The organism is Maridesulfovibrio salinus (assembly GCF_055394525.1).
In genome coordinates this window covers 173,014-287,586 of the sequence record NZ_AP042461.1, presented here as the reverse complement: position 1 = coordinate 287,586, position 114,573 = coordinate 173,014, and the positions used below count along the sequence as shown (strand labels likewise).

The 114,573-nt window shown below is 48.8% G+C and carries 110 protein-coding genes and 1 tRNA gene (2 of these 111 cut by a window edge); 49 read left to right on the top strand and 62 right to left on the bottom strand.

The window, feature by feature from the left end:
• Positions 1–229 carry the start of an OB-fold protein gene (locus ACZ5PW_RS01295; RefSeq protein WP_464557333.1) on the bottom strand. 338 nt of this gene lie to the left of the window's left edge, so the window shows 229 of its 567 coding nt (coding positions 1–229); it begins with the start codon at positions 227–229; its stop codon lies beyond the left edge, outside the window.
• A gap of 280 nt (positions 230–509) precedes the next feature.
• Here ACZ5PW_RS01295 and ffh point away from each other — a divergent pair, with 280 nt between their 5' ends.
• The 13 genes from ffh to smpB all read left to right on the top strand — a co-directional run bounded on the left by ffh (position 510) and on the right by smpB (position 10,352).
• Complete coding sequence (gene ffh / locus ACZ5PW_RS01290) at positions 510–2,018, top strand: signal recognition particle protein (protein WP_464557332.1); 1,509 nt, start codon at positions 510–512, stop codon at positions 2,016–2,018.
• 69 nt (positions 2,019–2,087) lie between these two features.
• Complete coding sequence (gene rpsP, locus ACZ5PW_RS01285) at positions 2,088–2,324, top strand: 30S ribosomal protein S16 (RefSeq protein ID WP_464557331.1); 237 nt, start codon at positions 2,088–2,090, stop codon at positions 2,322–2,324.
• A gap of 78 nt (positions 2,325–2,402) precedes the next feature.
• Positions 2,403–2,636, top strand: coding sequence for a KH domain-containing protein (locus ACZ5PW_RS01280; protein ID WP_012765792.1), 234 nt, complete (start codon positions 2,403–2,405; stop codon positions 2,634–2,636).
• A gap of 29 nt (positions 2,637–2,665) precedes the next feature.
• A complete protein-coding gene (gene rimM, locus ACZ5PW_RS01275; protein WP_464557330.1) occupies positions 2,666–3,199 on the top strand; it encodes a ribosome maturation factor RimM in 534 nt (177 codons plus the stop codon).
• Between the two features lie 36 nt (positions 3,200–3,235).
• Positions 3,236–4,546: a tRNA (guanosine(37)-N1)-methyltransferase TrmD gene (gene trmD / locus ACZ5PW_RS01270; RefSeq protein WP_464557329.1), complete on the top strand. Its 1,311-nt coding sequence runs from the start codon at positions 3,236–3,238 to the stop codon at positions 4,544–4,546.
• Positions 4,547–4,593: 47 nt separating this feature from the next.
• A complete protein-coding gene (rplS, locus tag ACZ5PW_RS01265) occupies positions 4,594–4,944 on the top strand; it encodes a 50S ribosomal protein L19 (protein ID WP_464557328.1) in 351 nt (116 codons plus the stop codon).
• 148 nt (positions 4,945–5,092) lie between these two features.
• A complete protein-coding gene (locus ACZ5PW_RS01260; protein ID WP_464557327.1) occupies positions 5,093–5,746 on the top strand; it encodes a ribonuclease HII in 654 nt (217 codons plus the stop codon).
• The gene (locus tag ACZ5PW_RS01255; protein WP_464557326.1) at positions 5,728–6,132 is read left to right on the top strand and encodes a YraN family protein; all 405 of its coding nucleotides are present in this window, start codon (positions 5,728–5,730) and stop codon (positions 6,130–6,132) included. The genes ACZ5PW_RS01260 and ACZ5PW_RS01255 overlap by 19 nt, the downstream gene beginning before the upstream one ends.
• Entirely contained in the window at positions 6,074–6,919 is an 846-nt protein-coding gene (gene rsmI, locus ACZ5PW_RS01250; protein WP_464557324.1) for a 16S rRNA (cytidine(1402)-2'-O)-methyltransferase, read from the top strand. Before ACZ5PW_RS01255 ends, rsmI begins: the two co-directional genes overlap by 59 nt.
• 52 nt (positions 6,920–6,971) lie before the next feature.
• Positions 6,972–7,727 carry a PTS system mannose/fructose/sorbose family transporter subunit IID gene (locus ACZ5PW_RS01245; protein ID WP_464557323.1) on the top strand — a complete coding sequence of 252 codons (756 nt, stop codon included), beginning with the start codon at positions 6,972–6,974 and terminating at the stop codon, positions 7,725–7,727.
• Between the two features lie 42 nt (positions 7,728–7,769).
• Positions 7,770–8,087: an HPr family phosphocarrier protein gene (locus ACZ5PW_RS01240; protein WP_464557321.1), complete on the top strand. Its 318-nt coding sequence runs from the start codon at positions 7,770–7,772 to the stop codon at positions 8,085–8,087.
• The gene (ptsP, locus tag ACZ5PW_RS01235) at positions 8,088–9,872 is read left to right on the top strand and encodes a phosphoenolpyruvate--protein phosphotransferase (RefSeq protein ID WP_464557320.1); all 1,785 of its coding nucleotides are present in this window, start codon (positions 8,088–8,090) and stop codon (positions 9,870–9,872) included.
• A 9-nt stretch (positions 9,873–9,881) separates the two neighbouring features.
• Positions 9,882–10,352, top strand: coding sequence for an SsrA-binding protein SmpB (smpB, locus tag ACZ5PW_RS01230; RefSeq protein ID WP_464557318.1), 471 nt, complete (start codon positions 9,882–9,884; stop codon positions 10,350–10,352).
• A gap of 235 nt (positions 10,353–10,587) precedes the next feature.
• On the opposite strand, the gene ACZ5PW_RS01225 is transcribed toward smpB, so the two are convergent.
• Positions 10,588–10,746 carry a hypothetical protein gene (locus ACZ5PW_RS01225; RefSeq protein WP_464557317.1) on the bottom strand — a complete coding sequence of 53 codons (159 nt, stop codon included), beginning with the start codon at positions 10,744–10,746 and terminating at the stop codon, positions 10,588–10,590.
• A 217-nt stretch (positions 10,747–10,963) separates the two neighbouring features.
• On the opposite strand from ACZ5PW_RS01225, the gene ACZ5PW_RS01220 reads away from it, so the two are divergent.
• From ACZ5PW_RS01220 to ACZ5PW_RS01195, 6 genes are all read left to right on the top strand, one after another.
• Positions 10,964–11,794, top strand: a complete 831-nt coding sequence (locus ACZ5PW_RS01220) for a LysR family transcriptional regulator (protein ID WP_464557316.1) — start codon at positions 10,964–10,966, stop codon at positions 11,792–11,794.
• Positions 11,795–11,897: 103 nt separating this feature from the next.
• On the top strand, positions 11,898–13,286 hold the full coding sequence (locus ACZ5PW_RS01215; RefSeq protein WP_464557314.1) for an FAD-binding oxidoreductase: 1,389 nt from the start codon (positions 11,898–11,900) through the stop codon (positions 13,284–13,286).
• Entirely contained in the window at positions 13,286–14,422 is a 1,137-nt protein-coding gene (locus ACZ5PW_RS01210; protein ID WP_464557312.1) for a (Fe-S)-binding protein, read from the top strand. The genes ACZ5PW_RS01215 and ACZ5PW_RS01210 overlap by 1 nt, the downstream gene beginning before the upstream one ends.
• Positions 14,423–14,664: 242 nt before the next feature.
• Positions 14,665–17,181 (top strand): preprotein translocase subunit SecA, encoded by a 2,517-nt coding sequence (gene secA, locus ACZ5PW_RS01205; protein ID WP_464557310.1) that lies wholly within the window; start codon positions 14,665–14,667, stop codon positions 17,179–17,181.
• Between the two features lie 266 nt (positions 17,182–17,447).
• Complete coding sequence (locus ACZ5PW_RS01200) at positions 17,448–18,047, top strand: MarC family protein (protein WP_464557308.1); 600 nt, start codon at positions 17,448–17,450, stop codon at positions 18,045–18,047.
• Positions 18,048–18,072: 25 nt separating this feature from the next.
• Positions 18,073–18,294 (top strand): hypothetical protein, encoded by a 222-nt coding sequence (locus ACZ5PW_RS01195; protein WP_464557306.1) that lies wholly within the window; start codon positions 18,073–18,075, stop codon positions 18,292–18,294.
• A 108-nt stretch (positions 18,295–18,402) separates the two neighbouring features.
• Here ACZ5PW_RS01195 and ACZ5PW_RS01190 read toward each other — a convergent pair whose 3' ends face one another.
• The 13 genes from ACZ5PW_RS01190 to sat all read right to left on the bottom strand — a co-directional run bounded on the left by ACZ5PW_RS01190 (position 18,403) and on the right by sat (position 32,200).
• Positions 18,403–18,894, bottom strand: a complete 492-nt coding sequence (locus ACZ5PW_RS01190; protein WP_464557304.1) for a metallophosphoesterase family protein — start codon at positions 18,892–18,894, stop codon at positions 18,403–18,405.
• A gap of 1 nt (position 18,895) precedes the next feature.
• On the bottom strand, positions 18,896–19,795 hold the full coding sequence (locus ACZ5PW_RS01185) for an MlaA family lipoprotein (RefSeq protein ID WP_464557302.1): 900 nt from the start codon (positions 19,793–19,795) through the stop codon (positions 18,896–18,898).
• Between the two features lie 12 nt (positions 19,796–19,807).
• Positions 19,808–20,473 (bottom strand): MlaC/ttg2D family ABC transporter substrate-binding protein, encoded by a 666-nt coding sequence (locus ACZ5PW_RS01180; protein ID WP_464557301.1) that lies wholly within the window; start codon positions 20,471–20,473, stop codon positions 19,808–19,810.
• Positions 20,474–20,508: 35 nt separating this feature from the next.
• A complete protein-coding gene (gene mlaD / locus ACZ5PW_RS01175) occupies positions 20,509–20,955 on the bottom strand; it encodes an outer membrane lipid asymmetry maintenance protein MlaD (protein ID WP_464557300.1) in 447 nt (148 codons plus the stop codon).
• Between the two features lie 18 nt (positions 20,956–20,973).
• On the bottom strand, positions 20,974–21,813 hold the full coding sequence (locus tag ACZ5PW_RS01170; protein WP_464557299.1) for an ABC transporter ATP-binding protein: 840 nt from the start codon (positions 21,811–21,813) through the stop codon (positions 20,974–20,976).
• A 9-nt stretch (positions 21,814–21,822) separates the two neighbouring features.
• The gene (locus tag ACZ5PW_RS01165) at positions 21,823–22,635 is read right to left on the bottom strand and encodes an MlaE family ABC transporter permease (RefSeq protein WP_464557298.1); all 813 of its coding nucleotides are present in this window, start codon (positions 22,633–22,635) and stop codon (positions 21,823–21,825) included.
• A 166-nt stretch (positions 22,636–22,801) separates the two neighbouring features.
• Positions 22,802–23,419, bottom strand: coding sequence for an HD domain-containing protein (locus ACZ5PW_RS01160; protein ID WP_464557297.1), 618 nt, complete (start codon positions 23,417–23,419; stop codon positions 22,802–22,804).
• A gap of 36 nt (positions 23,420–23,455) precedes the next feature.
• On the bottom strand, positions 23,456–24,640 hold the full coding sequence (argJ, locus tag ACZ5PW_RS01155) for a bifunctional glutamate N-acetyltransferase/amino-acid acetyltransferase ArgJ (protein WP_464557294.1): 1,185 nt from the start codon (positions 24,638–24,640) through the stop codon (positions 23,456–23,458).
• Between the two features lie 179 nt (positions 24,641–24,819).
• Entirely contained in the window at positions 24,820–26,721 is a 1,902-nt protein-coding gene (locus ACZ5PW_RS01150; protein WP_464557291.1) for a SurA N-terminal domain-containing protein, read from the bottom strand.
• Positions 26,722–26,823: 102 nt separating this feature from the next.
• A complete protein-coding gene (locus tag ACZ5PW_RS01145; protein WP_464557290.1) occupies positions 26,824–28,743 on the bottom strand; it encodes an aconitate hydratase in 1,920 nt (639 codons plus the stop codon).
• Positions 28,744–28,867: 124 nt separating this feature from the next.
• Complete coding sequence (locus ACZ5PW_RS01140) at positions 28,868–29,122, bottom strand: hypothetical protein (protein ID WP_464557289.1); 255 nt, start codon at positions 29,120–29,122, stop codon at positions 28,868–28,870.
• A complete protein-coding gene (locus tag ACZ5PW_RS01135) occupies positions 29,085–30,728 on the bottom strand; it encodes a chorismate mutase (RefSeq protein ID WP_464557288.1) in 1,644 nt (547 codons plus the stop codon). The genes ACZ5PW_RS01140 and ACZ5PW_RS01135 overlap by 38 nt, the downstream gene beginning before the upstream one ends.
• Before the next feature lie 191 nt (positions 30,729–30,919).
• Positions 30,920–32,200, bottom strand: coding sequence for a sulfate adenylyltransferase (gene sat, locus ACZ5PW_RS01130; protein ID WP_464557286.1), 1,281 nt, complete (start codon positions 32,198–32,200; stop codon positions 30,920–30,922).
• Between the two features lie 882 nt (positions 32,201–33,082).
• Here sat and aprB point away from each other — a divergent pair.
• The 18 genes from aprB to ACZ5PW_RS01040 all read left to right on the top strand — a co-directional run bounded on the left by aprB (position 33,083) and on the right by ACZ5PW_RS01040 (position 52,651).
• Complete coding sequence (aprB, locus tag ACZ5PW_RS01125) at positions 33,083–33,568, top strand: adenylyl-sulfate reductase subunit beta (protein ID WP_464557284.1); 486 nt, start codon at positions 33,083–33,085, stop codon at positions 33,566–33,568.
• 66 nt (positions 33,569–33,634) lie between these two features.
• The gene (gene aprA, locus ACZ5PW_RS01120) at positions 33,635–35,626 is read left to right on the top strand and encodes an adenylyl-sulfate reductase subunit alpha (protein WP_464557282.1); all 1,992 of its coding nucleotides are present in this window, start codon (positions 33,635–33,637) and stop codon (positions 35,624–35,626) included.
• 157 nt (positions 35,627–35,783) lie between these two features.
• Positions 35,784–37,022 (top strand): CoB--CoM heterodisulfide reductase iron-sulfur subunit A family protein, encoded by a 1,239-nt coding sequence (locus tag ACZ5PW_RS01115; protein WP_464557280.1) that lies wholly within the window; start codon positions 35,784–35,786, stop codon positions 37,020–37,022.
• Between the two features lie 6 nt (positions 37,023–37,028).
• Positions 37,029–39,317, top strand: coding sequence for an FAD-dependent oxidoreductase (locus tag ACZ5PW_RS01110; protein WP_464557279.1), 2,289 nt, complete (start codon positions 37,029–37,031; stop codon positions 39,315–39,317).
• A gap of 14 nt (positions 39,318–39,331) precedes the next feature.
• Positions 39,332–40,552 carry a quinone-interacting membrane-bound oxidoreductase complex subunit QmoC gene (qmoC, locus tag ACZ5PW_RS01105; RefSeq protein WP_464557278.1) on the top strand — a complete coding sequence of 407 codons (1,221 nt, stop codon included), beginning with the start codon at positions 39,332–39,334 and terminating at the stop codon, positions 40,550–40,552.
• A gap of 21 nt (positions 40,553–40,573) precedes the next feature.
• On the top strand, positions 40,574–41,254 hold the full coding sequence (locus ACZ5PW_RS01100; protein WP_464557277.1) for a hypothetical protein: 681 nt from the start codon (positions 40,574–40,576) through the stop codon (positions 41,252–41,254).
• 590 nt (positions 41,255–41,844) lie between these two features.
• On the top strand, positions 41,845–42,600 hold the full coding sequence (locus ACZ5PW_RS01095; RefSeq protein ID WP_464557275.1) for an ABC transporter ATP-binding protein: 756 nt from the start codon (positions 41,845–41,847) through the stop codon (positions 42,598–42,600).
• Positions 42,601–42,628: 28 nt separating this feature from the next.
• On the top strand, positions 42,629–43,762 hold the full coding sequence (locus tag ACZ5PW_RS01090) for a branched-chain amino acid ABC transporter substrate-binding protein (RefSeq protein WP_464557272.1): 1,134 nt from the start codon (positions 42,629–42,631) through the stop codon (positions 43,760–43,762).
• Between the two features lie 66 nt (positions 43,763–43,828).
• The gene (locus ACZ5PW_RS01085) at positions 43,829–44,731 is read left to right on the top strand and encodes a branched-chain amino acid ABC transporter permease (RefSeq protein WP_464557271.1); all 903 of its coding nucleotides are present in this window, start codon (positions 43,829–43,831) and stop codon (positions 44,729–44,731) included.
• A gap of 28 nt (positions 44,732–44,759) precedes the next feature.
• Positions 44,760–45,932, top strand: coding sequence for an ABC transporter permease subunit (locus ACZ5PW_RS01080; protein ID WP_464557270.1), 1,173 nt, complete (start codon positions 44,760–44,762; stop codon positions 45,930–45,932).
• A 3-nt stretch (positions 45,933–45,935) separates the two neighbouring features.
• The gene (locus tag ACZ5PW_RS01075; protein ID WP_464557269.1) at positions 45,936–46,649 is read left to right on the top strand and encodes an ABC transporter ATP-binding protein; all 714 of its coding nucleotides are present in this window, start codon (positions 45,936–45,938) and stop codon (positions 46,647–46,649) included.
• Between the two features lie 298 nt (positions 46,650–46,947).
• On the top strand, positions 46,948–47,139 hold the full coding sequence (locus ACZ5PW_RS01070; RefSeq protein ID WP_464557267.1) for a ferredoxin: 192 nt from the start codon (positions 46,948–46,950) through the stop codon (positions 47,137–47,139).
• A gap of 402 nt (positions 47,140–47,541) precedes the next feature.
• A complete protein-coding gene (locus ACZ5PW_RS01065; RefSeq protein WP_464557263.1) occupies positions 47,542–48,762 on the top strand; it encodes a hypothetical protein in 1,221 nt (406 codons plus the stop codon).
• 9 nt (positions 48,763–48,771) lie between these two features.
• A complete protein-coding gene (locus ACZ5PW_RS01060; protein WP_464557262.1) occupies positions 48,772–48,936 on the top strand; it encodes a hypothetical protein in 165 nt (54 codons plus the stop codon).
• Positions 48,937–48,954: 18 nt separating this feature from the next.
• Positions 48,955–49,392 (top strand): flagellar export protein FliJ, encoded by a 438-nt coding sequence (gene fliJ / locus ACZ5PW_RS01055; protein ID WP_464557261.1) that lies wholly within the window; start codon positions 48,955–48,957, stop codon positions 49,390–49,392.
• Positions 49,316–50,002, top strand: coding sequence for a MotE family protein (locus ACZ5PW_RS01050; protein WP_464557259.1), 687 nt, complete (start codon positions 49,316–49,318; stop codon positions 50,000–50,002). Before fliJ ends, ACZ5PW_RS01050 begins: the two co-directional genes overlap by 77 nt.
• 110 nt (positions 50,003–50,112) lie before the next feature.
• Positions 50,113–50,928: a tRNA pseudouridine(38-40) synthase TruA gene (gene truA, locus ACZ5PW_RS01045; RefSeq protein ID WP_464557257.1), complete on the top strand. Its 816-nt coding sequence runs from the start codon at positions 50,113–50,115 to the stop codon at positions 50,926–50,928.
• Positions 50,864–52,651: a hypothetical protein gene (locus tag ACZ5PW_RS01040; protein WP_464557256.1), complete on the top strand. Its 1,788-nt coding sequence runs from the start codon at positions 50,864–50,866 to the stop codon at positions 52,649–52,651. The genes truA and ACZ5PW_RS01040 overlap by 65 nt, the downstream gene beginning before the upstream one ends.
• A 57-nt stretch (positions 52,652–52,708) precedes the next feature.
• Here ACZ5PW_RS01040 and ACZ5PW_RS01035 read toward each other — a convergent pair whose 3' ends face one another.
• Positions 52,709–54,655: a DUF342 domain-containing protein gene (locus tag ACZ5PW_RS01035; RefSeq protein ID WP_464557255.1), complete on the bottom strand. Its 1,947-nt coding sequence runs from the start codon at positions 54,653–54,655 to the stop codon at positions 52,709–52,711.
• 146 nt (positions 54,656–54,801) lie between these two features.
• Positions 54,802–56,046: a BPL-N domain-containing protein gene (locus tag ACZ5PW_RS01030; RefSeq protein ID WP_464557254.1), complete on the bottom strand. Its 1,245-nt coding sequence runs from the start codon at positions 56,044–56,046 to the stop codon at positions 54,802–54,804.
• A 232-nt stretch (positions 56,047–56,278) separates the two neighbouring features.
• Between ACZ5PW_RS01030 and ACZ5PW_RS01025 the strand changes: the two genes are divergently transcribed.
• The 4 genes from ACZ5PW_RS01025 (at position 56,279) to ACZ5PW_RS01010 (ending at position 62,118) form a co-directional block, all read left to right on the top strand.
• Positions 56,279–58,930 (top strand): valine--tRNA ligase, encoded by a 2,652-nt coding sequence (locus tag ACZ5PW_RS01025; protein WP_464557251.1) that lies wholly within the window; start codon positions 56,279–56,281, stop codon positions 58,928–58,930.
• Positions 58,931–59,159: 229 nt separating this feature from the next.
• Entirely contained in the window at positions 59,160–60,674 is a 1,515-nt protein-coding gene (gene cobA, locus ACZ5PW_RS01020; RefSeq protein ID WP_464557249.1) for a uroporphyrinogen-III C-methyltransferase, read from the top strand.
• A gap of 249 nt (positions 60,675–60,923) precedes the next feature.
• A complete protein-coding gene (gene purN, locus ACZ5PW_RS01015) occupies positions 60,924–61,598 on the top strand; it encodes a phosphoribosylglycinamide formyltransferase (RefSeq protein ID WP_464557245.1) in 675 nt (224 codons plus the stop codon).
• A gap of 19 nt (positions 61,599–61,617) precedes the next feature.
• Positions 61,618–62,118 (top strand): rhodanese-like domain-containing protein, encoded by a 501-nt coding sequence (locus ACZ5PW_RS01010; protein ID WP_464557242.1) that lies wholly within the window; start codon positions 61,618–61,620, stop codon positions 62,116–62,118.
• 37 nt (positions 62,119–62,155) lie between these two features.
• On the opposite strand, the gene ACZ5PW_RS01005 is transcribed toward ACZ5PW_RS01010, so the two are convergent.
• From ACZ5PW_RS01005 to ACZ5PW_RS00985, 5 genes are all read right to left on the bottom strand, one after another.
• The gene (locus ACZ5PW_RS01005; protein WP_464557240.1) at positions 62,156–63,064 is read right to left on the bottom strand and encodes a phosphotransferase enzyme family protein; all 909 of its coding nucleotides are present in this window, start codon (positions 63,062–63,064) and stop codon (positions 62,156–62,158) included.
• Positions 63,065–63,107: 43 nt separating this feature from the next.
• Positions 63,108–63,665, bottom strand: coding sequence for an AmmeMemoRadiSam system protein A (amrA, locus tag ACZ5PW_RS01000; RefSeq protein WP_464557236.1), 558 nt, complete (start codon positions 63,663–63,665; stop codon positions 63,108–63,110).
• A gap of 16 nt (positions 63,666–63,681) precedes the next feature.
• The gene (locus ACZ5PW_RS00995) at positions 63,682–63,930 is read right to left on the bottom strand and encodes a cysteine-rich small domain-containing protein (protein ID WP_464557231.1); all 249 of its coding nucleotides are present in this window, start codon (positions 63,928–63,930) and stop codon (positions 63,682–63,684) included.
• A gap of 3 nt (positions 63,931–63,933) precedes the next feature.
• Positions 63,934–65,979 carry a SpoIIE family protein phosphatase gene (locus ACZ5PW_RS00990; RefSeq protein ID WP_464557226.1) on the bottom strand — a complete coding sequence of 682 codons (2,046 nt, stop codon included), beginning with the start codon at positions 65,977–65,979 and terminating at the stop codon, positions 63,934–63,936.
• Between the two features lie 87 nt (positions 65,980–66,066).
• Positions 66,067–66,384, bottom strand: coding sequence for a DUF4389 domain-containing protein (locus tag ACZ5PW_RS00985; protein WP_464557223.1), 318 nt, complete (start codon positions 66,382–66,384; stop codon positions 66,067–66,069).
• A gap of 242 nt (positions 66,385–66,626) precedes the next feature.
• Between ACZ5PW_RS00985 and ACZ5PW_RS00980 the strand changes: the two genes are divergently transcribed.
• Positions 66,627–66,902, top strand: coding sequence for a hypothetical protein (locus tag ACZ5PW_RS00980; protein ID WP_464557221.1), 276 nt, complete (start codon positions 66,627–66,629; stop codon positions 66,900–66,902).
• Positions 66,903–67,003: 101 nt separating this feature from the next.
• On the opposite strand, the gene ACZ5PW_RS00975 is transcribed toward ACZ5PW_RS00980, so the two are convergent.
• The 3 genes from ACZ5PW_RS00975 to cbiE all read right to left on the bottom strand — a co-directional run bounded on the left by ACZ5PW_RS00975 (position 67,004) and on the right by cbiE (position 69,575).
• A complete protein-coding gene (locus tag ACZ5PW_RS00975; RefSeq protein ID WP_464557220.1) occupies positions 67,004–67,399 on the bottom strand; it encodes a secondary thiamine-phosphate synthase enzyme YjbQ in 396 nt (131 codons plus the stop codon).
• A gap of 181 nt (positions 67,400–67,580) precedes the next feature.
• The gene (gene cobM, locus ACZ5PW_RS00970; RefSeq protein WP_464557218.1) at positions 67,581–68,336 is read right to left on the bottom strand and encodes a precorrin-4 C(11)-methyltransferase; all 756 of its coding nucleotides are present in this window, start codon (positions 68,334–68,336) and stop codon (positions 67,581–67,583) included.
• Positions 68,337–68,339: 3 nt separating this feature from the next.
• Positions 68,340–69,575: a precorrin-6y C5,15-methyltransferase (decarboxylating) subunit CbiE gene (cbiE, locus tag ACZ5PW_RS00965; RefSeq protein WP_464557216.1), complete on the bottom strand. Its 1,236-nt coding sequence runs from the start codon at positions 69,573–69,575 to the stop codon at positions 68,340–68,342.
• 141 nt (positions 69,576–69,716) lie between these two features.
• Here cbiE and ACZ5PW_RS00960 point away from each other — a divergent pair, with 141 nt between their 5' ends.
• Entirely contained in the window at positions 69,717–69,992 is a 276-nt protein-coding gene (locus tag ACZ5PW_RS00960; protein WP_464557215.1) for a hypothetical protein, read from the top strand.
• A 16-nt stretch (positions 69,993–70,008) separates the two neighbouring features.
• Here the strand turns inward: ACZ5PW_RS00960 and cbiD are convergent, their stop codons facing one another.
• From cbiD to ACZ5PW_RS00935, 5 genes are all read right to left on the bottom strand, one after another.
• A complete protein-coding gene (gene cbiD / locus ACZ5PW_RS00955) occupies positions 70,009–71,097 on the bottom strand; it encodes a cobalt-precorrin-5B (C(1))-methyltransferase CbiD (RefSeq protein ID WP_464557214.1) in 1,089 nt (362 codons plus the stop codon).
• Complete coding sequence (gene dinB, locus ACZ5PW_RS00950) at positions 71,090–72,262, bottom strand: DNA polymerase IV (RefSeq protein WP_464557213.1); 1,173 nt, start codon at positions 72,260–72,262, stop codon at positions 71,090–71,092. The genes cbiD and dinB overlap by 8 nt, the downstream gene beginning before the upstream one ends.
• A gap of 22 nt (positions 72,263–72,284) precedes the next feature.
• Positions 72,285–73,664 (bottom strand): cobyrinate a,c-diamide synthase, encoded by a 1,380-nt coding sequence (locus ACZ5PW_RS00945; RefSeq protein ID WP_464557212.1) that lies wholly within the window; start codon positions 73,662–73,664, stop codon positions 72,285–72,287.
• A gap of 27 nt (positions 73,665–73,691) precedes the next feature.
• Positions 73,692–74,435 (bottom strand): tetratricopeptide repeat protein, encoded by a 744-nt coding sequence (locus tag ACZ5PW_RS00940; protein WP_464557211.1) that lies wholly within the window; start codon positions 74,433–74,435, stop codon positions 73,692–73,694.
• Positions 74,436–74,517: 82 nt separating this feature from the next.
• Positions 74,518–75,258 carry an RNA methyltransferase gene (locus ACZ5PW_RS00935; RefSeq protein WP_464557209.1) on the bottom strand — a complete coding sequence of 247 codons (741 nt, stop codon included), beginning with the start codon at positions 75,256–75,258 and terminating at the stop codon, positions 74,518–74,520.
• Positions 75,259–75,462: 204 nt separating this feature from the next.
• Here ACZ5PW_RS00935 and ACZ5PW_RS00930 point away from each other — a divergent pair, with 204 nt between their 5' ends.
• A complete protein-coding gene (locus tag ACZ5PW_RS00930) occupies positions 75,463–75,636 on the top strand; it encodes a hypothetical protein (protein WP_464557208.1) in 174 nt (57 codons plus the stop codon).
• Between the two features lie 102 nt (positions 75,637–75,738).
• On the opposite strand, the gene ACZ5PW_RS00925 is transcribed toward ACZ5PW_RS00930, so the two are convergent.
• From ACZ5PW_RS00925 to ACZ5PW_RS00900, 6 genes are all read right to left on the bottom strand, one after another.
• Positions 75,739–75,918: a hypothetical protein gene (locus ACZ5PW_RS00925; RefSeq protein ID WP_464557207.1), complete on the bottom strand. Its 180-nt coding sequence runs from the start codon at positions 75,916–75,918 to the stop codon at positions 75,739–75,741.
• A 69-nt stretch (positions 75,919–75,987) separates the two neighbouring features.
• The gene (locus tag ACZ5PW_RS00920) at positions 75,988–76,146 is read right to left on the bottom strand and encodes a hypothetical protein (RefSeq protein WP_464557205.1); all 159 of its coding nucleotides are present in this window, start codon (positions 76,144–76,146) and stop codon (positions 75,988–75,990) included.
• Between the two features lie 311 nt (positions 76,147–76,457).
• Positions 76,458–78,611 (bottom strand): methyl-accepting chemotaxis protein, encoded by a 2,154-nt coding sequence (locus ACZ5PW_RS00915; RefSeq protein ID WP_464557203.1) that lies wholly within the window; start codon positions 78,609–78,611, stop codon positions 76,458–76,460.
• Positions 78,612–79,009: 398 nt separating this feature from the next.
• Positions 79,010–79,774, bottom strand: a complete 765-nt coding sequence (locus ACZ5PW_RS00910) for an exodeoxyribonuclease III (RefSeq protein WP_464557200.1) — start codon at positions 79,772–79,774, stop codon at positions 79,010–79,012.
• A gap of 14 nt (positions 79,775–79,788) precedes the next feature.
• Positions 79,789–81,252, bottom strand: coding sequence for an FkbM family methyltransferase (locus ACZ5PW_RS00905; RefSeq protein WP_464557199.1), 1,464 nt, complete (start codon positions 81,250–81,252; stop codon positions 79,789–79,791).
• A 342-nt stretch (positions 81,253–81,594) separates the two neighbouring features.
• A complete protein-coding gene (locus ACZ5PW_RS00900) occupies positions 81,595–82,422 on the bottom strand; it encodes a hypothetical protein (RefSeq protein WP_464557197.1) in 828 nt (275 codons plus the stop codon).
• A 90-nt stretch (positions 82,423–82,512) separates the two neighbouring features.
• On the opposite strand from ACZ5PW_RS00900, the gene ACZ5PW_RS00895 reads away from it, so the two are divergent.
• Both ACZ5PW_RS00895 and ACZ5PW_RS00890 read left to right on the top strand, forming a co-directional pair.
• Positions 82,513–83,460, top strand: coding sequence for a hypothetical protein (locus ACZ5PW_RS00895; RefSeq protein WP_464557195.1), 948 nt, complete (start codon positions 82,513–82,515; stop codon positions 83,458–83,460).
• Positions 83,461–83,528: 68 nt separating this feature from the next.
• Entirely contained in the window at positions 83,529–84,356 is an 828-nt protein-coding gene (locus ACZ5PW_RS00890; RefSeq protein WP_464557193.1) for a transporter substrate-binding domain-containing protein, read from the top strand.
• A 96-nt stretch (positions 84,357–84,452) separates the two neighbouring features.
• On the opposite strand, the gene ACZ5PW_RS00885 is transcribed toward ACZ5PW_RS00890, so the two are convergent.
• From ACZ5PW_RS00885 to modA (ACZ5PW_RS00775), 23 genes are all read right to left on the bottom strand, one after another.
• On the bottom strand, positions 84,453–84,746 hold the full coding sequence (locus tag ACZ5PW_RS00885) for a hypothetical protein (RefSeq protein ID WP_464557191.1): 294 nt from the start codon (positions 84,744–84,746) through the stop codon (positions 84,453–84,455).
• Between the two features lie 102 nt (positions 84,747–84,848).
• Complete coding sequence (locus ACZ5PW_RS00880) at positions 84,849–86,018, bottom strand: ATP-grasp domain-containing protein (RefSeq protein WP_464557189.1); 1,170 nt, start codon at positions 86,016–86,018, stop codon at positions 84,849–84,851.
• A 508-nt stretch (positions 86,019–86,526) separates the two neighbouring features.
• Positions 86,527–87,708, bottom strand: coding sequence for an iron-containing alcohol dehydrogenase (locus tag ACZ5PW_RS00875; RefSeq protein ID WP_464557187.1), 1,182 nt, complete (start codon positions 87,706–87,708; stop codon positions 86,527–86,529).
• A 555-nt stretch (positions 87,709–88,263) separates the two neighbouring features.
• The gene (locus ACZ5PW_RS00870) at positions 88,264–89,607 is read right to left on the bottom strand and encodes a sigma-54-dependent transcriptional regulator (protein ID WP_464557185.1); all 1,344 of its coding nucleotides are present in this window, start codon (positions 89,605–89,607) and stop codon (positions 88,264–88,266) included.
• Positions 89,608–89,612: 5 nt separating this feature from the next.
• Positions 89,613–90,800, bottom strand: coding sequence for a two-component system sensor histidine kinase NtrB (locus ACZ5PW_RS00865; RefSeq protein WP_464560467.1), 1,188 nt, complete (start codon positions 90,798–90,800; stop codon positions 89,613–89,615).
• Positions 90,800–91,942, bottom strand: a complete 1,143-nt coding sequence (locus tag ACZ5PW_RS00860) for an iron-containing alcohol dehydrogenase (RefSeq protein WP_464557183.1) — start codon at positions 91,940–91,942, stop codon at positions 90,800–90,802. The genes ACZ5PW_RS00865 and ACZ5PW_RS00860 overlap by 1 nt, the downstream gene beginning before the upstream one ends.
• A 97-nt stretch (positions 91,943–92,039) precedes the next feature.
• Complete coding sequence (gene cobC / locus ACZ5PW_RS00855; protein WP_464557181.1) at positions 92,040–92,669, bottom strand: alpha-ribazole phosphatase; 630 nt, start codon at positions 92,667–92,669, stop codon at positions 92,040–92,042.
• On the bottom strand, positions 92,669–93,802 hold the full coding sequence (locus tag ACZ5PW_RS00850) for a DVU_1551 family NTP transferase (RefSeq protein ID WP_464557179.1): 1,134 nt from the start codon (positions 93,800–93,802) through the stop codon (positions 92,669–92,671). Before ACZ5PW_RS00850 ends, cobC begins: the two co-directional genes overlap by 1 nt.
• Positions 93,803–93,804: 2 nt before the next feature.
• Positions 93,805–94,842, bottom strand: coding sequence for an XdhC family aldehyde oxidoreductase maturation factor (locus tag ACZ5PW_RS00845; RefSeq protein ID WP_464557177.1), 1,038 nt, complete (start codon positions 94,840–94,842; stop codon positions 93,805–93,807).
• Between the two features lie 16 nt (positions 94,843–94,858).
• Positions 94,859–96,172, bottom strand: a complete 1,314-nt coding sequence (locus tag ACZ5PW_RS00840) for a DVU_1553 family AMP-dependent CoA ligase (RefSeq protein ID WP_464557175.1) — start codon at positions 96,170–96,172, stop codon at positions 94,859–94,861.
• Positions 96,165–97,517, bottom strand: coding sequence for a radical SAM (seleno)protein TrsS (trsS, locus tag ACZ5PW_RS00835; RefSeq protein WP_464557173.1), 1,353 nt, complete (start codon positions 97,515–97,517; stop codon positions 96,165–96,167). Before trsS ends, ACZ5PW_RS00840 begins: the two co-directional genes overlap by 8 nt.
• Positions 97,507–97,971 (bottom strand): DVU_1555 family C-GCAxxG-C-C protein, encoded by a 465-nt coding sequence (locus ACZ5PW_RS00830; protein WP_464557171.1) that lies wholly within the window; start codon positions 97,969–97,971, stop codon positions 97,507–97,509. Before ACZ5PW_RS00830 ends, trsS begins: the two co-directional genes overlap by 11 nt.
• A 14-nt stretch (positions 97,972–97,985) precedes the next feature.
• Positions 97,986–98,651 carry a DVU_1556 family methyltransferase gene (trsM, locus tag ACZ5PW_RS00825; protein WP_464557169.1) on the bottom strand — a complete coding sequence of 222 codons (666 nt, stop codon included), beginning with the start codon at positions 98,649–98,651 and terminating at the stop codon, positions 97,986–97,988.
• Positions 98,651–98,860 (bottom strand): DVU_1557 family redox protein, encoded by a 210-nt coding sequence (locus ACZ5PW_RS00820; RefSeq protein WP_464557167.1) that lies wholly within the window; start codon positions 98,858–98,860, stop codon positions 98,651–98,653. The genes trsM and ACZ5PW_RS00820 overlap by 1 nt, the downstream gene beginning before the upstream one ends.
• Positions 98,860–101,133 (bottom strand): pyridine nucleotide-disulfide oxidoreductase/dicluster-binding protein, encoded by a 2,274-nt coding sequence (locus ACZ5PW_RS00815; protein WP_464557165.1) that lies wholly within the window; start codon positions 101,131–101,133, stop codon positions 98,860–98,862. Before ACZ5PW_RS00815 ends, ACZ5PW_RS00820 begins: the two co-directional genes overlap by 1 nt.
• A gap of 662 nt (positions 101,134–101,795) precedes the next feature.
• Positions 101,796–104,519: a molybdopterin-dependent aldehyde oxidoreductase gene (locus ACZ5PW_RS00810; RefSeq protein WP_464557163.1), complete on the bottom strand. Its 2,724-nt coding sequence runs from the start codon at positions 104,517–104,519 to the stop codon at positions 101,796–101,798.
• A 69-nt stretch (positions 104,520–104,588) separates the two neighbouring features.
• The gene (locus ACZ5PW_RS00805) at positions 104,589–105,608 is read right to left on the bottom strand and encodes a molybdopterin-binding protein (RefSeq protein WP_464557160.1); all 1,020 of its coding nucleotides are present in this window, start codon (positions 105,606–105,608) and stop codon (positions 104,589–104,591) included.
• A gap of 637 nt (positions 105,609–106,245) precedes the next feature.
• Positions 106,246–106,977, bottom strand: coding sequence for a Rossmann-like domain-containing protein (locus tag ACZ5PW_RS00800; protein WP_464557158.1), 732 nt, complete (start codon positions 106,975–106,977; stop codon positions 106,246–106,248).
• Positions 106,978–106,989: 12 nt separating this feature from the next.
• On the bottom strand, positions 106,990–107,664 hold the full coding sequence (locus tag ACZ5PW_RS00795; RefSeq protein ID WP_464557155.1) for a molybdate ABC transporter permease subunit: 675 nt from the start codon (positions 107,662–107,664) through the stop codon (positions 106,990–106,992).
• 10 nt (positions 107,665–107,674) lie between these two features.
• Complete coding sequence (modA, locus tag ACZ5PW_RS00790; RefSeq protein ID WP_464557152.1) at positions 107,675–108,394, bottom strand: molybdate ABC transporter substrate-binding protein; 720 nt, start codon at positions 108,392–108,394, stop codon at positions 107,675–107,677.
• A complete protein-coding gene (locus ACZ5PW_RS00785) occupies positions 108,394–109,098 on the bottom strand; it encodes an ATP-binding cassette domain-containing protein (RefSeq protein WP_464557150.1) in 705 nt (234 codons plus the stop codon). The genes modA (ACZ5PW_RS00790) and ACZ5PW_RS00785 overlap by 1 nt, the downstream gene beginning before the upstream one ends.
• Positions 109,095–109,760 (bottom strand): molybdate ABC transporter permease subunit, encoded by a 666-nt coding sequence (gene modB, locus ACZ5PW_RS00780; protein WP_464557148.1) that lies wholly within the window; start codon positions 109,758–109,760, stop codon positions 109,095–109,097. Before modB ends, ACZ5PW_RS00785 begins: the two co-directional genes overlap by 4 nt.
• Positions 109,760–110,494, bottom strand: coding sequence for a molybdate ABC transporter substrate-binding protein (modA, locus tag ACZ5PW_RS00775; protein WP_464557146.1), 735 nt, complete (start codon positions 110,492–110,494; stop codon positions 109,760–109,762). The genes modB and modA (ACZ5PW_RS00775) overlap by 1 nt, the downstream gene beginning before the upstream one ends.
• Positions 110,495–110,630: 136 nt before the next feature.
• Here modA (ACZ5PW_RS00775) and ACZ5PW_RS00770 point away from each other — a divergent pair, with 136 nt between their 5' ends.
• The 3 genes from ACZ5PW_RS00770 to ACZ5PW_RS00760 all read left to right on the top strand — a co-directional run bounded on the left by ACZ5PW_RS00770 (position 110,631) and on the right by ACZ5PW_RS00760 (position 112,542).
• A complete protein-coding gene (locus tag ACZ5PW_RS00770) occupies positions 110,631–111,710 on the top strand; it encodes a TOBE domain-containing protein (RefSeq protein WP_464557144.1) in 1,080 nt (359 codons plus the stop codon).
• Between the two features lie 122 nt (positions 111,711–111,832).
• The gene (gene tpx / locus ACZ5PW_RS00765) at positions 111,833–112,351 is read left to right on the top strand and encodes a thiol peroxidase (RefSeq protein WP_464557142.1); all 519 of its coding nucleotides are present in this window, start codon (positions 111,833–111,835) and stop codon (positions 112,349–112,351) included.
• A 115-nt stretch (positions 112,352–112,466) separates the two neighbouring features.
• Positions 112,467–112,542: transfer RNA gene (locus ACZ5PW_RS00760), tRNA-Thr, on the top strand.
• A gap of 416 nt (positions 112,543–112,958) precedes the next feature.
• Here the strand turns inward: ACZ5PW_RS00760 and ACZ5PW_RS00755 are convergent.
• The 3 genes from ACZ5PW_RS00755 to ACZ5PW_RS00745 form a co-directional block, all read right to left on the bottom strand.
• Positions 112,959–113,306: a tyrosine-type recombinase/integrase gene (locus ACZ5PW_RS00755; RefSeq protein WP_464557140.1), complete on the bottom strand. Its 348-nt coding sequence runs from the start codon at positions 113,304–113,306 to the stop codon at positions 112,959–112,961.
• 261 nt (positions 113,307–113,567) lie between these two features.
• Complete coding sequence (locus tag ACZ5PW_RS00750; RefSeq protein ID WP_464557138.1) at positions 113,568–114,461, bottom strand: hypothetical protein; 894 nt, start codon at positions 114,459–114,461, stop codon at positions 113,568–113,570.
• Positions 114,449–114,573: the end of a hypothetical protein gene (locus tag ACZ5PW_RS00745; RefSeq protein ID WP_464557137.1), read on the bottom strand. 412 nt of this gene lie beyond the right edge of the window; only the last 125 of its 537 coding nucleotides appear in the window; the start codon falls outside the window, past its right edge; it ends in the stop codon at positions 114,449–114,451. The genes ACZ5PW_RS00750 and ACZ5PW_RS00745 overlap by 13 nt, the downstream gene beginning before the upstream one ends.

Sequence of the window (114,573 nt, the reverse complement as noted above, 5' to 3'; positions counted from 1 at the left end):
CGATTCTTGTGTGCCAGTCAGAGAGGTTTTCCTTTTCTCCCGGGGTGGACGATTGTTGCGCGGTTGATGCACTGATTGCTTTTTGCAGGTCGATAGTATTGCAGGACTTGCCTGAAGAATCATAGACTTCAGCAATTATTTTGTCCTCATCAGATATGTATATTCTAGCACGCACTTTTCCTGTGGAATCTGTCAATTGAAAATCTTCTGCTTTGACGATATCTTTCACGGCTTCTCTCCTTCTTCGGCAGCCCGGAAAAAAAATTATATAATGAATCTTATGGGTGAGACACAGAAAAAAGCAAGCAATATAGCTATAAAATAGCTGAGTCGTATGATATTGCTTTGTGATTTTCAAAAAAGTTGCTATGAGTCTTCACTTGACTTGACCTGGGAAAAGCTTTAACAGACAACCCCTTTCTTTACGCAACCAGAATTGATTTTTAAAAAGGTAGAGCCTTTAAGAAATTAGATTGCGTTGAAATGAATAATCCGGCGGAGTAAGACAATTGTTCGACAGCCTATCAGATAGACTTTCCGAAGCCTTTAAAAATTTTAAGGGGCAGGGACGGTTGGATGAGAAAAACATCCAGACCGGCTTGCGTGAAGTTCGTCTTGCCCTTCTCGAAGCAGATGTAAACTACAAAGTAGTCAAAGACTTTGTTGAAAAGGTCAAGGAGCGTGCTCTCGGGCAGGAGGTACAGAAGTCTCTATCTCCGGGCCAGCAGGTTATCAAGGTCGTCAATGACGAGCTTACGGAACTGCTGGGCGGTGAACAGGAAGGCCTGAACCTGACCAAGGGCAAGTTGTCCAAGATTATGATGGTGGGCCTTCAGGGCTCCGGTAAGACTACTTCTTCGGCCAAGATTGCCTTGTATCTGCGCCGCAAGAAGTTCAAGCCTTATCTGGTTCCTGCTGACGTCTATCGTCCCGCGGCTATTGACCAGCTCAATGTGCTGGCCAAGCAGCTGGATATGCCTGTATATCCGTCCACCACGGAAATGAACCCGGTGGATATCTGCCGTGACGCAATGGCCAAGGCGGAAGAAGCGGGCTGTGATGTTCTGCTTTTTGATACCGCGGGCCGTCTGCATATTGATGAACCTTTGATGGATGAACTTTCCTCTATCAAGAGTGAATGTTCTCCGGATGAAATACTTTTCGTGGCTGACGCGATGACGGGGCAGGACGCTGTCAACGTGGCAGCCAGCTTCGATGAAAAACTTGATATTACCGGTGTAGTCCTTACCAAAATGGATGGTGATGCCCGAGGCGGTGCGGCGCTCTCCATCAAATCCGTTACCGGTAAATCAGTTAAATTCGTCGGTGTGGGTGAAAAGCTCTCCGAACTGGAACTTTTTTATCCTGACCGGGCCGCATCAAGAATTCTCGGCATGGGGGACGTGCTGTCCCTGATCGAGAAGGCCCAGTCTGTGATGGGAGAGGGAGAAGCTGAAGAGCTTACCGAAAAATTCCGCAAGGCTCAGTTCGACCTTGAGGATTTTCGCACCCAGATGCGCAGAATGAAGAAGATCGGCTCCATGAGTTCCATCATGAAGATGATTCCCGGACTCGGCGGGCTGAACAAACAGCTCGGTGATCTGGAAATACCGGACAAGGAGCTGAAGCGGATAGAAGCCATCATCTCGTCCATGACAATGGAGGAACGCAGGAATCCCAAAGTTATCAACCCAAGCCGCAGGGCGAGGGTTGCCAAGGGGGCCGGCGTTGAACTCCAGGAAGTCAATCAGATGCTCAAAAATTTTGATCAGATGAGCAAGATGATGAAGAAAATGATGGGTGGAAAAGGCGGAAAGGGCAAAATGCCCAAGATGCCCAACCTGCCCGGACTCGGCGGCGGCGCTGGAATGCCGGGAATGCCCGGTATGGAAGGTATGGAAGGCTTGGAAGGTATGGAGGGCATGCCGGCTCCTTCACGCGAGAAAAGCAAGAAGACCCTTCTGGCCCGCAAAAAGAAAAAGCTCAAAAAGCAGGCCCGCAAAAAGAAGAAAAAATAATTTTTCGGGCATTGCTTGCAATTTATTAACGAACCACTTAATTTAAGATTATATGGGGGAAAGTAGACAATGGCTATTAAACTCAGACTGACCCGTATGGGCTCCAAAAAACGCCCTTTTTACCGTATTGTAGCAATTAACAGCGAAACCAGACGTGATGGTCGTCCGCTGGAGTACGTAGGTTTTTACAACCCCATGGTTGAACCTGCAGAAGTTAAAATTGACAAGGAAAAAGTGGAGAAGTGGCTTGAGAGAGGCGCAGAAGCTTCCAACACTGTAAAATCTCTCCTCAAAGCTGATTCCTAAGGTTCGTACTTGCCACGGTTCGAATTCTTCTTCACTACTCACGGTACAGACTCGAAATCAGAAGCGGAGGTTGTTGGCATGTTGAAGGATTTAGTTGAATACATCGCGAAATCGCTTGTTGACAATCCGGATGAAGTTGTTGTCACCGAGATCGAGGGAGAGCAGACCTCTGTAATCGAACTCAAGGTTGCCAAAGAGGACCTTGGTAAGGTTATAGGGAAGCAGGGGCGCACCGCGCGTGCCATGAGAACTCTGCTGGGTGCTGCATCGACCAAGGTAAGAAAACGTTCTGTTCTTGAAATTCTTGAATAGAACCAGAACCTGACCAGCGTAAGGCCGCTATGGAATTACTCGTAGTCGCCGAAGTGGTCAAACCACATGGACTCAGGGGGGAGGTTTGCATCGAATCTCATGCGGACTCCCCTTTTCTCTTCGACGAGGTTCCCTGTCTTTATCTGGCCAGAAAAGGACAGAAGCCCCGTCGTTTTGTTGTGCGTTCTTCCCGGACGCATAAGGGACGGGTTCTCCTTACTTTCAAGGGGATAGACGGACGTGACCAGGCAGAGAATCTGCGTGGCATGGAAGTTCTGGTGCGTGAGACTGATCTTCCCGAAACCGGTGAAGATGAAGTCTACATGTACGAACTTGAAGGTATGGAAGTAGAACTTGAAGACGGGACTGTGGTCGGGACCATTTCGGACTTTATCCTTGCCCCGGGTCAGGAGACCTGGGTGATCTCCACCTCAGATGGAAGAGAAATTCTTTTTCCCGCTGTTGAGGAGTTTGTATTGTCTGTTGATCTGGATGCGGAAAAGATAGTTGTTAATCCGCCCGAAGGGCTGTTTGATCTCTATCTCAAGGAAAAAAAGAAATAGGTCAGAGTGCCGTTTTTAAAATTCTAGGCTTAACAAGTGAAATTTAATCTGGTCTCGCTCTTTCCGGAATTCTTTGATTCCCCGCTTTCTAACGGACTCATGGGCAAAGCTGTGGAGAAGGGAATTGTTTCCTTCGACAAGGTTGATCCCCGCGAGTTCGCCACTGATCGACACAAAAGCGTTGATGACCGTCCTTACGGCGGCGGCCCCGGCATGGTCATGTTTATTGAACCTATTGCCAAAGCTCTTGATTCTGTAGGTATCAAGCCTGCCAGAGAGGGTGGGTGTCCCAAGGGAAAGCGTCTGGTTATGCTTTCTCCCAAAGGGCGTCCTCTTACTCAGGAAATGGCTGCTGAATTTTCCAGGGAAGATGAGGTGACTCTCGTCTGCGGAAGGTATGAGGGCATTGACGCACGTTTTGAAGATATTTTCCCCGTTGAGCTTGTTTCTGTCGGTGATTTTGTGCTCAACGGCGGCGAAGCCGGGGCTGTGTGCCTAATAGAAGCTGTAGCCCGTCTCCTGCCTGACTTTATGGGGCATTCCGAATCAGGAACCGAGGAAAGCTTTTCTTCCGGTTTGCTTGAGTATCCGCACTTCACAAGACCGCCTGAATATGACGGTCTGAAGGTTCCGGAAGTGCTCTCTTCGGGTAACCATGCTCTGATTGAAGAATGGAGGCGGAAAGAGGCATTGGATGTGACCTTGAAATCACGTCCCGAGCTTTTAGCTGAAGCGGAAGGGTTAAAAAAAGATGATGTGCGCTATTTACGCACAATCCCTCGGAAACGTTTGGGAAAAAATCTTTATATGGCTCTAGTTCACTATCCGGTGCTAAATAAATTTGGCGAAAAGGCCGCTGTTTCTTTGACAAACCTCGATATTCACGATATGTCCCGCGTTTCCCGCTCCTACTCACTTGGAGGATTTTACGCGGTGACTCCCATCGAGGATCAGAAGAAACTGGCTGACAGAATTATTTCTCACTGGACCTCGGGACCGGGCAGCAGATTCAATCCTGACCGGGCTGCCGCATTTTCCAAGGTGAGTGTGAAAGATTCCCTGCTCGATGCGGTGGAGCATATTGAGTCGGGAACGGGTAAGAAGCCGATACTGGTGACCACAAGCGCACGGGGCGCTGGCAGCATGACCATGAACCATGTTCGTGAGAAGCTCGAAGACAACCCGGTTCTACTGGTTTTCGGTACCGGACACGGGTTGGCTCCCGAAATTCTTGAAATGGCAGCGGGCAGCATAAGGCCTATCCGCTTCATGGACGGATACAACCATCTATCAGTAAGAAGTGCGGTGGCGATCACGGTCGACAGGCTGCTTAATGACGCCTGGTAGATCCGCCTTCGGGTGCCGCAAAGAATATTTATATAAGGAGTAGCGAAATGAGCAATGTAATTTCAAAGATCGAACGCGAACAGATGCGTATTGATATGCCTGAGTTTAAGGCAGGCGACACCGTTAAGGTTCACCTGCGTATTATTGAAGGTGAAAAAGAGCGTATCCAGGTTTTCCAGGGTGCTGTTCTCCGTTACCGTAAAGGTACCACCAACTCCACCTTCACCGTCCGTAAAATCTCTGACGGAATCGGCGTTGAGCGTGTCTTCCCCGTTCACTCCCCCTACATCGAGCGTGTAGAGGTGATTGCTGAAGGTAAAGTACGCCGCAGCCGCATCTACTACCTGCGTGGCCTTAAAGGTAAGGCAGCCCGCATCAAGTCCAAACAGGCTTGGTAGGCCGCGAAGCTGTTATGCTTCGCGGATCATCCCGCCGGGTCTCAAGTCCGGCATGGGAGCGCAAAATTGTGTTGAAAACCGTCATTCCCGGACTAAATCGGTTCGGGTATGGCGGTTTTTTACTTTTTATGCTGTCGGAGGCTGTAAGTTGTCTGAAAATATGTTGCCCGGTCTTGAAGTCGAAAACCTTGTCACTGCCGGAATTGATGAAGCCGGACGTGGATGCCTCGCCGGACCTGTAGTTGCCGGAGCGGTTATACTGCCTGAAAAGTACGATCTTCCAGGGCTTACCGATTCCAAAAAGCTTGATGAGGGAGCCCGGGACCGACTGGCTGCCGAGATCAAAAAACAGGCATTGTGCTGGGCACTGGGAGTCAGCCGTGCACAGGTCGTTGATAAGATCAACATACTGCAGGCTACTTTCAGGGCCATGGGGCGTTCTGTGTCACACCTTAGGATAAAACCGCAGCTGCTGCTTGTTGACGGCAATAAAACCATCCCGTCTGAGTATCTGAACGGGGCGGGCTTTAAGCAGGAGTGGGTGGTCAAGGGAGATCTCAAAATTCCGGCGATCTCCGCTGCGTCCATACTGGCAAAAACATTTCGAGACTTGCTTATGGTGCGTCTTGAAAAAAGATATCCCGGTTACGGATTCGCTATTCATAAAGGTTACGGAACTAAAGTGCATCTGGAGGCTTTGAAAGAGCATGGGCCGTGTGCTGTGCACCGTATGACTTTCAAAGGCGTGCTGCCGGAAAAGATAAAACCGAAACAGGAAAGCATGTGTCTGCCCGGCATTTAGATTTTGGCAATGCCGGCGAGGATTACGCAGCCCGTTATTTAGAGAACCGTGGTTACGAAATCCGTCAGCGTAACTGGCGCTATAAGCAGTGGGAATTGGATCTGATCTGCGAAAAGGACGATGAACTGATCTTCGTGGAAGTTAAAACCCGCACCGGGCGCAATGTGCAGGACGGGATTCAGGCAGTCACTCCGGCCAAGCAGAAAAAATTGTACAAAGCGGCCACACGATACCTGACAGCATTTGAACTCTGGGAATGGCCCTGCAGATTTGATATTGTGGTTGTTAACAACGATGGAAACGGCTTTATTGCGGAACATATAGAAAATGCATTCGACCTCACCGACTTTATGGGTAGTGGCAACACCTCTTGGCAACCTTGGTGATATCACCGAGCGTGCGCGTGATGTGCTCTCCTCAGCTGATCTGATATTTGCGGAGGATACCCGCCGCACCGGTAAGCTGCTTCAATCGCTTGGGATCAGGGGTAAAAATTTTGTAAGCCTGCACGAACATAATGAAGAAAAGCGTGTAAAGCGGGTGCTCGAACATTTCGAGCAGGGTGGAAATGCCGCTCTGGTTTCAGATGCCGGAACACCACTTATGAGTGATCCCGGGTACCGTGTCGTGCGGGCCTGCCGTGAAAACGGTGTCTCTGTTGTTCCTGTTCCGGGGCCCAGTGCTCCTGTAACAGCGCTTTCCGGGTGCGGCCTGCCTCCATACCCGTTTTCTTTTCTGGGCTTTCTACCGCGAAAGGAAGGTCAGATTCGTAAACTGCTCGAACTTCATGGGCAGACCGGGGCTACTATAGTGTTTTTTGAACGGAAATCCCGATTGCGCGACACCATGCATCTGGCCTATGAATCCTTCGGTAACCGTGAATATTCCATCTGCAGGGAGTTGACCAAGGATTTCGAAGAGTTCATAAATGGAAGCCTTTCAGATTGGGAGGATGTTTCCGAGGAACTCCGGGGGGAAATTACGGTTGTCATCGGTCCGCCGGTGAATGAAGGCCCTGTTTCAGAGGAAGATATCATCAGAATGATCGATGCGGAAATAGCGTCAGGTGATAAACCGAAGATTATTGCCCGGCGAATTGCCGAGAAGGTCGAGGGCTGGACAGCAAAAGCGGTCTATGAAAAGGTAACTGAAAGAAAAAAAGGATCTTTTTAAGTTCCCTTCCCCTTAAAAATTCGCAAGGGCTGCTGGCGACATAGAGAAAATAATGGAAGACGGAAAAGCTGATAAACGCATGATCGGCCTGGCTTTTGTCAGGAGTTTTCTGCGCTGTTACTTTGTAAGCGCGGGATTCAACACGCGTGGGCTGCAGAATATCGGTTTTTCTTACGCAATGCAGCCGGGGCTGGAAGCAATTTATGATGACCCGGCCATGCTCGCCAAAGCGCGGAAGCGTTATGTGAAACATTATAATTCACATCCGTTCTGGGCTCCGCTTCTGGTGGCTATTTTTCTTTCGGTCGAGATGCAGATCAGGGATGGACGTTTTCCGGTGCTGCTGTTGGATAAATTGAAAAATACCACCAGCTACACTCTTTCCGCCATCGGAGATTCTGTTTTTTCCGGCAGCGGCCTGATATTCTGGGCCCTGTCCACCGTGAATCTGCTTCTTGCTGGTCTTCATGTTCAGGCTATGCTACTCGGGGTGTTGTTGTTTGTGGGCCTTCAGGCCTTCAAGGGATTCACTTTCTGGTCTGGCATCAACAAGGGCCTTGGATTTCTGGATGAGCTCAAAAGGTGGGATCTGATCAACTGGGGTGAGCGACTGAAATTTGCAAACGCTTTTCTGGTTATGCTGATCTGGTTCCAGCTGTGGCCGAGGCCTCTTGATACATATGAATGGTACGGAGGGGCGGCCACTCTCGGGGCACTTGGCTGGCTCATAACAACCGGAAAGGTTGCCCGTGAAATAGTGGCGGTTGCAGTGGTGGTGCTGGGGTTGCTGCTGGTTAAATTTGTTTAAGTTTTTTCTTCGGAAGAAATAAGATATAAGGAATTAGGACTAATGACTGAGAACAGTGAGCTGCCGGAAGTTGCCCCTTCAGGGGGTGCTATGGCCGTCCGGACTGTAGTTGTTGCCAACCAGTTAGGGTTGCACGCGCGTCCGGCCGCCAAGCTTGCACAGGAAGCCCAGAATTTTGAGGCCGAGATTACTGTTATCTGCGAAGAGCAGGAAATAGATGCTAAAAGTATTCTCGATATCCTGACTCTGGCCGCGGCTCAGGGCAGCGCTCTTGAACTTCGCGCCATAGGTGATGACGCCGAAGCGGCTCTCGATTGTCTGGAAAAACTTTTCAAAACCAGATTCGGCGAGGAAAAATAAGTGGCCAGAACGGTCGTCAACGGTATTTCCGTATCAACTGGTATAGCTATAGGCAAAGCCTATTTCCTGAACCGCAGCATGGCTTCACGTCTGCCAAGGCAGACTGTGGCCGAGTATATGCTTGAAGATGAAAAACAGCGGATCAGGAAGGGGTTTGTCGATGCTGTGGAGGAGCTTGAGGGGGTAAGGGTCAAAGTCCCGGAAGAACTCAAGGAACACCAGCTCATCATTGATTCTCATCTGATGATGCTCAAAGATCCCAAGCTGCAGAAATCCGCCATTAAATATATAGACGACCACTGCATCAATGCGGAATGGGCACTAGAAAAGGCTGTTAACGATCTTGAAAAGGCTTTTGGCGCTCTGGAAGATGTATATATCAGAGAGCGCATGCAGGACGTGCGTCAGGTTGCTTTGCGCGTACAGAGTAAACTCATTGGCGGGGAGGCCAGCCTGAGGCCGGTTCAGGGAAGGGTTATATTAATGGCCCATGACCTCACTCCTGCTGACACCATTGAGCTTGAAGTCAACAAGTTAATGGCTTTTGTCACCACTCTGGGTGGTAAGACATCACATACCGGAATTCTGGCCCGTACACTCAATATTCCCGCTCTTGTAGGGGCGGAAGAACTTGAGAATTCGGTTGTAGACGGTGATCTGGTAATTATTGACGGTCTGGCCGGCAAGATTATTGTAGATCCTACCGATGCCGAACTGGAGCATTATTACACTCTCCAGAACCAGTTTGAAGAATATCAGCGTACAACAATAAGAAGCTGCCATCTCCCCGCGGAAACCGAGGACGGTTACCGTGTTCAGGTTTACGCCAACATTGAACTTTTCGAGGAAGTAGCGGCGGTTATTGATAACGGCGGTGAAGGGATAGGGTTGTTCAGGACTGAATATGCCTACCTGAACCGGACGGACCTGCCAACGGAAGAAGAGCTTGCCGAAAAATATTCGGAGCTGGCAGCCATAATGGCTCCCCGGAAAGTTACTCTGCGCACGCTTGACCTTGGTTCTGATAAGTTCATGTCCCATTTCGGTTCGCTCGATGAAGCAAACCCGGCAATGGGGCTCCGGGCCATGCGGTTCTGTCTCAAACACCAGGATCTGTTCAGGAATCAGCTCCGCGCAATTTTAAGGGCAAGTGTTCACGGGAATGTTTCCATAATGTTTCCGATGATCTGCGGGTTAAAAGAAGTTCTGCAGGCAAAGTCTGCCCTCGCAAGAGCACAGCAGGAATTGCGCGATGAAGGTATCCCATTTGATGAAAATATGCCGGTCGGAGTAATGATAGAACTCCCGGCTGCGGTAATGATTGCCGAGATTCTTGCTCAGGAAGTGGATTTCTTCAGCATCGGGACCAATGATCTGATCCAGTACAGCCTCGGCATTGACCGGACTAACCCTCATGTTTCTTATCTTTACCAGCCACTGCACCCCGCTGTGGTCCGGTCCATTAAATATGTGGTGGATGCCGGACACAGGGCCGGTATCGGCGTAAGTCTTTGCGGTGAGGTTGCTTCAGATCCTTATTGTCTACCAATTCTGATGGGAATGCAGATAGACAGCCTTAGTCTTACCCCGCAGGCTATTCCGGGGATCAAAAGGCTTTTGCGTCAGCTCAAAATGCCGGAATGCAAACAGTTGCTGAAGGAAGTTCTGGGTTGCCGGACTGTTACCAGAATCAACCGTCTTGTTACTGAAAATATTTATAAAAAGTATCCTGAAGAGCTGACATTTTTCGCCTCGCTCTTGGATAATGAAGATATAGCAGGTTAGTTTAATATCATGGCTAAGAAGAAAAAAAAGAAAAGTCCTTCCTCTATTGCGCTCAACAAGCAGGCCCGCCGGAATTATGAATTCATGGAAACTCTTGAAGCCGGGCTTGTGCTTCAGGGAACGGAAGTTAAATCACTGCGACAGGGGCTGGTCAGCTTCAATGATGGTTATATAAATTTCAAAGAGGGTGAAGCATGGCTGGTTGGTATTCATATCGCGCCTTATGACCATGCCGGATACACCCAGCATGACCCTGACCGTCCCCGTAAACTGCTTCTCCACGTTCGGGAGATTGAGAAACTGCAGGGAAGGGTAGAGCAGAAAGGTCTTACGGTTATCCCGGTACGGCTCTATTTTTCAAGAGGAAAAATAAAACTGGAGATAGCTCTGGCCAAAGGTCGCAATGTGCACAACCGCAAGGATGAACTCAAGCGACGGGATATAGAAAGAGATACAGCCCGCCAGATGGTTAATTATTAACCGCTCTGGCGAGCTGTAAAAATCCTCATCCACCCCTTGCCGGTGGGTGGAGAAAGCATGATAAGGGTATAGTAACCTTTATGTCCGTCAAGGAGCGGACTCATACGAGTTAAAAGCAGTGGATGCTGCGTGCTCAATGAAAATCAGAAGCTGGCGTATTAAGATACGTTTAATTTCTGGTTTTCTTATGCGCTTGTCGCTACTGCATTTTATTTCGAATGCTGTAAGGCTGTTTTTACTGGAGACCGGAAACGAGAATGGTGAAAACCATTGCTGCGCCGACCCAGAAAATTGTTTTAACCATTCCGGTTACGGGGTCGATTTTCTTTTCACGGCCCATAACGCTGTCTTCCGGGGTGAAGATTTCAGTGATGAAAGCGTTGATGCTGCTCATGGCGGTTCTCCTGTTTGCGTGATTCAAGGTTTAAAAACCACGTAGCCAACAGCTACTTAGTGCATGGTTTTCCGTTCGTAATCCAATGGGAATAATCGAAGCCCCCCTTTAAAAAAACTGATAGCGCCCGCACAGGCCTGTTTCATCTTCTCAAGGGTTTGTAATAATGGAATTATATCAGTTGAAAACGTTTGTGGTTGTGGCGGAGGAGGGCAATATGACCCGGGCTGCCGGGCGGCTTCACGCGAGTCAGTCAACCATAAGCCTCCATATAAAATCCCTGGAAGAAGAGTTCGATGTGCGTCTTTTTCAAAGGACCCCCAAGGGAATGCACCTTACTCGTGAAGGAACCGTGCTGCTTGAAAAGGCGAGGACTGTACTTGAAAGTGCAGAAGCGTTTGCGGCTGAAGCAAATTTATTCAAGGGTGAACTTTCAGGGGTGGTCAGTGTCGGTTTGCAAACCTCGCCTGTCTATCTCAGGACCCCTCAGCTCATATCATGTATCAAGGAAAGCTACCCCGGCTTGAGTCTCAGGCTGGTACAGATGCCCACCTGGACAATCCGGTCAGACATTGCTTCACGCAAGCTAGACGGAGGTTTTTTTTACTCAAACTGTCCTCCTGAAGACGTGGATGGAATCCTTCTCGAAAACACCAGAATATATATAGTTGGGCCTGTATCATGGCGGGATCGCATGGAGAACGCCAGTTGGGAAGATCTATCACGGCTGGACTGGATCTGGACCCCTGAAGAATGTTCATTCAACGTCAAGCTTGAGGAAACCTTCTCCTCGCGTGGGCTGGAAGTTTCAAAGGCCATGATCGCTGACAGTGAAGACACCCACAATGCGCTGGTAAAGGCCGGGAACGGTGTCACTGTAATGCGTGGCGATGAAGCTGCAGAGGGCGTTGAAAAGGGACACTTCTACATCTGGCCGGGGGGCCACATCGAGATAGGAACATACTTCGGCTATCCTCGAAAAAAAGGGAATGACCCCGTTGTAAGGGCTCTTCTTGAGTGTGTTGAAAAAGTCTGGAACAAGGAGTAGCCTGTTTATATGGCGGGTTAGTCTAATAAATAAATCCCTTTGTAAGTTTCAATACAATCTATCTGAGTGCTCTGGAGCCTCACAGCCCCGCTGAAGGCCGTAAATGCAAAACTATCCGGAAAAATTATCCCGTACCCACCGTAAATTTCTAAAGAATCTTTTTCCCGGCACTGAATCCAGTTTCGAGGAGGGAGTACTGCTGGCCTGCGGCGTGGACGCAAGCCGCAGAAATGCCCGTCCTCTTGCTTTAGTGCGCCCAAAGGATTCCGGGCAGATTGCGGAACTGCTCAAGTGGGCCCAGCGGGAACGGATTCCCATATATCCACGTGCCCGGGCTACCAATAAAGTGGGCGGATGTGTTCCGGTCCGGCATGGCGTTGTTGTATCCACCCTCGATATGAATCAGGTGTTGGACATTGACAGGCGTGATTTTGTGGCTGTGGTCGAACCGGGAGTTATCACCGCAGATTTACAGAAGGAAGTTGAAAAGCAGGGCCTTTTTTATCCGCCGGATCCCGCAAGTCTAAAAATATCAACCATAGGTGGCAACATATCCACCTGTGCGGGGGGGATGCGTGCAGTCAAATATGGAGTCACCCGTGATTATGTTCTTGGTTTGGAAGCAGTCATCCCCGGCGGCGAGATAATCCGCACCGGAGGCCGCACGCATAAAAATGTTGTGGGGCTGGACCTGACACGGCTTCTGGTCGGCTCCGCGGGAACACTCGGTCTGGTAACAAAGGCGACACTCAAGCTTCTTCCATTGCCCGAAAGTTCGGCTTCGGTCCTTGTGGGGTTTCGCGACCTGCCCTCCTGTCTTATTGGCGCAGAAGCTGTTTTCGGTTGCGGAATTCTGCCCACAGCCATGGAGCTGATGGACGGTAACACGATCAAAGCTCTGGAGATGCATACGCAGGTCCCCTGGCCCGGTGGGACAGAGGCCCTCCTGCTGCTGAAGGTTGATGGGTCTCAGGATTCTGTTGCAGCCGATCTGGAAAGGATTGGCTCGGCTTTATCCGGTGTTGATACAACTTTTATTGAAAAAGGGACTGGTGAGGCACAGGAGAGACTCTGGGAGTTGCGCAGAGTGATCAGCCCAGCGGCTTTCAATCTTGCTCCCGACAAGCAGGGCGAGGATGTCGCCGTGCCTCGCGGTATGATCTCCCGTGCCATTGAAGCATATCGTCTTATAGGCTCTGAACTGGGGATGACAGTGCTTTGTTTCGGGCATCTTGGAGATGGAAATATTCACGTAAGCGTCATGCATGACAGGTCTGTCCCCGGTATGGCAGAGAACGCTCTCAAGGCTAAGAAAAGGATTTTTCAGAAAACTATTGAGCTGGGTGGAACTCTCTCCGGCGAACATGGAATCGGACTGACTAAAGCCCGGTATCTGCACATGCAGATCGGTAAAACCGAACTCAAACTGATGGAAGGCATAAAGCGCACTTTCGATCCTTTGAACATAATGAATCCGGGAAAGGTGGTGTAATGACGCCTGATAATTCATGTGTCCAATGTGGAAAGTGTCTTGAAGTATGTCCGCTTTTCAAGGCCACCGGGCGTGAAGAGCTTACTCCCCGCGCCAAGTTTTTTCTACAGACCCTTGATCCTTCCAAGGGGCTTAGCATGCGTGATTTCAACTCGCTTGCTTCTCTTTGTCTTTCCTGCGGTCGTTGTGCGGAGAACTGTCCGCAGAATATGTCAGGAAAAGAGCTTGTTTCTGATCTGAGGGCTGATTCAGGGAGCTTCGTGCGTGTGTGCTGGGATCTGTGGTTATCCAGACCCGGGCTGCTCTGGCCCATGGCGGCAGCTCTATCCAGATTTTCTCCGGAAGCTTTGCCGGAACCGTTCGGTTCAGCAAAGAAAAAGATGGAAGTCCTTTTTGCGAAAAGTCCTGAGCCCTGGGCGGAGCTCATCCCCGAGATACGTCCCGGGGAGCGGAAGGCTGTTTTGTTCAAGGGGTGTACAGCCCGTTATGCTCGCAAGGACTGGGGTCTTAAAGCGGAAAAAATTCTCGATGCAATGGGGATTGTCCGGTTACAGGACCCTGACTTTGTATGCTGCGGTTCTCCGTATGGCAGTGCCGGACTTGTCAGTAAGCAGAAGGCTTCCCGAAAGAGAAATATTCAAATCTGGCAGGAAATTGGCGAGCCCTTGCTGGTTACTTTCTGTACAACCTGCCTTAAAGGTCTCAGAGATTATGGCCCGGTTGATTTTAACGGAGACGGCCAATTGCTCCAACGTTGGCAGGAGTCACTTACTCCTTTGTCTTTTCTGTTGCAGGGGGCTGATGTCAGCCTGATGGAAAACAGTCCGGCACAGGTTGTTTACCACAAGCCATGCCATGCTGGCGCGGATGACCCGGATTTGCGGCTGGTGGAGAAGATAGCAGGAGAGAGGCTTGCCCCGGTGCAGGATGATCTCTGCTGCGGATTCGGTGGAGTGATGCAGCTTGGAGCACCGGAACTTTCATGTGAAGTAGGCGGTTATTGTGTGGAAAGGTTGACCATGGAGCTGGAACCCGGTGATCAGATCGTCACGGGATGCTCGGCTTGCGTCATTCAGCTTGCCACTATTGCAAAAGATGCATATTTTGCCTCTCACTGGCTTGATATTTTGAAATAAAGCCTTATTAGATAACAGCAGAATTTTTTGAACGCCTCTCGTGTTGTTTTTTGTGGAAAGCAAATGACGCAATTTTTTTAAATCCCTTTGTTTCTAGAGGGATTCCAAAGGACATGGCCCTCTTTGTCCGCCGAAGGCGAATCAAATTATCAATAGCGCAACGCGCATTAAATTAAAGCCCGGCAGGGCCCTCGGAAAGTTTTCTGCGGCTTTCCGACTTAAGGAAAAAGGATAATCGTTACATGTTTAATTTTATTGTTTCCAAGATATTCGGCTCCAGAAACGAAAGATTCATTAAAAAACTCAAGCCCCAGATTGACCAGATAAATGCTCTGGAACCTGAGATGGAAAAGCTCACGGATGAGCAGTTCCCTGAGAAAATAGCCCAGTTTAAGGAAGAGGCAGCAGGAGGCAGATCTCTTGATGACATGCTACCTGAAGTTTTTGCTCTTGTCCGTGAGGCAGGTAAGCGTTCTCTCGGAATGCGTCATTATGATGTTCAGATGGTGGGTGGTATGGTCCTGCATGGCGGGCGTATCGCCGAGATGAAGACAGGTGAAGGTAAAACCCTCGTGGCGACTCTGCCCGCTGTCCTCAATGCCTTATCCGGTAAAGGTGTCCACCTGATCACTGTTAACGATTATCTTGCCAGCCGAGATGCCGAATGGATGGGTAAGCTTTATAATTTTCTCGGTCTCACCGTCGGTGTTGTTGTTCACGGATTGAGTGATCAGGAGCGTCAGGAAGCTTACGGTTGCGATATTACTTACGGAACCAACAATGAGTTCGGTTTTGATTATCTCCGTGACAATATGAAGTTCTACAAGGAGCAGTTGGTCCAGCGGGAACTCAACTACGCCATTGTCGACGAAGTTGACTCCATTCTGATTGATGAAGCGAGAACTCCGCTGATTATTTCCGGTGCTTCCGATGATGCCACATCAATGTACGGGCGGGTCAATTCCATGATTCCCCTGCTCAAGCGCGATGAAGATTTCGAGGTCGATGAAAAGGGCCGCTCCATCACCATGACTGATGAAGGTGTCATCAAATGTGAGCAGATTCTCGGCATCGACAACCTGTACGATTCCCAGCACATCTCCTTCCAGCATCATATAATGCAGGGCATCAAGGCCCATCACCTTTTTTCCCGTGATGTCGATTACATTGTTAAAGACGGGCAGGTGGTTATTGTTGATGAATTTACCGGGCGTCTCATGCCCGGAAGGCGTTTTTCAGACGGTCTGCATCAGGCTCTGGAAGCCAAGGAAGGCGTTAAAGTCGAATCTGAAAACCAGACTCTGGCTTCCATTACCTTCCAGAACTATTTCCGCATGTACAACAAGCTCTCCGGTATGACCGGTACTGCTGATACTGAATCTGTCGAATTCGCTCAGATTTATGAACTGGAAGTAATTGTAATTCCCACCAATACCCAGATGGTTCGAAAGGATCATCCGGACGCCATCTACAAGAGCCAGAAAGAAAAGTACAACGCGATTGCCGATGATATAGCTGAAAAGTACAAAAAAGGTCAGCCTGTGCTTGTAGGTACAGTCTCCATTGAGAAGTCCGAACTTGTTTCCAGTCTGCTTAAAAAACGCAAGATTCCCCATAATGTCCTCAACGCCAAACACCATGAAAAGGAAGCGGAGATTGTCGCAGAGGCTGGACAGCAGCGTCACGTTACCATCGCTACCAACATGGCCGGACGTGGTACTGATATCGTGCTTGGTGAAGGTGTGAAGGAGCTTGGCGGTCTGCACATCATAGGTACTGAGCGGCATGAATCCCGCCGTATCGACAACCAACTGCGAGGCCGTTCAGGTCGTCAGGGCGACCCCGGTTCCACCCGTTTTTATCTTGCTCTTGACGATGACCTGATGCGTCTGTTCGGTTCCGAGCGTATCGCCGGGATCATGGACAAGCTCGGGATGGAAGAAGGGGAGCCTATTGAAAATAATATGGTCACCAAGGCAATTGAGAATTCCCAGAAAAAGGTTGAAGGCCACAACTTCGAGATACGTAAGCAGCTTCTTGATTACGACAACGTCATGAACCAGCAGCGTGAGGTAATTTACACCCTGCGCCGTGACGTAATGTACTCTGAAGATATGAGCGACATGACTTCAGAGTTCATTGAAGAACTTTTTGACGATTGTTTCTTTCCAGTTGAAGAGGCCAAAGGCAAGCCGCTGGACGAGGAGACTGAAGAAATGGTCAGGGTCCGCCTTGATGAGCTTTTCGGTTTCAGCCGCAACGAGGAGTTCAAGGAGAAACTTCCCACCCGTGAACAGGCTGAGGAATGGGTTAACGAAATCCTCGGTGTACTTAAGGAAAGTGCGGGCGAACATTATCATGAGATTCAGCGTTACTTTGTGCTGGAGGCTCTTGACCGTAACTGGAAAGAGCATCTGCTGAACATGGATCACCTGCGCGAGGGTATCGGTCTGCGTGGATATGGACAGAAAGATCCCAAGCACGAATATAAACGTGAAGGTTTTGAACTTTTCCGGGATATGCTTGACCGTATCAAGGAAAACACTATCCGTGCTCTCTGCCATCTGCGTATTGAAACTGAAGTGCGTGAGGACGAATTTCAGCACAAGGACAAACAGCAGGAAGAGCTTGAATATTCAGATGCTGAAGGTGCCGAGTCCAAGAAGAAGCCCAAGCGCCGTTCCGCCCCCAAGGTCGGCCGTAATGACCCCTGTCCCTGCGGTAGCGGTAAGAAGTACAAAAAGTGCTGCGGTAAATAGGCAGCGCATATTTACTCAGATTCGCAGTGGTGAAGCCCGAATGCAGGCTTTGCTGTGAGTATTATAATTAATCCCAAAAAAGCGTTGTAGCGGTAATTTATGCCGTTGCAACGCTTTTCATTTTTTTTATTTGTACGAAAAAATGATCGTGGATATAAATATACGTTGATTGTGCCGGGCAAGATGTGTAGAGAGCTGTTTTCCATTTACGCCGGAAGAAGTTTTTCGGTGTTCCACACAAAATTTAAAATTCATGTGAGGGGATTATGTTTGCTGTATTCTTTCAGACATATCTCAAGCTTTTCTTTATTCTGACCCCGTTTTTCGCTATCTCCGCGTTTATTTCACTTACGCAGGAGATGAGCCCGGCTGAGCGTCGAAAAACAGCTCTGAAGGTCACTGTGGCGGTTATAATCACATCTGTGATTCTCTACCTCTACGGCAGATATATTTTTGAGTTGTTCGGCATAACTCTGGATGCCTTCCGAATTGGTGCTGGTGCTGTCCTTTTCCTTTCCGCTCTGAATATGGTCAATGGTTCTGGCAAGAAGTTCGATGCCGGAAACGAGGATGATGATATCTCGGTAGTTCCGCTGGCTATACCTGTTATTGTCGGTCCGGGAACCATCGGCGCGCTGCTCGTCATGGGCTCCACTGTCTCCGGTTACAAGGATATGCTTCTTGCTGTTATCGCTCTTGTTTGCGCTGTATTAACGGTTGGATTTCTGCTATTTATCTCTTCGGGTCTAAAGCGACTGCTCGGAAGGAGAGGGCTGAATATAATGAGTCGGCTGACCGGTCTCATCGTAGCTTCCATTGCAGCCCAGATTTTTTTTACCGGACTGCGCAATTTCATGCTCAACTAGCTGACCACTCAAGGAGGATCATCTAATGGCAGGTTCCAAAGCACTTACCGACAGGTTTCTGGTCGCACTTTTTAAAAGGGGAAAGGCAGAGTATCTGCCAGTCTCTTACCTGAAAGTTGAAGGAGATAAAGTCCTGGCTCCGGGAGAGAGTGACAAGCTTCCCGAGATACTTTCCACTTTGGTGGATCAGGGGATTTGTGAAGAGAAATCAGGTGAGTTTAAACTGCTTAAAGATCCTTTTGTGTGAAGTCAGTTGTAAGTTTATCAATGTTAAAGGCCGTGAGGGGAAACTCTCACGGCCTTTTCTTTTCAGCTAATAGTCCCTTCAAAGAGGGAAAGGGATAAGTTTATCCGGCTAGTCGACAGGGACGAAGGAACATTCCAGATTCTGTTCCTCATCGACCTCGACCAAAGCGACACAGGCAGGGCGTTCATCGCGGGGGGAGGTGAGGCTCCCGGGGTTAAGCATCTGTACCCCGTCAACAATGGACCAGTCCTGTATATGAGTGTGTCCATAGCAGACAAGGTCAAAGTCCGGCCCGAAGGACTGAGCTACATTACGTGAAACCTGTGATCTGGAACCCCAGCCATGTGCGATCCCGATACGTATACCGTGGAATTGCAGCGACTCCAGCGGTTGAACATAATCAGTTAGCTTCCATTCGTCACAGTTGCCGAGAGCAGCATGAAAGTTGGGGTGCTGACAGAAAAACTGCCAGACAGAAAAGGTGACCATGTCGCCGCAGTGGAGCAGCAGGTCCGCGTCTGCGAGATGATTATTAAAAACCTCCGTGAGCCGTTTGTCCGGCTCACGGAGGTGTGTATCTGAGATTACTGCTATTTTCACTTTACTGTTGCGGTTGTCCATCTGGATTGGTGGTCATTTTAGGCTTGGGGCGGTCGGGATTCAATTTTGAATCCTGAACCTGCTTGGCGCGGTAGCTCAGGTAAGCATCGCGAAGTCCAAGATAAGGATCAATGGATGCGTCCTTGAGGGACTCGTACTCGCCGATATGAAATGACAGCTTGTTGATCTGGTTGTATGCACCTGCGGAAAGGGAATAGTACCAGGGTATTCCGAACCACCAGAAGGGGTTGAGCACGAAAGTATCGATTCCAACACCAACAGCGTCACGCACTGTGGAGGGCCCCAGAAAGGGAATAACGAAATAAGGTCCGTTGGGGATGCCCCAGACTCCGAATGTCTGCCCCATGTCTTCATTACCCATGTAGAGAGGCATTGTGGATTGTGCGTCACCTGCCACATTACCGAGTCCACCAAGCCCTACGATCGAGTTGGCGATAAATTTGGAAGTCTCAGCCCCGGCCGTATAAAACTTGGCCTGAAGCAGACAGCTTGCAAGGCGGACCGGGTAGAGAAGGTTCTGAAAGAAGTTGTTCGCCCAGGTTCTGGGGCGCAGGGGAACGGCCCACATGTAACCCTGAGTAACAGGTTTCATGACATTGAAATACAGGGCATCGTTGAATTCGAACATGGCCCGGTTGTAATCCTGCCATGGATCGTCAGCATAGGCTGCTTCAGTATGTTCTGAGTCGCCCCACATGTCTTCACTGAACTCATCGAATTCTTCCGGGTTGTTTTTTACAGCCCCGACTACGCCCGAACCAACCTGAGCGATGACAACATTCTCTCCACCTTCTTCGGAGCGAACCTGGGAAGGGAAGGTAAGTAGAATAAAAGTCAGCACAATGAAGGCCAGAAGTGCGGTTGAATAGTTTCTGGTCATAAGATGGATCCGTTACTGCTGCCCGGAAGCATCAGTGTTAATTTGTTTGTTTTTGAGTTCGGCACTCTTCTTTTCAAGCCTGGAGAAGAGCTCCTTTTTGCTCGCTTCAAAGCGTTCGGCCGTGCTTGTGTCGATGATGCCCTTGAACTGCGTTCTGTAGTTCTTCACGAGACTGACACCTTCGATCTTAACATCATAAACATTCCACTCGCCGTCCTGAAGTTTCATCCTGTAAAAAACGGGAATGTCGTTCTGATTTGTAAGCAGTCTGGTATCAACCTGAGCATATTTACCTTTAATGATGGTTTCTCTGTCAAAGGCTACCTTCTCCCCCGAATATTCTTCTACCCTGCCTAGATAAGTCTGTTCAAGCAGGTCTGTGAAGAGGGATATGAATTTTTCACGTTCCTGAGGAGTGAACTCCAGCCAGGGGCGTCCGATAGAACGCTTGGAAAGCTCTTCGAAATTAAAGAAATCCTTTATGGTTTCCCTTACTTTGGCTGTCATCTCGTCTTTTTTTTCAGGATGGCCTTTGTATTCAGGATCGTTAAGAACATCAATAACTCCTTGAATACCGGCCCTCAGACGGACCATGGGAGAGTTCTCAGCCGCAGCAAAACCTGCCCCTGCACTTAAGCACAGAAGCAGGATCAGGAATATGGATACAAGTCGTTTCATAATGAAAACCGATTATCTGTTAGTGTTATAACTTATTAGACTTTGCCAAAAACATAGTTACTGATCAAGTCTTCAATATCGATGGCCGATTCTGTTTCAATGATGATTCCGCCTGGCTCAATGGGGTCGCCCACTCCGCCAGGAGTTATCTTAACATATTTATCGCCGATGAGTCCGCTGGTTTTTACTGATGCAATGGCATCGTCAAGCAGTTGTATTTTATTCTCAATACTAAGAGTCAGGACTGCCTTCTGGTTCTGGAGATCAAGCTCGATACTGTCCACAAAGCCTATGGGTACTCCCATCATCTCAACAGGTGCTTTTACCCGCAGGCCTGTAATATCGTTGAAGCTGGCTTTGACATGGTAATGATCATCTGAAAACAAATGTACGTCACCAAGCTTAACGCTCATGTACACTATAGCTATCAGTCCTAAGAATACAAATATTCCTACTGCCGTTTCCTTGGGATACTTTTTCATGCCTCAGTCCGTCTTCAATTAATTGCTATTCAAATCGCCAAAATATTTAGCGCAGTCCATTTTCATTACCGAAGGGTCGAGCGGTGCCATGGTCAGGCGTGAAGCAACCCTGTCTTTTCCCTGACGGTCCAGAAACTGCCTTAGGAATGGATCAGTGGTGTTCATGAGGTCGTTCTTATCGCCTTTAAAAAGGGTTTTACCTTCGCCAAGCACCACAACATAGTCCGCAATGGTTTTCATACTTGCAAGGTCATGACTCACTACAACAACGGTCATGTCAAACCGTTCCTTGAGTTCAAGCAGGAGACCATCCAGCTCGGCCGAGTTGATCGGGTCAAGTCCGGAAGTGGGTTCATCACAGAACAGAATATCCGGGTCCATGACCATGGCCCGGGCAAGACCGGCTCTTTTACGCATTCCCCCCGAAAGTTCATTCGGGTAGTAGGACATGAATTTTTCAAGTCCCACAAGGCTGAGTTTGGACTTAACCACTTCGAAAATCTCGGGCTGTTTCAGACGGGTGTGCTCGCGAAGGGGCAAAGCGACATTGTCGAAAAGTGTCAGGGCCCCGAGAAGAGCTCCATCTTGAAAAAGGACACCGATACGCTGCTTCAGACAGCGGAATGCCTTTCGCTTGAGTTTGTAAATATTGTGATTACCGAGATATACAGCTCCACCCATCGGGGTGTGCAGCTTCAGGATGTTTTTCAACAGCGTAGATTTACCACACCCGGAGCGCCCCAGTATCACTGAAATTCCTCCACCGGGCAGAGTGGCATTTATATTCTCGACCACGACTGTTTTATCGTAGCCGATGGTGAGATTCTCGATTCGTATATCAGGTGCTGATGAATTCATTGCAGTTCCTTAAAAGAGCAGAGAGGTCATCAGGTAGTCGGCTACAAGGACCATTACACAGGACATGACAACAGCAGTTGTTGTAGCCTGGCTTACACCTTCAGGGCCTTTGCCGTCCTTGCGATAGTGGGTAAAGTATCCCTGAAAGCAGCATACGGTACAAACAATAACGGAAAAAACTAGGGATTTTTCAAAGCCTACGGAAATATCACTCCAACTTAGGGAAGACTGCACTCTATGGAAGTAGACTCCTGAATTGCCGCCAAGGAGAGATACGCCGGTCAGATATCCGCCGAATATGCCGATCAGATCAAAGAGAGCGGTGAGTATCGGAAAGGATATCAGGGAAGCTACCAGCTTGGGACTGACCAGATAGTTCATGGGGTTGATGTCCATGAGTTCGAGCGCATCGATCTGCTCGGATATTCTCATGACCCCTATTTCCGCGGTCATGGATGATCCCGCACGGCCGGTAAGCATTATTGCGGTCAGAACCGGACCGAGTTCACGAACCAGTGAAAGAGCCACAGCGGCTCCCAGAAAACCTTCAGACCCGAATTTGGCTAGCGCGTAATATGTCTGAAGACCTATTACCATGCCTGTAAATATTCCGATCAGGGTAATAACAGTGATCGATTTAACCCCGATGAAGTATAGTTCTTTGACTGTTTTGGAAAAAATCCCCAGAGAGCTGAAAACGTGAAGTAATCCCTGGCAAAGGAAAATGCACATAGCACCGGCCTCGCCAAGAATTGTAAGTCCCAGTCTGCCCATCAGGACAAAGGGGTGCATCAGTTTGTTTTCAGTCGCAGTCTGTGTCATTGCTTCAGTGTTTTTTGTTCAATATTTTAGCAGGAAATTGCGATAAATTTCACTTGCCTGCTGATTCAAGCAGAACATTTAACATAATGAGCTTTAAAATAAAAGCATAAGCCGCCGGGATGCTGTATTTAAAACAGTTTCACGGCAGGCCTTTTGTTTAATGTTTCTATTCGTCATCATCCAGCCCGTTCTTGTTCTCCCACCAGCTTGGTGGTGGGCCCAGATACCACCAGTCCTTATGGTCTGTCTCTGATATCTTATCGGCAAGCTGCTGACCAACTTCAGTGCGGAGTCGTTTCAAGGCAGATTCCAACCATTGTCCTGCGTATTTATTGCCCATATCAAGTTCTTCTTTCAGATTCAGGATAAAGTCGATCTGGTCAGCATCCTGCGCAAGTTGGGCTTCAAGGGTCTCGGCCTGCTCAAGTTCTTCCCAGTGCGGAAATATTTTGTCCTCAAGCCCGGTCCCTTGCAGAGTATGGCGCAGTGCTCTGTCTCGGTAACTGCGGTTGTAAATTCGGTTTACATAGTTGAAGTCTCCGGTTCTTGCTTCGTGCAGGTCATGGAAAAGGCACATGAAAACAGTACGAGCCATATCGGCCCCGGCCATTTCAGCAAGAACATAGCCTAGAACAGCCACCCTGTAGGAATGGTCCGCAACAGACTCGGAGCCTGATCCCAGAAACTGATATCCGGTTCGGGGCGTTTTACGCAGCATGCCCACTTCAAAAAGGAAGTCGGCAAGTCTGGTCATCCTGTCCCGGTTTTTAAGATTTTTCATCATAGTAAAAGCTGATTCCGGTAATTTACTTTATTAACGTTACGACCTGTAGTCGGCATTGATGTTGATATATTCCCTTGTCAGATCGGATGCTTTGAGCATTGCTGTTCCGTTTCCGTCTGCTAGAGTGATATTTACATCTACATCCTGTTTGCGCATGACAGGTTCCAGGAGTGCGTCGAGATCTCCCTGGACAGGCTGTCCATTCTCGAAAACAACGATTTTACCGAAAGCAAGGGTAAGACTTCCGGGATTGAATTCAGCACCGCTACGTCCGGCTGCGGCTACAATTCTACCCCAGTTAGGGTCTTCACCGAACAGAGCCGTTTTGACCAGTGGCGAATTGCCTACAGCGCGGACGATCAGTTCAGCATCTTTGTCTGATGCAGCCCCGGTAACCTTTATAGTCATCACTTTTGTCCCGCCCTCGGCATCCTGAACTATCATGTATGAAAGCTGCTGGCACACATCAAGCAACAGTGCTTCGAGTATTTCCCGCTCACCGCTGCTTTCAGCCTTTACTCCCGAGCTTCCGTTAGCCAGAGCGATAACAGTGTCGTTGGTGCTTGTGTCTCCATCAACAGTGATACAGTTAAAACTCTTATCAACACATCTGTGCAGGGCAGTCTGCCACCAGTCCTCATCGACTTCTGCATCACAGACAACAAAACCGAGCATGGTCGCCATATCAGGTGAGATCATACCGGCCCCTTTGCACATTCCCAAAATTCGGACGGGACTCCCGTTGATTTCTGCTTCTCCCCAGGCAAGCTTGGGGAATTTATCAGTAGTCATTATGGCTTTGGCTGCCTTTACCGGATCATCCTTGCCTACTCTGGAGGCAAGCTTCGGAGCGGCTGTTCTCCATTTGTCCATATCAAATCTGGGTCCGATTACGCCCGTCGAAGCCGGAAGCAGATCCCGTGAAAGAATATTCAGCTCATTTGCCAGCAAGTCAAGGCTCTCCCGGCAGTCGGCAAGTCCGGCTTCTCCTGTGCAGGCATTAGCCAGACCGGCGTTAACCAGAATACCTCGGACCATTCTGGATTCCTTCAATATTTCTTTTCCAGCAAGCACCGGAGCGGCCTGAAATTTATTTTTGGTGAAAACGGCGGCTGCCGCGGCCGGAGTTTTACTTATGATCAGAGCTAGATCGTCACGTCCGCTGTATTTAAACCCAGCATCAAGGCTGGCAAATTGGTATCCTTTAGGTGTGGGGAGCATTGTCTGTACCTCTTTTTAATTGCTGCACGGCTGTTTCTGCAGCTTGATTGAATCCTGTTACTCGGTTGATTAATTCCCTGCAAGATAAAATGACTGATTAAAACAAAACTCTTGTTATTTACAAAAAAAGGGCCTGTCCTGAAGGACAGACCCTGTAATCATTACAATGCAGTAGTGAATTAATTGAGTATGTCCGGGCGAACTACTTCCACTTTAGCTTTGGATCGCAGTTCTGCCAGAAAGGCATTGAACACTTCATTTGCACGCTGCTGGTAAAGAGCGTTCATGATCATGTCTTTCTGAGCTTCCCATGCTTCTTCTTTGGGCGGAATGCGATCATCAACACGGGCGACAATGAAACCGCCGGGAAGTTCAAAAGCCTGACTGAGCCACTGGTCTTTCTTAGCGGCGAAAGCTGCTTCGGAAAGGCGGGCATTCATGCCAAGACCGGGAACAAAACCGTCTCTGCCGAAAGGCTCGGAAGTTTTCAGATCCTTTTTGATGGATTTAAGTGTCTTGGCTTCGGTCGCTTTGTTGGTAAGCTGTGCCATAATGGCCATTGCTTTAGCCTGAGCCAGTTTCATTGCTTTCTGCTGGTTCAGAAAGTTGCTGATATCTTCCTTGGCTTCTGAAAGCGGGCTTACAGATGCAGGAATATCCTGAATCTTTTCAGCAATAAGATAACCGTTGTCGATAGCGATAGGCATCTCGGTTGCAGTTTTGTTCGGCAGTGCAAGAATGGTTTTAGCTGCATCTTCTTTCATCCCGAATGCACGGGTGAGATTCTGCAGTGTAGCCTGCTCGCTTTTCTTGAAAGCAATACCGATTTCATCTGCAACCTTGTCCATGTTCATTCCGGAAGCGATGAGGTCAATTGCATGGTCGAGTTTATCACTGATGGTATCAGATGCTTTTTCTTCAGCAATGGCGGTTCTGATGTCTTCTTTCACCTGTTCAAAGCTCTTCTGGCCTTCTTCGCGCACATCATCAACCTTGATGATATGCCAGCCGAACCGGGTTCTGACAGGTTCACTCAGTTCTCCCTTTTTTAAAGAGAAAGCTGCTTCTTCAAAAGGTTTAACCATCGCACCGCGTCCGAACCAGCCAAGTTCTCCACCTTTTGGACCGCTGGGACCTTCGGAGTATTTTTCAGCCAGTTTAGCAAAATCCTGACCGGATTTGGCTTTGGCCAGAATTTTCTTGATTTCTTTTTCAGCTTTTTCTGCATCCGCCTCAGGAGCATTCTCATCAACCATCAGCAGGATGTGGCGTGCTTTAACCTGTTCTTCCTGAACGTAATTGTCTTTATGGGCTTCGTAGTAGCTTTTGACATCTTCAGGGGAGACTTCCTCATAAATGGAAAGCTCTTCCGGGGTGAAGGCAATATATTTGATCACAGCACGGGCCGGAACAGTGAAGTTCTCAGGGTTGGCCTTGTAGTAATCTTCTATTTCTTTATCACTGATCTTAACCATATCCACAAAGTCTGCACCGGGGATATAGTAGTAGTCGATCTGGACTTTTTCGGAAGCAGTGTCGAAAAGTTCACGGGCTTCCTGCTCAGTTGGTTTTACCGGCAGAGTTACGTACTGCTGCAGCTTCTGGATGAGGCTGCTGTTACGGATGTCGTTTTCAAAGGTCGCTGCGGACATCTGTCTGGAGCGCAGAAAATTGTTGTAGAGATCCATGTCGAACTTGCCGTCAGCTCCTGCAAAAGCGGGGATTGTACTGATAGTATAGGAAAGTTCGCTGTTGGAAACGGCAATTCCCAGTTTTTGGGCTTCAGCTTCTAGCAGCTTCTGGCTGATCATCTGGCCGAGAACCGCATTTTTGAATTCAGGAGACTGAAGCTGGTCAGCGTCAACATCAGGATTCTGGGTACGCATGGAATCAGCAGTTTCACGGTAAACCTTGATGAATTCCTGGGTGGGGATGGGCTCATCATTTACGTATGCAATAACAGGGTCGGTGTTGCCGTTGAATCCGCTCATTCCGAAAGCGAAAACAAAGACAATGATGATGATTGCGAACAGGATTTTAATACCCCAGTTCTGGGCATTTTGGCGCAGAATGTCCATCATGGCTTCTTCATTCTCCGTTTGCAGCCTTGCTGCGTTCAAGGTTGGTCGTGTCTATCAGCAGCAGGGTGTCCATTAAGTCACGGACACCCTGCACCTCATTATTTACAGTTGCTTGCCTACGTAGTTGAGCAGGCCACCGGCCTTGATTATGGCCAGTTCTTTTTCCGAGAGATCGTTTGTAACTCTGATTTCGCTACCGTCTGCAGTTTTGGCTGCGGATTCTCCGCCGGGGAGAATTTCGGTGGTGTTCAGGGTCAAAGATGTTCCCTCGGAAAGTCTTTCGTAATCACTCTTGTCCGAGAGTACAAGGGGTAGAATACCAAAATTGATCAGGTTGGCTCTGTGAATGCGTGCCAGAGACTTAACAATGACAGCCACAACGCCCAGATGACGGGGGCCGAGAGCCGCATGTTCACGACTGGAACCCTGTCCGTAGTTTTCCCCTCCAAGTATTATTCCACTATCGGATTTTTTCATGCGGTTGACAAAGTCCTCGTCTACACGGCTGAAAATATATTCACTGATCGCAGGAATATTGGAACGCAGAGCTGTGATCTGAGCTCCTGCAGGAAGAATGTGGTCGGTAGTGATGTCATCGCCTACTTTGAGACGGATTTCAGAGGAAACTTCATCCGGCAGGGCAGAGAAAGTTTCAAGGGGAACAATGTTTGGTCCTCGCACGATTTGAACTTCTTCCCGGTTTTCCGGAGGAAAGATGAAAAGATTGCGGATTGAAGGAACCTCGGCGGGAAAGTCAATTTTCTCGGGAGGTGTTCCCCATGTGGCAGGATCTGTGAACTCTCCGGCCAGAGCAAGTTTCGCTGCAGTCTGCGGGCTTGCGAGGTATACCTGCGCATCCTGGGTTCCGCTGCGGCCTTCGAAGTTGCGGTTGAATGTCCTTACACTCACCCCTGCTGAAGTGGGAGAGCCGCCCATGCCGATGCAGGGGCCGCATGTACATTCAAGCAGTCTTGCGCCGGAGTCCAGAAAATTGGCAATGAGTCCGTCGGAGGCAAGCATTTTAAGAACCTGCTTCGAGCCGGGAGAGATCATCAGATCCACACCTTCAGGAAGCTGCTGTCCTTCGAGGATGAGTGCAGTGGTTTTCAGGTCCGAGTATGAGGAGTTGGTGCAGGAACCGATCGCACTCTGGTTGACCTTCAGTCCGGCCAGTGACTTTACGGTCACTACGCGGTCGGGCATATGAGGCTGGGCGACGAGCGGCTCAAGTTCGGAAAGATTGATCTCGATGGTTTCAGCATATGCAGCGTCAGCATCAGCCACCAGTTCTTCCCAATCCTCTTCACGTCCCATGGCTTTGAGAAAAGTTTTAGTGTTTTCATCACTGGGGAAGATGGAAGTTGTGGCGCCGAGTTCTGCACCCATGTTGGTGATTACGGCCCGTTCGGGGACGGACAGGGATTTTACTCCTTCGCCGCCGAATTCAAAAACTTTACCTACCCCGCCTTTAACGGTCAGCATTCCAAGCAGGTGCAGGATAATGTCTTTGGCGGAAGCCCAGCCTGTGAGTGATCCGGTCAGTTCAACACGGACTACTTTGGGCATGGGGATGGAGTAGGGCTGGCCGGCCATGGCAAGAGCCACGGAAAGCCCCCCCGCTCCCATTGCCAGTGAACCGAGTCCACCGGCAGTGGGTGTGTGGCTGTCGGAGCCGATCAGGGTTTTGCCGGGTTTGGCAAAGTTCTCCAGATGCAGCTGATGACATATGCCTGTTCCGGCAGGGGAGAATACGACACCGTGTTTCGCGGCAATCGTGCGCAGGTACTGATGGTCATCGGGGTTGCGGAAACCCATTTGCAGGGTGTTGTGATCCACGTAACTTACGGAAAGTTCAGTCTGGACCTTGTCGATGCCCATTGCTTCAAATTGCAGGTAAGCCATTGTGCCGGTGGCATCCTGAGTTAAAGTTTGATCTATTCGAAGACCAACTTCGCTTCCCGGTGTCATTTCACCGTTGAGAAGATGTGCCGAAATGATCTTTTCAGTAATATTTAAACCCATGATACCTCCAGATTGTCTGTGCTTATCCAAGCAGATTTGAAACAAAGTGTCCTGTGTACGAAATGTCCCTCTAACTCTTCATAAAGTTGCCCGCTAAAGCTGTTATGAAGCAGGGGACTTCCAATTATCCTTCCATTCCGAGGCGCATTCGGTTTATTTTGCGTTGACGGATGTCAATCTCCACTTCCAGACGTAATTTGTCCTGCTGAGAATCGAATATTTCTTTCGCGAAAAAGATTCCTTCAGAAGGAACTTCACTCTCCATCAGCTTTTTGATTCGCTGCAGGCAGAGTTCCAGTTCCTTCTTGAAGTTCTCAATTTCAACTTCGATTTCAGGGATGCTAATCGATTTTGATTCTTCTTCGGGTTTTTGATTCATCTCTTTTCTTTACCTCAGGGTCTTTGAGTCCGTTGATTTCCGGCAGGCTGTTGTAAAGGGTCCAGTAGCGGGGCCAGAGATCGTTCATTTCACCGGGGTTTTCGATTGAAATTCCCGGACGCATCCAGGCCATAAGCCCGAGAGCGATACCAAAGAAGGGGGTCGGGGCAGACCATGCTTCGTCCCATTTGAGACGACCGGGCATGATTGTCAGCGCGTGGTCGCCGCGCTCATATCTGACGCCGAGCCTTTCAAGAAATTCGATTCCCTGTTCAAACATGACCGGATCAGTAATGTTGTGAACAAGGCTTTCTTTGCGTGAGTTAAGGGCAAGGGCAAGCCCGACCGGGAACATGTCTTCAGCCTGACCGGTATTCAAATCTATTTCATCAGCAGTTTCACCTTTGACCGCGCTGATGCTGGATTTGCTAATATCAATTTCAATTCCTCCGGCATCAAGAACAGCCAGCGCATCATCTGCAACCTGCGAACCAACAGGCCAACTGCCATTGATTGTCACTTTGCCTCCGGCAAAAGCAGGTATTGCCAGCAGGGCCGCACATAAAGCGGGCTCCAGGCTTATTTCAGGCTGCTGGGGAAATTCAGCACCGGCAGCGGCTTTAACGGAAAATTCAGTGTCGGAGAGCTTGGTTTTAATACCGCAGCTTTTAAGAACTTTTGCCACTTCATTAAAAATGTGGCTGCCATGCCAATCGGCGGGGAATTTGAGTGTAAGCCCCTGTTGATATGTCCAGCCTGCTAGAGCAAGCGCTGCTGCAAATTCGGCAGGGGTATCTTCAGACAGTTCGATAGAAGAAGCCATCCGGCCTCCGCACTCAAGTCTTGCCGGCAGGCCGTGGCTTTGGAGGTCCAGCGTATTTAATCTGGCACCGAGCTTACCGAGAACGCTGGAAAGCGGCCTGGTGTCATACTGCTTGAGAATCGGACCACCGGCAACTTTAAACTTGCCTGTTGTTTTGAGTCCGAAAGCGAGTACCAGAAACATGGTCATGGGGTCGTCGCCAGCAAATATGAGCTTGTCCTCGAACTCGAGTCCTTCTCCGGGGCGTGAATCGATTGATTCACCCTCCCATGAAAGGTGAGCTCCGGCCTGGTTGAAAGCCTTGGTCAGCTCAGTGATCTGGTTATTAATACATAGAGGGGCGAGCGATGTCTCTGCTCCGCAGGCGGCAGCCATTGCTATCCAGAGCTTGGACTGGAAAAGAGAACAGGGCCCATCAAAGGTAACATCGACCGGTCTCTGCGGGGGAGAGAGAATGTAAGCGGAAAGCTTACGGTTCTCCGGTTTGGCTACTGCGGCGTAGGCAAGGTTGTTAAGCTGCTCGAAAACACGACGCGCTGTTTTAAGGTCGAATTTTTTATTAGCTGCTTCTGCGGACCAGGTTTCAAAGATCCGCCTTTCCATATCCGGATCACCAAGCGGCAGACCTTTCTGCTTCCTTTTGGAAGCGGCCTTACCCATAAGGTAGTTTCTGCGGGATATAATGGACAGAAGACGAGCGTCGAGCTCTTTGATCTCGTCGAGCAAAGATGTTCTGCGCGGTGCGCTTGCACCGTCTTTTTCAAATTTTTTATAGTTGGGCATTTTTGTATCCTGAAATGTGATATAGGGAAGACCGACTTTCTAGCGTGATTTTCCCTGATGAGCAACCCTAAATGTCTATCCGCAAAATTAACAGTCCATCATCCTGAAATCTGGTCAGTTGTCAACAATTAAAAAAGGGAGGAAGCGTTGCCGCCTCCTCCCTGAATAAGCAAGTAGAGATACTACTTTAATTACATTGCGTCGCCGGAAGCTGCGCCCTGCATTTTGACTTCAACCTTTTCGGTGAGGCCTTCGTAGTATTCACGGAGCTGTACGAGAACTTCGTCACGACCGAAGTGATCAACGATTTCTGCGCCGTCGGAAAGAGCTTTACGCAGCTTGGTTCCGGAGAGAATTACGCGATCTTCTTTGGAGTGAGGGCAGGTTCTCAGGGAAGCCATGCCGTCGCACTTGTAGCAGTAGAAAGTCCAGTCAATTTTCATGGGCTCACAAAGAAGTGCTTTGCCGGGCTCGGGGCAAGCTTCAGTTGCGTAAGGAATCTTGTCAAAGATATCCTGAGCTTCGAACAGACCGTAGAAGTCACCAACACCAGCGTGGTCACGACCGATGAGCATGCGGTTTACACCGTAGTTCTGACGGAAGGTAGCGTGGAGCAGGCCTTCACGGGGACCGGCGTAACGCATATCGAGGGGGTAACCAGCCTGGATAACGTTTTCTTTAACGAAGTAGTGCTCAACGAGGGTGTCGATTGCTTTAACGCGAACTTCTGCGGGGATGTCACCGGGCTTCAGGTTACCGATCAGGGAGTGGATCAGGCAGCCGTCACAAACTTCGATGGAAATTTTTGCCAGGAATTCGTGAGAGCGGTGCATGGGGTTACGCAGCTGGAGAGCGGAAACAGTGGACCAGCCTTTTTCGTCGAACATTGCGCGGGTTTCTGCGGGACGCAGGTAAACGCCTTTGTACTGCTCGGGGTATTCACCTTCGGAGAGAACTTTAACGGGACCGGCCAGGTTGTACTTCTTCTGAGCCATAACCATCTGAACACCGGGGTGATCTTCGAGAGCGGTTTTCCAGAAGATGTCGTCAGCGGACTCTTCGCCTTCACCTTTGAAGACCTGGTAGCATTCCCATTTCTTGTCTTCTTCGGTCATTTCGTATTTTTCTTCGATCTTCATGGTAGCGTAGATTTCGCCGTCTTTTTCGAGAGCGATTTCGTCGCCGACTTTAACGTCTTCGTCATCGGTGTCGAGAGTTACCGGAACAGGCCAGAAGGTGCCGTCTTCCAGCAGGAATTTTTCACAAACGCCTTTCCAGTCAGCTTTACCCATGAAACCGTTGAGGGGAGAGAAACCACCACATCCCATCATGATGAGGTCGCCCTTTGCGCGGGCAGAAATTTCGATCTTTTTCAGACCTTCGGCTTTTTTCTGTTCTTCAGCGAGTTCTGCGCCTTCGAGCAGGCAGCAAACGAGGCCTTTGCCACCGTGAGGGGCTACGAGCTTGGACATGTTTACGTCTCCTTGTAGTAATTATTTTTCAACACCTTGGCCTTCCGCAGGTCCTCAGAACTAAAATCTGTGACCGGTTCGCCCGGGCAAACGCTCAATAATGGCGTGGACTGCGAAACGAAAATATCTATACCATCTGTCAAGAAAAAGACAATCGAATAAATCGAAAAGCTCTTTTTAAGTCCTGACGCTTTAGAGGGTTTATGAATGGTTTGTGAAAGAAATGTCAAGGGCAAAATTGATGGTCAGTGAATTTTTTCACGATAGTAAGGGTTATGATAAGAATGCCATATGTTACTTTGAAATATAAATTGAGTAATTGTGAGATGTTATGTGGATATCATTGGGTGGGCAGGTGCGTCGTTAATAGAGTAGGGGTTTTCATAAATTGTGTTTGATTGGTTAATCAATTGAAATTGCGGTGTATAGTCTATTCTTGCGGTATGGAATTTATCGTGGCCGATAAAGTTTATTTAGACGTGTTATTGATAAAATCTAGAAAAAGTCGAAGCAATATCTAGTTGTAAAGAACGCAAAAACAATTGTTTACGCGAGTTGTGAAGATTGTGTCATATTCTGAAAAAAAGGCTTGCAATCAAAGGGCAGAATGAACTAAAAGCTCTTCATGATGGAACACATTCATGTTTCATGTTGTTATTGAGGAGCCCTGACAGGCTCTTGAAAATCGGACAACAGCGGTGTTCCTCAGCCATTTATTCAGAAAGGTTGAAATTAGCTTGTTCTAAATTTCACTTTCACCTTGACACCAGTTGACGGGCTTGATAGTTACTAATTTCACGAGCCTGAAAATTTGGGCAAGATTATAAATGGTTATAGGATGTCGGTGATTGATAACATTAAACCCTTTTAGGAGGACTAGGTATGCCGACCTTTGTCAATCCGGAAAAGTGTGATGGCTGTAAAGGTGGAGAAAAGACCGCCTGCATGTACATCTGCCCCAACGATCTCATGATCCTGGACCCCGAAGAAATGCGCGCTTACAACCAGGAGCCTGAAGGCTGCTGGGAGTGCTACTCTTGTGTAAAAATTTGTCCCCAGGGCGCTATCGAAGCTCGTCCTTACGGTGACTTCGCACCCATGGGCGGTACTTCTATCCCCATGCGTTCCGCTGAAGACATCATGTGGACTGTTAAGTTCCGTAACGGAAACGTTAAGCGCTTCAAGTTCCCCATCCGCACCACCCCGGAAGGTTCCATCAAGCCTTATGAAGGTAAGCCCGAGCCGACTGATCTGGACAACGAGCTGCTCTTCACCGAAACCGAACTGGCTACCCCCAAAGAAGTTCTCGGTCAGAAGTTCGACGTAGCTGACGCAGACAAAGTCACCACTTGGAAGGATCTGGATTAATCACTGCTAAGCGTTTGCCTTAGGTGTATTAATTCACGAAAACAAAAACCTAATTAAGGAGGAAACATGCCTCTTCTCCCTAGCAAAGAAGCTGCTAAAGGTGTTGCTCTCGCAGAACCTGAGCTGATAGAAAAAGACGTTGACCTGCTCCTCGTAGGTGGCGGTATGGGTAACTGCGGTGTTGCTTATGAAGCAATGCGCTGGATCGAAAAAGTTGGTGGCGACATCTCCATCATGCTCCTCGATAAAGCTGCTATGGAACGTTCCGGTGCTGTTGCACAGGGTCTTTCCGCTATCAACACCTACCTTGGCGAAAACGACGCTGATGACTACGTACGCATGGTTCGTACTGACCTCATGGGCCTCGTTCGCGAAGACCTTATTTTTGACCTCGGCCGTCACGTTGACGATTCCGTTCACCTTTTTGAAGAGTGGGGCCTTCCCTGCTGGATCAAAAAAGACGGTAAGAACCTTGACGGTGCTGCTGCTAAAGCTGCTGGTCTCTCCCTGCGCAATGGCGACGCATGCGTACGCTCCGGTCGCTGGCAGATGATGATCAACGGTGAGTCCTACAAGTGCATCGTTGCTGAAGCTGCTAAAATGGCACTCGGCGAAGATAACTACATGGAACGTATCTTCATCGTTAAGATGCTCCTGGACGCCAACGAGCCTAACCGTATCGCTGGTGCTGTAGGTTTCTCCACTCGTGAAAACAAAGTATACGTATTCCGCTGCAACGCTGCTGTTGTTGCATGTGGTGGTGCTGTAAACGTTTACCGTCCTCGCTCCACTGGTGAAGGTATGGGTCGTGCTTGGTACCCCGTATGGAACGCTGGTTCCACCTACACCATGTGTGCTCAGGTTGGCGCTGAAATGACCATGATGGAAAACCGTTTCGTACCCGCTCGTTTCAAAGACGGTTACGGTCCTGTTGGCGCATGGTTCCTGCTCTTCAAAGCTAAAGCCACCAACTACAAAGGCGAAGACTACTGCGAAACCAACCGCGCAATGCTCAAGCCTTACGAAGATCGCGGCTACGCTAAAGGTCACGTTATCCCGACCTGTCTGCGTAACCACATGATGCTCCGTGAAATGCGTGAAGGCCGCGGCCCCATCTACATGGACACCGCTACCGCACTGCAGAACACCTTCAAAGAGCTGTCCCCCGCTGAGCAGAAGCACCTCGAGTCCGAAGCCTGGGAAGACTTCCTCGACATGTGTGTTGGTCAGGCTAACCTCTGGGCTTGTCAGAACATCGAACCTGAAAACTCCGGTTCCGAAATCATGCCCACCGAGCCTTACCTCCTCGGTTCTCACTCCGGTTGCTGCGGTATCTGGACTTCCGGTCCGGACGAAGACTGGGTTCCCGAAGATTACAAAGTTAAAGCTGACAACGGTAAAGTCTACAACCGTATGACCACCGTTAACGGCCTCTGGACCTGTGCTGACGGTGTTGGCGCATCCGGTCACAAGTTCTCTTCCGGTTCTCACGCTGAAGGTCGTATCGTTGGTAAGCAGATGGTTCGCTGGGTTGTTGACCACAAGGACTTCAAACCCACTTTGAAAGAAGACATCAAAGAACTCGCTAAAGAGATCTACCAGCCCTGGTACACCTACGAAGAAGGTAAAGGCATCTCTACCGACCCCGTAGTTAACCCCAACTACATCACTCCCAAGAACTTCATGATGCGCCTTGTTAAGGCAACTGATGAATACGGTGGTGGTGTTGGTACCATGTACGTTACCTCCAAGTCTCTCCTGCACACCGGTTTCAAACTTCTCGAAATGCTCGAAGAAGACTCCAAGAAACTGGCTGCTCGTGACCTTCACGAACTCATGCGCTGTTGGGAACAGTTCCACAGACTGTGGACTGTACGCCTGCACATGCAGCACATCGAATTCCGTGAAGAATCCCGTTACCCCGGTTTCTACTACCGTGGTGACTTCATGGGTCTGGATGACTCCAAGTGGAAATGCTTCGTCAACTCCAAGTACGACGTTGAAAAAGGCGAAACCGCTGTATTCAAAAGAGCATACCACCAGATCATCCCCACCTAAGCCGGGAATGATATATGCGGCTGCGGGCTTAACGCCCGCAGCCGTTCTTTTACGGCTTGCACTGAAATGGTCTGAATCCGTATTGCGACCTACGGTCGGTGTCCGGGTTTGGGCCATTTTATGGCTAAGGGCCTCAAAGAGTTCAGGAGGATAGAGAATGTCAAATAGCATACTTGTCGTAGGCGGCGGGTTCAGCGGAATTACTGCTGCTCTCGAAGCCGCTGAAGTAGGCCATGAAGTCTTCATCGTGGAGAAGGCGCCGTATCTGGGTGGCCGGGTGATGCAGCTGAATAAATACTTTCCTAAGCTGTGTCCTCCTTCCTGCGGTCTGGAGATTCAGTTTCAGAGAATCAAAAACAATAAGAACGTCAAGTTCTTTACCTTGGCTGAAGTGGAATCCATCAGTGGTTCCAAAGGCAATTTTGAAGTCAAGGTCCGTATCAAACCCAGATATGTCGGTCCCGGCAGTGTTGAACTTTCTGAAGTCATCGAAAAGCTGACCAATGATGTCACCGATGAATTCGAGTTCAAACTGGCTGACCGTAAAGCCCTTTACATGGATGTACCTTTTGCGTTTCCCTCTAGGTATGTTCTTGAAAAGGAAAACTGCACTGATGAAGACCTCAAGCTCCTCGAAGGCGTCGATGTAATCGACCTTAAAGAAGAGGAAAAGGTCATCACACTTAATGTAGGTTCCATCGTTTACGCTACCGGCTGGAAGCCTTACGATGTTACCAAACTTTCCAATCTTGGTGCCGGCACCGTTAAGAACTGTGTTTCCAACATGGCTCTTGAGCGTCTGGCTGCTCCCAACGGACCCACCAACGGAAACATTGTGCGTCCTTCGGACGGTGCACAGCCCAAAAACATCGCATTCGTACAGTGTGCGGGATCCCGCGATGAAAACCACCTCAATTTCTGTTCCTACATCTGCTGCATGGCTTCTCTGAAGCAGGCTGCATATGTCCGCGATCAGTTCCCTGATGCAAAGGTCACTATCTATTACATCGACCTGCGTACTCCGGGCCGTTACGACAAATTTGCCAAGCGCATTCTTTCCGATGACAAGATCAATGCCGTAAAGGGCAAGGTCGCTGAAGTCGAGGAAGTTTCCGGTACCGGCAATGTGCTCGTCACAGTTGAGGATGCTGAAACCGGCATCAAGGCACAGAACGAGCATGATCTCGTTGTACTGGCTACCGGTATGCAGCCCAGCCTCGCTGGTACTCCGGTTCCTTCCGGTGTACAGGTTGACGATCAGGGCTTTATTGTCGGCGGTGAGGAACAAGGCATTTTCGCTGCAGGGTGTGCTAAGCAGCCTCTGGATGTCATGAAGACAGCCCAGTCCGGTACTGCTGCCGCTCTTAAAGCGATCCAAACGGTGATAGGGAGGTAAGTCGACATGCCCGAAAAAATCGGTGTTTATTTCGACCAAGCAAGCGTTTCTCCTTACCTTGACGCCGAAGAGATGGCGGAACTCGTAGGCCGTGTACACGCCAGCGTGTGCCCGGTGATTAAAGTTCACCCCCGTCTCAATAGCGAGGAAGGAAGAAAGCTTATTCAGGAAGATATCGACGCTGGCAACGTTGACGCAGTATGTATCTGCGGCACCAGCCCTCGCGTTGACTGGGATATTTTCGACTTTGACGGTGTCGTTGTCGAACGAGTCAACCTGCGTGAACAGTGCATCAAGGTTTTCAGGAACCCCGACGGCACCATGCCTGATCCGGAAGGTGAAGTTCCCGAACTCCTCAAAATCATGGCTAACGAATACGTCAAGATGGGTATCACCAAACTGACCAAAACCAATAAAGTGGAGTCTCAGGCTTTTGACCCCACAAAAGTGGTTATGGTTCTCGGTGGTGGTTTCACCGGTCTTACAGCGGCTCTTTACGCAGCCAAGACCAACCATGATGTTATTCTGGTGGAAAAGGAAGCAAACCTCGGCGGTAAAGCTGCAGGTATGTATAAAACCTTCCCTCTTTCCTACCCTTACCTCGAAGCCCATGAAACTGGTATTGAGGCCCTTATATCTGAAGTTCAGTCGAATTCCAGAATCAAGGTGCTCACCTCAGCACAGCTTGATGCACTCGAAGGCGCTCCCGGACAGTACACTGCTAAAGTGAAAACTGCTTCCGGCGTTGAAGAGATGCCTGTCGGCGCATGTGTTCTGGCTACCGGTTGGGTTCCCCAGGATACCAAATACGTAGAGCCCATGGGTTACGGTAACTCAAAGGTTGTTACTGCTGCCGAGTTCGAAAAGATGGTCAAGGAAGGCAACATGAATGCTTCTTCCGTAGCCTTCGTTCTTGATACTCGTTTGAGCGAAAAGCAGTTTGCAGCTGAAGAGGAAGCTTACGCTAACCGTACTGATGAGCAGATTGCTGCAGATGACGCTGCCGCAGCCGAAGCTGCAGAAGGTGAAGAGGAAGATGTATTCGTTTACGAAGACATGGAATCCTACAAGCACCTTCCTTACAGCTCCGAGCTCAATAGCCTCGTTGCTCTCAAGCAGGCCAACTACGTACGTGAAAAGAATGAAAACGCTGTTGCCTACATCATTTATGATCACATGATGGTTCCCGGCGTTAATGAGCGTTACTACCGCGCAGCACAGGACGATGCCGGCATTATGCTGACCAAGGGTTCCGTAACTTCCATCAAGGAAGAGGGCGGCAACATGGTCATCTCTGCCGACAACACCCTGCTGGGCGAACATATTGAAGTCGAAGCTGAACTGGTCGTTGTTCCTACCGGTATGGTTCCTACCACCGCGCATGATCCGACCATCAACCTCGTCTACAGACAGGGTCCCGCGTTCCCCGATCTCCAGCAGTTCGACGGCTACGCAGACTCTAACTATATCTGCTTCCCTTACGAAACACGCCGTACCGGTATCTATGCCGCAGGTTGTGTGCGCCAGCCCATGTCCATGGGGCTCGCCCGTGAGGATGCAGCCGGTGCTGTTCTGAAAGCGATTCAGTGTATCAACTCCATCAACCATGGCGTTTCCGTACACCCCCGCTCCGGTGACAACACCTATCCTGTTTTCAACTTCATGCGCTGCACCCAGTGTAAGCGTTGTACCGAGGAATGCCCCTTCGGCGCCCTGGATGATGATGAAAAAGGAACACCAATGCCGAATCCTTCCCGTTGCCGCCGCTGCGGTACCTGTATGGGTGCCTGCCCTGAGCGCGTAATTGGATTTGATAACTATAACATCGACATGATCGGTTCCATGATCAAGCAGGTTAACGTTCCTGATGATATGGAAGTTGACGGACCCCGTTTTATCGTACTGGCCTGTGAAAACGATGCCTATCCGGCACTCGACATGGCTGCTATGCGCGGTAAAGGCTGGTCCCCCTACGTTCGTGTTGTTCCCGTCCGCTGCCTCGGCTCCGTAAACACCATCTGGATCGCAGACGCTATGTCCAAGGGTGTTGACGGTGTTCTTCTGCTCGGTTGTAAATACGGCGAAGACTACCAGTGCCACTTTGTTAAGGGCTCTGAGCTTTGTAACCGCCGTATGGAAAACGTTGCTGATTCTCTCAACAGACTCGGCGTTGAACCTGAGCGTGTTGTCCAGGCTGAACTTGCCATTGACGAATACGACAAAGTTCCCGACATGATCGACACTTTCGTAAACGACATGATCAAGATCGGTCCTAACCCGTTCAAGGGCTACTAGGAGGTAGACGCGATATGCAGAAAGATATTCGCATTAAACCGGATCTGCAGTTCGTAAAAGAACTTCAGGAAGTCGGTGGCGAAGGCGTCAAGAAGTGCTACCAGTGCGCAACCTGCTCTGTAGCATGTCCCCTCTCGCCTGCCGATAATCCTTATCCGCGTAAGGAAATGGTATGGGCTCAGTGGGGCCTTAAGGATAAACTTGAAACGGACATCGATATCTGGCTGTGCCACAACTGCGGAACCTGCTCCGACCTGTGCCCCCGTGGCGCGCGTCCTGCAGACCTGCTCGCAGGGCTTCGCAACATGGCTTACAAAAAGATGATGACTCCGACCATTATCGGTGAATGGATGAGCTCCCCCAAGCACCTGCCCAAACTGATTGCCATTCCTGCTGCAATCTACATGGTGATCTGGTTTATTATGGCCGGAGTTCGCGGTTCCTTCCTTCCTCTCAAGGACGGAAAAATCGTCTATGGTCATCTCTTCCCCGGTGATTTCACCATTGACCCGATCTTCATGATTGCCTTCGGCTTCATGGTTTGGACCTTCTACAAAGGAGTGAAAAACCTCATTGAATCCTTCAAGGACCAGCCTAAGGTCTTTGCTGTAGGTGACAAATCTGAAAAGCCCAGCATGCTTGAGTGTTTCATTGACGTTTGCAAAAACGAACTGCTGACTCACTCTAAGTGGAAAGAATGCGGCGAAACCAACGAAGCTGACGAGCAGAAATTCAACGGTCACCGTTACATAATGCTCGCCTTCATCTTCCTGATGATTGTAACCGGTGTGGTTGCTGTTACCCACTGGGGCGGAAAGATTATTCCTTTCCTCACCCCGATCGGTCACACTCCCATGCCTCTGTGGCATCCGGTTAAGATTCTGGCCAACGTTGGCGCAGGGCTCCTGATCTACTCCCTCGTTCTGCTGACCAAACGTCGTCTGAACCAGGACCAGGAAGTCCACGGTTCCAGTTACTATGACTGGTACCTGCTCGGTCTGATCTGGACTATCGCAGTAACTGGTATCATGTGTGAACTTCTTCGCCTTCTCGGCGTGGCGATTCTCGCATACCCCATGTACTACGTACACCTGATCTCCGTATTCATGATGTTTGTCTATCTGCCGTGGTCCAAGCTGGGACACCTTGTCTACAGGACTGCAGCTTTAACTTATGCAAGATACATCGGCCGTCTTCCCATGCCGGTCCGTGAAGAAAAGACTTTTACTCTGTAATAGAGCAAGGAGGAACAAATCATGTCTGAAGCACGTAAAACTTTCCCCATGAGCACCTTTGTCTCCTACATCAAAGGTGGCGAAAGCAACAACTCTGTTCAGGAACTTCTGGCTTACATGACCCAGAAAGACATCGATGCTGAATTCGAACCTTTTGCTGCAGCTCTCGCTAAAGCATGGATCTACGAACAGCATCCTGAACTCGCTAAAATGAAAACCGGTCAGGTTGCAGGTCTTGGTGAGAACGTCTCTGTTGGCGCTCTTCCCGGTGACGTAATGGTTCAGGTTGACGCTATCTTCGAGAAGCTGGCTGACTACCGCGCTAACGTTACTGACCAGGCTGCTAAAATTCAGGATCTGGAAACCAAACTTGCTGCAGCTGAAGGCAAACTCGGTGAAACCGAAAAAGCTCTGGCTGAATACAAAGGCAAGTGTGAAGCTTTTGAAGCTGCCGGTAAAGACGAAGGCGACAAAGTTATCGTTACTTCCCAGGAAAAAGTTGAAGAGTACATCGGCAAGGTTGATGAACTCCTCAAGATGATCGAAGACGTCAAAAAGCACGGTGTTGTAACTGTTGCTGCCGGTGCAGTTGCTGAAGGCGCAGCTCCCGCTGGTGACTCTGCTGGTGCCCCCGAAACCGGTGGCGCTCCTGCTGAAGACTTCGGCTTCGGTTCCGATCCCTTCGGTGACGACAGCTGGTAGGCCGTTAACGCCATCCGCTTCAGTCAATCTGAAGAATATCAAGCCCCTGTCCTTATTGGTCAGGGGCTTTTTATTTTGGGTCTTTTTTACATATCTGGTATTCAGAGCAGATAACTCTGGATTATAAAATATAGCTTAATGGAAATATGAGCGACATAAATTCGTCAATATTTAAAATAAACGGCTTTAAAATTAGTAAATAAGAGTTGAAGAGCTTGATTATACTTTATTAGCCAATATTGAAAAAAAATGCTAAATCTACCAACAATTTTGTAAGTAAAAAAAGACTTTTATTTGCTTGTAATCTCTGTATTGTCTGTAGTGAAATTTTCAATCTGAATGTAAACGTAAGTAAAATTATCTGAAATACTGAGTGTGGTTAAGTTTTAGTGTCGATGTTACTTGATTGCTGAATCAGCGTTGTTTGTTGATGTGAGCAGATTCACTTTGATCAAGTGATCAGCCGGCATGGCAAGAGCAGATGTATCATCTGTGTTGCGGAATCTTATTCGTTAAATCAAGGCTTCAAGGAATAAAAAACGTGTTTCGCCTTGATTTAAAGAAGATTAATGTGTATAGGTATGTCCAATATGGCAGAACTTCATTTACACGACGTGAGCGTCCGCTTCGGTGGGCTGCAGGCTCTGGCAGAGGTCAACTTCTCTCTCATGCCGGGAGAGATTGTAGGGCTGATCGGCCCTAATGGCGCAGGCAAGACCACTGTTTTCAATGTCATTACCGGAGTGTATTCGGCGTCCGGTGGATATGTTGAATATGATGGTGAAAAGCTGACAGGCTTGAAGCCTTATCAGGTTCTTCACAAAGGAATTGCCCGGACTTTTCAGAACATCAGGCTGTTTCAGAACATGACCGCCCTTGAGAATGTTATGGTAGCTCAGCACTCGCGCACAAGTTGCGGAGTCTTCGGCGCTATCTTCCGTACTCCCGCTCAGAAAAGAGAGGAGCAAAGGATCAAGGAAAAGGCCATGGAAGAGCTTCGGTTTGCTGAGCTGGATAAGTTCGCGGATGAAGTTGCGTCCAGTCTGCCTTATGGGCATCAGCGGAGATTGGAAATTGCGAGGGCTCTTGCATCAGAGCCGACCTCCATACTCCTGGATGAACCTGCAGCCGGTCTTAACCCGGCTGAAAGTTCCGAGCTGATGGAAACTATAAGGAGAATCTCAAAGAGAGGGATCAACGTTTTGATGGTTGAGCATGACATGAAAGTTGTCATGGGAATCTGCCAGAGACTTGTTGTCCTTGATCACGGAGTGATGATTGCAAAAGGTAACCCTGAAGAGATTCAGAATAATCCTGCTGTAATTGAGGCATATCTGGGTAACTAACCTTATTTACTTTAGGGAGGCTCATCCTATGAAACGTTTGATCATGACAGTTCTGCTTACCGCGGCGATTTTAATGCTCGGTACCGGAATGGTGTTCGCTAAAACACTTAAGCTGGGTACTATGGGACCGCTTACAGGTCCGTACGCCGCTGACGGTAACGACATTAAAAACGGTGTTCTCACTGCTGTAGAAGTTATTAAGGAACAGGGTGGAATCCCCGGCTTTGATGAAATAGAGGTTCTTCCTCAGGATACCGCGTGTGAACCCCGTCAGGCGGTCGCAACAGCCAATAAACTTATCAATGAAGAAGTCAATGGTGTTGTAGGGGCCTACTGCTCAAGCGCGACTCTGCCTGCGTCCGAAGTTCTTGACGAAGAGTCTATCGTCATGATCACTCCTGCTTCCACCAACGAAAGAGTTACTTCCAGAGGACTTCCCTACATGTTCCGCATGTGCGGCCGTGACGATGACCAGGGTAAAATCGCTCTCAAATTCATGCAGGAAAAACTGGGTGCCAAGTCTGTCTACATTGTTGATGATAAAACCGCTTATTCACAGGGGCTCGCCGATGGTGTCGAGAAAATGTGCGAAGCTGCAGGCATAAAAGTTCTGGGCCATGAACATGTCAACCAGGGCGATAAAGACTTTTCTGCTATTCTTACTAAGGTAAAGACAAGCAAACCTGATGTTTTTTACATGTCAATGCAGAACTCTGCCACTGGAGCTCTGATGCTGATTCAGGCCAGACGTATGGGAATCGATGCTGATGTTCTTGCTCAGGACGCGGTGTACCATCCTCAGCTGATCGAGATTGCAAAGGATGCAGCTGATGGTGTGTATCTTACTTTCGGTTTTATTGATGATAACGCCCCGGCTTATAAAGAGTTCTACGCAAAGTATCAGCCGAAATACGGCGAACCCGGTGCTTACTCCGGTTATGCTTATGACTCAGCCATTGCATACCTTAAAGCCGTTAAGGCCGCGGGTTCTGCAGATCCAGAGAAGGTTAAGGCAGAGCTTATGAAGCTGGATTATGATGGTGCTACCAAGCATATCAAATTCATGCCCAACGGCGACTCAGGTTCCAACTACATTATCCGTAAAGTTGAAGACGGTAAGTTCATCAACTACTGGAACCCTGCAACCGGAAAATTATACTAGAAGCAATAGTAATCTCGGCCTCCTCCCGATAGGGCGGAGGCCTTTACGCACAGCCCCCGGATTTACATGGAATATTTCTTTCAGCAACTCATCAATGGTATTACACTCGGCAGTGTCTACGCGCTGATCGCACTTGGCTATACCATGGTGTACGGAATCATCCAGCTCATCAACTTCGCACACGGGGAGTTTTTTGCTGCTGGCGGTTATGTTGGCGTGATCTTCATGAGCTACCTGCTTTCTCAGGGAGCTCCGGTCTGGGTCTGCCTTTCAGGATCGCTTATTCTGGCCATGGCCTATTGCGCAATGCTCGCGATGGCCGTTGAAAAGGTGGCCTATAAACCTCTGCGTAACTCTTCAAGACTTTCGGTGCTTCTTTCAGCGCTCGGTATGTCCATTTTTCTGCAGAACGGCCTCATGCTCACCCAGGGCGTATATGACAAGGCGTATCCTTCCGAAATAACGCAGGGCGGGTTTGAGTTCGGAACGGTCATGCTGTCCTATATGCAGCTTTTCATTGTCAGTCTGACCGCCTTTCTGCTGGTTGCCCTTAATTTTCTGGTTTTCAAGACCCGTATCGGCAAGGCCATGCGTTCTACTGCACAGGATAAGATCATGTCGGCTCTGGTTGGCATTAACGCAAGCCGCATTATCAGTCTTACCTTTGCAATCGGTGCCGGCCTTGCAGCTGCAGCAGGTATCATGGTTGGCCTTTACTATGGTTCGGTGCGTTATGATATGGGGTTTGTGCCGGGCATCAAGGCCTTTGCCGCTGCTGTTCTCGGTGGAATCGGTAACATCACCGGCGCAATGATTGGTGGCTTCATCATCGGTATGGTGGAAATTTTCGCCGCGGGATATATCTCCGGGGAGTATAAGGACGTATTTGCGTTCCTGATCCTGATCGGAGTTCTTTATTTCAGACCTTCAGGAATCATGGGAGAAAACGTTGACGACACCAGAGTTTAAAAAACACTGGACTTCTTTAGGCGTTGGGATGATCTGGCTTTTCGTCCTGCTCTGGCCCCTCTTGGGGGTGAAGCCTGAAGGGTTGGAGGTTGCGACCACATTCTCGGTTTGGTGGAGAATTGCCCTTGGCTGTTCTTTTGTTCTTGTGCTGTACCAGCTAAACAGCAGTGGAGCGTTCAAGTTTTTTACAAGGCCGGCGGGCACTGCTGTCGGCGGGCTCCGAAATGCAGCTTCAACAGTTCCCTTTATAGTCTGGGCACTGGTCCTGCTGGCTTTTGCTGTTGCTTACCCGCATATGTTCGGGCGTTATGCACAGGATGTAGCTATCAACTGCATGATCTATATATGCCTCGGTCTTGGTCTTAATATTGTTGTAGGTCTGGCAGGCATGCTTGATCTGGGTTTTATCGCCTTTTATGGTCTGGGGGCCTATACCTATGCCTTGCTCTCGGTGCATTACAAGCTCGCTTTCTGGCTCTGTCTGCCTCTAAGCGCAGGTGTGGCCGGTCTGGGAGCCTGTATTATCGGGTATTGTTCCATGCGGATGCGCGGTGACTATCTGGCAATTGTCACGCTGGGTTTTGCTGAAATAGTTCGTATGGTGTTCAATAACTGGATGAGTCTTACAAATGGGCCAAACGGAATTACCGGAATCAAGGCTCCCGGAATATACTGGCCTGATTTTGCGAATGGTTTCACTCTAGAGCATCTTTGGCTCAAAAAACTTGGGCTCATCTACTATGTTATTCTTGTTCTGGCAGTATTTACTATTGTTGCTGTTTACCGCTTGAATCATTCCCGCATAGGTAGAGCCTGGGAAGCGATTCGTGAGGATGAAACCGCCGCAGAAGTAATGGGTGTTCCAACATTTTTCATGAAACTTCTGGCTTATTGTTCGGGTGCATGTTTCGGGGGAATGGCCGGAGCTTTCTACGCGGCCCGGATGAGGTTTGTCAGCCCTGAATCTTTTACCTTTCTTGAGTCTGCCATGGTTCTTTCGATGGTCGTTCTCGGTGGTATGGGATCTATTCCGGGAGTAATTCTTGGCGCGCTTGCACTTATTGCACTGCCGGAAATATTCAGAGATTTCGAATTGTATCGCATGTTGGTTTTTGGTGGTGTCATGACTCTCATGATGCTCTTCAGACCTCAGGGATTGCTGCCTCCCAAACGCAGAATGAAGGCAGACAAAAAGGATTAAGCCATGTCAGAACCTATTCTTGAATTACGTGATGTCCATTCTGGTTATGGCAGCATCAAGGCCCTTAAGGGAATCAGTATTACTGCAATGGAAGGTGAGATTGTCTCAATTATCGGGGCAAACGGAGCCGGTAAGAGCACGACGCTCATGACCATATGTAATATAGTTAAGGCAACCGCGGGTGAGATTTATTACCGGGGGCAGTGCATTAACAAAGTCAATTCCGATAAGCTCCCATCCATGGGGCTTTGTCAGGTTCCGGAAGGGCGGCGAATATTTCCCCGCCTAACCATTGAAGAAAACCTTGATATGGGGGCTTTTTTTAGGAATGACAACGAGATTTTGAATGATATGGAGCGTGTTTTCGAGATGTTTCCAATCCTGCGTGAAAGACGCAGGCAGGCGGGGGGAACCCTCTCCGGTGGTGAACAGCAGATGCTTGCCATCGGCCGCGCGCTCATGAGTCGTCCTAAGGTGCTTCTGCTTGACGAGCCATCACTGGGACTTGCACCCTTGATCGTAAAACAGATTTTTGAGATAATCAAAGAAATTAATAAGTTGGGTACAACTATCATTCTGGTTGAACAGAATGCCAGGGTTGCGTTGAGTATGGCCCATAGAGGATATGTGCTGGAAACAGGCACTGTCGTCCTTGAGGATGAGGCCGGAAAACTCCTTAACAATCCTGATATCCAGAAAGCTTATCTTGGTGAATAGGCTCTGAGTGATTAAAATTTGAAGAGAATCCCCCGAGTTTTTACTTGGGGGATTTTTTTGCGTTCTGGAGTTTGGGTGGTTAACGCGGGGTTTATTCATCAGGTTGTTGATTCATATTTTAATGATATGTGCTAGAATCATTGTTGTTTGTACTGCCTGAGACTTTTAATGAGTGATTTCTTCTCCGGGAATGCTTCATTGATCAATCTAAAATAGGGCTTGCAAAAAAAGGTCTGTTTATGTTTCTGTTTAAAGGTATTGTTGCTATAAATAGAAATTGTTTTACTGGAGGTTAATTATGGCTAAGAAAGTAGTAATTGATGAAGTCGAATGCATTGGATGTGAAACGTGCGTGGAGCTTTGCCCTGAGGTTTTCGCTTTGGATGCGGATGGTGAGAAAGCTGAAGTGATTAAGGCGGATGCGATTGATCTGGAGTGCGTTCAGGAATCTATAGACTCCTGTCCGGTAGAGTGCATTACCATCGAATAGTGGAATACTGCTTTACCATCAGTTGAGTTGCCAGAGCCCGAGCCTGTCTCATAGGTTGGGGTTTTCTGAGGCAATATCAGTAATCTCTTGGAAAAAGATTGTTTACCAAAGCCGGGGCTGCTTAATCAGCTGCCCTGGTTTTTTGTATTTTAAAGCGACATAAAAATGACTGTCAGGGTACCTGATATAAATTTCTTACAGCCCAGTGGGTATAAATATCATGATTATTTTTATGCGGCATTCTGTTTGCTGGAATTTACTTGGAATCCTGTTTTCTGTGTGTGTCTGATCATTATGCTCTAGAGCCTCAGACTTGCCAAGAATCAATTTAGTGCATAAATACTTAAGACACGCAAATGACAAAAACCCGCTTAATAAAAGGCGGGAAGGTGAATAAGAAATATGAAAAAAAATTTTGATCCGGTTTTCGGCCGGGTTGTATTGAGAGCTTTTTTAGTTCTCTTTATCGCCTCCTTTTCATTACTTTTTGTGTCCGGAGAAGCTCTGTGCACTTCAAGTTTTTCCGAGAGCAAAAAGAAAAAGGAAATCAAGCTGCCTGAGCCAGTAGAGCAGGGACTTGATTATTTATTCAAGGCGTTAGCTGCCCCTGGAAATGATATTGACGAGGGCAGCCTTACCGGATTGATTGAATATGTCGATGATTCTCAACCGACAAGCGAGCTGATAGAACTCCCCAAAAGAGAATCAGCAAACGGTGCTGCTATGCGCATGACCGTTAATGCAGGTCTCAAAAGGATTCTTGAGTATACTTATAATCCTGAAATTCCCAACTACGCAATATATCCCTCAGTGATCAGAGTCAGCGGGTGGTATCCAGACAGTCAGTTTTATGCTGATAAGGTAGAACCATGGAAGTATCTCAGTGAAGATAATGGGCCCAGAGTCTGGCGTGGAAAGGAATTTGAAGTCAATACCCCGGATTCTTTCGGTGGGGCATACTACAGGTACGATTTAAATCGTCTTCTCATTCTTACAAAATATGAAGGGCGTGATGTCTTTATTTCAGTTTCCAGACAGGACGATGAGTCAACTGTGGGTATGAAAGGCCTCGTTGTGGACGATAATCAGTGGAACTATTTCTATAGTGGCCTTCCGGGACTGACTAAGGGCGGTATAGGCTGGATGGATACATATATGTATGACTCCATGTCAGTGTATGTATATATCCAGAGTAAGGACAACCCTGAAAAGACAGTGAACTACCTGTTCAAATGGCTGCGGGCCGGATGGGCCGGTCTTAATGTTGTCCGCCCCAAACATATTTTTGAAGGCAGCCAGCGTTTTGCTAGAGCATTCAGCACACTGATGGAATCTTCTGAACTCCCGGACCCGCAGACTTTCGCTCGTAAGGTTAAGCTTATTGAATCCATGTCCGAGGAAGAAGTTAATGCAAAAATTACCGAATATTCTAAGCAGGTTGAGGAATATGCCAGTAAGCACCCTGTGCTTTCCGACAAGTTCTCTGAGGTCTATGAAAACGGTAAGTATGCTGACAAATTTACCAGAGAAGAGCGCATCGGCGTGTTGGTTAAGGAATATGTGAAGAGTACTATGGGAAAAAAGTGTTTAATACCGACCCAACTCGTCCAGACTGAGAATTAAGAGGTTGAGATGCTATATTCTGAAAGTGAAGCCAAGTTTAAGTATTGTCCCTATCTGATGACCAGTGACGACAAAATGAAATTCTGTCAGGGAACCATGTGTATGATGTGGCGCTTTGCAGATGCGGAAAAAGGGTATTGCGGTCTGGCCGGTAAACCTGAAGATAAAGAGTAGACCGGACACTCACCCCCTATGCCAGCTCCTTTTGTTTTTAGGCTTGAGAAGGTTCTGGAGTTCAGAAAGCAGGCTGAAGAGCAAGCAAGTATGGCTCTGGCTGAAGCCCGCCGGCTCCATCAGGAGCAAAAGAAGGCGGTCTTTGCTGTTGAAGAAAAGATCGCTGCCAATCTTGAAAAGAAATACGAAAATCTTGACGCCAACAGTATGTGGCTCTGGCGGCAGTATGACGAAGCTCTCAAGGCGGATCTTCGTACGGCACAAAACCGCATGAAACAGTTGGCCCTCAACTTGCAGAAATGTAGAGCAGAAGCTGTGAAAAAGTCAAAAGACCGTAAGTTGCTGGAAAAACTCAAAGAGAATCAGGCGAAAAAATACTATGAAGAAGAAAGTCTCAAAGAACAAAAAGAGTTTGACGAAATGGCAACAATTCGTTTCAAGCCTAAAGATCTCTAAGATACTTGTATGTCTTGTTCTTCTGGCTTTGTTTAAACTTTCTCTTATAGGTTCGCTTGGGTTTGACATTGATAAGCCGGCCGGAAAAGTAGTCGAAAAGGCTGTTGAGGCGGTGGTGGAAACCAGTGTTGTCCGCAACGTGGTTGAGACTAGGCAGGTCATAGCTGCAGAAGCTCAGGCCCAGGATAACTCTGCTCCCCAGCAGGAGGCCAAGCGGCCTTCAAGTATGACCGAAGCCGACTGGAAAGCCCTTAAAGCCAAGGAAGACGAGCTGGCCCGCAAGGAAAGATCCCTGCGTACTCTGGAGCAGAATCTGGATAAAAAGCTGGCCGAGATGAAAGATCTTGAAAAGCGGCTTAAAAAAATGCTTGATGACGCGGACGTACTCAAGGATGCTAAAGTCAAGCATCTCGTGGGTGTATACACAGCCATGAAAGCCAAGAGTGCCGCCAAGGTTATTGAATCCCTTGATACTGACCTTGCTGTCAAGATTCTGGCGGGTATGCGCGGTCGCAGTGCCGGAGCGATCCTGGGACTGGTCGAACCGAAGAAGGCTGCTAAGCTCTCTGAAGAATTGACCAAACTTCAGGTTCCTTTGGAAGATAAGTAGTTTTAGATTACCACCTGTAAAGGGCGGATTATTTTTACAATGACTATATTAGTCGGGGAGTCTGTTACCATGACTCCCCGGCTTTTTTAGGTTTAGCCGGAGGACCGTGAGTGCAGAGATTCAAACTAGTAGTCGCTTATGACGGGACAGATTTCTGCGGCTGGCAGCTGCAGCCGGGACAGCGTTCGGTGCAGGGGGAAATTGAAAAGGCGATATCACGCATAATCAAAGAGCCGGTCCGGGTCCACGGTTCGGGACGAACTGACAGCGGTGTCCATGCCTGCGGGCAGGCTGTTCATTTTGACGTTGATAAGCGCTGGGCTAAAGTTTCATGGCAGAGGGCTCTTAACTCATTGCTTCCTGATGATATAACTGTTCTTGAGTGCAAAGCCGTGTCCGGGGATTTTCATTCGCGGTTCAGTGCCGTCCGCAAGTCTTATACCTACACTCTCTGGCTTCATAATGGTTTTTTTCTGCCCTGGCGCAGACGCTTTGTATGGAAATGCGGGCCTCTTGACCTTGATGCGTTGGACAGAGGAATGGAGTTGTTTGTAGGTGAACACGATTTCGCTTCCTTTCAGAATACCGGAACCCCGGTAAGTTCAACCGTTCGTACTATCTATGAGTTTAGCAGAAATTCTGGAGAGACTGAGCATGAAATCGTGCTGCGGGTCTGTGGCTCCGGTTTTCTTAAACAGCAGGTCCGAAATATGGTCGGCTGCCTTGTCCGGATAGGGCGGGGTAAAGCCGAACCCGATTCTGTCCGATCATTATTACAGATAAAGGACAGAACCGCCGCTCCTGCCACAGCTCCTGCTCAGGGGTTGTGTCTTGAGGGTGTATACTACGGAGACGAGGTTTGTGGCGGACCTGACGCTGGACGGATCAAAGCTGATATTGAAAATGGAGACGACAACACAGTCTGAGCCGTTAAAGCAGGTCTTCCCGGAATCATACTGGGAAGAGCGGTTCAGTCGCGCTCAATTGAAAAACCGGTATGAGAGGGCGGCTCCTTCCATTGCCATGGATGTACAGGCCCGTGTCCGTAGCCTGAGTGATGCCTTGAGTGCATTCAAGTGGCCCGATGACGGCTTCGGGCTGAGGGATGCACGTCTTGTTGTCAATGATCCTGAGCTTGGTGACAAGGTCCATGGCTCGATTGTCCATAAGGATGATGTCCAGAGGTATTACCGCTACTATTCAAGGGGCTTCAGTGGGGAGTCCAGACCAGCTATCGATAACGGTATATATAAATTTGACGTTTCACTGGGGTCATCCAAAAAGAATTTGGAAGTGGAGATCACAAGCGACATGGATAATGATGCCATGCTCGAAGCGGTCAGTGACGCTGTGAATTCCAGTACACTGCCGGTTCAGGCCCGTGTAATTCGTCAGACAGCTCCCGGTCTGAATCTTGATGATCTTCTGGGGACTGGCTCCGCTCTGGCTTTTTCCGTGAATACAGCCTACGCGGTAACAGACGAAAACCGGGGGGACAGCACTGAAACCTTATCCGCAGCCAATGAACTCTCGTTCAGCGACACCAACGGACATCTTGTTTCCCATCTTAATCTTTACAGCACGGAAAAGCCTCTAGGTACAGCCAGAGAGGCTCGTTATGATCTTTCCGGTACTGTTGCAGGCTCTCCAACACAATATCTGTCCAAGGCATTCGACGTTAATGCGGAATCCTCACTTACCGCCGGATCATATTCCATCGGCTACAGTATCGGCTCTGAAACGGGCAACATGGATTTTCATGTGGAGGACGGTGACACATGGGAGACTGTTCTAGGCAGGATTAATAATGCTGCCGGTGGAACGTCTTCTAAGATCACTGCCGAGTTGGTTGATGCCAAGCTGCCTTCCCCGGTATACAGCGGGGACGATTACTATCTGATTGACGGCAAAGCTGTTTCCATCACTGCTGTCGATCCTAAGCTGGGAGAAAGGCTGGTTCTGGAACCGGGATCAGGGCTTGAAGTGCTAGGTCTGGACGTAACTTCCAGACCCGGGACTGATTCTGTTATGGTAATTAATGGTAATACAGAAGTCCGTGCTCCCGGGGAATTTGCGGTTGATCGCGGACGGGTGGTTATTGATCTTGAAGAAAACTTCGGTGATACCCTGCCCCTGAGAGTGGTCAGTGCTGTGGAGGAGATGGAGAAGAATGTCGGATTGATAACAGATGCATACAATGACCTGCGTAAGACCATATTGCCGTCAGAGGATTTATTCCGTGATGGATTTGCAGATCTCTGGCGTGAACCGATAGAGAAGAACATTGTTAATCTCGAATGGATGGGCATGCGTGAAGCAGAGGAAGACAAAGTCCTCTGGTTTGATTCTGATAAATTTTATGACGCGCTGATAGCCGAACCTGAAACGGTCAGGGATGTTCTTGAAGGTGGAGAAGGGGGAATTCTTACCAACTGGCAGGGGTTAAATGAACAGGTGATTGAAAATGGTGTCAGCAGCTATCTGATTCAGGAAAGCTCGTTGCCTCCGCTATTGCCTGAACCTTCCCCCCGCACTGAAATAGAACTGGATAAGAAGCGCGAACTGGTGGATACCTTTGAAGATTCTTTCAGTTTCGACTTTGATGATCCCACGGATGAGACAGGAAGGCTTGTTTCGCGGAAGGGTTGAGGATGCTTAGCTATTAATGGGATTTGAAAAGCTTCAGACGTAAAAATATTCGGGCATCTAGAATTTAACTGCCACAATAGTTCTTTCCGCTGCATCAAAACGAAATTTGATCCTGTTGATCTGTTTGGCTATTTGAACTGTCTTGCCGCCTATCTTGATCTCTACACCGGGATAGACCCGTCGATGTACACGGATGGAAAGCATTTCCAAGGATTTGTAATATTCCTCCAGTTCCGTGGCGAGTTTCTTGCGTATTTCGCGGAGCTTGATTTTGGTCCTTCCACGCAGCAGCAGGACTTTCTCCATCTGTTCCTGCTTTGCCGGGGGAGTAGATTCAAGTATATCTTCCCTGGAGCCCTGACCGATTGCTTCGTTTATTTTCAATAGCTTTTCCCGCAGCTCATCTCTTTCCTTGACCAGTTCACGGTTGATCTGCTGTTTGGAGCTTATTCCGACAATGGTTTTCACCCCTATCTCTGATCCAAGCTCCTTGGCCTCGATGCCTGTATCTGACATAACTGCCCCGCCTTGAATGATGCCTTTGCCCCCGTGGGCGGTTATGGGGCCTTTGGTATGAATAAAACAGTTGGTAATTTCGTTGGTGATAATAAGTTCATCACCGCATTCAATTCGGGCATTCGAGGCAAACTGAGCTGTCAGGGTGTTGCCTACGTTTACACTGCCTTTCCCAGCCATTACAAGGCCGCCTTTGACTTCAATATCTCCGCCTGCGGATACTGTTGACCCTTCAATGGAATCCTGAACAATAATGTGATCTGGAGCTTCTACGGAAAAACCTTCGCGAATTGAGCCGCTGACGTGTACCGAACCTTTTTCCAACTGGATGTTACCGGTTGAATAATCCACATCCCCCTTTGTCACCAGTACATCCGTGACTGAAAGCTTACCGTCTTCAAGATTGACTATTCCGGTAGTTGTTGCCTGATAGGTTATGCCGTCCGCAAGAGGAGCTACTCCCTTTCCCGGTTTGATCTCAAAAGGATTCCCGCCGGGTGGAGGGGTAAGTCTGCCGAACACATCTTCTCCAGCTTTTCCTTCCTTGGGTGGATGGATTTTGCCGATAATGTCCCCCGGACCGACCATGGGATGCACTCCACGGTCTTTAAAATCCATGCGGTCATCTTCTCCGGTAGTACCCACTGATCCTGTTATATCCTCGCTGGCATACTCAAATCTACCGTCCCGGCCGGGTAATGGTTCGGTTCCTTCAACAATAACGGCTTCATGGGCGGAGCGGGTCTCGCGGGCGATTTTAATTGCAGTCTGGCATGCCACATGCAGTAAAGGCCGGCTGATCTCCATTTTCTTGAGTGCCGGTTCTATGCAGAGCAGATCATATTTCATTCCGAAACAGTCGTGCGGGTAAACCATGGCACTCACTTTCATGGCATCCGGGGATACCCTGATAAGTGAAGTCACCATAATTTCATTGTCCGTTACTTTGACCAGACCATATCTTTCGGAAATCAGCGCTCCTGTATCCGGGTCAAGTGTACACCCCCCGGCAACAGTGAGCTGTTTGGGATCGTGAGTATCTTTAGCCGGGACTTCTTCACCGATTAGATTTTTCCCCGGGGAAGATGAAACTGCAGGGCTTAAGCGGCCGAATTCCATGGCCGGAAGAACAGGAAAATTAAGGTCAGCATCGGTTACTATCATCCCGTCATGGGCATCCTGCGGGTAGGTGGCCCTTACAAGTGCGACGTTGATGATACTTTTGCCTTCCTCGGCCCTTTTCAGAGCGAATCTGGCCCCGTCTTCATCCAGTTGGCCTTCGTAGCCCGCTCTTTTCAGCTCTTTTTCCATCAGGTCAATGGAAAGGGGAGCTCCGTTTCCATGGGCAGGAGTATAGGCGGAGATGAAGGCAGCCATCTTGTCCGGGGTTACCTTGAACTCGAGCTTCGCATCACGGCTTTCCACTTCTTTTCCAGAGTGTTGGCTGCGAAATTCTGCGCCCCTAGCCGGGGGGGATTGTTCTGCCATCTGCTGAATTTCCCGCCTGTTTGTGCAGGCAAAATTAATGTTCAACCGTCAGTATCGCAGACATACAAAATTGCAATTACCTCTACTGTACCGAAAAAAATACAAATATACAAATCGGTCAGCTATAAAATGAATCGGCGGTACTGTTATTTTTCTTTATGTATCACCCAGACAAGATCTTCCATGACAGTGAGCAGCTTGGCGTATATTCCACCGGCTCCGGGAGGAGGACCGAACAGACCGTTACGCTGTTCCCGGAGTCCTCTGGGGAATACAGAGTCCGGTTCCAGTGAACGCATGGTCATGGCAAAGCGTTCAGCCAGTAGATATCCGGTTACTCCCTCTTCGAAAATATTCATGTATTTCATGAATTCATCTTTGCAGGCTGCCCACTTCTGCAAAGATTCCCTGCCGGGCTCTGAAGAAGTAACTTTACAGACAAGGGAATAGAGACTGTTCAGTGCCGCGCCGGGAATGCCACGCCTCCAGCCCAGCAGCCATGGGTTCCTCCAGAAAAGGAGAAAGTGGCCCTGTCCTGTCTCAATTATCTTTTCAAGGGACCTGCGGACAGACATGAGGTCCGGGTCATTCCATTTTACAGGGGTTTCTGTCAGCTCCCATGCCGGGAGAGTGGGGCGGTTTTCCGGATTTTTTTCAAGCAGTGTGTCAAGAAGATGGGAAAGCCATATATTCGCCTGCGGGGATGCCGGAGTCTCCATGTGGGGATAACTAAGTATGTATCGCCCCTTACCCTTGTTTCCGGAAATAACAGCAGGACGGTCGTTGAGAAAGTCGGGTAGAAGACTGATTCCGTACATATTTTCCCAGTCGGCAAGAGTGCCTTCCGGGAGTCCTCCGATGCACAGGTCCGCTATCCAGAAATCCGGTCCCGGTTCGGCGTAGCGGCCAAGTGCGGAAGTGGAGTCACACTTATTGGGAGAAAACTGCCCGGGCCACCAGACAGGAATCAGTGCTTTTTCCCCTAGACTGTCCGGGACAAGCGGGCTGTTCTGGTCAAGTTTCAGGTTGATGTGCCCGCTTAGAAAGTGGTGCATCCTGTTTTCAAACCCCTTTCGATGCCAGCAGCTAAGTCCCAGGCCGCCTGTGTCGGCGAGTCCGAGTCCTGCTCCTCCGCAGAAACCGAGATAGTTACCGCCTTTTTCAACATATTTCTGGATGGCGAGTATTCCGGGGCCGCCTAAATGCTGTGCTTTGCCCCTTGCCCATCCTCCGGGGACGATAAGTAACGCTGGGGGCTTGCCTGTTAGCAGGCCCTGCGCTATTTGATGCCCACGAACTAGTTTATAGTCGATATTCCATGCGTCGAGGGCTCTCTGGATAAGAAGTCCCCAGATGTGGGAGTCATCCCATAGTATATAGATACTTGACATGTTCGTTTCTCTTTATAAGTGTGTAGCGCGAGTTGACGAGGCGTTTGCTTTTCCAATTTCGACCCTGCCAAGTGTGATACACGGAAAATGCGGTCGGGAAAAGTACATCTTTTTTATTAAACTATTATTATAAAACCAACTTGGCAAATGAGGACTGAACAGGAAAATCCCAAGGGACAGCCTGAACAGTTTCTTTTTGCGCAAGAATTTATATTTGAACAGGAGTCCTCAAATGGCGGAATCTAACCTTCCCAAAGGGTATGAACCCTGGGATGTTGAAAAAAAGTGGCTTGATCACTGGGAAGAAAATAAAACCTTTACACCCGATCCCGAAGCGGACGGAGATCCTTATTCCATAGTTATTCCGCCGCCGAACGTTACCGGTGTTCTGCATATGGGCCATGCTCTCAATATCACCTTGCAGGACATCCTTTGCCGTTTCCAGCGGCAGCAGGGCAAAAACGTACTCTGGGTTCCCGGTACGGACCACGCAGGCATCGCAACCCAGAATGTTGTTGAACGCCAGTTGAAGACCGAGGGCAAGACCCGTGATGATCTGGGCCGCGAGAAATTCATCGAGCGAGTCTGGGAGTGGAAAGAGGAGAAAGGCGGACATATTCTCAAGCAGATCCGCAGGATGGGGGCTTCCGTTGACTGGACCCGTGAATGTTTCACCTTTGATGAGCAGCGTGCCAAGGCTGTACGCGAAGTTTTCGTTAAGCTTTACGAGGAAGGTCTTATCTACAAGGGCAACTATATCATTAACTGGTGTAACCGTTGTCATACCGCCCTTGCGGACGATGAAGTCGAACACTCTCCCAAACCGGGACATTTCTATAACATTAAATACAAGCTCTCCGACGGCTCCGGTGAACTGATAATCGCCACCACCCGTCCCGAAACCATGCTGGGCGATACCGCCATCTGCGTTAACCCCGAAGATGACAGATTCAACCACCTCATCGGCAAGACCGCAATCCTGCCTCTGGTTGGACGTGAACTTCCTATCATCGGGGATACTTACGTTGATATGGAATTCGGAACAGGTGCGCTGAAAGTTACTCCCGCCCATGATATGAATGACTGGGAACTGGGCCGTAAGCATAACCTTGAAGTTCTGTCCGTTTTTGATGAAGACGGAAACATCAACGAAAATGCCCCTGAAAAATATCAGGGCATGTTCAAGGATGATGTCCGCAAGGTTATTGTTGAGGACCTCAAGGAAGAAGGTTACCTCGTTTCCATTGACGATCATGAACATTCCGTTGGCGAATGCTACCGCTGTAAGTCCGTTATCGAACCCCATGTTTCCGAACAGTGGTTTGTTGCTATGAAGCCTCTGGCTGAAAAGGCCCGTGCCGCAGTTCCTTCCGAGACCCAGATTTTTCCGGGCAACTGGGAGAAGGTCTATTACGAGTGGCTGGATAACATCCGTGACTGGTGTATCTCCCGTCAGATCTGGTGGGGGCACCGTATCCCGGCATGGACCTGTGAGGACTGCGGTGAACTCATCGTTTCCCTCACTGATCCCACCGAGTGCAAATGCGGTTCTAAAAACCTTGTTCAGGAAGAAGACGTTCTGGATACCTGGTTTTCTTCCGCACTCTGGCCTTTCTCCACTTTGGGCTGGCCTGATCAGACCCCTGAGCTGGCCAAGTACTATCCCACATCCGTGCTGATTACCGGATTCGATATTCTTTTCTTCTGGGTTGCACGCATGATGATGATGGGGATCCACTTCCAGAACCAGATTCCTTTTCACCATGTCTACATCCACGCTCTTGTGCGTGATGAGCACGGCAAGAAGATGTCCAAGTCCACCGGAAACGTGATCGATCCGCTGGAAATGAGCGACAAGTACGGCACTGACGCACTGCGCTTTACCCTGACTTCCTTTGCTGCCATGGGCCGTGATATCAAGCTTTCCGAAGCGCGAATCGAAGGTTACCGCCATTTCATCAACAAGATCTGGAACTCCGCACGTTTTGCGCTTATGAACCTCGACGGTAAAAAGCCTGAAGCATCCATTGAAGATGCAAAAGGTCTTGCCAACGAGTGGATTCTGCACCGTCTAGAAGAAGTGAAAGATACCATGCGTCAGGCCATTGAAGAGTATCGCTTCAATGAAGTTGCCCAGACCATGTACAAGTTCATCTGGAACGAGTTCTGCGACTGGTATCTTGAAATGATCAAGCCCGACCTTTACAGTGATGACGAGTCCCGCAAGGCTCCCACTCTCAAGGTCCTGTGGACTGTTCTTTCCGAAACCATGGTTCTGCTGCACCCTGTAATGCCTTTCGTTACTCAGGAAGTCTGGTCAGTACTGCCCGGAATCGAGAACGATGATATTGCAACTGAAGCTTATCCCGAAAAGCGCGATAACTGCCGCAACGAAAAAGCCGTTGAGCAGATGGAACTTTTCCAGGGAATTGTTTCCGCTGTTCGTAACATCCGTACCGAGCTGCTTATCGCTCCCTCAAAGAAGCTTGAGCTCATAGTACGTACCGCAAATGATGAAACCACTGCACTGATCAACGACAATATCGAGCTGATTAAAGCCCTTGCCCGTCTGGACAGCGTTACCGCCGGACCTGATGTTGAAGGCCCTGATGCTTCCGGTACTGCCGTTGTTCAGGGTAACGAAATATTCGTACCTCTCGCCGGTGCGGTTGATTTTGAGGCAGAGCTTGCAAGACTCGATAAAGAGTTCGCCAAGCTGGACAAAGATCTTGTTGTGATAGAAAAGAAACTCTCCAACAAGGGCTTTGTAAGCAACGCTCCCGCAGCAGTTGTTGAAAAAGAAAAAGCCAAGCTGGAAGAGATTAACGATAAGAAAGCAAAGCTGACCGAGCTCAAAGACAGACTCGTCAGCGTAATGGAATAGAAATAAGCCTTCGGCGACCCTGCCGGGGGCCTTAAACCCTTTGAAAAGGGTTTAAGAATCCCAAACTTTTTTAGTAGGGCTTCGCCGTGTAGCTTTTTAAATCTACGTGAATATTAACTATGACGGTTCTCCGCTGAAGTAGCGAAAGCTTATTGATAGTTTTAGGAGAGTCCAGAGACCCCTTTTTCAAAAGGGTTCTCTGGACCCCGGAGGGCCGCCGGAGGCAAATATGGGTTTGGTTTACTTGATTGGTGCGGGCCCCGGTGATCCCGGGCTTCTGACTGTTAAGGCTAAGGAAGTTCTTGAGACTGCAGATGTCCTCATCTACGACTACCTCGCTAACATTGAATTTCTTTCCTACTGCAAAGCTGATTGTGAAATCCTTTATGTAGGTAAAAAAGGCGGCGACCACACTCTTCCTCAGGATAAGATCAACGAGCTTATCATTGAGAAGGCTCAGGAAGGCAAAGTCATTGCCCGTCTGAAAGGTGGTGATCCCTATGTTTTCGGTCGCGGCGGAGAGGAAGCCGAAGAACTGGTTGAAGCCGGAATCGATTTCGAGGTAATACCCGGAATTACAGCCGGTGTTGCCGCTCCCGCTTATGCTGGTATTCCGGTCACTCACCGCGATTTCACCACTTCCGTATGCTTTATCACCGGGCACGAAGACCCCACCAAGGAAAAGTCCGGCCACAACTGGGCTGTTTACGCCAAATCCACCAGCACTCTGGTTTTTTACATGGGCGTTAAGAACCTGCCCATGATCGCTGAAAATCTGATCGAGAATGGTCGCGATCCTGAAACCCCTGTGGCTCTGGTGCGCTGGGGAACTCGCTGCAATCAGCAGTCTTTTGTTTCCACTCTTGAGAATGTTGCTGAGGAAGCAAAAGAACGCAAATTCAAAGCTCCCTCCATCATTGTTGTGGGCGGTGTCTGCTCCCTGCATGATAAGCTTGCATGGTTTGAAAAGCGTCCTCTGCTCGGAAAGGGCGTTGTGGTTACACGTGCCCGGGAACAGGCAAGCGGACTGGTTTCAACACTTGGTAAGCTTGGTGCTTGTGTTTATGAATTTCCTACTATCAGCATTGAGCCGATGAAAGACTATACTCCGGTTCAGGATGAGCTCAAGGCTCTCTCCGCATGGGACTGGCTGATATTCACTTCTGTAAATGGTGTGAAACATTTCTTCATGCAGATGGACGAAGCCGGTCTTGATGCCCGTGCTTTTGCCGGTATTGAAATCTCAGCTATCGGCCCCGCCACCGCTGAGGCTCTGGTTGCAAGAGGAATCCGTCCTGATTTCGTTCCCGAAAAATACGTTGCTGAAGGTGTCGTAGCGGGGCTGCTTGAAAAGGGTATCAAAGGCAAGAAGGTTCTCATTCCCCGCGCCAAGATCGCCCGCGAGGTTCTTCCTGAAGAGCTGCGCAAGGCTGGTGCTGAGGTAAAAATCCTGCCTGTTTACGAAACCGGTCTTTCCGAGAATGATCCCGGTCCGGTTGCCGAAGCTCTTGAAGCGGGCAAGATTGACTATCTTACCTTCACAAGTTCCAGTACTGTGGAGAATTTTTTCAATCTCATTGAGCCGGAGACTTTCCATAAATATAAAGACAGCGTGAAAATAGCCTGCATCGGGCCGATTACCGCTAAGACTCTGGAAGGATACGGCTACGAGCCGGATATTCAGCCAGAGGATTACACCATCCCCGCACTGGTCGATGTACTGGTCGAGGAAGCTTCTGAATAAATGACTAAGAGAGGACCGCTTGCGGTCCTCTTTTTTTTGCTGTCCCGCTGAAAACTCTCAATAAGCTGTCGCTACGTTAGCAAAAAACCGTGATGTTTTGGCTGGATATTTGATCATTATTTCTGAGCCGAGTTAGTGATCTATTCGGCGAAGCCTTATTAAAACGTTTTGGGATTCTTAAACCCTTTTGGAAAAGGGTTTAAGGCCCCCGGCAGGGTCGCCGAAGGCTTTTGGCACCCCGGAGGAAAATTGAGCCTACCAATTGCAGTTCTAGTTTCCGGTGGAGGGTCCAACCTCCAGTCTCTCATTGATAAAAAAGAGCAGGGCGTCCTTGATGTGGATATCAGGATGGTCCTGTCCAATAAAGCTGACGCCTATGGGCTGATACGGGCCGAGGCTCATGGTATCCCAACGGCTGCATTGAGCCATAAGGATTTTTCCTCCCGGGAAGAGTTCGATGCTGAAATGGTCCGCGTGCTTAGGAATGCAGGTGTGGAAGCAGTGGTCATGGCCGGATTCATGCGCATTATTACTCCGGTTTTTCTGAATGCATTTCCGGGCAGGATAATCAATATCCACCCGGCAATTCTGCCCAGCTTTCCGGGAGTGGACGGTCAGGGCGATGCGGCAAAGTACGGCGTGCAATTGGCCGGATGCACTGTTCATTTTGTGGATGAAAAAATGGATCATGGGGCGGTGATTATTCAGGCCGCTGTTCCTGCTTATCCCGGGGAAGATGAGAACGAATTACGCAAACGTATTTTGAAACAGGAGCACCGGATTCTGCCTCAAGCAACCCAATGGCTGGCGCAGGGGAGACTTGCCATGGAAGGGCGTTTTGTAAAACTGGCTGCAGCCGGAAGCGAGCTTGCGGAAGTTGATAGCGGAAGCCTGGTCAATCCTCCGCTGGAGAAGGGATTTTAATCGTGCTATATGATAGCTTATGAATAAAACGATCCTTCCCCTAATTATTGCATTCTGCCTAAGCTGGGCTTTACCTGTGTCGGCACAGAATGATGTTGCGCAGATAAGGCAGAACGTTAATTTGCGTACCGCTAAAGTCATAAGGGAAGTGCCGTCTGTAACTGTCGAAGAATTTAAATCAGCACTGGACAGTAGGCAGCGTGACTACAGCATTATTGATGTCAGGAGTATGGAAGAGTTTGCTGCCGGGCGTATTGCCAACGCAATCAATGTTCCCAGAGGACGTGCGGAGTGGGGTGTTCCTGCTGTTGTCAGAGATTCGGGGCGCAGAATTTATGTTTACTGCAGGTCCGGAAACCGCTCGGCGTATGTCGTAAAAATGCTGCTGGAAGTCGGCTACACAGATGTTGTCAATGTGACTGGCGGTTTTAAGGCCTGGCTACTGGCAGGCTTTCCTTACTATAATATGCACGGGGAGAGTGTGCTAGCTGACACCAGAACGGTAAAAGTAAGACATTGAAAGACCTGCCTGTGATTTCTCCAAGCAGGCCGTTTTTTCAGCTCATAATCGAGACCAGCAATTCCATGAAATCAAGCTCCATTTCCAGCATTTCCATATCTTTTTTACGCAGCCATTCGGAAAGCCAGGCAAAACGCAGTGATGGGATGAACGCGGGAAGTGATTCGTAGCTCTCATCAGAAATATTGGTCTGACTGTAGAGCCCGTCCATAAAAGCCGGGATCAGGCCTTCCCCAAGTGATGCCGGGTCTTCAAAGGCAACACAGCCTATCATGTTTGCAACATCATATATTTCAGGACGCATTCCTGAAAACTCCCAGTCAATTACGGCTCCGACATTTTTACCATTCCAGAGAACGTTCAGTGGATGGAAGTCTCCATGGCAGAATGCCTTGGGCAGTTTTGAAAACTGTTCCATCTTGGGGAAGAGCTGTTCGCAGATGGGTTCCAGACGTTTGTACACATCCGGTTGCCGTTCAGCTATAGTCCGGGAAAGCTGCTGAGAATATTCAAATAATGAAAACCCATGGGCTGTACCGGACATCTTTTTCCATACGGTATGCCGGCGCAACTGGGCCACAAATCCGGCCAAAGCGACTCCACGTTCAGCATCATAGACGTAGTCAGGCCTTGGCAGTTCCTCTGATTCGTAGAAAGGTGACAGTTGCCATGGAAAGCCCATAACGTCTGCCGTATATCCGCCTTCAGTTGTCTTTTGGTAGGGCAGCAGCCACTCCATGCCGGAGTCTTTGAGGACTTGCAGGTTTTCGGCGATCGCGGTCCGGTTCTCAACCTGAGTCCCGGCAATGCGTTCCATCAGCCATAGCCTGTTTTTCGTATCTTCGATGACTGAGCGGGAAACAGCCCTTTCCGGGCTGCCGGGGATATTTTTCTCAGTATGCCGTTTCAGAGTTTTCAATCCCCAGGGTTCAAGTGCGTCTATCATTTATTTATGCCTCTGGCAGCCCTGCGGGCTTTTATTTAATACGCTAGAATACAACTGCTTCAAACCACAGAATATTGGTTGCCGGGTCCTGCCATGCGGTGGGCTCCATTCCGGCCTTGTTGCAGGTCTGGGCCAGGAATTCTTTACGATCCCATTTCCAGTCGACTGCAACCTGCGGCAGCAGCAGGCCTGACTGCATACCCCTCTGCATAATCAAACCGTGTCTGCCTATTTCTATCTGCTCAACATCAGTACAGACGGAGATGGGACTGAGTATGGAAATTTCGATTTCTATTTCATCATATTCGGACAGAGTAAGCACAGGAAATCGCGGGTCTTCGAAAGCCGCTGCGCGGGCCATTTTCCAGATGGTTTTGTATAGCGGTCCTGTTCCCTGAACATTGCCTATGCAACCGCGCAGATGCCCGTTTTTGTTTAGGGTAACAAATGCGCCGAACTCTTCTTGCAGATGATTTGTAGGTGGTTCAGGAATATCTGTCTCTGTATTCCCTTTGAGTTTGCTGACAATACTTAAGCGGACCAGATCCTTCAGATAGTCTTTTTCTTCCCGGGTAAGTGAAAATTCGAATTCTAGCGACATTGAGTAAGCCTTCCTGTTACTTGTTTTTGGCGTTCACTTGCTTGAGCTTCTTGATTATATAGTCGTAGCTTTCAGGGCGGTGAGGAACCTTGCAGCGTGTACAGTTCTTTATACCGTTGGTCAGTTCATAGCGTCCGCCGCAGTCCTCGATATGGTAGAGCGGACAAAAGCAGAACAGGCAGTTGAAAGTCAGGTCGTCACTCACGTCATGACAGGGAAAATATCTGCATGCATTATTTCTGAAAAAGCGGTGGCTGTTTTCCATGGGCTACTCGCGGTTGAAGTTTTCGATTTTAATTATAACGAGGGTTATGTCATCCTCCTGCTCCATTCCGTCCTGAAATTTGTATACAGCTGAAATTATTTCCTGCTGTATTTCAGCGGCGCTTCTGGATGCGTTGGAAAGAATTACTTTGTCAAGACGCTCACGGCCGAACATCTCGTCCTCTTTATTGCGTGCTTCCCATATACCGTCAGTGCCGATGAAAATGATATCGCCTTCCTTAAAATTGACTTCAAACTGAGCATAATCACTTTCATCAAAAATTCCGAGGGCTAACATGGGCTCACCCATGAGATCGATCTTTTCTCCGCTGGAAGGAGTATAGATTGTAGCAGGATCGTGCCCAGCCCGAACATAAGTTGCTGAGGATTTATCTTCGGCAATTTCCATGCAGAACAGTGTCATGAAGCGGCCGGTATCGCCGATATCCGCGCAGAGAAGCTTGTTTACTTCTTCTATTCTTGAAGCCAGGGGTCTTTGATGCTGTGAAGCATGCTTAAGGTGCGCGCGTCCGGTCGTCATCAGAAGGGCGGCGGAAACTCCATGCCCCGTGACATCCCCGAGAAGAATTCCAATGCCTTCTCCGCTGGGAGGGGTATAGAAATCAAAGTAGTCCCCTCCCGTTTCATCGCAGGATATGCTGGTTCCAGATATATCAAGGCCATTCGTTGCGGGTGGCAGTGCTGGAAGGAGATTCTCGTGAACTTCCTGTGCCAGTTCCATGGATTTGCTTATGCGCAGGTGGTCCTGAAGTTTTGGGAGCATGGAATTGAATGCGTTCGCCAGAGTTTCCCGTTCATCACCTGTTTTTACATCGACATGAACGGAAAGATCACCTTCGGAAATCTTTTCGGCTGCACGGGTCATATCCATGAGTGGACGGATTATTCTGCGGCTTCCGAAAAAGGCGACAAGTGCAATGGTCAGGATAGTGAAAAATGATGCCGCGCCCACAGTCAGGTACAGGTCGTTGCTAAGTTCCATTGCCTGCATGGCAGCGGAATCCGGGACTTCGGTAATTACCTTTTCTGGAACTATCATGACATAGCTGCCCTGACCACGGAAGGGCGCGTAAGCCCATACCGAGTCCACTCCGTTGAATGGCATCCGCATAACACCGGATTTGCCCTGCACTATGGCGGAGACCATTATGGACATTTTGTCCTTGTCTGAAGACTGAAGATAGCGCGTTTCATTCGGAAGCCCGGTCATCCATGAGATATCTTTTTCACGGTGTCCAGATTCAGCCCAGATTCTGAGGCCCACCCCTTTGTCAGCGGCTGCCGGCCCAACCACGAAAGCCTGAATGGCGTCGGACCACTGAGAGGAGAGGTCCTCTTTGCGCAAAAGTTCTACCAGTTGGATATCAATGGCCGCAGCTCCGAGTATCTTGCCGTTTCTTCCTCTTATGGGAGCGGAAAGTGTATAGACCTGCTGCCCGGTACTGGCATCAACAAATTTATCCCAGACAATGGTTTTCTTTTTTATCGCTTCGGTAAACCATGGCCTTTTGAGCGGATCATACTCTTTCGGGTAATTACCGTGGCCGGGATAAGCCATATGCAGCCCGGAATTCAGGCTGATATAGACTCTGTGAAGAGCTGTTCCTGCTTCGGAAAAAAATTGCTTAAGCTCCGGCTTAAGCTTGTAAAGCCGTCCTATATTTTTTGATTTGCGCAGAAAATCCTTGCCCTCGGGATATAAAAACACAGGTTCTTCAAGACTGACTGAAGCCGGTGACTTGTTTCCGTTTTCACTGATGATATAATATTGCGGCGAAGGACCGTAGTCGGATGGTTGAGTGTTTTTGGCGTTGAAGTCATCTGCAAAGAACACTTCAGGAGTATCTCTGACAGGATCATTAAGTACGTCTTCCGCTTCGGCCCGAATTGCTTTCAGGGCAAACTCCAGAGAGACGGCCTGCTGCTGTACCAGTTTGGCGGAATCAACCGCAGACTGGTGCATTTCACCCGTCAGGATTCTAATCATGCCGGAGCGGAGCTTATCGGACTGCAGTCTGCCCAACTCCATTATTCCCTCCCTGCTTATATAAGAGACAACAAGCAGAGGAACGAGACTGAAAGCCAATAAAAGAATGAATAGTTTTTTTCTCATTTTTTATGAAAAGTCTATGCTGGAGGGCTGAGGTTCGCATTCGTTCTTAGAGGGCAGTTCTGAAAAAGGAAACGGCTGTCGGTTTTCGTTAAGCATTGAATAACGCAGGAGCCTGTATGTATATGTGCTGAGTCTGTTTCCGAAATCAAGCAGAGGTCTGACTGGTGTGCCGGTAACAATGGTTGCTGTGTACTGCATGAAAATGGTCAGGTAAGCCATGATTCTGACCAGCTCAAAAGCTATTATGCATACAATTGTCCTTATGAATCTTTTCAGGACGTTCAATCGGTAATTGTTTCTTTCCTGGTTGTTGGCGCTCATTGTTGCTCCGTAGGGATTAAGAACATATTGAAGGAAATTCTCGCATCCTTCATGTCAGTATGTTATTATTAAAATGACTTCCGCAATTATTACTGTTCGTTTTGTTCTCAAGTGTATCCGCTTTATAGCTGAACGGCAACGAAGGATTGAAAATTGCAACAGAACCTGTAGGTGGTGCGAGGATGTCGGTTTTCCGGCTTCCCGAAATGTATCAGAAGTTAAAGCTCGTGGGAGGAAGACTAATGAACATAGCACTTTTGGAAGAATTGGTGAGGAAAAAGGCTGAGCACTTTCAACGCAGTGGAATCCCTGTTGCGGAAGCCATAGATCGGGCGGGAGATGAAATTTTGAACTGTATGGCAGATGCAGGGGGCCACGGTTCCCGGTTCTGCATGCGTATGTGTCTGGCCGGTGCCAAGAAGCGGGTGAGGCCGGAGGAGCAATCAGCGGTTTCCGTTTCGGAGGGTGATAAATGGTGTATGCTGATTCATTATGCTGATCGTACTTTGGCAATCTGAACTCCTGCCATTTAACCTGTAAAAGGAAAAATGGCAGTGATTCTTATTTGCTTCACGCTCATGAATATTCAAGCTGTATGGTGTTAAGAGCTTAATATATATTATGATGTCATGAATTGCGCCCACAGTTTTCGTGTTCTGGGTCCGTCAAATTCACAGAAAAATATACGCTGCCATGTTCCAAGCATTATATCTCCGCCCTCAACAATAAGCATCTGGCCCGGTCCGAACATGCTTGTTTTGATGTGGGCATCCGAATTACCCTCCATATGCCTATAGTCTCCGTGGTGGGGCACAAGCTTGCGCATGTTGACTATTATATCCCGGACAACACTCGGATCGGCCCCCTCGTTAACTGTTACTGCCCCTGTCGTATGTGGACAGTAAAGCAGCAGAGCTCCGTTCATCCAGCCGTTTTTGCGGATGAGGGTCCGGATCTGTCCGGTGATATCAACCATTTCTTCGCGGTCAGCGGTCCTGATTTCAAGTGTTTCCATTATTAACCCCGTTGAATGTTGTCCCGGACGATTCCGCCTGTCCGTGAATGTCTTATGAGTGTAAGTCCTGTCCAAAGCTGATATTGCTCAAAAGTCTTGCAAATCCGCTGATCAGCTAAACGAAGCATGCCTTTGGAAATGCAGGTTTGCAAACCATGAAATATAATAACGCAGAAACCTTCTATTGTCCGTCCCTGAACATGTGGCTGAATCCGGCATCATAGAGCAGGGATTCGCTGTTACTATCCTTGCCGGGTAGAATCATGAATACAGTCTGGCGGTTGAAGTTGTGCTTCCTTGCTGTATCAGCAAGATTTTTCAATGTTGTTTCAACCGATTTTTCCTCCGGCCAGCCTATCCTGTATCCGAGAATCACAGGGGTTTCCGGCTGCATTCCTCCTGCAATGAGCTGGTCCTTAATGCCCTCCGGATTGCCCGCTGAAAGATATATGGCCATGGCGGAATTGTGCCCGGCCAGTTTTTCAAGGCTTTCACTTTCAGGAACAGGCGTTCGTCCCTCCATACGGGTCAGAATCAGGGTCTGTGTCCCGCCGGGGACGGTAAATGAAGTTCCTGTGGATGCTGCAGCGGCACAGGCGGAGGTCACTCCGGGGATGATCTCATATTTCACTCCGGCCTTGCGGAGCAGGCGGGCCTGCTCCTGAACGGCCCCGTAAAGGGAGGGATCTCCGGTATGAACCCGTGCAACCGTCTCACCTTTTGAAGCGTGCTCAATCATCAGGCTGTTCGTCTCTTCCAGTGACATGGCGGCGGAATTTTCAATCCGCGCTTTTTCCGGGGCGTTTCTGAAAACTTCTTCGGGAACCAGTGATCCCGCGTAGAGTACCAGCCCTGCCTCCCCGATTATGCGTTGACCTTTTACGGTGATCAGTTCCGGGTCTCCGGGCCCTGCTCCTATGAAATATACTTTTCCCATTTATTATTCCTGAGGTTTGTCAGCGCTGATTATGGTTACCGGATTATGTGCCTTGAAGCGGACATCACCCGCGAGCGGTTCAGAGCATGAACTCTGGAGCTGGATGGATTGCCACTGCCAGCCGAGTGAGTCAAGCGTCTCACGGGTTCGCTGAATGCTCCCCATTAGAATGGCATGTACTACAATGCGTCCGCCGGGTTTCAGCCTAACGGCTGCTTCGCGGATAACGGTATCGTCCTTCCCTATACCTCCGCCTATGAAAATTCGGTCCGGGTCCGGCAGGGTCTCCAGAGCTTGAGGCATTGCTCCTGAAACAGCCTCCACCGTCCAGGCCTTGAATTTGCGGATGTTTTTGCCGATCATATTGAACCGTTCGAAGTCTTTTTCCACAGCAAAAAATCTCGAATTTCCGGCAATGAATGAACCTTCTATCGCAACGGAACCGCAGCCCGCACCCAGATCCCAGACAGTCTGATCCCGTTGCAGATCCAGCAGAGCCAGTCCGGTGGCCCGCACGGGCAGCTTGGTGATCAGGCCTTTCTGTCTGATGAAACTGTTATCGTCACGACCGAATATACTTGCGGAGACGTTTTTAGACATTGCTTTGAGGATAACGATATTAAGGTCTGCGCAATTGAACCCGGTGAAGCTTTCCAGACTCCCTTCAGCGATGATTTCGGATTCTGTATTGAGTTCCGCGAGCACGCACATGGTGTAATTATCCACACCTTTTTCAAGAAGTCGGCGTGCAATCATGGAAGGTGTATTTTTCCGGTCAGTGTATACGGCACAATCCATCCTGTTCTGCAAGGCTGCAAAAAGAGGAAAATAGTCATCCCGTCCGTGCAGCGAGACAGTCGCCATATTTTTTCTACTGAATCCAAGGCGGGCGCCTCCGAATTCAATGGCCGACACGGAGGGAATGATGCTTATGTTTTCCCTCCCCAGCAGGGGAAGAAGTGATTCTGCGATACCGTAAAAAAGAGGATCGCCATCAGCCAGCAATACAATCCTCTTTCCTTTTCTGAGTTGTTTTTTAAGCTCTCTGGCGTAGTCGGCAACCGGAGAAATAAATTGGATTTTCCTGCCCTCGAATTCCGGGAATTTTTCCAGAAGGCGTTTACCACCGGTGAGTATTTCAGCTTTGTGGATAAGTTCCACAGCATGTGCGGGTGGTTCAAGTGAACCGGGGTAAAGCCCGATTATATGTAAGGGATGCTTCATGTGAGATTTATACAATGTATTTTGCTCTTGGCAAAGGGTGGATATTGTTCCGTTTATGCAGTGACCAGAAAAATTAACAAAAAGCTTACCGGAAACGGTGCTTTTTTGCTATTATGTAAGTGGATCCTTCCATGTTTTAAACGGAGGTAATTATCTATGAAACGACTTATTGCAATCGCCCTCTTGGTCGGCGCAATGATAACAGCCTTTCATGGTTTTTCCCTTACTCTTCCTGCACTGGGGCATAAATCCATGTCCCGGGTTAACGATATGCTGGGGACCATGACCATTGAGATGGAAGTCTCTCCCTATCCGGCCGGAACCGATAACCGCTGTGTGCCTTTTTATGTGGTTGCTGTTCTTGCCGGGGCTGCCGGGCTGTATATTCTTAACGAGTTGCGTGACGATGACGAGGAAGAAGACTTCTACTAGACTGCATCAGGATCATTTAAAGAATATGGTTACCATCGAAATCGAACAGAAAGTATTCCACCTTCATTGAGTCACAGCCTGAAAAGTGAAGGGCGTTTTCGCGGGCTTTTTCAACCAGCATCTCAATAAATTCAGTCCTTTTGTCCGGCGGAATAATTTCATACACCTGTCTTGCTGTATTTGCCCCTTTTATTCTTTGGATCAGTCCAATTCCCGTTATGAATTTAGAGCACCACTGGGCTAACAGGGTAAAGTCAATCGCCCAGTCCTTTGCATGAGTATAAGGATAGCCTTGAGCATGCTTGACGAGTTTGCCGATAAAAATAGCCCACCGGACCTTTGCCATCTTTTTGGCCTTGGCCTGCTGCATGGAGAACTTGAAAAAATCAGCGGCTTGAACCATCTGAATGTTTTCTGTTTCAGGAAAGAGCGAAAGGTAAAACTGTTCACTCCTGCGTCCCGTAGTAAATACAGTCTCTGTGAATCCGGCTGCTTTTGCAACACTTAACGCCTGCGCAATGGAAGCTTTCCATGAGGCATGGCTGAAGGGGCGGACAATGCCTTGAGTTCCGAGTATGGATATGCCCCCCATAATTCCCAGACGTGAATTCATGGTTTTTTCCGCTATTTGCACACCGCGGGGAACTTCAATCCTGACATTCACAGTCCCCCTGAAATCTGGGGTAGAGCGGGAAATTTCACACAGAACTCCGGTTATAATCTGCTTACGCGGAGCAGGGTTGATTGCCGGTTCGCCAACCTTAACAGGCAGTCCGGGAAGGGTCACAATTCCCACTCCCCGCCCTCCCGAGAGCTCCACCAAAAGTTCAGGGCCCCGGTCCAGTTCAACCACCGCATGAATCTCTTCGCCGTGTGTCGCGTCCGGGTCATCTCCCCCGTCTTTTATTACCACACCTTTTGCTGTACCGGCTGAGAACTCGATCCTCTCAATTGGAATAACCAGAGTGCCTTTCACCGGCAAAGGAATTTCGATTTCAGCCGGCTCCGAAGCGGTCAATAAAAGACGCAGAGCGGCCATGGCTGCTGCGGTAGCAGCCGATCCGGTTGTATATCCTTCACGCAGGGCGGGTGATTTTTCAGTCATCTTCCAAAAGCCTTCCTCTGGTCAGAATGCTTTTGCCGAATTTATTTCTTACCAGATCAACTGCTTTATCAAGGCGGTCTACTTTTTCGCTTGTTTCCTGCTCTTTGATGTCATCGTCAAGCAGAGAAAGCTGCCGGGATCTCTCTTCGAAATTGGAAATACCTATACCAATCAGCCTGACCGGCCCGATAACTCCTTCTGCGTCCAGAAGCTCACATCCGGTTTTATAAATGGTTCCGGCATGGGAGGTTCTGGATTCAAGGGTTCGGCTGCGGGTTATCTGCCTGAAATCGGGAAATTTTATTTTAAGGGTAACTGTACGCCCTTTGAGCCCGTGCCTGCGGATGTCGGCAGCGATACGTTCGGACTGTTTGAGCAGAAGTGTTTTAAGGGTGTGCGTATCCGAAATGTCCTCTCCGAATGTGTTTTCGGCACTGGAGGACTTCATCTCACTTGAAGCTTTTACCGGTGTAGGGTCTATCCCTGCTCCTTTCTCATGAAGGACCACACCTCGTTCTCCGAAACGCTCCTTCCAGAATTCCACCGGATAACGGCGCAGGTCTGCGGCGAACCGCACCCCGAACATGCGCAGTTTAGGAAGCGCTTTCTTGCCCACACCGGGAATTTTCTCCACCGGCAGCTGTTTGAGGAAGTCTTGCACCTGATGGGCTTCAATGATTGAAATACCGTCAGGTTTATCGAGGTCTGACGCAATCTTGGCCAGAAATTTTACCGGGGCGATCCCCACTGAGGCTGTCAGACCGGTGGTTTCAAAAATATCGTTCTTTATGGACCGGGCAAGCTGTAAGGGAGGACCGAAAAGCTTTTCCGTACCGGTTATATCTAGATAGGCTTCATCAATGGATGCCTGCTCCACAACAGGAGAGTAGTTCCCCAGAACAGCCATGACTTTCTGCGAAATTTCTTTATAGCGGCCACGGCTTCCTGAAACTACCTGCAACTGAGGGCACAGCTTCAATGCCTGATGAACGGGCATGGCGGAGCGAACACCGAATCTGCGTGCTTCATAGGAAGCAGCACTCAGGACGGAGCGTTTGTGCAGAGAGCCTACTCCTACGGGCTTACCCCGTAGTTCAGGATTGTCGAGTTGCTCCACCGATGCAAAGAACGCATCCATATCTATATGCATTATGTATTTCTGCATGGCTGACCGGCGGTCCGGGGGGCTAATCCGAAGGGTTGGAAGCTTCATGCCTTGAACAGGCATCGACAAAGTTTGCAGCGACCTCTGGATTGCTGGCAAAGTGCAGATGGATGTAGCTGCCGAGAGTATTCCGGTTTACGGTAAAACCTTCAGTTGTGGGAATATTTTTTTTACACGTTACACGATAGGATTTCCGGGGATTTTCGGGTAGCCCTTCCAGTGCGGAGTAATGAAACTCGTGCCCCCGTACGATTGTTCCGGCCGGACCGAGAATAGTGTCCTGTGACAACTGTATCTCTCTGTATCCGAGGGCCTGAAAACGTCCCTTCATGGAGCAGCGGAATGGAAAGATACCGCACATGGGAAAGACCCGGTCATCCTTGTTTATGGATTCCATAAGGTACATGAATCCGCCGCATTCAGCGTAAACAGGATGCCCCAATGCGGAAAAGTCGGCTATGGCCCGGCGTAGTTTGGTATTCTGTGCAAGATCGAATGCAGAAAGTTCAGGGTAGCCCCCACCCAGATACAGACCTGAAATATTTTCCGGAAGCTCCCTGTCTTCTATGGGGGAGAAGGGAACCAGTTCCGCACCTGCTTCACGCAGAAGACGCAGATTTTCTTCGTAGTAAAATGAAAATGCACTGTCCCGGGCATACCCTATACGGGTTTTGGGGATCATGGGTACAGGGTCAAAGCGAGGGGGAACGGGGATGTCCGGCAGACCGTCCATGATCATGTCGAGATCAAGATTCTCTTCCACCCATTCTGCCAGTGATTTGTATTTAGACTCAAGATCGGCAAGATGTTCAGGGGTAACCAGCCCGAGATGGCGTGACGGAGTGCTGATTTTTTCACGTCTGGGAAGACATCCCAGCAGGGGAATGTCAGTAAGCGACATTGCATCACGCAGTGTCTGCTCGTGGTTTTTGCTGCCCACTCGGTTGAAAATGACTCCGGCAATGGCTGTTTCGTGGTCGAAATTGCAGAAGCCCTGTACTAGAGCCGCAGCTGAACGGGCCATTGATCTGGCGTCAACAACAAGGATTACAGGCAGGTTGAGCCGTTTTGAAAGGTGAGCGGTGGAGCCGGTTTCATCAAGTGCAGAGTATCCGTCATACAATCCCATCACACCTTCAACTATGCCCGCATCGGCGTCCTGAGTGTGGCGGTAGAAAATATCAAGCAAGGTTTTCCCCGACAGCATCCAGCCGTCGAGGTTGTGGCAGGTCCGTCCGGCAGCTCTGGTATGGTGTCCCGGATCAATGAAGTCGGGGCCGGTTTTAAAGGGCTGTACCTGAAGTCCTTTTCCGGCAAGGGCGGCCATTACCCCCAGAGTCACAGAGGTCTTCCCGCACCCGCTGTGGGTACCGGCAATGATAAATCCTTTGATAGAGTTCATTGCAACCCTATAGTATTTTTTGGCGGATCAGCCCAGTTTATTTTTGTCCAGATAAGCGATGAATTTTTTCGCTTCCGTAAAATCAGGGTTAAGTTCAAGACAGGTTTTCAACTCTTCCCTGACCTTTTTATATTGTTTGTCCTCAAAATAAGCGCGGGCCATATTGTAGCGCAGGTGGTCATCTTTGGGGCTCAGATCCACCGCCTTGGAATAATATTCAATCGCCTGGGGAATCATTTTTGACTTGCGTAGGTTGATCCCGAATTCATTGAACATGTGTTTATGTTCTTTGTCGAATGGCGCATCAAGGGCAATCAACCGTGCAAAGATATCATTTGCGCGGTCTTTTTCGCCGCGTTCCATCAGGCAGAGACCGATTCCGAAGTTGCCTCTTACGTTATATTCATCAATTTTAAGGGCGTTCCCGTATTCCATTTCTGCACTGAAGGAGTTGCCCTGTTTGCGGTAGCGGTCCGCCCGGGCAAGTGTTTTCTGCAGTTCCTTCATGTTCGGCAGAACCTGCTTGTGATACATCTCCGGTTCCGGGCTGTACTCTTTGAGCAGTTCTTCCCGGGTGACTTCCTGAGCGTCTCCCGTGGGAACAAAGCTGTTGTTGAGGGGGCGGACATGGAAGAGATCGTCTTCCAACTGCTCAACAAAGTAGTATCCGATCTGGGCTACACGGCGGGTTGTGGTTCCGGTTCCGACCTTGGCTATTCTCTGGCGGGAAAAAACCCCGCTCAAGTCTTTTATTTTTCCTGATTCAGTCATGTGTTTACTCCGCTGCAGTAGGGAAACTACCTGAACTCTAACTTGATTTAAACTGGTTGAGAAGAGAGATTTTTCAATTCCATTATTTTCTGCCAGCCTTGGAGGCAATCCATTTGATCTGGCGGCATACACCCATCAAAAGATTGAATTCGTGACGTTTGATATCCATTCTGGAGAGGAAGCGTCTTACCGGCATCATCCAGTATTCGGGATTGTCAGCTTTAAGAAAGTCGATAGCAAGTAGGGTTTCCTGCAGGTTGGAGGCCAGGATTTCCTGCTCTTCGAAAGAGGCGGGACGCTCATCCGGGGCATTTGATTTTGTTCCGGGATTGTTCAGGGCGTTTCTGAAACACTCATAAAGAATGATGAGTACCGCCTGAGCCAGATTGAGAGAGCTGTTTTCATGGCTTGTGGGAATATTGATCAATCTGGAGCAGAGCTGAGTCTCGTCATTGGTCAGGCCTCTGTCTTCCGGGCCGAAAACCACAGACACTTTTTCACCTGAGCGCAACTGCTCGACAATTAGCTTTGCTGCTGTTGAGGGAGTCATGATTCCCCTGCGCCATCCTCCGGTACGGGCTGTTGTTCCATAGATACGGTTCTGCCCCTGTAAAGCTTCTGCAAGAGTTTCGGAGATATTTGCTCTTTCGACAATATCCCTTCCTTTGGCTGTGGCCAGAGGAAAAGCCTTATCCATATCCCATGACGCGGGCCTGACCAGGGTCAGGTCGCTGCAGCCCATATTGGTCATGGCCCGGGCTGTGGAACCGACGTTTTCAGGAAATTTTGTTCCGAATAAAACTATATTGAGATTGCTGAGCATCCCCACTCCGAAAATGGCTTTGATTTAAGTTGAACATACTGACTGAAAAAGGGTCATAGAAAGAACAGTGGATGTTGTCCAGTGCCATCTCGTGGAACAAATGGAGTAAATGGAGCTATCTTGTTTGAAAAAGTAATTCATGTTCCTTAGTTCGGGTAGTTGGAAACTTTTGCAAACCAGTGAGGTGAAGAGTATACTTTCTGAATGGAAAAAATAGAACTATCGGAAAAGTTGCTGAAAATAGCTGGAGAGGAAGGTCTGTCGGCAGAACAGCTGCAGGAACTGCTCTCCGGTGGGCAGACTATACCGCAGGATTTAATGGACCTGTTAGGAAATATCGCTGAACGAACAACGGATGTTTTTTCTGATGAAGACTGACTGTTAAAGGCAGAACTCCCGACTCCGGGGGATGATGCGGGTTCGGAGCCGGGAGGGTGAAGTAGGAGAGGAGACTGTCCGGGGGAGAGTTGTCCGGGCAGATTATTTAACTGAGGAGGAGGGGATGATCGCTCCGTCAGCATCGACTTCACCTAATAGTTCAAAATCGGGAAAGAGGCTGGGGTCGAAAGTATAGGAATAATAGTCCTTGAACTTAATAAGGTATGTTTTCCAGCCGTACTGTCGCCTCATGCGTGCCGCTTCTCTTAATACGTCCGCCATATCAGCTCCGCTGTTTTAAAGTGTTTTGTTTGCGGGTGCAGAGCATCCTGTTCCACCTTCCCGCTGCTGTCAGCTGCGGGGCTCCTTATTCTCGTCATTCTCTGGAACGGGGACCGGAGGAGTTACCTCAGCCGCAGGAATTCTGGGGTTGCCTGAACCGAAGCCCTTAATTGTCTTGTTGAGAAAAGCTTTTTTGTTTATCGAAGAGATGCTTGCTGTCTGGGTCATGGCTGGCCTCCTGCATTATTGTTTGTGTATGAGTAGTCTTTTAGTGAATTTGAGAATCGATTTCAACTAAAAAATGCATATTCAATCAAAAAAAGATGAGTAACATCATCTTAAAACAATTAAGCTGCTGAAAAAACAGTTTATTAAGAGAAAGTGAATTATTGATTAGGTAAATACTCAAATTCTCAGAAATGAGTGTGTTGAAAAAAAGACTGATGCAGGATTCCCTGCATCAGTCAAAGTGGTATGTGCTCTGAATTGTGAGCAGTATTCAAAAGAGCTATATCCGCTCAGTCTAACGGCTCAGCCTGTTAAGTGTTTTTCAGTTCGTCTATCAGGGATTGCAGATCTCCTGCAAGGCGGGCCAGATCGGAGACAGCAGCCATTGACTGACTCATCGCCTCGGCAGTTTCCGCTGCAATGCGGTTCACCTCATCGGTTCCGCGGTTGATCTGTTCACTCGCGGCAGATTGTTCTTCACTGGCTGTTGCGATTGCGCGAACCTGATCTGCCGTGTCATCAACAATTCCGACAATAGTTTCGAGGCTTTCCCCGGCCTGACTTGCGTATTCGGTACTCTTTGCAACCATCCCGGCGGCGTTATCCATCTCTGTGATATTCTTTTGCGTTTCAGACTGGATGGCGTGCACAGCCTGAGCAACTTCCTGGGTGGCATGCATGGTTTTTTCGGCAAGTTTGCGGACCTCATCTGCTACAACCGCGAAGCCTCTTCCGGCCTCACCCGCTCTTGCTGCTTCAATGGCGGCGTTAAGAGCCAGCAAGTTGGTCTGGTCGGCAATGTCGGTGATAACAGTGATTACCTGTGAAATACCTTCAGCCTGCGTTCCGAGTTCATTGAGACCGGAAACCATTTTACCGGACGCTTCATTTACCGAGTTAATTGATGAAACAACATTAGCAACAATCTGTCCGCCTTTCTCTGCGTTTGTTTTGGCTTCGAGAGCACTTTCCGCTGCCTGTGATGCGTTCTGAGCGACTTCCAGTACTGACGCGTTCATTTCTTCCATGGCGGTGGCGGTTTCAGAAGTGCGTTCACGCTGAATGTCAGAACCACGGGCTGATTCCTGAATCTGCAGTGATAGTTCTTCTGATGCCGATGTTACCTGCTCGACGATTCCCTCAAGCTGTCTGGCAGCCTGCAGCATTCCCTCGGATTTTGCTCTTTCAGCTGCTTCCTTGGCTTTTCTTGCATCCTCAAGAGCTATATTTGCAGCTTCGGTCTGCTGCTCTGCCTCTTTTGATTTTTCTTCTGCAGTTGAAATGAACTTGATCAGATTTTGAACCATCTGGCTTAAAGCGTCATCAAGTGTCTTTAGTTCACCTCCAAAGCTGCTGGAGTCTACTTTCGTATCAAAGTTGCCGGCGGCAATACTCTGCGCGCTGCTCACCATGATGCCGATAGGCTTGGCTATGCCTCTGGCTATGGCCAGCGATATGCCTATGACAAGTGCGATGGCAAGTGCGGAAAGGATAAGGTTCAGTTTCAGAAAACTGTTGGCTTCCGCAAAAATTTTATCGGTGGGAAGAGCCAGCCCCATCGCCCAGGGGGTAGGGGTTCCGGATATTACAATCGGCTCAAAGGTAAAAAGGTATTCTTTGCCGTCAATTGGAGAAACAGTGGTTTCTTGGAATGTCCTGCCGTTTTCGATTGCACTGGAAATGGCCTGCCGGTCTTTTTCAGGGAAAGCTTCAGTTATGTTTTTACCTACAAGGTCTTTGTCCGGGTGTGCAACACAATATCCCTTGTTTGAGGCGATAAATGCGTACCCGGTTTCATAGGGCTTGATATCCTCGACCATTTTTTCAAACGCGCCGAGAACAAAATCGATACCCACAACCCCGATAAATCTGTTGTTCTTCAGTATCGGCACACTGACCGTGGCCATGACTTCGTCAACAACATCAGTGGTATATGGTTCTGTAAGGATGGCTTTTTTGGTGTCTCGCGGAATCATGTACCAAGCTCTGGTATTGTTCGGATCATTCTTATGCATTTCAGCGAGAGTCCATTTCCCGTCCTGAAACCAGCCGTACTGACCGTATTCACCGTTGGGGCCATATTTCCCAGAGCCGATATATTCAGAATCTCTTCCGTCCAGTTCGTTCGGTTCCAGAACTATCTGAGTACCGTAGAACATCGGATCAGAGGTCGTCAGGTGTTTGATGAAACTGTTCACCATCTCCCGGTCCAGGGACTGCCCATAATCGCTCATGCTGAGAATAGCCGCAGCTCCGGCCCAGGAGGCGTCAAGGGCCCTCTCAATGGTTCCCTTAACTTCGTTTCCGTATTTAACAGCCATTTCATCTGCAAGCTGGGTTGCCTGTCTTTGTGCCGCATCTCTGGTTCTGTTCACTGTTATGGTAGTGAATGCGACAAAGATAATGATCATCGTGATACTGATTCCCAGCGCTATTTTAGTACCTATTTTCAGCTGTTGGAACATGTAGACCTCCGTTTGATGTTACCATATGTAGCCTGTTAATTGGTCTCTTCATAGCAATTCACTTCAGTCTTCTGCCTGCATTGACAGCTGATGCGCTTCAACGTGCTGCAAGCGAATTTTATGAAACTATAGTATATATTTCGGACAGTGACCACAGTAAGTTTATATCTGAGATTCAAACGGTTACAGCTTTTTATGTTCGGTTTTGAAGGAAAGTTGTTTTCGCTTCCGTTTCGAAGAATGAAGCAGCCTGATTCATATGTATATTAAACAGGAAATCCCCCGTAAGAATACTTACGGGGGATTTAAGAATGCTGTTAACGCATCATTTGCGTTGTAAATTTAATTGTTAGGGAGTCCGGGGCTCAACCTATAAATAAGAAGGCTGATGAAACACTTTAAAAAGCAAGTTCAATGGCGACCGGGCAATGGTCAGATCCCATTACGTCTGCCTCAATCCATGCGTTTTTAACGTTGTCTTTAAGCTCATCGGAAACAAAAAAGTAGTCTATGCGCCACCCTGCGTTGTTTTTGCGGGCGTTGAAGCGGTAACTCCACCATGAATATTTACCGGGATCTTCGTCAAACATTCTGAAAGTGTCTATGTAACCGTGGTCTATGAATTTATCGATCCAGGCCCTTTCTATGGGAAGAAATCCGGAACGTTCGGAGTTCGCCTTCGGGTTTTTAAGGTCGATTTCCTTGTGAGCGGTATTGAAGTCGCCTCCGACAACAATGGGTTTCTTTTTGCGAAGTTCCTGAGCGTAGTCCAGAAAACTGTCATAAAAGCCCATTTTGTATTCCAACCGTTCATCGCTCATCTGTCCGTTGGGATAATAAATGTTAAACAGATAGAACTGCTCGTATTCCATCAGCACAACGCGTCCCTCACCCTGATAAGTTTCATCCGGCAGACCGAAAGAATGTGAAAGAATCGGCTGGCGATAGAAACATGCTGTTCCGGAGTATCCCTTTTTAACCTTGGACCAGTTCCATAAAGATTCATACCCTTCATAGTCTTTGTGTTTGGCTGGAATCTGATCAGGATGGGCTTTGGTTTCCTGAACCATGACCACATCGGCATCGCTCTGTTCAAACCATTCGATAAAATTTTTCTTGATAACGGCCCGATAGCCGTTGACATTCCATGAATATATTTTCATCTCAATTCCCCTTATTAAATGCATTCAAAGCAGATCTGTCCGTTACCGATATCGATTCTGGAAGTTGCTGTCCATCCCGTCCCGGTGATCAGTTCTTCGAGTTCATTGATTTTATAGTCATTAAAGAAACCGGCGGCTCTTCGTTTATTCTTGTCGGTTCCGGGAAGCAGGCAGTGATAGGTGAAAACAAGTTTTGCCGAGTTCTGCCTTGCCCAGTCCATGAATGACTTCAGGTCATGCAGGAATTCAAAAAGAAACAGGGCACAGACAGTATCAAATTTCCGGTCAGGATACTGCTGCTGGTTCAAATCCGCTACAAGGCATTTACGGTTGCGGGGAACAATATCCAGCGGGATGTATTTTGAGTTCTCGGGGATATAGTCCCGCAGGAGCATAAGACCCGCCCCGGCATCAAGAACCGTTGACTTTTCGGGTATCATCTGTCCGGCGATACCCGCTCTGAGGTCGGCTCCCGAAATGAGATTGTCCCAGCGGGACCATCGACCGCAGTCCGTAGATCGCTTTTCAATTAGAAGATTAGTATATCCTATCATGAATTCGGAAGAAACCCGGGGGCGCATTGAGGCGGGCAGAATCGTGTGGGCTTTCCAAGGCTGCTCATAAACGGGAAGAGTTTCAATTGAGCGGTCAATGCTGATGATGTTGCACTGCTCGTGGCTTGGAACATAAGGTACAAGAGGACCGCCCATGTCTTCGTGCGGGAATCGATATGATCTGTACCCTAGATCCCTGAGAAGAGAGATGGTCTCGGTTAATTCCTTGGCTCCTTTTTCTGTCCCGTGAAACAGTCCCTTTTCCCAGATAACAGCTGCTACCTGCCCTTTTTTTATCAAGTTGAGCGCGCCCTTGATAACGGAGAGTTCATGCCCTTCCGTGTCTATTTTAAGAAATATGCGCTGTCCCTGTTCCAAGAGCTTAGATTTTTCAACAATCCTGTCCAGAGTCGCCAGTTCTACATTCAAAGGTTCTCCACTGGAAGGGCCCCCCGAAAACCGGACAAGGCTGTGTCCCATGGACGAGTTCTGGTTGAGAAGGCTGAAACCGCTGTGGTCAGAGGCCGCGCACTCCGCAATACTGACCTGTCCCGAGCATTTGTTGAATTCTGTCCAGAGTTTCAGTTTTTTTATATTGGCGGGATGTGGTTCGATAGCCAGAACTTTTACTTTTCCGGGGTATTTCATTGCGGCGGTAAGAGTATAGAGTCCAAAATGGGCTCCAATATCAATGAAAAGATCTTCGGGTTCCAGATGGGCGTGAATAAATGCTCTGGAGGCATACTCAAATCCCACGGTACGGGTTTCCCTGAAATAAAGGGAGTTGACACCGGGGTCCCGCAATTCAGGCCGGGATATGAGCATTTCGAATTCTGGAGTTCCAGTGTCGGTTGTAAAAACACTGGGGATGATCATCCAGTCTTTATCATCTTTTATTTTATTCAGAATAGATTCTCTGCTCACAATTAGGTCCGTTTGTGTTGAAATTTATTAGTGCCTCTAGTGAGATATATCAAAACAGCAGCCAGTAATACAAGAAAAGCCCGCACTGGGCGGGCTTTTCAGGAAAAATGTGCGGGTTGCCCCGACGAAAGACGTACTAATCTTCAGTGCTGCTTGCTTTGATGAAAGCGATTGCAGCCATAGTCATTGCCAGACCGAAAAAGAACCAGAAAAAGCTCATATCCTACTCCTCCATTTTGTGCTTATTAAACTGGATTATTGTTCCATAGCAGAAAATAGAACACTTGAACAGCAGATTAGGCTGTGAATACCCGGATTTATGCATTGGAAATGAACTGCGGACTAAACATCCATGTTGAGCAGAGTTCCCGGGGCAGGAGAGTTGACGGCGGATGTGGATTGAAGGTTGTCCATGACTTCTCCGGCAGCCATTACAGATATTGAGTCCCTGATTCCCGGATTGTTTTCCTCTTCGCTGGAAAGACCTTTCTCCAGACCTTTTTTAAGCGAAGTAAGGGAATTCCCTTCTTCCTGAAGAACTTCCTCAATCAGGCTTTTGATGTTTTCAACTGCTTTTTCACCGAACTGGGTGCTTACCTGTGCAAACGTGTTTTGCAGTGTAAGTTTTGCGGCAGTTCCGGGGTCGGCTGCAAAAAAGTGTTCCTGAAAGCCGTTTTCAAAGTAGTCATTGATACTTTTGTTAAGGTCTGAATTGAAATTCTCCATGACCTCATCTCCGGCTGCAAATCCAAAATTGCGGTCAATGAATTGAACAGATTTCAGCAGACCTCTACTAAGGGAGTCCTCGGTTATTTCGTCCCCTGAACTTGAGATGACAATACCCTTGAAGGCGGTGGCGGCTTCATGTCCGAATTTGTTTTCAATGAAGTCTGCAGCCCTTGAGAGAGCCCCGGCCAGCTCAGAGGGGTCTTTGGAGGATTGGGCTTCTCCTTCAGACCCCTTCTGAGTTTTGCCAGATGAATCAGGCTCAACGGCCTTTTGAGCGATCAGTTCAGCAAACTGGTCAGCAGTATTTGCGGGGGGAGCCGATACATTCAGGCGCGTCGCTCTAACGCCGGAAGTCCGGCTCCCGCCCATAAGCGGAGAACCGTTGTCCAGTATATTCGGAGCTCCGTAATTACTTCTCAGTGCTGATGAGTTTATAATCATGACAATTGTTCCTTTCTGGGCAATTTATCGGATCATTTTGCGGAAATGTTTAGAGCAGGAAACAAATAATAGTTTATACTGCAAGGCCGGTTGACTGAAAAAAAAGCTGACCGTATCTTCATGCTTATGAATATTGATAAATTTAAAGAATTCATTTCAACCCGGAAGATTCTTCTGGGAGTCGTTGCAGGAACGCTGCTGCTCTGCGCTGCCGGGTATGGGATAATCTCTCTTCAGCAGACAGTGGCCGAGGAAAAGGCCAAGGTTGCTGAACAAAAGCGCATGGAGCAGGAGAAGATAGTCAAAGAAAAAAAGGATGTCCGCAGGTCCAAGGTCATAGAAACCATGAAAAGGCTGATTGAGACGGGGCACGCTGAAACCGCATTGTCCGTGGCAGACAAGAATCGTGATTTGATGGACGATGAGTTGAAAGCGATGATTCATCTCGCCACTGAAAAAGATCTGTTGAACAGGATTGAGCGTACATCCAAGTGGAATTATTCCGATCTTGCAAAATATTATGCAGAACTTGCGGCTCTTGAGCCGGAAAACAGCAAGTATAGCAAGGAACTTAAGGGGTATGACAAAAAGCTGCGCCGCAGGCTGGAGAGGAAGCTTTATGCGCAGGCACAGGCCCTGCCGGTTCAGGATTACAAAGCCAACATGGATATTTATGAAGAGCTGATGCAGCTCAACCCTGATGAGAAGTTTTATCAAAGCAAGTATGAAAGATACAAAAGCAAATATGAATCCTTCATGAAGGACCTCGAAAAATTCGGGCCGCGTCCGCAGCTTGCTGAAAACGGCAAGACTTATGAAGAGGTGAAGAAATACCTTCAGGAAAATTCCATGTATCCGGAAAATCTGCGCATGGAGAGTGCTACGGATTGCTATTACACTGATTCAGGATGGCTTGTGGGCTGCACTTACAGTGAGCAGGATGAGGTTGGTAACAGGTTCAGTGAGTTCATGTGGTTCACCATAACGAATTCGACAGTAACCAAAGTGGAGTCCGGAGGGGCTTATACTATAAACTGATGAATAAATTCCCCTTAATCTTTTTTTATTGGCTCTCCTCCTGTCTTTTTGTGTGTGCCACAGTGAACATGAGCTTTGCTTCGGATCTTGTTCAGGTCCGCCAGAGGGGGGTGTTGCGTCATATAGGCATCCCTTACGCAAATTTTGTAATTTCTGAAAATGAGGGGCTGGATGTAGAGTTGATGCGCCGTTTTGCCCGTTATCTGGGCGTCCGGTATGAGCTTGTGCTGTCCAACTGGGGGCGTGTAGTCGGTGATCTGACCGGAACTCTGGTGAAGCCAGAAGGTGATGATGTCATAACCCTAGGACATTCAGAGATCAGGGGAGATGTTGTTGCATCAGGGATGACAGTCCTGGATTGGCGAAAGAAAATGGTTGCTTTTTCCGTGCCGACCTTTCCGACTCAGGTGTGGTGTGTTGCCCGGAAGGATTTCCCGATAAATCCGTACATTGATAAAAAGGATTTTGGGAATGATATAAATTTCATTAAAAAGCTGGTTATGGCCAACACTATAATGGTTAAGGAGGGGACCTGTCTTGCGCCTGATCTTTACAGGTTGAACGATGGATATTACAAGCTGGTCAATTTCCCGGGTAAACTGAGCTACATGGCTCCGGCCATGGTTAAGGGGTTAGCGGAGCTTGCTTTGCTTGATGTTCCAGATACTCTGGTTGCTCTTGAGAAATGGCCCGGTGAAATCAAAGTGATAGGAGCTGTGTCTCCCAGACAGAATATGGCTGTTGCTTTTCGTAAGGATGCTCCCGAGTTATTGCTTGAGTTCAATCTTTTTTTTGAAGGGCTCAAGAGAAGTGGAGAATATTATAGGTTGGTTAAAAAATATTATCCCTCAGTCTGCGATTATTTCGAGAATTTTTTTGACGACTGTAAAAAATAAATTATGTCCCGTAACAGGATAATAAAAAACTCCGTCCGTTGTGCTCTTCCGGACGGAGTTTTTTATTGCCCTATCGGACAAAAATTCAGAGTGGCTCTAGTCTTCCACGTCTTTAAGCCAGCCTTCCAGAGCATCAATGATCTTGCGGGCCTGATCCGGGCTTGAGATATTGAATTTGGACTGTGGGCGGTACTCACCTTTCATCTTGCGGTAGCGGCGGATGGTGTACATATCTTTGCCGAAATCATTGGTTTTGCGGTCGATCTGTTTATAACGGAACATGATGGTGGTCCATGCGCCCTTGGTAAGTACAACCTTGTCCAGTTCTTTAACGACGACTTCGCCGTTCTCTTCATAATGTATAGTCAAATCTTCAACTGTAGAACTCATATTGTCTCCTTGGCGGGTTGTTTTAACAATACCCGGAAACTGCCGCAAATGTCCGCTCTTGTCAAAGGCGAATGCGATTGTAGTTTTGTTGGCTGCAATTAATTAATCAAATTCAAGATACTCCAAAAAATCCCCATGCAACATCTTCTCTAACTCGTCCATGTTACCTTCATCAACTTCTGCGAAGACAAACGCGAAAACCGGATATTCTTTGTAATCAATCTTCCTGATCTCCAAAGGCTTGCTGAAGTTTGCCGCAAAACCTTCGTAGTCTGCAGATTTAATTCTAGAGCGATCTACAGATGAATCTACATCTCCAATAATCATGGCGTAGACTTTGCCCTCGCAGCATTTCCCGATTTCATCCCAGTCCGGCTTCAGCCCTTCCATATAATACCTGTAAGGGTTGATGCCATACGCGTAATAGGCGAGATCTGTGACACACCATCCGGCAAAGCGCATGGGATTAACTTCGATTACTCCGATGTTTCCATACCCGTCTTTACGTAGTTCAATATGGACGGGAAAATTACGGAGGTCGGCACGTCTGCCTATTTCGCTCAGCAGTTCCTGAAATTCTTCCCTGTGTTCATTTATTATTCCGGTTGAGGTTATGTAGCAGCGGTCGCTGACATCGTCAGCGGAAGCGAAAAGATGGCCCAGAATATTTATGATTACCGGATTGCCCTGGCTGTCGAAATAGGCATCTACTGCGAATTCTTCGCCTTCTATGCACTGTTCTATGATAAATTCGTCCAGTTCCAGAACTTTGGCCGGATACATGGTTCTGATGTGTTCAACCTCATTTTCAATGGTCGCAACTGTTGAGGTCCAATTCTCCTGCTTTTCAACCATATGCACGCCCAGACTGAAGAATCCTACGCTCGGTTTGATTACGCATGGGAAGGGCAGTTCGCTGCTGTCAATCTGGTTAAGATCAGCCAGTGTGACGGTTCGGTAGAAAAAATCAGGATAAAGATCCTGTGTCAGTTGTCTAAAAGCGCCTTTGTCCTTGAACAGTCTTATTTTCTCCGGAAGACCACTGCCTTTGAGGTTGTTGTCGATCCAGTCTATGGCGTTTTCGGAATTGGAATAAAGGGGGTGCTCCGGATTATTGTTGCAGATTTCAATAAATTCAGCTTCCGGGGTAAGTTTAAGCCGGGCATCCTTGTCCGTTTCGTTGGCAACTCTGTTGTCGAGCACCACTGCGTTGGTTTCTTGGAGAGTGTTTTTAAGAAAATCGGAAACAAAGGGCTTTTCGAGTATGAACATTATTCTATCCTTATCGGTGAAATAGCAGTTTGAGCAAAGTAATTGCACATGGACTGACGGGTATTATTACACCCTGATAGAAATGAAGTACATATACAGATTGATTAAAAAGCGGGTAGGCAGGAGATGGGTATTTAAAGGGCCGGTTGCTTCGCTTTGCTTCATGGTGCTGGGGTTAGATCGGCTCACAGGGTAGGGAGCCTGTTACTATGAAGCATGTGGGGTTTAAGGTCCGTAAGCGTTAGCCCGCGGTTTTTTGGTTGAAGCAACCGGGCCTTTGGGAAATTTATCTGAGGGAGACATTGTCTCCCTCGGAAATACAGAGCCGTTCCGGAGTTTAAGTTTGCAGCTCCACCTGCGCGCCTGTTTCCGGAAATTTACGGAAAAACGGAATCATCCTTTACCAATCCATGACCTCTGTTGTGCAAAGATTACCGTATTCCGTGGCCTGAATATCTTGTACATCCGATCCCGGCTTGCAGACTCCGGGACCGGATGGAACTTTATGCTAAAGGGCAGCCTTGTAGATGGCGGCAACAGCTTCGTCAGTCATGCATCTGGGGTTAGTCAGACCACATGCGTCTTTCTGTGCGTTGGCAGTCATGACGGGGATATCGTCAGCGGACACTTTCTTACCGTATTTTTCGCCGAGAGCGATCAGGCCGGCAGGAATACCTACGTCAGAGGAAAGCTTGCGGATAGCGTCGAGGGAAGCGTCAGCAGCATCGCGCAGCGGCATACCATCGGTGTTGACGCCGAGCCATTCAGCCATGGTTGCGAAACGTTCAACGTTTGCAATCAGGTTGTGCTGTTCAACGTGGGGCAGCAGGATAGCGTTACACTCGCCGTGAGGCAGGTCATAGAAACCGCCGAGCTGGTGAGCCATGGCGTGTACGTGACCGAGGGAAGCGTTGTTGAAAGCCATACCGCCGAGGTACTGTGCGTAACACATGCCTTCGCGGGCTTCGATGTCCTGACCGTTTGCAACGGCGCGGCGCAGGTACTTGTTGATGAGTCTGATGGACTTTTCAGCACAGGCGTCGGTGATGGGGGTAGCAATAGTGGAAACCCAGGCTTCGACGGAGTGAGTCAGTGCATCCATACCGGTTGCAGCTGTCAGTGCCGGAGGCATGCCCATCATCAGCAGCGGATCGTCAAGTGCGATACCGGGGGTAACGCGCCAGTCAACGATAGCCATCTTAACTTTGCGGGAGGTGTCGGTGATGATGCAGAAACGAGTCATTTCAGACGCGGTACCTGCAGTGGTGTTTACCGCAACGTAAGGAGGCATGGGGTTGGTGGATTTGTCTACGCCTTCGTAGTCATGAATGGTTCCACCGTTAGCAACAACAAGACCTACGCCCTTACCGCAGTCATGGGAGCTTCCGCCACCCAGAGTGATCAGGGAGTCACAACCGTTGTCCTGGTATGCTTTAACACCGTCAGCAACGTTTTTGTCAGTGGGGTTGGGAATAGTTTCGTCGTAAACAACGCAATCCATTCCATCAGCTTTCAGGATATCAACGATCTGCTGGGTGATGCCTGCACCGGTGATACCTTTGTCAGTAACCAGTAAAGGCTTTTTACCGCCGAGAGCTTTGATGCGGGCGGGGATTTCTTTGTGTGCGCCGATACCGATGAGGGTTACGCTGGGAATAAAGAATCCGTTTACTTGTTCACGTACTGCCATTTGAGACCATCCTTTAGCTTAGTAGGTTTTAGAGAAGGTTGGGCCTTGTCTTGTACTTATTAACGCTCTCTATAGGGCAAGAGGCGTGCCAAAGGTGTAAGTCTTTTTATATTAGCCTGTTATGTATTTTGAGGGGCTGCTGCTGTGAATCATTGTCGATGTGTCTTTTTATGTTTGTATCAGGTTTTTCTATGTGAAAATTTTAACAAGATTGGCAAAAGTGTTGTGTTACAAGGTGTAACAGAGGTGTGTGTCGTTTTGCTCCATGGGTAGAGGGTAGTGTGTCAAATAGAGCTTATGCTTGCTTGAGCATATAAAGTGCAAAAGTATCTCCGCTTTAAAAGTTGCATTGAACATAGATGTTACTGTGTTGATTGGCGCATCAATTTTAGCATAACTTTAAATAATAGCATTAAAAATGGAGTTGATAAAGTGAAAAGTGCATTAATTAGTTTGAAATAGAAAAGCCGCTCTTATTTACAGAGCGGCTCTGACTGCTAACTATGGCTTTGCCACCATTGAATACAGTGGAACTGGCCCTATAAGATATAGTTTTTAAAGATTGTACTTGTCGATTTTGCGGTACAGAGTTTTTCTGCCAATTCCGAGAGCCTGAGCCGCCTTTTGTCTGTTCCCGTTGAAGAAATCAAGGGCTTTAATTATGTGCTCACGTTCCATACGCTCAAGTGAAAGGATACCGGCTTCTCTTTCCCGTTCCGGTTGGTCGGCAATTTCCTTGGGCAGGCAGGAGCAGGTGATGACGTTGTTTTCAGCCAGTATCATGCTGCGTTCAAGAACATTGCGCAGCTCTCGCACGTTACCCGGCCAGTTGTAGGAAAGCATGCACTGCATGGCCCTCTCGCTGACCGTGTATTCGCCCTGTCCCATCTGTAATCCCATTTTATGCAGGAAAAATTCGATGAGCAGTGGAACGTCCTCTCTTCTCTCATTAAGCTCCGGAAGACTGATATTGAATACATTGATGCGGTGGAAAAGGGCTTCGTGAAAGCGTCCTTCCTCAACTTCCTTGGCAAGGTTGCGGTTGGTAGCGAAAAGAAAACGGATATCAACGGTCCTTTCATCCTTTTCCCCTACCCGGCGGAAAGTGTGTGACTCAAGAACACGGAGCAGGGAGGCCTGCACTTCAAAAGGAAGTTCACCTATTTCATCAAGAAAAAGTGTCCCTGTATGCGCGAAAGTCATGAGACCGTCACAGTTCTCTGTGGCCCCGGTGAAGGATCCTTTAGTGTGACCGAAAAGTTCACTGCGTGAAAGTTCCTTCTGCAGGGTTGCGCAGTTTTTTACTATCATGGGTTTTCCGGCGCGCTGGCTTGCGCAGTGTATGGCATGGGCTACGACATCCTTACCAGCACCGGATTCACCTGTGATAAGGACCGGGACATTTGTCGGGGCAACTTTGTTGATTAGATGTCTGATCTGCTTGATAGGTGCAGAACTTCCGATGAGTTGCGAACTGGCTGTATCGCATTGTTGAGAATGCTTGTAGCTGCGGTTCTCCCTTGTGAGACACACCCTTTGCCACGCTCGGTCAACAACCAGTTCAACCCGGTCCAGCCGGAAGGGTTTAGTAATATAATCGTAGGCTCCGATGCGGATTGCTTCTACAGCATTATCAATGTTTCCGTGCCCTGTAATCAGAATCACTTCCACATCCGGTTCCATATCCTTGAATTCGGTAAGCAGTTCAAGACCGTCCCCGTCGGGCAGACGGATGTCGGAGATTATGACTTCGTATCTTTCCTTACGTACCAGTTCTCTTGCGATCCGGGCGCAGTTGGCGGTATGTACTATTCTTTCCGGGCTGGTCAGTTCTTTGTCCAGAAGCTTAAGGATTGACTCCTCATCATCCACAACCAGCACTTTGTATGTTTCAGGCATATTTTTTACTCACTGACGGGGAACTGCACGGTAAAGCAGGAGCCCTTTCCGACTTCGCTGTCTACAATTATTTCCCCATTGTGTTCTCTTACAATGTTGTAGCAGGTGGAAAGGCCGATGCCGATTCCACGTCCCACCTGTTTGGTGGTGAAAAACGGTTCAAATAACATATCCCGGTTTTCCAACGGGATGCCGCATCCGGAGTCACAGACCTTGATCCCCACATGGGTGTCTTCTATGAAAGTCTGTACGGTGATTTCTCCATTTTCTTCGACTGCATCCACTGCGTTGGTCAAAAGGTTCAGGACCACCTGCTTCAGCTGTGCTTCGTTTCCGTAAATGTGTTGCAGTGGAGAAGTCAGGTTCAGACTGAGTCTGATATTCTGGTAGCGTCTGAACTGGTGATCCAGCAGGCGCAGAGTGTCCTGCGCGACCTGGTTGAGGTCAACCGGGATAAACTGCGAGGCGACCGGCCTGCTGAATGAAAGAAGGGTTTTGACAATGTCCTGACAACGTAGGCACTCTTTAAGTATTGTATTGGTATAGTCGTACAGGTCCTCGGCAAGTTCATCCGGTATGGAGTTCTCAAGCCGTGTCAGCCTGCGCTGTATGCCCTCGGCAAAACCAGCAATAGCAGCCATGGGGTTGTTGATTTCATGAGCTACACCAGCGGCAAGAACACCGATGGTGGCCATTTTTTCAGCCTGATAGAACTTGGCCTGATATTCTTTCTCCATAGTCACATCACGTTTGAATATAAGAATCCGGTTTTCTTCAACTTCAGGGGTGCGTAAAGGGGATGCGACCATGTCAAACTGCATGTTTTTGCCGTCAATGCGAAAGATTGCGGTGTCTTTGCAGACCCTGTTGGTGGAAAGGGATTTGAAAGCCGGACACTCAGGGCAGGGCTTGTTCGTATCCCTGAACAGGGCATAGCATTTTTTACCTATGGGGTTTACGCCCGGGAACAGTTTTTCAAAAATCCGGTTGACTGAAATTATTTCCAGATTTTCAGAAAGAACCATCATCACATCTGTGATACCATCAAGGATTGCGGCTATTTCACAGCGCTGATCTTCGGATTCCCGGTTGATCTGCTTGAGCTCCTTGATGTTCTTCTGAAGCTCCTGAAAGAAGTTGAGCTTATGGTGCTCAATGCCGATAAGGTCATGCAGCTTGGCCTTGTTAACCATCACCACACCTCATTGCAGATTTTGTAGAGGTCCTGCCATGTCGCCTCACGCGGGTTGGTAACTGAACATGCATCCTGTTCGGCCAACTTGCAGATTTCTTCCAGTTGACTGTTGTCCGGTACAATCTGCCTTAACTGCATTGGAATTCCGAGCTCTTCGAAAAGAGAATAAAGAGTATCGCTTAAAGGCCGCTTGCGGTCACTGACCGGGGCCGGGCAGCTTTTATAGATTACATGGGCGATGGTCGCTATTTTTCGTTCACAGCTTGGCTGATTAAAGCGGATAACCGCAGGAAGCAGGATCGGCAGGGTCATGCCGTGGGTAACATCGTAGCGTCCGCCCAGAGAGTGTGCCAGAGCATGTCCGACACCCAGTCCCGCGTTACTGAATGACATTCCTGCTGCTGTACTGGCGATGGACAGATTCTTGAGAGCTTCGGGGTCCTTGGAGTTGGCGGCGGGTTTGATGTTTCCGGCAATGAGTTTGATTGCGGTCAGAGCTTGAGATTCGGTAAACGGTGAAGCCAGTTGAGAAACATATGATTCAATGGCATGGGCGAGCGCATCCACTGCCGAGGCCAGAATAAGTTCCCTTGATTTGGTCACCAGCAGATCCGGATCAATAATGGAAATATTGGGAACTAAGGAGCGGCTGATGATAGACATCTTCACCTGTCGTTGTTCATCGGTAATTATTGCGTACTGGGATACGTCAGAACCGCTTCCAGCTGTAGTGGGAATGAAGATCATGGGTGGCAGCGGGTGGCTAATACGGTTGGCACCTTCGTAGTCGTGAATGTTTCCACCGTTGCTTACGATTATTGCTATTCCTTTTGAAGCGTCAATGGGACTTCCTCCGCCCAGACCTATAATGATGTCGGCTTTGTGGTCCTGATAGAGCTTTGCTCCCTGCTGAATCTGGCGGTCACGAGGGTTGGAGGTCAACCCGTCAAAGTAGATACAGTCAAGTTGCGCGCTTTCCAGAATTTCTCGAACCAGATCAACCCATCCTGATTTTTCAAGTCCCTTGTCACTGACCAGCAGCACCTTTTTCGCACCCAGACGCTGGGCGCACGAAGCAAGAAACTGGATACTGCCATTGCCGAAGATAACTTCCGGTATGGCGAACTTGGTTATCTGCATGTACTTTCTCCGCTTGGTTTATTATGTCTACTTTTCTATAATAATTGAATTATGTTTATTCTCTGCCTGCAGTGGATATTAGTCAAGGAGCTTGAAACTATATTCGGTGCTGCATCTGGAACTTGAGGAAATCCGCCAGATCCGGCCCCGGTGGCAGGTTGAATCCTTGCAGGATGAGGCTGGAATCTTTTCTATGAATTATAGTGGCGTGGCAATGTGCCGGTTTGATGCGGAAGATATGTTCCAGTGGGAAGTCTAATGCCAGGTGCATTATAATTCTGATTACTCCGGCATGGGTAACCAGAAGAGTTGGCAACTCCTGTTTTTCAAGGTTATCGATAAAGGGCTTTACTCTTTCTTTCAGGTCAAGAAAGCTTTCACCTCCGGGAGGGCGGAAGCCGGCAATATCCTTACCTCTTCTGTGGTAAGCATCGGGGAAGTCTGTCTTGATTCTTGCAAAACTTAATCCATCCCAGTCCCCCAGATTTATCTCAGCCAGCTCGGGACTCTCAATGATAGGCATTGCAGCATTGGTGGCAATTGTTTCGGCCGTACACATGGTTCGGGAAAGGGGACTGCTGAATATCTTGTTGAACCTGACGTCAAGCAAGGACTTACTCAGTCTGCTGGCCTGTTTTTTTCCTGTCTCTGAAAGTGGCAGATCGGTCTGACCTATGGCCCGGCCCTGGGCATTTTCAGCCTCAGCATGACGGATCAGAACAATCATCAGTTCCCTTTGTCCATGTTGTTAAGCAGGAAATCCGGCATCTTAACCCCTGCCTCTTCCTCATATCTCTGAAGAAGGGCTTCGGCCCTGAAAAGTCTTTCGGTAATGGCCTTTACTGCTTCGGGGTCATTTTGCCATCGCTGCAGAGTTTTGCCGTAACGTTCACTCAGGCTAACGAGTTTTGTTCCCTGAAACAGTTTATCCGCCAGAAAAACTATTTCCTGTTCAGTCAAAGGGGATTCGGGCTTGATATCTGTGTCCCGGTGGGCGGCAACTATGTCAGCAATTCCGGAGAATCCGTATCCAGTAAGTATGGCAGCCCCTGCTGCTTCGTGGTTGCGCTTGAGCTTAGCCACATCGTGCATCAGTGCAGCACTTTCGACGGTGCTTAAATCAAGACTTTTCTGATAATTGCGGGCCTTGTTAAGGACTTTGGCCATAAGGCATGCAGCTCTGGCCACCACTTTACAATGTTCTCTGGTCTGCTTAGGCGTTTCGGCCAGTTCCCAGAGAGCTTCACATTCTTCAGGAAGGGGAATGCGTCTTCGAGAAATCAGGCAGGCTTTTTCATAATCTTCGGGAGTGTCCAGATCACGTAGTATTCCAAGGTCGGGCATATGTCTGTCCCGGGCTCTATCCTCGTGCCTTTCCAGAACAGCGCGCAGACCTCTGTGTCCGTCGTGGGCGATAATTTCAGGGATCAGTTCAGAGCTGATGAGAGGGGGGTGTCCTCTTTCTCCGTTAAAACAGGGGTAAACAATGTCGGTGGGGTTGTCTGTGTAATCGAAGGTAAGTGCCCGTATGGTAGAAGGGCGGACCAGAGGGATGTCCACCGGCAGAATGAAAAAGGCTTCAGTATCGTCCGGCAGAGCCTTAACCCCAGCTCTTACCGAGGAAAACATTCCCTGGTCAAAGTCTGGATTGTATATTTCATGCATTCCAAGAATCCGGACTTCTTCACCTATTGTATGGGACATATGCCCAGTCACTACATAAATGTCCGATGCTCCGCCGTCCAGTAGCGAGCGGATACACCGGGCAAGGACCGTAGATCCTTCAAGGGGCAGCATAGCTTTTAGCCGCCCCATGCGCGACGAAAACCCTGCCGCAAGTATAAGTCCGTATATATTCATACTCACTTTCCGGCTCGTTTCTGTATTAATTCTGCCACAATGGAGACTGCGATTTCTTCTGGAGTCTGAGCCCCGATTTCCAACCCGATCGGACAGTGACACCGATCAATTGACGATTGTGAAACCCCCTCTTCAGAAAGGGCGTCATAGATTGCATTGCGTTTTTTCTTACTGCCGATCATTCCGATATAGCGGGCCGGGGTTTTCAAAGCTTCAGCAAGGACTGTTTTGTCATGCAGGTGCCCCCGGGTAACAATAATTACGTAGGAATTATCATTAACATCAAGATCTGCAAAGCAGTTATTAAAGTCAGAAAGAACGTGTATTTCGTCAGCTCCGGGAAAGCGTTCGGCATTGGCGAAATCAGCGCGGTCATCTAGTATGGTGGTGCGGAAGTTGACTGATGAAGCAAGTTCGGCTGTTGGCCGTGAAACATGTCCCGCACCGAAAACAAAAAGCTCAGGCTGGGGGATGAATGCCTCTGCGACTGTCACAATACCATTGATCTCCTCAATTACCGGCGCTCCGGATTTAAGAGTGCTTTCCAGAAGCGAGGTCGCCTGGGCTTCTTCCATGTAATCCATGGAAGGAACCTGACAGCATGGCCTTACGGTTTCCCTTTTCCTGATCTTCTCATCTTTTATGGCAGTGAATAAAACCGCATGTTTCCCCTTGCGCATTGATTCATCCACCGCTTTGAAGGCTGAGACAGTATCCTCTCCGGCAGACAGGAACTCCAGCATAACCGTTACCTGTCCACCGCAAATCATATCCGCATTAGCGGCAAGATCATTGGATAAATCGAAATCTTTGAAAATAACGCAATGACTGTTTTTACTGAACAATGATGCAGCTTCTTTCTGAACCAGAGCCTCTACCAGCCCTCCACCTATTGTCCCGGCGATGGATTCGTCTTTGAAGATAGCCATTTTGCTCCCTGATGAACGGGGAGTTGAACCTGAGCTTTTCACTATGGATGCCAGAATGAGGTCGTTGCCGGATTCCAGGTTGTTAATAATATTGCGGATAAGTTTTTTCATGGCTGACTTCCTCAGTTTAGCTTATTTTAATGGTTCGCTTGCCGAATCCGGTATTAATCTGCCCGTCACATTTAGCAAGTCTGGTTGTCACTTTCAAATTAAGATTTTCTACAGCCGACTTGATTTTTTGAAAGGCAATGATGCTTTCTTTGATATGGGCATGTTTGCGCTGCCCCGGGAGTAGATCGAGTGAAATATTAAGTTCAAGGTGCTCGGGTTTGTAGATTGCTTGAAAGTCCATAACTTCCGGATGTGAGAAAATAATTTCATTAAGCTCCTTGAGTGTAAGCCTGCCGCTTACAGGAAGTGTTACTCCTTCTTCAATCCTTCCTTCCACAGGCCCCAGCCTGCGCAATGGTAGTCCGCAGGAACACTGGTCGTCCCTTATATAGCCAAGGTCCCCGGTACGGTAGCGGATAAGCGGCATGGCTCTTCTGGAGAGAGTGGTGATGACTATTTCGCCTTTGACTCCGTCGGGAACCTGCAAACCTGTCGCCGGGTCGATGATTTCAACAAAGAAATCAGGTTCCCGCAGATGCATGCCCGAATTCTGAGAGCAGTCCACTCCGCCCCCTAGGCAGGTCTCGGTCATGCCCCAGTGAGTATAGATTTCACAACCGAATACCCGGGAAATGGTCTTCATGCTTTCTTCCGGAAGAATATCCCAGCACAAAAGAACAGAACGGACATGATTTATTGTTATGCCCTTGCTATCAAGCAGCCGGGCCAGTGCGTGTATCTGGATTGCCGGACCCAGTATGCAGGAAGCATGTGAGTCGAGGAGCAGGTTCAGAAGGGTTGTGATATATGAAGGATTGACCGGAAGCACTGTCTCTCCGCCCAGACGTGAGATTGATTCAGCAAATAGCGAACCGACACCTCCCGGTCTGGAGTCGGGCAGGATTGCCAGAATTGTCTCGCCTTTTTTCATCATGGGAGACATTCCGTAATGGAAAAATTCAATAGTTCTTTCAAGATCTCCGGCAGTAAAGAAAAGTCTCTTTGGGGGACCGCTTGATCCGGAGCTGGCCAGAGTTACCGCTCTGGCAACTTCGTCCTGAGATACGCAGAGAAAATTATCTGGGTTTGTTCGCAGGTCATCAGCTGTAGTAAATGGGATGCGGTTCAGGTCCGCAGGAGAGTGTACGGCCCCGGTCTGAATACCGGCCAGTCGTTCGTGGTAGAAAGGACATGACTTTATTGCGTTGAACATCGTCTTGCGCAAGTGTCCGAACTGCCAGTCAAGCAGTTCTTCCGATGAAACAGGTTCCAGTGCGGGGTCGCGGCCCATGCGCAGATTGAGCCAGCTCCCCAGAGGTCGATCAATCATCGATTATCCTCCTGTAAAGGGTGGATCCGTTTTTGGCGGTCAGGTTGTAAGCACAAAAAGGAATAAGTTTTCCTTCCGGTGAAGCTACATGAATACAACAGCCCTTGAGCCGGTCCAGATCAAGGGTCCACGCATCCTGAAAAGCCATTCCCGATAAAGCCAGAATGTGTGTTTTTGCCCTGTTTAAAAACCGATCCAGATCGTCAAGGGGCTCGTTGTCTCCCCTGGCTTCTGTCTCTTCCGGTCCTGCCCACTGGCGACGGACGAAAGCCTTTGATTTGTCGGCTCCCTCGGATGCCGGACTGGGACTGCAGCAGCCTTCCTTTTTCGCCGAGAGTTTTTTGAGGCTGCCGTCTTCATTGACCAGATAATTGGCGTGAAAAGAACATAACGAATGTTCACAACCGGGGGGCATGAAATCTGTTTTATGCACTAAAGCACCGGTTTGGTCTTCAAGTGCGGTCATTATTTCCGGCAGGGTGATACGCATACTGTCTGTCGGATCATCCGGATAGCGCCCGAAATAACTGACCGGCTGAAAATGGACTCCCCGGATTCCCGGAGAATGAGATATCGCCAGTTTGAGAATATCCCCGAGATTATTGTCATTAACACCAGGGATCACAGTAGGGACAAGAACTATACCTATACCGGCTTCAGTTAGACTCTCAATAGCGCGGATTTTGTTTTCCAGCAACCTGCCGCCTCTTATTGTTGTGTATATATCGTCTCTGGTTCCATCAAACTGAAGAAATACCGAATCCACGCCGCCCTCGGCCCATTTCGCGGCAAGTCCTTTTTCCCGGCCCAGTCGTAATCCATTGGTATTGACCTGAACAAAAGGAAAACCGTTCCTTTTGGCCATGCCTGCGATAATGGGAAGGTCCTCGCGCATTGCCGGCTCCCCGCCGGAAAGCTGGAGATTGCAGGGGCCAGCCGTCTCCCTGACTTTTTTCAGAAGAATATCAAGCTCAGTAAGGGAAGGGTCTTCGGCAACAGGTTTTCCGGCTGAGGCAAAACATACTTTACAGGAAAGGTCACAGCGCCATGTTATTTCCACCAGAGTTGTGCATGTGTGCTGATTGTGATCCGGACAAAGGCCGCAGTCGAAAGGACAGCCTTTACGCCCGTCAGTTGTGACTGGAGGAGTTGACGGAATCTTCGGCCGTGACCATTGATCGAAAGCCGGTTCCCCCCGCCAGAAAGGAGCGCTGAATTTGCCATGTTCCGGACACTCTTTACTGATCCGGGCTTCTCCGCCACTGACAACTCTTCGGGCTGGTATTTTTTTAAGGCACACCGGGCACAGGGATTCTGTTTCCTGTACGTTGAAATTAATATCCATCAACCTCTTCCCTTCCCTCGGCAGGATCAAAACCTGCTTCGAGCAGAATATTTACTATCTTTTCATAACTCTTAACCAGTAACTGTCCGCAGCGTTCTGGCTTGGGAGTAAGAGTCTTTTCCCCCAGAATGGCTTCGCAACTGATGTCTCCATATTGTGGAATGGTCTGTTCCCTGAACCACTCACGGTAGGTTTCAACCATGACAGGCAGTTGCTCCTCAGCCTGTTCGTAGTCGGATCCTTTTCCGGTGTAGAGGCTCAAAGCACAAGTGCCGCCGCTTAGAATACCGCATGCTCCGGAGCAGTCGCCGAGCCCGAGGCAGAGTCCCTGGGAAGCCCTGACAAGATCAGGGTTTTTCCTTTGCATGTTTTCCAGGCAGAACAGGATGATTATTTGAGCGCAACAGTAGCCAGAGCCGTGCAGTTGAATAATTCTGAGATCTGTATCGTTCATGGTAACCCCACTGGTCAGTTTTGTGATTCAGCAATGAGCATCATATATCCGGGCCTGGAACAACAGTTTCCGGTCAGCCTGAAATCGGATTCCCCTGCGAAAATCAGCCGCGCTGCAAGTTCTGCCAGTAGTTTGGAATGGTCTTCAATAGATTTTATATACATTCCGTTTTTTTTGAGCATCTCTTCTGTCTTTCCGAGATTTAGAGGCGAGCTGGCACAGGAACACTCACCCATGGTGGCAACTTTACTGCCGCGCTGATATAGATCTGTTATGATCAGAGTTCCCTTTTTTTTCAGTATACGTCTGAATTCACATACCGCTCTTTCCTGATCCGGAATCAGCGAGAGAACGCATTCGCAGATAACTGCGTCAAAGAAGGAATCCGGGCAGGGAATGCATGAAGCATCTGCCAGGGTCAACGGCAGATGTGCAGGTGCTTCTGAAAGCTGGCGTACAGAGCTGTCTATGCCGCAGGCGGACAGCTTATGCTCGCTGCGCAGATGCTCAACCGTGGCCCCCAGCCCGCACCCCACATCGAGAACATTGGCTCCTGCGGGAATGCGGGCCAGAGATATTGCCCGGTCCGTAAGGGCAAAACCTCCGGGGCGCAATGTCGTTCCTGCTGTGTCCCGTAATATGCTGCGTTCCCACAACGGTTCATTCACAGCGGTCTGCATTATTTGTCCTCCAGAAGCCTTTCGACTTCAGCCATCTTGCCCAGAGCAAGCTCTTCGGGGATTAGGACCATGCCGCATTGAGGGCATACCGGAAGTTCAACGCTGAACATGCTGTCAAGATATTCCAATTCCACCGGAGCTGGTCGGAGTGATTCGCCGCAACATTTCCAGGCGGAATAATCCTCGGTAATTACTTTTAGGGTGCTCATTATTTATTACCTCGAACTTTCATGCGATGAGACCATACACGGTGAACAAGAAAATCACTTTCGGACTTATTCTCAAACTCCACCCAGTATGTGACAATAACCGGACGGTGACAGGTCAGGCTGTGCCCTGTTTCAGAGTTTTTCATGATCCGGCCTGATTCCTGTGCCGCGTGCAGCGTTTTCTGTACATCGGTAAGCATTATCCGCCTTTCTTCCATCATCCTTGCGGCTTCATCCGTGAATTCAACGCTTATCGTTTCATAGGGGGGGCGCGGATCGCTCTCCTCTTTCCAGAGTTTTGCAAGGAGCCTCTCCTTGAGGCGCACACGGTTTTCTCTTCGTTCAGAATATCCCGGAGCGGGGCGGGCCGCAGGATCTTCAATGTCTGAAGGGAAGAGAATATCAAGCAGGTGCAGACACCTTTTTCCGGTCTTTGCCAGAAGATCACGACACATTGCGCAATAGGTGACTCCATCATCAGTCAGCTTTTCCGCTCTACGCTCAGCCACTTTTGCGGAAAGGGGCTCGTTTGCATTTGAAAGAAGGCCGCCGAATCCGCAGCACTCAGTCATGCGTCCTGAAAGCTCCGGCTCATTGAAGCTTATGCCGGAGTCTGTCAGAAGCTTCCGCACATCATCCATCAATGTCTGATTATGGCGGGCAGTGCACGGGTCCTGTAAAGTAAGGTTCCCATGGTTCTGAATGTTGTTAAATGAATTTGGTGTTCTGCTGGCAACTGACCAGAGTGAAGTAATCTCCGCTTCAGGCAGGGCTTTGCTCAGTGATTCCATGCATGACGGGCAGGCCGCAATGATTAGAGGCTTTCCAAGTGATTCCCAATCCTTTTGAAGTGATTCTGCCTTATCGGAATACATCTCCCGCTGCCCGGCCCAGTCTGCGGGGGCTGCACAGCAGCGCAACATTAAGCCTGTTCCACCCTCAAGAGTTTCGCACAGGTGGTTGTATGCTTTTTCAAGCATACCCGGATCAGACGCACTCAATTGGCAGCCCGGAAAAAAAGCCTGACTGCTGTTTGTGTGTCCCGGCTGATGCCTGACCATGGCACATGAGGAGTTGTCCGCAAATTCCATATCCCGGAGAGCGAATTCATGTGCTGAGGGAGGCATGTGCCCTTTTGCGACCAGATCCTGTCTCGCTTCAAGGCAGAGGTCCTGCATAGCGAAATTCTCGGGACAGACTTCCTCGCAGAGTCCGCAGAGCATACAGGAGTTGATCAGATTATTGGCCTGTCTGGTCCCCATTACGATGGATGCGTTATTGTATATCTGACGGGCGTAGGCTTTTGGATAGCTTTTGAATTCTTCAAGGTAGGCACAGTTGTGAACGCATTCAAGGCATTCACACAGGATACAGCGCTTGGCTTCCTCAACAGCCTGTTCAGTAGCATAACCATCGGCAGGAACTGTAACAGGCGCCAGTGGCTGAACCTTGCTGATGTTGGTGTAGAGTCTTGTCTCAAACGGTTCATCTCGGTCACGTCCGGCCGTGAGTGATGCTCCCTGCAGTACCCTTTCTATAGAAAGAGCCCCTTTGCGGCCGTTTGCAATAAGCAGCACCGGGGATTGCGAGCTTGGTTTTGGTGATGAGAACAGGAACTCACGTTCGGTTTTCAAGGTTACGGGGTTTGTTTCTTTCAGTCCCAGTTTTTCGGAGTCACATACTGACGGATCGACGAATACGGCATCGAATTCATCAAGAGCATCAAATATTATCTTCGGCTGGGGGCAGACTCCTGTTTCAAAAGAAATATTCATTTTCCCCAGCTGGGCCAGCACATCCTCATAGATTTTCAACTCAATCCGTTTTTCAGGGAGGGTGCTGTGCCCTTCAAGTTTATCATTGCAGAAAAGAGTTACGGTGAACCCTTTTTTGCCGAGGTCCCATGCTGCAGCCAGTCCGGGGAGATTTGCTCCGAAGACAGCTATCTTTTTGCCTTTGGGCGGGAGTGCTCTTACAGGAGGTGTACGGCTGGCGTTTTCAGCACAGAATCTTTCCAGTGCCGCAAGCTCAATTCCGCCACCGACTTCCTCTCTCAGACAGTCTTTTTGACAGATGCCATCACATATCCTTGCGGTCAGGGATGGAAATGGCATTGTCTTACAGAGAACGGCCCAGGCCTTGTCGGTTTGTCCTGCGGCCAGCAGTCTGCAAAGTTCTCGACCATCCACGTGCAGTGGACAACTTGCCTTGCATTTCGGGGGCTCCTCCTGAATGCAGCGAGCTTCCCATGTGCGAAGATTTTTCTGTTCCATATTCAGATGCCTCCGGCGGCCCTACCGGGAGTCCCTCCGGGGGCTTAAACCCTTTTGGGAAAAGGGTTTAAGAATCCCCAAACTTTTTATTAGGGCTTCGCCAAGTGTCTCGCATTATTATGCGAATTTAATAAGCAGGTTCAAAATCAGCAAAAACTTTTAACAGGGAGAGCTTGCTGACATTTGCATTTAGAGGAAGGAACAGCGATTCGCAGTAGTTTCATCATTGAACAAATCGAACTGTTTTTAAATGTCAGCAAGCACTTACCCTGCTAAAAGTCGGGTTTTATCCAAACCAGTCCCGTCAAGCACGGGGAAATTTGTGTAGCTCTGTCTATCGTCAAATACAGAATCTGTATCCCAATAAGTCCGCCCATAAATGTCACGAACCTTATTAAATGTTTTGCTCTTTTAGGGTTTTTTGTAAATACGGTAATCTCTTAATTCCGCAAACTTATGATATGGATGAAAATTTGATCATTACCTCTCTAAACTAATAGGAGTTCCAAAGGGGCTTAGTTCCTTTGGCCGCCGGAGGCGAAATAAAATTGTCAAAAAGCGCGCAGCGCATCAAAGCCCTCTTCTGAGGGGGCGAGTAAAACCCCTGAGACAAAAAGAACTCCGAAGCCAGATGCGTGCATCTGACTTCGGAGTATTGATTACTAGCCTTTCATGGCGGCGAGAACCTTCTCGGGGCGAGCCGGGAGATGGGTTACGCGTGCGCCGCAGGCGTTGTAGATTGCGTTAATGATAGAAGCGTGCGGGGTGGTCAGCGGAAGCTCACCAACACCGGAAGCACCGTGAGAACCTTCGGGGCGTTCAGTTTCAACGTAGATCAGTTCCATGTCGTCGGGAACCTGCTTGATGTAGGGGAAGCCTGCACCGACCATGGTGGAGTGCTTCTTGATGTCTTCGTAGTCCTCGGAGAGGGCCAGACCGACACCCTGGGCAAGTCCGCCGTACATCTGGCCGTCAACAACGAGCTTGTTGTTGATTTTACCGATGTCAGCAACCAGAACCATTTTTTCAACCTGAACTTTACCGGTAGCAACTTCAACTTCAACACCGGAGATGAAGAGGCCGTACATGTAGCAGGCAAAAGGAGCACCCTGACCGTTTTCATCACAATCGGTTGCAGGAGCAGTCCATTTTCCACTGTAGCGGACAGCCTTGTTGGCTGCGACCATTTCATCATAAGTCATGAAGGAGTTGTCAGCTTTGCGCATGGAATCCATGAGGTTGCGGCATGCTGCGATGATTGCGTTACCTACGACGACCTGTGAACGGCTACCACCTGCGGGACCGCCGTTAAGGCAGGTGCGGGTGTCGTTCATTACCAGATGGATCTGGTCGGGGGTGAGGCCGAGGGGACGCAGAGCTTCGTGTGCGGTACCCAGAACACCCATGTCAGCGCCCTGTCCATGATCATGCCAGCAGGCGTACATGGTAACGGTTCCGTCTGCATTGAGTTCGATTTCAGCTTCAGCGGTGTCTGGACCGTCAAGACCGGAGCCGTAAATGCCGACTGCGATACCTACGCCGCGTTTGAAACCTTCGGCAGCTTTTTCAGCAGCCCATTTCTTGACTTCTTCGTACTTGGGACGACCCTGAGTGAAGATGTCTTCCATGCAGTATACTTCAGGCTTGCAACCGGTGGGAGTGGTATCTCCTTCACTTTCGCGATAGATGTTCTTTTCGCGCAGATCGAAGGGATCCATACCGAGTTTTTCAGCCAGTTCATCCATGATGACTTCGTAGCCGAATTCTGATTCAGGAGCACCATAACCACGGAAAGCGGAACCCCAGGCATGGTTGGTACAAACGGTTTTACCAAGACCGCGGATGTTGGGCAGCTTGTAACCGGCACCGATAAACTGGGCACCGCGCAGGGTCAGCAGGTCACCGAATTCGGAGTAGGGACCGTGGTCGCAGATCCAGTCGGTTTCCATGCCGAGGAGTTTACCGTCTTTATCAGCGGCAAGGCGGATGTCGGTAAAGAAGGGAGAACGTTTACCTGTGTAAGTCTGCTGCTGGTACCAGTTGTAGCCGAGGAAAACAGGCTTGCCGGTAGCGAGGCAGGCAGCACCGACCAGAGCTTCCATGGTGGGGGAGAACTTGTAACCGAAAGTACCACCTGCATAGTTCTGAACCATGATCAGGTTTTCCAGCTCGATACCAAGGCCGGGAGCGATCATTGCTGCGTGCAGGTGCAGGCCGATGGATTTGGAGTGGATGCAGAGCTTGCCGTCGTCATCGATGAAAGCGAAACCTACATCCGGCTCGATGGGCATATGCGGCTGGCGCTGTACATAGTAGCTGCCTTCAACAACAACATCTGCTTTATCAAAAATAGGAGCGGTTTCTTCGCCTTTAACGATCTTCTGTTCGAAGTAAACGTTGGGAGTTCCGGGATGGATCTCCATGGCGTCATCTTCCATGGCTGCAGGAGCGTTCATGTACTCGGGCAACTGCTCCAGTTCAACTTTTACTTTGGCTGCTGCGGCCTTGGCGTTCTTTTCAGAGTCCGCGCAGACGATAGCGATAGCATCACCATACTGGAAGATTTTTTCGTCACACAGGATTGGGCGGTCCCAGCCATCACCCTTGTTGGAAGGGAAGGTGATCAGGCCGGTGATGCGGTTTTTACCCTTGATATCTTTATAGGTAACAACCTTTTCAACGCCGGGCATTGCTTCCGCTTCGGAGGTGTCGATGGAGATGATGTTGGCATGGGATACTTCAGCCTGTACAAGAGCGCACTTGAGAGTGCCTTCAGGCATTTTCAGGCCGAGGTCTGCACCGTAGTCAAGAGTACCGGTGACTTTTGCTACTGCGGTGGGGCGGGGGTATTTGGAACCCCAGATGCGCTGGTCGTCAGGCATCTTGAAGAGCAGTTCTTCTTCACTCATGTCTCCACGCATAACAGCTGCTGCATCGAGGACAGCGTCAACAAGCTGCTTGTAGCCTGTACAGCGGCATGCGTTGCGGTGTTTTTGGAACCAGTCGCGGACATCTTCGCGGGTGGGCTTGGGATTGGCGAGAATGAGGGCGTAACTGGAAACAACGAAGCCTGGGGTACAAAAACCGCACTGTGCACAGCCGTGGGCCATCCATGCGAGCTGGATGGGGTGCATCTGGGTCGGGGTTCCGATACCTTCGGTGGTGATGATTTCGGTGAAATCTTCAACACGTTTCATCTTCATGGAGCAGGAGCGCTTGAGTTTGCCGTCAACGATGACTGAGCAGCTACCGCACTGACCGGTTCCGCAACCTACTTTAACACTGAGCAGATTTAGTTTTTCGCGCAGAACATTGGCCAGAGATTCATCATTATCGCAAATGATGAATTTCTCAACACCGTTAACTTTCAGAGTCCGTTTGATCATGGAAAGACCTCCTTGAATTACTGCTTTTTTTCTATTAGCAGGCGCCCGAAAAGGGCGTCGAACTGTCCTCTATTTACCGAAAGAACACAGCGGATAGCGACAGGTTTCGCAACCGGCACAGAAACCGCCGTGGCCCAGTTCGGCGATCTCTTTGCGGGTGGGGCGTTCACCGGCCACAATCCGCGGAACAACCAGATCGAAAATGCTGGCCCGGTAGTACATCACACATCCGGGCAGACCGACTATGGGCACGCCGTTCAGATAGGCCAGCATGAACATAACGCCGGGAAAAGTGGGCGAGCCGTAGGTGACAACCTCAGCTCCGGTTGCCCGGATGCTTGCGGGTGTCTGATCGTCTGGATCAACGCTCATACCTCCGGTCAGCACGACCATTTCCGCGCCGTTATCAATCGATTGAAGTATTGCAGAGCAGGTCATTTCGGGATCATCGCTGACAAATGTCTGGTCGATTACTTCCGAATTGAGCTGCGAAAATTTTTTACGGATTACGGGGCCGAACTTGTCTTTTATACGTCCGGTGTAGACTTCACTTCCCGTGGTGATCAGACCTACTTTCAGGTGGCGGAATGGCTTTACGCTTACGATAGGACCGCAGTCGCGGCAGATCTCTTCGACCTGCTCTATTTTCCGTTCATCAATGACCAGCGGAACTACACGGGTTCCGGCCACATCGCGCGGTTCGGTTATCTGGATTCCGTTCTGCATGGTCGCCAGTACGACCTCATCTATGGAATTGATGCGGTTAAGAGCTTCCACATTGATGCACAGCAGTCCGGGAGCAGCCTTCATGTTGATGCGCCCTTCACTGATGTCGGACAGGGTTATTCCAGGTCCGGCGGCGGCTTTGGCTATACGTTTTGCGGCATCATTTTCGTGCAGCTGTCCTTCCTCCAGCGTAAGTATGTAGACATGCTCCTTGCCGATTTCCAGCAGGACCGGAATATCTTCAGGAGTGATGATGTGCCCTTTCTTGAATGCAGGGCCTTTGTATTCTCCGGGGACGATGCGGGTCATATCGTGACATAAGACGTTGCCGATGGAGTCCTGAACAGGAACAGTTTTCATCATGGAATAAGGCTCCAAATTAGTTTGAAAATGGTGTCTACACTCGCTCGGGCTGATACTTCTGCTCTGGCTGCTGAAAAAGCAGTATATCAAATATGACATAATAACAGAGCGTAACGGTCTGAAAACTTGTATCATCCATTAGAACGAGTTACGCATTTATATGTCTGGGCAGGCAGAATAAGTCAAGGTGTTAGATTTTTGCACACTTCGACATCGATCACTTACCCGAAATATCAGCCAGTCCTTACCCAGTGGGTCCGCCTGCTATAAGGCTCCACTGGGTAAGGCATAAAGCAAAATTAGGTCCAAAATGACATATTTAATAAATACAGGGTATTGTGAAGAAAAGAAATTTTAAGACTGGATCATTTAGTTTGGATTTTTTTTTACAAGTGTTAATTGTTGTGGTATGATTTTTTGTTTAATGTGTGGAGTGGCGCATAAAAAGGGAGTATTACAAAGGTGTGTCAATATGAAACAGTTGAGTTTGTATTCTGTGTCAGATCTTTACGCAGAATGAGGGATTACTTAAATGAAGTGCGTTAACGGACCATGGGACAACTCCCAGTAAAGGAAGAGCCCTGCTGAACCGATTGTGGACGGCTCAGCAGGTTAACCAATGAAATTCAAAGAGCCATTATGCACTTTGGCAGCAGAATCTTTCCCAGCCCATCAAGTCTGCAGCTGCGGCAACAGTTGTTCCGAAAAATATTGCCGGTTTTTCTTCCAGCAGGAAATTACCTATGGTGTCGTTGACTATCGTTGACCCGGTAACTACGAGCAGGTCCGCATTGTCGATGACATCAGCGGTCATATCCGGGCCTTCTACGGTTATTCCGCATTTTTCAGTTCCAATGTTGTCGGTATCAAGGTCTACTATGCGCATCTCAAAGCTATCGGCCAGAATTTTAATCATGGCAGGCTGGAAACCGATGAGTCCTATTTTTGGAAAGCCGTATCTGTCTTGAATGTAATCCGCAAGACGTGGAGCGCAAAGGGCTGGCCCTTCATCCTTACAGTGGACGGTGCGGTCGGTGCAGCCAAGGCTGCGCTGGACTGCATTTAATGTAGAAACAAATAAAGCCCGGCGGAAATTATTGTTTAGGTCCATTTCTGTGATTTCACGAAGATCTGTTTCAAAGCTTCCGAAACGGTCGGTGAAAGCCTGCCCTTTATATCCTTTGAATTCGGCTTCCATCAGACGCTCCTTTCCCCGTAAAAGCGGAAAATCATCGCCTTCAGGGTTCCCTATAGCTTCTTCTGTGCTAAGTGTCCGCGCCGTTACACAAATCTTTTCATCCAGTATTCCTGCAGATTCCCATTTATCACGAACTACAGTCTGAATTGAGTTCAGGGTTGATTCTTTCATTGGGTTTACCTTTTAATTTGGTTCAGAAAATTTTTTCAGCACCGCGAACATTGAGATTGAAGCGATACCAATGATTGAAGACAGCACTGCTGCCCGTTCGAATTCACCATTAAAAACAGCGTTATATATTTCCAGAGAAAGAGTGTTGGTTCTCCCTATCACGTTGCCTCCCAGCATAAGAGTCATTCCTACTTCACCAAGTGAGCGGGCCAGCGCCAGAAGCAGGCCCGCCATGATTGAACGCCTGGCGCAAGGTAAGAGCACTCTTAAGAAGATTATTACTTCCGATTTGCCAAGAACTGCAGCTACTTCGCAAAGCTTTCCGGCTTCACCCGATTTGAGGGCCGCTTGCACCGGTTTTACTAGAAGGGGAAGCCCGGCAATAAATGCGGCAATGACCAGACCGGGAAATCCGAAAATAATGTGATCACCCAGGAATGGGCTCACAGGTCCGTTGCGGCCCAGCAGTAAAAGCAGCACAAATCCGGTAGCTACCGGAGGGAAAACCAGCGGCAGGGTAACGAACGTATCTACAATGTTGTGTATTGTCCCCTTGCTCCTGGATAGCCAGAACGCAAGGGGTACGCCTGTCAGCAGTTGCAGGACACCCGCAGTGGAGATTACCTTCACTGAAAGTCCCAAAGGAGTCAGGGTCGATCCGTCGGTCAGAATGGCCAGCAGATTCATTGTCCTTACCCTACATGCCGTGATCTGCCACGATCCTGCGGGCAGGCCCGGAGTTCAGGAATTTCAGGAAAGCCTTGCATTCCGCCTTGTCTGCGGAGCTTTGCATCTGTTCAACGATAATGGAAATCGGTGAGTAGGATGATCTGTCCAGAACTTCATATCCGCCTATGGTTTTGGATATTTTTCGGGCGTGGGTAAGATTGATGAAGGCGTAATCAACTTCCCCGGCTGCTATATAAGAAGCAGATTGCGGCACTGTCGCTACCATAAGCAGTTTGGACTTAACCTTCTTTAAAATATTCTTATTGCGCATGAATTCCATGGCTGCTTTACCGTAGATTGCCCTCTTGGTGTCCGGCAAAGCTATGCGTTTAATTTTACTGTTCAAGAAATCCTCTATCCCTGAAAAGTGGCCGCCTCTGGGAAAGGCCAGTACCAGCGTACCTTTACCCAGTTCATGTGTTGCGCAGCAATCCAGCTGCGCTTTATCAAGAAAGCCCTTGTCTCCAAGTACAAAGTCAACATTTCCACTGTTGCGGGCTTGAGCTGTTACCCGGGCCATGTTTCCGTAAATCCGTTCTGCTTCATTTCCGGTCTGAGCGGTGTAAGCTTCGGTGAGCTTGTCTACCAGTGAGCGGTATCCAGCTCCGGAAGCAATGACTATTTTAGCCTGCACAGCTATGGGCAGACAGAGGATAATGAGCATCATAAAAACAGTTTTTTTAATCATTACATATTCTCCACAAGTCCAAGGTGAGGGTGAGGGGATACATCAGCACAGAATCTGCGCTTCTGCCTTTCAAGCCACTGTGGTGATTCCTTGCCGTTTTCAAGTACGAATATAGAGTCTGCAAGATAGTATGCTTCTTCCAGATCGTGGGTTACATGAATAATTGGAATATTCAGTCCGGCTTTCAGGTCCCTGAGTTCTCTGCGTAAACCTTCGCGGGTGGCGATATCCAAAGCGGAGAATGGTTCATCAAGGAGCAGGAGAACCGGTTCACGGGCCAGAGCCTGACAGAAGGCAGTACGCTGTCTTTCGCCGCCGGAAATATTGTGCGGTTTGCTGTCGGCAATATGGGATATCCCGAATTTGCGCAGGAGTTCCGTGACACAGTTTTTATCAACAGCAGCAAAGGCTACATTTTTTCGGACATTGAGGTGCGGAAACAGGGTGTACTCCTGAAAGACAAGTCCGAGACCACGTTTTCTGGGAGGCAGGAATACCTTCGCATCAGTATCACACCATGTTGTGCCGTTTAGAGATAGGACCCCGTCATCAGGCTTTTCCAGCCCGGCTATGATCCTGACAAGAGTGCTTTTCCCTGCCCCGGAAGGGCCGACAATGGCGGTCAGAGTGCCCGGTTCGCAGCGCAAGGATACATCCAGAGTGAAGTTGGGCAGTTTTTTTCGGATATCAAGGTTCAGAGTCATGATCTTCTCCTGCTGACTTTATTGAGAAGGTTGATGGCCAGCAAAGCAAGAAAACTCACTGGAATTATAGCCATGGACATGTACATGGCGTCATCATAACGCATGGCTTCAACTGCTTCGTAAATGGCAATTGAGGCAACTTTTGTGGAACCGGGGATGGAACCGCCGACCATAAGAATTACTCCGAATTCACCAAGGCTGTGAGCAAACACGAGCATGCCCGAAGCAGCAAGCCCGGGGAGGCTGTTTGGCAGTACCACTCTGAAGAATGCTTTTGTCGGTGAGAGTCCCAGCACCGCAGCATTTTCCAGAAGCCTGATGTCCAGCTTCTCAAATGCAGCACGCATGGGCTGGACTGCAAAAGGAAGGTTGTAGACCAGAGAGGCCAACAGAATGCCGGAAAAGCTGAAAACCATACGCTCACCGGTAACCCCCTGCCAGAATTCTCCAAGCGGCCCCTGAGGGCCCATAATTATAAGCAGTCCGAATCCCAGTACTGTAGGTGGAAGCACCATCGGCAGGGAGACCACTGCATCCACAAGGCTTTTGCCCCTGAAATCGAAGAATGCCAGCAGATATGCAGTTGGGGCTGCAACGATCGGAATAAAAAGAGTTGTGGCCACTGCCAGTTTGGCCGATATTATAAGCGGGTAGAAATCCATTAGTCGTACCCGTACTTTTTCTTGATTGCGGCCGCTTCGGGACCGGATAGAAAATCAACGAATTTGCGCGCAGCCTCTTTGTTGCCGGATGACTTTAAAATACAGGCAGCCTGAATTACCGGGGGGGCTTCTTTGACAACTTTGAAGGTCCCTTTTTTGCCGATGGGAGTGAACATTGAAGAGTAAGCGCAGAATCCTGCATCAGCAGCTCCGCTGGATGCAAACTGAAAAGCCTGAGCGATAGACTGTGCATAAACCAGTTCCGGTTTGACGGTGTCCCAAAGACTTTCTTTTTTTAGAGCAAGCATGGCCGCAGTCCCGTACGGAGCGGTTTCAGTATTAGCGATGGCTATTTTGTGCAGGTGTCCCTTTCTGATCGATTCCTGCCAGCTTCCAGCTGTTAAGTTTTTATTCAAAGACCAGAAGACTACTTTCCCTTTTGCGTACACAAACGGTTTTTCCGCAAGACCGTCTGAAAACAGTTTGAAGGGGCGACGTTCATCTGCTGCGAGGAATAAATCGTAAGGAGCACCATTTACAATCTGAGCGTAAAGTTTTCCTGTTGAAGTATATGTTGCCTGTACTTCAAGACCGGTAGCAGCATGGAAAGCAGGTATGATTTCCTTCATTGCCGGCATGAAGTTGGCCGCCTGCCCGATCATGAGCTCTGCAGCATTGGCTGAAAAAGGCAGGGCGAGAAGGATTGTCAGAATTAGTGCGGGGATACGTTTCATCTTGTTTTCTCCATTTTCGAATTGAGGTCTTCCTGAATTGGCTTTATCAGTGTCTTATGTTTATGCAGGGAAAGAACAAACTATCAAACAGGTCACGCATTCTTGTAAAAACGTGACTCTCTGAAGGGATATTTTGATGAGTGGTAAGGCATTGGAAAAACTAGACAAAAAGAGTAGAGAAAAGCAGCTTTCTCCTTCGGAAGTATTTGATGTTCCAGAAAATATCATTCATCTGGATTCGCGTGAAATGTCAGCTTTGGAAGATGAGTTCAGAGTCTGGAGGGATAAAGTCACGCGTCCTGATTATGTCCGTTCCCGCACCAGAATTTTATGTCTGTTCTTAGTCCTGCGGCACACAGGAGCCAAACTCGGTGAAATACTGAATCTTGATGAGCGGAAAAGTATCAACCTAGACCGGGCAGTAATTATTTTAGGCAAGGAAGCGCAGGCTCGCGAAGTTCCGCTGCCGCAGTCTGTCTGCCGGGAACTGAAGGGAATCATGCATGGTCCCATGGGTCATGGTCTGGAGGGTGACCTTTTCCAGCTTGATCCGGGGTATGTCCGGAGAATTTTTTACGAAAGGGCAGAAGGTTGCGGACTTGAGCGGCAGATGGGCGGACCCAGTGTTTTGCGCCGCTCAAGGGCCGTTGAGCTTCTTCGCAGCGGAGTCCCGGTAGGTGTTGTCAGAAAGGTGTTGGGGCAGTCGTCCTCGGATCTTTCCGTTGTATATCAGGAGTGGTCTTCCGGGGATGTCCAGAACATAGTCCGGCGTATGGCTCTTGAGGAAACGGCACTGAAAACCAGTGCCCGAAACACTTTTGTGGGCCATGTGTCCAGAATAAACAGAGATGGAGTGCTTGCAGATGTTGAGTTCACTACTTCGGAAGGAGTAACAATCAGTTCGGTAATTACTCTTGAGAGTCTATACAAATTGGATTTGGAGCCCGGTGTACCTGTTTCCGCCACGGTAAAAGCTCCACTGGTTGCGGTTCGGCCAATCAAACATAATGCCAGCAGCTCCAGAAATTGTGTCCCTGCCAGGGTTACAACCATCAAGCAGACTGAAGTGCTTGCCGAGGTTTCGGGAGAGTCCAGGGCTGGGATTCAGATGTGCGCTTTGGTGACCTCATGGTCAATTGAAGAAGAAGGTTTGCGGGAAGGTATGAGGGTAGAGTTCTGTTTTAAGGCTTTGTCAGTTGTTTTGCATGCAGTGTAGAGTGGTGTTAAGCGGCGTCTTTCCTGGCGTGTTAGAAAATTTCAGATCACCGTTGTCGGCATTTCTCTCCTGTGGTATCAAGAATGAATAACCAAAGACTAAATTAAAATGGAGTACAAATTATGAATGAAAGAACAGGTGTAATTACTTTTAAAGGTGCCCCTCTGACTCTGCTCGGTGATGAAGTAAAAGTAGGTAGCAAAGCTCCTGACTTCAATGTTGTTGACAATGATCTCGGTCCTAAGAGTCTGTCCGACTTTGCAGGAAAAGTGCTGATTCTCAGTGCTGTCCCTTCGCTTGACACACCGGTTTGCGATATGGAGACCCGCAGGTTCAATAACGAAGCTGCAAACCTGAGCGATGATATCAAGATCCTGACGCTTTCAAAGGATCTTCCTTTTGCTCAGGCTCGTTGGTGCGGGGCTGCAGGAGTAGAAGCGGTTCAGACTCTTTCCGATTACATGAGCTCATCATTCGGCGAAGCTTACGGAGTTCTGATCAAAGAACTGCAGCTGCTGAGCCGTGCTGTTTTCGTAGTGGACAAAGAAGGGGTGGTTCAGTACGTACAGTATGTAAGTGAGGTCACAGAGGAGCCCGATTATGATGCGGCTCTGGAAGCTGCTAGAAATCTGGTGAAATAGTCTTTATCCCACGCTTTTGAATATGCCTCTTCCCTTATTCAGGGAAGAGGCTTTTTGTGTCTATAAGGTCTTGACCAGCAAATATGTATCGATATAAAGACTATCTCAACCAAAAGCCAACGTAGCTCAGTCGGTAGAGCAGCTGATTCGTAACCAGCAGGTCGGGCGTTCAATTCGCCTCGTTGGCTCCAGTTAAATCAAGGGTTTACATCGAAAGATGTGAACCCTTTTTTCATCCCTGCTACCCTATTGCTACCCAAAAGGTAGCCGGGTGTAAAATTTTATTTTTGGGCCGGGTAGCTTTTATTACGTTTGAAGTGCCTATAGATGCCCGGCATGCTTGCGGGAGGTCATAGCGTTTGATTTAATAAACTGTGTCTCAGATGATTGCTTCTTGATACCAGAAGACAGGGCTGAGCTAAATTCACGTCTAAATAAAAAGGGAAGGATCATAGCTCCGACGTTTGGATTTGGTCATTTGCTTCTCCTGTGAAGGTCAGGATAGCGACTTAACCGCGTGTCCACAATCTTGTAGCAGGATCAAAAGACAGGGAAAGACAAAAAAAGACAGCGAGAGACAGATAACGACAAGAATTCTTGGAAAATGTTACTCCTCCAAAACCTCCACAGCACGCATCAGCCCATCCGGTGAAAGGTGGCTGTACCGCTGGGTCATTTTGAAATCCTTGTGTCCCATGAGTTCTTTCACGCTGTACAGATCCACGCCGCGCTGGACCAGCCATGAAGCGAAGGTGTGCCGCAGGGTATGGAAGTATACCCGGAGTCGTTTGTCGGTGACTCCTTCATTGAACATGGGGTTAACGATTCTCGGAAAGATATTTGAAACCGTATCCATGACTTTGCCGTTTCTGGACGGGAAGATCAGATCCGAATCCGGGCCATTGTGTTCGTCAAAGCTGCTGGAGAGCATTTCAAGGGTGTCGCTGAGCGGCATGTCTCCGATGATGGGAGCCTAATGAAGATGGGAGCCTAATGAAGACGGTTTAAGGTAGGAGCAGATTTATTTGCAGATAAATTGCCCTTGGCCTAAATTTTAACCGCTGTTTACCTGTTCTGTTTTGGGTTGTTTTTATAAATAAATTTTCTCCAGTATACTTTTCGCCACCTGTGTTTGGATTCCTCGGTGCTGGGAGGCACGGTACATAGCGCATCAATCTTCGCCAGAGCTTCAGGTGTCTGTGTGGCGAACCATGCTTCACTTTTTGTCTGATTTTGCCTGTGTCGCCTTTTTTGCCTGCTGTTTTTTCTGCTCTGCAAGCGCGCGGACTACGCCTTTTTCTTTTTTGGCGTTGGCAAGTGCCTGTTCGTTGGGGGTGAGGAAGCCGACCGGCCTACGCCATGTGCCTGTGGCCTTTAGGGTGGCGAAAAGATAATTGCACGGGCCTTTGCGGTTTTTGGGAAAGGTTTCGCGTTCTAATTCCCATTCAGCGGCATAGAGTGAGTTCTTGATGTCGAGAAGAGTTTCGCCCCCTGTAACCCGGTGGCTCACAATCTGGCGGATCTGGTTCGGTCCAAATTTGTGTTCGTGGAGTCTGGGCCAGTGGATTTCGAAATCCTCCGCGCTGATCTCCAGCAGTCTTCGCGCACTTAATTTTTCTTCAGCGTTAGATAGATTTTCTATCTGTCTATCTAATATAGGATGCTCGTGATACCGATCTTTTGGAGTTTCATAGTGCGGGGGCAACTTGCTGTTATTCCTTGACTGGCAAAGGTTGAGGGGCTGTTTTGCCTGCGCAGGCTCGCTGTTGAAATGATTCCGATCAAGTCTGGTTGCATGATCAGTTTCATTTTGCTCATGAATCCGATCATGTTCGGTTATGTCGGATTGATACTGATCATTTCTTGCCGGGAACGCTTGCAGCAGTTCTTTCATGCGGTCCATGGGCTTAGTATTCAGCTTGAGGATTACACCGAAACGGGGGCCGCGTTCATGTAGTCTCTTGGCGTAAAGGCCGCTTTCTTGGCCGCGCTTAACTGTCCGACGGGCGGTCACTTCACTGCAAGATGTCTGTTCGGTAAGGTCTTTAATTATAAGATGAACTTTGCCGCTAGGGGTAACCTCTGCAAGTTTTGAAATTACAGTGAACACACGTTTTCCGTATTGGATAAACTGGAGAAAAACAGGTCGGTTTTGTTTTCCAGATCCAAGGCTTGGATGCTTTGGTCGCGGTTGCCATTAAATAGAATGGAATATGATTCAT

Excerpts from the sequence above, each read along its gene's own strand:
- ACZ5PW_RS01210 (WP_464557312.1), top strand. The coding sequence starts at position 13,286 with ATGACGCCTGATAATTCATGTGTCCAATGTGGAAAGTGTCTTGAAGTA.
- ACZ5PW_RS00980 (WP_464557221.1), top strand. The coding sequence starts at position 66,627 with ATGAACATAGCACTTTTGGAAGAATTGGTGAGGAAAAAGGCTGAGCAC.
- ACZ5PW_RS00875 (WP_464557187.1), bottom strand. The coding sequence starts at position 87,708 with ATGGCAGTACGTGAACAAGTAAACGGATTCTTTATTCCCAGCGTAACC.
- ACZ5PW_RS00960 (WP_464557215.1), top strand. The coding sequence starts at position 69,717 with ATGAAACGACTTATTGCAATCGCCCTCTTGGTCGGCGCAATGATAACA.
- ACZ5PW_RS01095 (WP_464557275.1), top strand. The coding sequence starts at position 41,845 with ATGGCAGAACTTCATTTACACGACGTGAGCGTCCGCTTCGGTGGGCTG.
- cobM (WP_464557218.1), bottom strand. The coding sequence starts at position 68,336 with ATGGGAAAAGTATATTTCATAGGAGCAGGGCCCGGAGACCCGGAACTG.
- ACZ5PW_RS00975 (WP_464557220.1), bottom strand. The coding sequence starts at position 67,399 with ATGGAAACACTTGAAATCAGGACCGCTGACCGCGAAGAAATGGTTGAT.
- ACZ5PW_RS00770 (WP_464557144.1), top strand. The coding sequence starts at position 110,631 with ATGAGTGGTAAGGCATTGGAAAAACTAGACAAAAAGAGTAGAGAAAAG.
- mlaD (WP_464557300.1), bottom strand. The coding sequence starts at position 20,955 with ATGAAAAAGTATCCCAAGGAAACGGCAGTAGGAATATTTGTATTCTTA.
- ACZ5PW_RS01150 (WP_464557291.1), bottom strand. The coding sequence starts at position 26,721 with ATGATGGACATTCTGCGCCAAAATGCCCAGAACTGGGGTATTAAAATC.
- aprA (WP_464557282.1), top strand. The coding sequence starts at position 33,635 with ATGCCTCTTCTCCCTAGCAAAGAAGCTGCTAAAGGTGTTGCTCTCGCA.
- ACZ5PW_RS01060 (WP_464557262.1), top strand. The coding sequence starts at position 48,772 with ATGCTATATTCTGAAAGTGAAGCCAAGTTTAAGTATTGTCCCTATCTG.
- ACZ5PW_RS01085 (WP_464557271.1), top strand. The coding sequence starts at position 43,829 with ATGGAATATTTCTTTCAGCAACTCATCAATGGTATTACACTCGGCAGT.
- trsM (WP_464557169.1), bottom strand. The coding sequence starts at position 98,651 with ATGCAGACCGCTGTGAATGAACCGTTGTGGGAACGCAGCATATTACGG.
- ACZ5PW_RS01160 (WP_464557297.1), bottom strand. The coding sequence starts at position 23,419 with ATGATGAAAAATCTTAAAAACCGGGACAGGATGACCAGACTTGCCGAC.
- ACZ5PW_RS01035 (WP_464557255.1), bottom strand. The coding sequence starts at position 54,655 with ATGGCAGAACAATCCCCCCCGGCTAGGGGCGCAGAATTTCGCAGCCAA.
- ACZ5PW_RS00930 (WP_464557208.1), top strand. The coding sequence starts at position 75,463 with ATGGAAAAAATAGAACTATCGGAAAAGTTGCTGAAAATAGCTGGAGAG.
- ACZ5PW_RS00815 (WP_464557165.1), bottom strand. The coding sequence starts at position 101,133 with ATGGAACAGAAAAATCTTCGCACATGGGAAGCTCGCTGCATTCAGGAG.
- secA (WP_464557310.1), top strand. The coding sequence starts at position 14,665 with ATGTTTAATTTTATTGTTTCCAAGATATTCGGCTCCAGAAACGAAAGA.
- ACZ5PW_RS01110 (WP_464557279.1), top strand. The coding sequence starts at position 37,029 with ATGCCCGAAAAAATCGGTGTTTATTTCGACCAAGCAAGCGTTTCTCCT.
- rplS (WP_464557328.1), top strand. The coding sequence starts at position 4,594 with ATGAGCAATGTAATTTCAAAGATCGAACGCGAACAGATGCGTATTGAT.
- ACZ5PW_RS01005 (WP_464557240.1), bottom strand. The coding sequence starts at position 63,064 with ATGATAGACGCACTTGAACCCTGGGGATTGAAAACTCTGAAACGGCAT.
- ACZ5PW_RS00990 (WP_464557226.1), bottom strand. The coding sequence starts at position 65,979 with ATGGAGTTGGGCAGACTGCAGTCCGATAAGCTCCGCTCCGGCATGATT.
- ACZ5PW_RS01280 (WP_012765792.1), top strand. The coding sequence starts at position 2,403 with ATGTTGAAGGATTTAGTTGAATACATCGCGAAATCGCTTGTTGACAAT.
- ACZ5PW_RS01025 (WP_464557251.1), top strand. The coding sequence starts at position 56,279 with ATGGCGGAATCTAACCTTCCCAAAGGGTATGAACCCTGGGATGTTGAA.
- ACZ5PW_RS00880 (WP_464557189.1), bottom strand. The coding sequence starts at position 86,018 with ATGTTCATACTCGAAAAGCCCTTTGTTTCCGATTTTCTTAAAAACACT.
- ACZ5PW_RS00785 (WP_464557150.1), bottom strand. The coding sequence starts at position 109,098 with ATGACTCTGAACCTTGATATCCGAAAAAAACTGCCCAACTTCACTCTG.
- ACZ5PW_RS01090 (WP_464557272.1), top strand. The coding sequence starts at position 42,629 with ATGAAACGTTTGATCATGACAGTTCTGCTTACCGCGGCGATTTTAATG.
- ACZ5PW_RS00810 (WP_464557163.1), bottom strand. The coding sequence starts at position 104,519 with ATGATCAAACGGACTCTGAAAGTTAACGGTGTTGAGAAATTCATCATT.
- ACZ5PW_RS01050 (WP_464557259.1), top strand. The coding sequence starts at position 49,316 with ATGAAGAAGAAAGTCTCAAAGAACAAAAAGAGTTTGACGAAATGGCAA.
- rimM (WP_464557330.1), top strand. The coding sequence starts at position 2,666 with ATGGAATTACTCGTAGTCGCCGAAGTGGTCAAACCACATGGACTCAGG.
- ACZ5PW_RS01100 (WP_464557277.1), top strand. The coding sequence starts at position 40,574 with ATGTCTGAAGCACGTAAAACTTTCCCCATGAGCACCTTTGTCTCCTAC.
- dinB (WP_464557213.1), bottom strand. The coding sequence starts at position 72,262 with ATGCAGAAATACATAATGCATATAGATATGGATGCGTTCTTTGCATCG.
- qmoC (WP_464557278.1), top strand. The coding sequence starts at position 39,332 with ATGCAGAAAGATATTCGCATTAAACCGGATCTGCAGTTCGTAAAAGAA.
- ACZ5PW_RS01195 (WP_464557306.1), top strand. The coding sequence starts at position 18,073 with ATGGCAGGTTCCAAAGCACTTACCGACAGGTTTCTGGTCGCACTTTTT.
- ACZ5PW_RS00920 (WP_464557205.1), bottom strand. The coding sequence starts at position 76,146 with ATGACCCAGACAGCAAGCATCTCTTCGATAAACAAAAAAGCTTTTCTC.
- argJ (WP_464557294.1), bottom strand. The coding sequence starts at position 24,640 with ATGCTCCCCACACCTAAAGGATACCAATTTGCCAGCCTTGATGCTGGG.
- fliJ (WP_464557261.1), top strand. The coding sequence starts at position 48,955 with ATGCCAGCTCCTTTTGTTTTTAGGCTTGAGAAGGTTCTGGAGTTCAGA.
- ACZ5PW_RS00800 (WP_464557158.1), bottom strand. The coding sequence starts at position 106,977 with ATGAAAGAATCAACCCTGAACTCAATTCAGACTGTAGTTCGTGATAAA.
- ACZ5PW_RS00755 (WP_464557140.1), bottom strand. The coding sequence starts at position 113,306 with ATGCCGCTCAGCGACACCCTTGAAATGCTCTCCAGCAGCTTTGACGAA.
- ACZ5PW_RS01140 (WP_464557289.1), bottom strand. The coding sequence starts at position 29,122 with ATGAATCAAAAACCCGAAGAAGAATCAAAATCGATTAGCATCCCTGAA.
- ACZ5PW_RS01180 (WP_464557301.1), bottom strand. The coding sequence starts at position 20,473 with ATGAAACGACTTGTATCCATATTCCTGATCCTGCTTCTGTGCTTAAGT.
- rsmI (WP_464557324.1), top strand. The coding sequence starts at position 6,074 with ATGCATTCGACCTCACCGACTTTATGGGTAGTGGCAACACCTCTTGGC.
- ACZ5PW_RS01215 (WP_464557314.1), top strand. The coding sequence starts at position 11,898 with ATGCAAAACTATCCGGAAAAATTATCCCGTACCCACCGTAAATTTCTA.
- ACZ5PW_RS00925 (WP_464557207.1), bottom strand. The coding sequence starts at position 75,918 with ATGGCGGACGTATTAAGAGAAGCGGCACGCATGAGGCGACAGTACGGC.
- smpB (WP_464557318.1), top strand. The coding sequence starts at position 9,882 with ATGGCTAAGAAGAAAAAAAAGAAAAGTCCTTCCTCTATTGCGCTCAAC.
- ACZ5PW_RS00805 (WP_464557160.1), bottom strand. The coding sequence starts at position 105,608 with ATGATGAAAACTGTTCCTGTTCAGGACTCCATCGGCAACGTCTTATGT.
- ACZ5PW_RS01220 (WP_464557316.1), top strand. The coding sequence starts at position 10,964 with ATGACCCGGGCTGCCGGGCGGCTTCACGCGAGTCAGTCAACCATAAGC.
- ACZ5PW_RS01200 (WP_464557308.1), top strand. The coding sequence starts at position 17,448 with ATGTTTGCTGTATTCTTTCAGACATATCTCAAGCTTTTCTTTATTCTG.
- modA (WP_464557152.1), bottom strand. The coding sequence starts at position 108,394 with ATGATTAAAAAAACTGTTTTTATGATGCTCATTATCCTCTGTCTGCCC.
- ACZ5PW_RS00865 (WP_464560467.1), bottom strand. The coding sequence starts at position 90,800 with ATGGTTAACAAGGCCAAGCTGCATGACCTTATCGGCATTGAGCACCAT.
- ACZ5PW_RS01135 (WP_464557288.1), bottom strand. The coding sequence starts at position 30,728 with ATGCCCAACTATAAAAAATTTGAAAAAGACGGTGCAAGCGCACCGCGC.
- ACZ5PW_RS01165 (WP_464557298.1), bottom strand. The coding sequence starts at position 22,635 with ATGACACAGACTGCGACTGAAAACAAACTGATGCACCCCTTTGTCCTG.
- ACZ5PW_RS01225 (WP_464557317.1), bottom strand. The coding sequence starts at position 10,746 with ATGAGCAGCATCAACGCTTTCATCACTGAAATCTTCACCCCGGAAGAC.
- ACZ5PW_RS00885 (WP_464557191.1), bottom strand. The coding sequence starts at position 84,746 with ATGAGTTCTACAGTTGAAGATTTGACTATACATTATGAAGAGAACGGC.
- ACZ5PW_RS00820 (WP_464557167.1), bottom strand. The coding sequence starts at position 98,860 with ATGAGCACCCTAAAAGTAATTACCGAGGATTATTCCGCCTGGAAATGT.
- ACZ5PW_RS00915 (WP_464557203.1), bottom strand. The coding sequence starts at position 78,611 with ATGTTCCAACAGCTGAAAATAGGTACTAAAATAGCGCTGGGAATCAGT.
- ACZ5PW_RS00840 (WP_464557175.1), bottom strand. The coding sequence starts at position 96,172 with ATGATTGATCGACCTCTGGGGAGCTGGCTCAATCTGCGCATGGGCCGC.
- ACZ5PW_RS00900 (WP_464557197.1), bottom strand. The coding sequence starts at position 82,422 with ATGATTATAAACTCATCAGCACTGAGAAGTAATTACGGAGCTCCGAAT.
- ACZ5PW_RS00870 (WP_464557185.1), bottom strand. The coding sequence starts at position 89,607 with ATGCCTGAAACATACAAAGTGCTGGTTGTGGATGATGAGGAGTCAATC.
- aprB (WP_464557284.1), top strand. The coding sequence starts at position 33,083 with ATGCCGACCTTTGTCAATCCGGAAAAGTGTGATGGCTGTAAAGGTGGA.
- ACZ5PW_RS00985 (WP_464557223.1), bottom strand. The coding sequence starts at position 66,384 with ATGAGCGCCAACAACCAGGAAAGAAACAATTACCGATTGAACGTCCTG.
- amrA (WP_464557236.1), bottom strand. The coding sequence starts at position 63,665 with ATGTCGCTAGAATTCGAATTTTCACTTACCCGGGAAGAAAAAGACTAT.
- ACZ5PW_RS00845 (WP_464557177.1), bottom strand. The coding sequence starts at position 94,842 with ATGAAAAAACTTATCCGCAATATTATTAACAACCTGGAATCCGGCAAC.
- ACZ5PW_RS01245 (WP_464557323.1), top strand. The coding sequence starts at position 6,972 with ATGGAAGACGGAAAAGCTGATAAACGCATGATCGGCCTGGCTTTTGTC.
- ACZ5PW_RS01010 (WP_464557242.1), top strand. The coding sequence starts at position 61,618 with ATGAATAAAACGATCCTTCCCCTAATTATTGCATTCTGCCTAAGCTGG.
- ACZ5PW_RS01065 (WP_464557263.1), top strand. The coding sequence starts at position 47,542 with ATGAAAAAAAATTTTGATCCGGTTTTCGGCCGGGTTGTATTGAGAGCT.
- ACZ5PW_RS01070 (WP_464557267.1), top strand. The coding sequence starts at position 46,948 with ATGGCTAAGAAAGTAGTAATTGATGAAGTCGAATGCATTGGATGTGAA.
- ACZ5PW_RS00940 (WP_464557211.1), bottom strand. The coding sequence starts at position 74,435 with ATGACTGAATCAGGAAAAATAAAAGACTTGAGCGGGGTTTTTTCCCGC.
- cobA (WP_464557249.1), top strand. The coding sequence starts at position 59,160 with ATGGGTTTGGTTTACTTGATTGGTGCGGGCCCCGGTGATCCCGGGCTT.
- modA (WP_464557146.1), bottom strand. The coding sequence starts at position 110,494 with ATGAAACGTATCCCCGCACTAATTCTGACAATCCTTCTCGCCCTGCCT.
- trsS (WP_464557173.1), bottom strand. The coding sequence starts at position 97,517 with ATGGATATTAATTTCAACGTACAGGAAACAGAATCCCTGTGCCCGGTG.
- ACZ5PW_RS01030 (WP_464557254.1), bottom strand. The coding sequence starts at position 56,046 with ATGTCAAGTATCTATATACTATGGGATGACTCCCACATCTGGGGACTT.
- ACZ5PW_RS00850 (WP_464557179.1), bottom strand. The coding sequence starts at position 93,802 with ATGAATATATACGGACTTATACTTGCGGCAGGGTTTTCGTCGCGCATG.
- ACZ5PW_RS01080 (WP_464557270.1), top strand. The coding sequence starts at position 44,760 with ATGATCTGGCTTTTCGTCCTGCTCTGGCCCCTCTTGGGGGTGAAGCCT.
- ACZ5PW_RS00910 (WP_464557200.1), bottom strand. The coding sequence starts at position 79,774 with ATGAAAATATATTCATGGAATGTCAACGGCTATCGGGCCGTTATCAAG.
- sat (WP_464557286.1), bottom strand. The coding sequence starts at position 32,200 with ATGTCCAAGCTCGTAGCCCCTCACGGTGGCAAAGGCCTCGTTTGCTGC.
- ACZ5PW_RS01240 (WP_464557321.1), top strand. The coding sequence starts at position 7,770 with ATGACTGAGAACAGTGAGCTGCCGGAAGTTGCCCCTTCAGGGGGTGCT.
- rpsP (WP_464557331.1), top strand. The coding sequence starts at position 2,088 with ATGGCTATTAAACTCAGACTGACCCGTATGGGCTCCAAAAAACGCCCT.
- ACZ5PW_RS01145 (WP_464557290.1), bottom strand. The coding sequence starts at position 28,743 with ATGGGTTTAAATATTACTGAAAAGATCATTTCGGCACATCTTCTCAAC.
- ACZ5PW_RS00890 (WP_464557193.1), top strand. The coding sequence starts at position 83,529 with ATGAGCTTTGCTTCGGATCTTGTTCAGGTCCGCCAGAGGGGGGTGTTG.
- ACZ5PW_RS00795 (WP_464557155.1), bottom strand. The coding sequence starts at position 107,664 with ATGAATCTGCTGGCCATTCTGACCGACGGATCGACCCTGACTCCTTTG.
- ACZ5PW_RS01170 (WP_464557299.1), bottom strand. The coding sequence starts at position 21,813 with ATGAATTCATCAGCACCTGATATACGAATCGAGAATCTCACCATCGGC.
- ACZ5PW_RS00995 (WP_464557231.1), bottom strand. The coding sequence starts at position 63,930 with ATGGAAAACAGCCACCGCTTTTTCAGAAATAATGCATGCAGATATTTT.
- tpx (WP_464557142.1), top strand. The coding sequence starts at position 111,833 with ATGAATGAAAGAACAGGTGTAATTACTTTTAAAGGTGCCCCTCTGACT.
- ACZ5PW_RS00830 (WP_464557171.1), bottom strand. The coding sequence starts at position 97,971 with ATGAACGATACAGATCTCAGAATTATTCAACTGCACGGCTCTGGCTAC.
- modB (WP_464557148.1), bottom strand. The coding sequence starts at position 109,760 with ATGGATTTCTACCCGCTTATAATATCGGCCAAACTGGCAGTGGCCACA.
- ACZ5PW_RS00945 (WP_464557212.1), bottom strand. The coding sequence starts at position 73,664 with ATGAACTCTATCAAAGGATTTATCATTGCCGGTACCCACAGCGGGTGC.
- ACZ5PW_RS01115 (WP_464557280.1), top strand. The coding sequence starts at position 35,784 with ATGTCAAATAGCATACTTGTCGTAGGCGGCGGGTTCAGCGGAATTACT.
- ACZ5PW_RS00860 (WP_464557183.1), bottom strand. The coding sequence starts at position 91,942 with ATGCAGATAACCAAGTTCGCCATACCGGAAGTTATCTTCGGCAATGGC.
- ACZ5PW_RS01185 (WP_464557302.1), bottom strand. The coding sequence starts at position 19,795 with ATGACCAGAAACTATTCAACCGCACTTCTGGCCTTCATTGTGCTGACT.
- ACZ5PW_RS01075 (WP_464557269.1), top strand. The coding sequence starts at position 45,936 with ATGTCAGAACCTATTCTTGAATTACGTGATGTCCATTCTGGTTATGGC.
- ACZ5PW_RS00935 (WP_464557209.1), bottom strand. The coding sequence starts at position 75,258 with ATGCTCAGCAATCTCAATATAGTTTTATTCGGAACAAAATTTCCTGAA.
- cobC (WP_464557181.1), bottom strand. The coding sequence starts at position 92,669 with ATGATTGTTCTGATCCGTCATGCTGAGGCTGAAAATGCCCAGGGCCGG.
- cbiD (WP_464557214.1), bottom strand. The coding sequence starts at position 71,097 with ATGACTGAAAAATCACCCGCCCTGCGTGAAGGATATACAACCGGATCG.